This is a genomic window from Mesorhizobium neociceri, assembly GCF_013520985.1.
GTDB classification, from domain to species: domain Bacteria; phylum Pseudomonadota; class Alphaproteobacteria; order Rhizobiales; family Rhizobiaceae; genus Mesorhizobium; species Mesorhizobium neociceri.
In genome coordinates this window covers 57,672-172,220 of sequence record NZ_JACDTY010000002.1, presented here as the reverse complement: position 1 = coordinate 172,220, position 114,549 = coordinate 57,672, and the positions used below count along the sequence as shown (strand labels likewise).

At 62.9% G+C, this 114,549-nt stretch carries 99 protein-coding genes, 1 tRNA gene, 2 pseudogenes and 1 riboswitch (1 of these 103 cut by a window edge); of the genes and pseudogenes, 61 read left to right on the top strand and 41 right to left on the bottom strand.

Going from position 1 to position 114,549, the window contains the following annotated elements; translation table 11 throughout:
• Positions 1 to 10 precede the first annotated feature (10 nt).
• The 5 genes from H0241_RS04890 to H0241_RS04870 are packed head-to-tail and all read left to right on the top strand — an operon-like array spanning position 11 to position 5,724.
• Positions 11 to 745 (top strand): CpaD family pilus assembly protein, encoded by a 735-nt coding sequence (locus tag H0241_RS04890; RefSeq protein WP_181056284.1) that lies wholly within the window; start codon positions 11 to 13, stop codon positions 743 to 745.
• Positions 746 to 799: 54 nt separating this feature from the next.
• Complete coding sequence (locus H0241_RS04885) at positions 800 to 2,083, top strand: AAA family ATPase (RefSeq protein ID WP_407941714.1); 1,284 nt, start codon at positions 800 to 802, stop codon at positions 2,081 to 2,083.
• A 29-nt stretch (positions 2,084 to 2,112) separates the two neighbouring features.
• A complete protein-coding gene (locus tag H0241_RS04880) occupies positions 2,113 to 3,624 on the top strand; it encodes a CpaF family protein (RefSeq protein WP_181056282.1) in 1,512 nt (503 codons plus the stop codon).
• 29 nt (positions 3,625 to 3,653) lie between these two features.
• On the top strand, positions 3,654 to 4,667 hold the full coding sequence (locus tag H0241_RS04875; protein ID WP_181056281.1) for a type II secretion system F family protein: 1,014 nt from the start codon (positions 3,654 to 3,656) through the stop codon (positions 4,665 to 4,667).
• Positions 4,668 to 4,707: 40 nt separating this feature from the next.
• On the top strand, positions 4,708 to 5,724 hold the full coding sequence (locus H0241_RS04870) for a type II secretion system F family protein (protein WP_181056280.1): 1,017 nt from the start codon (positions 4,708 to 4,710) through the stop codon (positions 5,722 to 5,724).
• Positions 5,725 to 5,841: 117 nt separating this feature from the next.
• Here the strand turns inward: H0241_RS04870 and H0241_RS04865 are convergent, their stop codons facing one another.
• A complete protein-coding gene (locus H0241_RS04865) occupies positions 5,842 to 6,663 on the bottom strand; it encodes a tetratricopeptide repeat protein (RefSeq protein WP_181056841.1) in 822 nt (273 codons plus the stop codon).
• 242 nt (positions 6,664 to 6,905) lie between these two features.
• On the opposite strand from H0241_RS04865, the gene H0241_RS04860 reads away from it, so the two are divergent.
• The 5 genes from H0241_RS04860 to pdeM all read left to right on the top strand — a co-directional run bounded on the left by H0241_RS04860 (position 6,906) and on the right by pdeM (position 13,059).
• Positions 6,906 to 8,267: a leucyl aminopeptidase family protein gene (locus tag H0241_RS04860; RefSeq protein WP_181056279.1), complete on the top strand. Its 1,362-nt coding sequence runs from the start codon at positions 6,906 to 6,908 to the stop codon at positions 8,265 to 8,267.
• A 70-nt stretch (positions 8,268 to 8,337) separates the two neighbouring features.
• Positions 8,338 to 8,688 (top strand): MarR family winged helix-turn-helix transcriptional regulator, encoded by a 351-nt coding sequence (locus H0241_RS04855; RefSeq protein WP_181056278.1) that lies wholly within the window; start codon positions 8,338 to 8,340, stop codon positions 8,686 to 8,688.
• A 27-nt stretch (positions 8,689 to 8,715) separates the two neighbouring features.
• Positions 8,716 to 9,576 (top strand): C40 family peptidase, encoded by an 861-nt coding sequence (locus tag H0241_RS04850; RefSeq protein WP_181056277.1) that lies wholly within the window; start codon positions 8,716 to 8,718, stop codon positions 9,574 to 9,576.
• A gap of 227 nt (positions 9,577 to 9,803) precedes the next feature.
• Complete coding sequence (locus tag H0241_RS04845) at positions 9,804 to 12,350, top strand: ligase-associated DNA damage response DEXH box helicase (protein ID WP_181056276.1); 2,547 nt, start codon at positions 9,804 to 9,806, stop codon at positions 12,348 to 12,350.
• A 1-nt stretch (position 12,351) separates the two neighbouring features.
• Positions 12,352 to 13,059: a ligase-associated DNA damage response endonuclease PdeM gene (pdeM, locus tag H0241_RS04840; RefSeq protein ID WP_181056275.1), complete on the top strand. Its 708-nt coding sequence runs from the start codon at positions 12,352 to 12,354 to the stop codon at positions 13,057 to 13,059.
• 3 nt (positions 13,060 to 13,062) lie between these two features.
• On the opposite strand, the gene H0241_RS04835 is transcribed toward pdeM, so the two are convergent.
• Positions 13,063 to 14,034, bottom strand: a complete 972-nt coding sequence (locus tag H0241_RS04835; RefSeq protein WP_181056274.1) for a quinone oxidoreductase family protein — start codon at positions 14,032 to 14,034, stop codon at positions 13,063 to 13,065.
• A 94-nt stretch (positions 14,035 to 14,128) separates the two neighbouring features.
• Here H0241_RS04835 and H0241_RS04830 point away from each other — a divergent pair, with 94 nt between their 5' ends.
• Positions 14,129 to 15,007, top strand: a complete 879-nt coding sequence (locus tag H0241_RS04830; protein WP_181056273.1) for a LysR substrate-binding domain-containing protein — start codon at positions 14,129 to 14,131, stop codon at positions 15,005 to 15,007.
• A 5-nt stretch (positions 15,008 to 15,012) separates the two neighbouring features.
• On the opposite strand, the gene H0241_RS04825 is transcribed toward H0241_RS04830, so the two are convergent.
• From H0241_RS04825 to H0241_RS04815, 3 genes are read right to left on the bottom strand one after another with little or no spacing between them, the layout of a single operon-like run.
• Positions 15,013 to 15,948: a dimethyl sulfoxide reductase anchor subunit family protein gene (locus H0241_RS04825; protein WP_181056272.1), complete on the bottom strand. Its 936-nt coding sequence runs from the start codon at positions 15,946 to 15,948 to the stop codon at positions 15,013 to 15,015.
• A gap of 3 nt (positions 15,949 to 15,951) precedes the next feature.
• Entirely contained in the window at positions 15,952 to 16,686 is a 735-nt protein-coding gene (locus tag H0241_RS04820; RefSeq protein ID WP_181056271.1) for a 4Fe-4S dicluster domain-containing protein, read from the bottom strand.
• Positions 16,683 to 19,613, bottom strand: a complete 2,931-nt coding sequence (locus tag H0241_RS04815) for a molybdopterin oxidoreductase family protein (protein ID WP_181056270.1) — start codon at positions 19,611 to 19,613, stop codon at positions 16,683 to 16,685. The genes H0241_RS04820 and H0241_RS04815 overlap by 4 nt, the downstream gene beginning before the upstream one ends.
• Before the next feature lie 379 nt (positions 19,614 to 19,992).
• Between H0241_RS04815 and H0241_RS04810 the strand changes: the two genes are divergently transcribed.
• Positions 19,993 to 20,886, top strand: a complete 894-nt coding sequence (locus tag H0241_RS04810) for a LysR family transcriptional regulator (RefSeq protein ID WP_181056269.1) — start codon at positions 19,993 to 19,995, stop codon at positions 20,884 to 20,886.
• A 4-nt stretch (positions 20,887 to 20,890) separates the two neighbouring features.
• On the opposite strand, the gene H0241_RS04805 is transcribed toward H0241_RS04810, so the two are convergent.
• From H0241_RS04805 to H0241_RS04790, 4 genes are all read right to left on the bottom strand, one after another.
• Entirely contained in the window at positions 20,891 to 22,147 is a 1,257-nt protein-coding gene (locus H0241_RS04805) for an Hsp70 family protein (protein ID WP_181056268.1), read from the bottom strand.
• Between the two features lie 190 nt (positions 22,148 to 22,337).
• Positions 22,338 to 23,129 (bottom strand): TIGR02186 family protein, encoded by a 792-nt coding sequence (locus H0241_RS04800; RefSeq protein ID WP_181056267.1) that lies wholly within the window; start codon positions 23,127 to 23,129, stop codon positions 22,338 to 22,340.
• Positions 23,129 to 24,052: a sulfite exporter TauE/SafE family protein gene (locus tag H0241_RS04795; RefSeq protein ID WP_023669608.1), complete on the bottom strand. Its 924-nt coding sequence runs from the start codon at positions 24,050 to 24,052 to the stop codon at positions 23,129 to 23,131. Before H0241_RS04795 ends, H0241_RS04800 begins: the two co-directional genes overlap by 1 nt.
• A 193-nt stretch (positions 24,053 to 24,245) precedes the next feature.
• Positions 24,246 to 28,202: an SEL1-like repeat protein gene (locus tag H0241_RS04790; protein ID WP_181056266.1), complete on the bottom strand. Its 3,957-nt coding sequence runs from the start codon at positions 28,200 to 28,202 to the stop codon at positions 24,246 to 24,248.
• A 482-nt stretch (positions 28,203 to 28,684) separates the two neighbouring features.
• Here H0241_RS04790 and H0241_RS04785 point away from each other — a divergent pair, with 482 nt between their 5' ends.
• The 8 genes and pseudogenes from H0241_RS04785 (at position 28,685) to H0241_RS04750 (ending at position 38,179) form a co-directional block, all read left to right on the top strand.
• Entirely contained in the window at positions 28,685 to 29,143 is a 459-nt protein-coding gene (locus tag H0241_RS04785; RefSeq protein WP_181056840.1) for a MerR family transcriptional regulator, read from the top strand.
• Positions 29,144 to 29,491: 348 nt separating this feature from the next.
• Positions 29,492 to 31,282, top strand: coding sequence for an acyl-CoA dehydrogenase (locus tag H0241_RS04780; RefSeq protein ID WP_181056265.1), 1,791 nt, complete (start codon positions 29,492 to 29,494; stop codon positions 31,280 to 31,282).
• A gap of 51 nt (positions 31,283 to 31,333) precedes the next feature.
• On the top strand, positions 31,334 to 32,506 hold the full coding sequence (locus H0241_RS04775) for an acyl-CoA dehydrogenase family protein (protein ID WP_181056264.1): 1,173 nt from the start codon (positions 31,334 to 31,336) through the stop codon (positions 32,504 to 32,506).
• Positions 32,507 to 32,538: 32 nt separating this feature from the next.
• Positions 32,539 to 33,747 (top strand): acetyl-CoA C-acetyltransferase, encoded by a 1,209-nt coding sequence (locus H0241_RS04770; protein WP_181056263.1) that lies wholly within the window; start codon positions 32,539 to 32,541, stop codon positions 33,745 to 33,747.
• Positions 33,748 to 33,770: 23 nt separating this feature from the next.
• The gene (locus H0241_RS04765; RefSeq protein WP_181056262.1) at positions 33,771 to 35,990 is read left to right on the top strand and encodes a 3-hydroxyacyl-CoA dehydrogenase NAD-binding domain-containing protein; all 2,220 of its coding nucleotides are present in this window, start codon (positions 33,771 to 33,773) and stop codon (positions 35,988 to 35,990) included.
• Between the two features lie 11 nt (positions 35,991 to 36,001).
• Positions 36,002 to 36,531 (top strand): annotated as a pseudogene (locus tag H0241_RS04760) (thioesterase family protein).
• A 125-nt stretch (positions 36,532 to 36,656) separates the two neighbouring features.
• Complete coding sequence (locus H0241_RS04755) at positions 36,657 to 37,307, top strand: S24 family peptidase (RefSeq protein ID WP_181056261.1); 651 nt, start codon at positions 36,657 to 36,659, stop codon at positions 37,305 to 37,307.
• On the top strand, positions 37,307 to 38,179 hold the full coding sequence (locus tag H0241_RS04750; RefSeq protein ID WP_181056839.1) for a thermonuclease family protein: 873 nt from the start codon (positions 37,307 to 37,309) through the stop codon (positions 38,177 to 38,179). The genes H0241_RS04755 and H0241_RS04750 overlap by 1 nt, the downstream gene beginning before the upstream one ends.
• Here the strand turns inward: H0241_RS04750 and H0241_RS04745 are convergent.
• Entirely contained in the window at positions 38,142 to 39,791 is a 1,650-nt protein-coding gene (locus H0241_RS04745) for a lysine--tRNA ligase (RefSeq protein ID WP_181056260.1), read from the bottom strand. The two genes, H0241_RS04750 and H0241_RS04745, sit on opposite strands and share 38 nt — an antisense overlap.
• Before the next feature lie 157 nt (positions 39,792 to 39,948).
• On the opposite strand from H0241_RS04745, the gene H0241_RS04740 reads away from it, so the two are divergent.
• On the top strand, positions 39,949 to 40,362 hold the full coding sequence (locus H0241_RS04740) for a tellurite resistance TerB family protein (RefSeq protein ID WP_181056259.1): 414 nt from the start codon (positions 39,949 to 39,951) through the stop codon (positions 40,360 to 40,362).
• A gap of 62 nt (positions 40,363 to 40,424) precedes the next feature.
• Here H0241_RS04740 and H0241_RS04735 read toward each other — a convergent pair whose 3' ends face one another.
• Positions 40,425 to 41,240, bottom strand: coding sequence for a transporter substrate-binding domain-containing protein (locus H0241_RS04735; RefSeq protein ID WP_181056838.1), 816 nt, complete (start codon positions 41,238 to 41,240; stop codon positions 40,425 to 40,427).
• A 295-nt stretch (positions 41,241 to 41,535) separates the two neighbouring features.
• On the opposite strand from H0241_RS04735, the gene H0241_RS04730 reads away from it, so the two are divergent.
• From H0241_RS04730 to H0241_RS04720, 3 genes are all read left to right on the top strand, one after another.
• Positions 41,536 to 42,267, top strand: coding sequence for a helix-turn-helix transcriptional regulator (locus H0241_RS04730; RefSeq protein WP_181056258.1), 732 nt, complete (start codon positions 41,536 to 41,538; stop codon positions 42,265 to 42,267).
• Positions 42,268 to 42,365: 98 nt separating this feature from the next.
• Positions 42,366 to 43,004 (top strand): acyl-homoserine-lactone synthase, encoded by a 639-nt coding sequence (locus H0241_RS04725; RefSeq protein ID WP_181056257.1) that lies wholly within the window; start codon positions 42,366 to 42,368, stop codon positions 43,002 to 43,004.
• A 15-nt stretch (positions 43,005 to 43,019) separates the two neighbouring features.
• Entirely contained in the window at positions 43,020 to 43,769 is a 750-nt protein-coding gene (locus H0241_RS04720) for an enoyl-CoA hydratase-related protein (protein ID WP_181056256.1), read from the top strand.
• A gap of 73 nt (positions 43,770 to 43,842) precedes the next feature.
• Here H0241_RS04720 and ppk2 read toward each other — a convergent pair whose 3' ends face one another.
• Positions 43,843 to 44,748, bottom strand: a complete 906-nt coding sequence (gene ppk2, locus H0241_RS04715) for a polyphosphate kinase 2 (protein WP_181056255.1) — start codon at positions 44,746 to 44,748, stop codon at positions 43,843 to 43,845.
• A gap of 101 nt (positions 44,749 to 44,849) precedes the next feature.
• Here ppk2 and H0241_RS04710 point away from each other — a divergent pair, with 101 nt between their 5' ends.
• The 3 genes from H0241_RS04710 to H0241_RS04700 all read left to right on the top strand — a co-directional run bounded on the left by H0241_RS04710 (position 44,850) and on the right by H0241_RS04700 (position 48,069).
• The gene (locus H0241_RS04710) at positions 44,850 to 46,115 is read left to right on the top strand and encodes an ATP-binding protein (RefSeq protein ID WP_181056254.1); all 1,266 of its coding nucleotides are present in this window, start codon (positions 44,850 to 44,852) and stop codon (positions 46,113 to 46,115) included.
• Between the two features lie 129 nt (positions 46,116 to 46,244).
• Complete coding sequence (gene phoU, locus H0241_RS04705; protein WP_181056253.1) at positions 46,245 to 46,967, top strand: phosphate signaling complex protein PhoU; 723 nt, start codon at positions 46,245 to 46,247, stop codon at positions 46,965 to 46,967.
• 94 nt (positions 46,968 to 47,061) lie between these two features.
• Positions 47,062 to 48,069: a magnesium and cobalt transport protein CorA gene (locus tag H0241_RS04700; protein ID WP_181056252.1), complete on the top strand. Its 1,008-nt coding sequence runs from the start codon at positions 47,062 to 47,064 to the stop codon at positions 48,067 to 48,069.
• A gap of 99 nt (positions 48,070 to 48,168) precedes the next feature.
• Here H0241_RS04700 and H0241_RS04695 read toward each other — a convergent pair whose 3' ends face one another.
• Positions 48,169 to 48,687, bottom strand: a complete 519-nt coding sequence (locus H0241_RS04695; protein ID WP_181056251.1) for a GcrA family cell cycle regulator — start codon at positions 48,685 to 48,687, stop codon at positions 48,169 to 48,171.
• Positions 48,688 to 49,045: 358 nt separating this feature from the next.
• On the opposite strand from H0241_RS04695, the gene H0241_RS04690 reads away from it, so the two are divergent.
• The 3 genes from H0241_RS04690 to H0241_RS04680 all read left to right on the top strand — a co-directional run bounded on the left by H0241_RS04690 (position 49,046) and on the right by H0241_RS04680 (position 52,299).
• Positions 49,046 to 50,245, top strand: coding sequence for an aspartate aminotransferase family protein (locus tag H0241_RS04690; protein ID WP_181056250.1), 1,200 nt, complete (start codon positions 49,046 to 49,048; stop codon positions 50,243 to 50,245).
• Positions 50,246 to 50,262: 17 nt separating this feature from the next.
• Positions 50,263 to 51,174 (top strand): ornithine carbamoyltransferase, encoded by a 912-nt coding sequence (gene argF, locus H0241_RS04685; RefSeq protein WP_181056249.1) that lies wholly within the window; start codon positions 50,263 to 50,265, stop codon positions 51,172 to 51,174.
• A 93-nt stretch (positions 51,175 to 51,267) separates the two neighbouring features.
• On the top strand, positions 51,268 to 52,299 hold the full coding sequence (locus H0241_RS04680; protein ID WP_181056248.1) for an Hsp33 family molecular chaperone: 1,032 nt from the start codon (positions 51,268 to 51,270) through the stop codon (positions 52,297 to 52,299).
• A 245-nt stretch (positions 52,300 to 52,544) separates the two neighbouring features.
• Here H0241_RS04680 and apaG read toward each other — a convergent pair whose 3' ends face one another.
• Entirely contained in the window at positions 52,545 to 52,937 is a 393-nt protein-coding gene (apaG, locus tag H0241_RS04675; protein ID WP_142868334.1) for a Co2+/Mg2+ efflux protein ApaG, read from the bottom strand.
• Between the two features lie 222 nt (positions 52,938 to 53,159).
• On the opposite strand from apaG, the gene H0241_RS04670 reads away from it, so the two are divergent.
• The 3 genes from H0241_RS04670 to H0241_RS04660 all read left to right on the top strand — a co-directional run bounded on the left by H0241_RS04670 (position 53,160) and on the right by H0241_RS04660 (position 55,001).
• Positions 53,160 to 54,314 (top strand): glycosyltransferase, encoded by a 1,155-nt coding sequence (locus tag H0241_RS04670; RefSeq protein WP_181056247.1) that lies wholly within the window; start codon positions 53,160 to 53,162, stop codon positions 54,312 to 54,314.
• A gap of 107 nt (positions 54,315 to 54,421) precedes the next feature.
• Entirely contained in the window at positions 54,422 to 54,691 is a 270-nt protein-coding gene (locus tag H0241_RS04665) for a BrnT family toxin (protein ID WP_181056837.1), read from the top strand.
• Positions 54,692 to 54,743: 52 nt separating this feature from the next.
• Entirely contained in the window at positions 54,744 to 55,001 is a 258-nt protein-coding gene (locus H0241_RS04660; RefSeq protein ID WP_235984001.1) for a BrnA antitoxin family protein, read from the top strand.
• Positions 55,002 to 55,022: 21 nt separating this feature from the next.
• Here H0241_RS04660 and H0241_RS04655 read toward each other — a convergent pair whose 3' ends face one another.
• Positions 55,023 to 56,213 (bottom strand): O-succinylhomoserine sulfhydrylase, encoded by a 1,191-nt coding sequence (locus H0241_RS04655; RefSeq protein ID WP_181056246.1) that lies wholly within the window; start codon positions 56,211 to 56,213, stop codon positions 55,023 to 55,025.
• 58 nt (positions 56,214 to 56,271) lie between these two features.
• Positions 56,272 to 56,349: riboswitch (SAM riboswitch) on the bottom strand.
• A gap of 139 nt (positions 56,350 to 56,488) precedes the next feature.
• Between H0241_RS04655 and H0241_RS04650 the strand changes: the two genes are divergently transcribed.
• Entirely contained in the window at positions 56,489 to 57,583 is a 1,095-nt protein-coding gene (locus H0241_RS04650) for a 2'-deoxycytidine 5'-triphosphate deaminase (protein WP_181056245.1), read from the top strand.
• A gap of 89 nt (positions 57,584 to 57,672) precedes the next feature.
• Entirely contained in the window at positions 57,673 to 58,443 is a 771-nt protein-coding gene (locus H0241_RS04645) for an ABC transporter substrate-binding protein (protein WP_181056244.1), read from the top strand.
• A gap of 188 nt (positions 58,444 to 58,631) precedes the next feature.
• Here H0241_RS04645 and araD1 read toward each other — a convergent pair whose 3' ends face one another.
• The 4 genes from araD1 to chvE all read right to left on the bottom strand — a co-directional run bounded on the left by araD1 (position 58,632) and on the right by chvE (position 63,881).
• Positions 58,632 to 59,627 (bottom strand): AraD1 family protein, encoded by a 996-nt coding sequence (gene araD1 / locus H0241_RS04640; RefSeq protein WP_181056243.1) that lies wholly within the window; start codon positions 59,625 to 59,627, stop codon positions 58,632 to 58,634.
• A gap of 211 nt (positions 59,628 to 59,838) precedes the next feature.
• The gene (gene mmsB / locus H0241_RS04635; RefSeq protein WP_181056242.1) at positions 59,839 to 61,125 is read right to left on the bottom strand and encodes a multiple monosaccharide ABC transporter permease; all 1,287 of its coding nucleotides are present in this window, start codon (positions 61,123 to 61,125) and stop codon (positions 59,839 to 59,841) included.
• Positions 61,122 to 62,654 carry a multiple monosaccharide ABC transporter ATP-binding protein gene (mmsA, locus tag H0241_RS04630; protein ID WP_181056241.1) on the bottom strand — a complete coding sequence of 511 codons (1,533 nt, stop codon included), beginning with the start codon at positions 62,652 to 62,654 and terminating at the stop codon, positions 61,122 to 61,124. Before mmsA ends, mmsB begins: the two co-directional genes overlap by 4 nt.
• Before the next feature lie 156 nt (positions 62,655 to 62,810).
• Positions 62,811 to 63,881, bottom strand: a complete 1,071-nt coding sequence (gene chvE / locus H0241_RS04625) for a multiple monosaccharide ABC transporter substrate-binding protein (RefSeq protein ID WP_023688685.1) — start codon at positions 63,879 to 63,881, stop codon at positions 62,811 to 62,813.
• A gap of 296 nt (positions 63,882 to 64,177) precedes the next feature.
• Here chvE and H0241_RS04620 point away from each other — a divergent pair, with 296 nt between their 5' ends.
• Entirely contained in the window at positions 64,178 to 65,185 is a 1,008-nt protein-coding gene (locus tag H0241_RS04620) for a LysR family transcriptional regulator (protein ID WP_181056835.1), read from the top strand.
• A 404-nt stretch (positions 65,186 to 65,589) separates the two neighbouring features.
• Positions 65,590 to 66,042, top strand: a complete 453-nt coding sequence (locus H0241_RS04615) for a hypothetical protein (RefSeq protein WP_181056240.1) — start codon at positions 65,590 to 65,592, stop codon at positions 66,040 to 66,042.
• Positions 66,043 to 66,113: 71 nt separating this feature from the next.
• On the opposite strand, the gene H0241_RS04610 is transcribed toward H0241_RS04615, so the two are convergent.
• Positions 66,114 to 66,187 (bottom strand) — tRNA-Gly (locus H0241_RS04610).
• A 354-nt stretch (positions 66,188 to 66,541) separates the two neighbouring features.
• On the opposite strand from H0241_RS04610, the gene H0241_RS04605 reads away from it, so the two are divergent.
• A complete protein-coding gene (locus H0241_RS04605; protein ID WP_181056239.1) occupies positions 66,542 to 66,805 on the top strand; it encodes a DUF6460 domain-containing protein in 264 nt (87 codons plus the stop codon).
• A 10-nt stretch (positions 66,806 to 66,815) separates the two neighbouring features.
• Here the strand turns inward: H0241_RS04605 and H0241_RS04600 are convergent, their stop codons facing one another.
• Positions 66,816 to 67,718, bottom strand: a complete 903-nt coding sequence (locus tag H0241_RS04600; RefSeq protein ID WP_181056238.1) for a histone deacetylase family protein — start codon at positions 67,716 to 67,718, stop codon at positions 66,816 to 66,818.
• Between the two features lie 130 nt (positions 67,719 to 67,848).
• On the opposite strand from H0241_RS04600, the gene H0241_RS04595 reads away from it, so the two are divergent.
• Positions 67,849 to 69,183 (top strand): MATE family efflux transporter, encoded by a 1,335-nt coding sequence (locus H0241_RS04595; RefSeq protein ID WP_235984124.1) that lies wholly within the window; start codon positions 67,849 to 67,851, stop codon positions 69,181 to 69,183.
• A 456-nt stretch (positions 69,184 to 69,639) separates the two neighbouring features.
• Here the strand turns inward: H0241_RS04595 and H0241_RS04590 are convergent, their stop codons facing one another.
• Both H0241_RS04590 and H0241_RS04585 read right to left on the bottom strand, forming a co-directional pair.
• A complete protein-coding gene (locus H0241_RS04590) occupies positions 69,640 to 70,740 on the bottom strand; it encodes a quinone-dependent dihydroorotate dehydrogenase (RefSeq protein ID WP_181056236.1) in 1,101 nt (366 codons plus the stop codon).
• On the bottom strand, positions 70,737 to 71,087 hold the full coding sequence (locus H0241_RS04585) for a DUF952 domain-containing protein (RefSeq protein ID WP_181056235.1): 351 nt from the start codon (positions 71,085 to 71,087) through the stop codon (positions 70,737 to 70,739). Before H0241_RS04585 ends, H0241_RS04590 begins: the two co-directional genes overlap by 4 nt.
• A 106-nt stretch (positions 71,088 to 71,193) precedes the next feature.
• On the opposite strand from H0241_RS04585, the gene H0241_RS04580 reads away from it, so the two are divergent.
• Positions 71,194 to 71,628, top strand: a complete 435-nt coding sequence (locus H0241_RS04580) for a hypothetical protein (RefSeq protein WP_142868313.1) — start codon at positions 71,194 to 71,196, stop codon at positions 71,626 to 71,628.
• A gap of 101 nt (positions 71,629 to 71,729) precedes the next feature.
• A complete protein-coding gene (locus H0241_RS04575; RefSeq protein WP_181056234.1) occupies positions 71,730 to 72,389 on the top strand; it encodes a response regulator transcription factor in 660 nt (219 codons plus the stop codon).
• A 53-nt stretch (positions 72,390 to 72,442) separates the two neighbouring features.
• On the opposite strand, the gene H0241_RS04570 is transcribed toward H0241_RS04575, so the two are convergent.
• A complete protein-coding gene (locus tag H0241_RS04570; RefSeq protein ID WP_181056233.1) occupies positions 72,443 to 73,093 on the bottom strand; it encodes an O-methyltransferase in 651 nt (216 codons plus the stop codon).
• A 95-nt stretch (positions 73,094 to 73,188) separates the two neighbouring features.
• Between H0241_RS04570 and H0241_RS04565 the strand changes: the two genes are divergently transcribed.
• Positions 73,189 to 73,821, top strand: a complete 633-nt coding sequence (locus H0241_RS04565; RefSeq protein ID WP_181056232.1) for a TetR family transcriptional regulator — start codon at positions 73,189 to 73,191, stop codon at positions 73,819 to 73,821.
• A 15-nt stretch (positions 73,822 to 73,836) separates the two neighbouring features.
• Here the strand turns inward: H0241_RS04565 and H0241_RS04560 are convergent, their stop codons facing one another.
• Positions 73,837 to 77,319, bottom strand: coding sequence for a hybrid sensor histidine kinase/response regulator (locus H0241_RS04560; RefSeq protein WP_181056231.1), 3,483 nt, complete (start codon positions 77,317 to 77,319; stop codon positions 73,837 to 73,839).
• A 253-nt stretch (positions 77,320 to 77,572) separates the two neighbouring features.
• Here H0241_RS04560 and mscL point away from each other — a divergent pair, with 253 nt between their 5' ends.
• Positions 77,573 to 77,995, top strand: coding sequence for a large conductance mechanosensitive channel protein MscL (mscL, locus tag H0241_RS04555; RefSeq protein WP_181056230.1), 423 nt, complete (start codon positions 77,573 to 77,575; stop codon positions 77,993 to 77,995).
• A gap of 104 nt (positions 77,996 to 78,099) precedes the next feature.
• Complete coding sequence (locus H0241_RS04550) at positions 78,100 to 79,266, top strand: pyridoxal phosphate-dependent aminotransferase (RefSeq protein ID WP_181056229.1); 1,167 nt, start codon at positions 78,100 to 78,102, stop codon at positions 79,264 to 79,266.
• A 155-nt stretch (positions 79,267 to 79,421) separates the two neighbouring features.
• On the opposite strand, the gene hemA is transcribed toward H0241_RS04550, so the two are convergent.
• On the bottom strand, positions 79,422 to 80,699 hold the full coding sequence (hemA, locus tag H0241_RS04545) for a 5-aminolevulinate synthase (protein WP_181056228.1): 1,278 nt from the start codon (positions 80,697 to 80,699) through the stop codon (positions 79,422 to 79,424).
• Positions 80,700 to 80,976: 277 nt separating this feature from the next.
• Between hemA and galE the strand changes: the two genes are divergently transcribed.
• The 3 genes from galE to H0241_RS04530 all read left to right on the top strand — a co-directional run bounded on the left by galE (position 80,977) and on the right by H0241_RS04530 (position 85,157).
• On the top strand, positions 80,977 to 81,972 hold the full coding sequence (gene galE, locus H0241_RS04540; protein WP_181056227.1) for a UDP-glucose 4-epimerase GalE: 996 nt from the start codon (positions 80,977 to 80,979) through the stop codon (positions 81,970 to 81,972).
• Between the two features lie 105 nt (positions 81,973 to 82,077).
• Entirely contained in the window at positions 82,078 to 83,328 is a 1,251-nt protein-coding gene (locus tag H0241_RS04535; RefSeq protein ID WP_181056226.1) for a D-amino acid dehydrogenase, read from the top strand.
• 2 nt (positions 83,329 to 83,330) lie between these two features.
• A complete protein-coding gene (locus H0241_RS04530; protein WP_181056225.1) occupies positions 83,331 to 85,157 on the top strand; it encodes an alanine racemase in 1,827 nt (608 codons plus the stop codon).
• Here H0241_RS04530 and H0241_RS04525 read toward each other — a convergent pair whose 3' ends face one another.
• The 7 genes from H0241_RS04525 to H0241_RS04495 form a co-directional block, all read right to left on the bottom strand.
• Complete coding sequence (locus H0241_RS04525; protein ID WP_181056224.1) at positions 85,158 to 86,534, bottom strand: FGGY-family carbohydrate kinase; 1,377 nt, start codon at positions 86,532 to 86,534, stop codon at positions 85,158 to 85,160.
• Positions 86,531 to 86,848 carry an L-rhamnose mutarotase gene (rhaM, locus tag H0241_RS04520; protein WP_181056223.1) on the bottom strand — a complete coding sequence of 106 codons (318 nt, stop codon included), beginning with the start codon at positions 86,846 to 86,848 and terminating at the stop codon, positions 86,531 to 86,533. Before rhaM ends, H0241_RS04525 begins: the two co-directional genes overlap by 4 nt.
• On the bottom strand, positions 86,848 to 87,843 hold the full coding sequence (locus H0241_RS04515; RefSeq protein WP_181056222.1) for an ABC transporter permease: 996 nt from the start codon (positions 87,841 to 87,843) through the stop codon (positions 86,848 to 86,850). The genes rhaM and H0241_RS04515 overlap by 1 nt, the downstream gene beginning before the upstream one ends.
• On the bottom strand, positions 87,840 to 88,817 hold the full coding sequence (locus H0241_RS04510) for an ABC transporter permease (protein ID WP_181056221.1): 978 nt from the start codon (positions 88,815 to 88,817) through the stop codon (positions 87,840 to 87,842). Before H0241_RS04510 ends, H0241_RS04515 begins: the two co-directional genes overlap by 4 nt.
• Entirely contained in the window at positions 88,814 to 90,364 is a 1,551-nt protein-coding gene (locus H0241_RS04505; RefSeq protein ID WP_235984000.1) for a sugar ABC transporter ATP-binding protein, read from the bottom strand. The genes H0241_RS04510 and H0241_RS04505 overlap by 4 nt, the downstream gene beginning before the upstream one ends.
• 114 nt (positions 90,365 to 90,478) lie before the next feature.
• Entirely contained in the window at positions 90,479 to 91,474 is a 996-nt protein-coding gene (gene rhaS / locus H0241_RS04500) for a rhamnose ABC transporter substrate-binding protein (RefSeq protein ID WP_181056220.1), read from the bottom strand.
• 55 nt (positions 91,475 to 91,529) lie between these two features.
• Positions 91,530 to 92,333 (bottom strand): DeoR/GlpR family DNA-binding transcription regulator, encoded by an 804-nt coding sequence (locus H0241_RS04495; protein ID WP_112397709.1) that lies wholly within the window; start codon positions 92,331 to 92,333, stop codon positions 91,530 to 91,532.
• Positions 92,334 to 92,517: 184 nt separating this feature from the next.
• On the opposite strand from H0241_RS04495, the gene H0241_RS04490 reads away from it, so the two are divergent.
• The 3 genes and pseudogenes from H0241_RS04490 to ggt all read left to right on the top strand — a co-directional run bounded on the left by H0241_RS04490 (position 92,518) and on the right by ggt (position 98,134).
• Positions 92,518 to 94,620: a bifunctional rhamnulose-1-phosphate aldolase/short-chain dehydrogenase gene (locus H0241_RS04490; protein ID WP_181056219.1), complete on the top strand. Its 2,103-nt coding sequence runs from the start codon at positions 92,518 to 92,520 to the stop codon at positions 94,618 to 94,620.
• 150 nt (positions 94,621 to 94,770) lie between these two features.
• A complete protein-coding gene (gene rhaI / locus H0241_RS04485) occupies positions 94,771 to 96,063 on the top strand; it encodes an L-rhamnose catabolism isomerase (RefSeq protein ID WP_181056218.1) in 1,293 nt (430 codons plus the stop codon).
• 332 nt (positions 96,064 to 96,395) lie between these two features.
• A pseudogene (ggt, locus tag H0241_RS04480) lies at positions 96,396 to 98,134 on the top strand (gamma-glutamyltransferase).
• A gap of 22 nt (positions 98,135 to 98,156) precedes the next feature.
• Here ggt and H0241_RS04475 read toward each other — a convergent pair.
• The 3 genes from H0241_RS04475 to H0241_RS04465 all read right to left on the bottom strand — a co-directional run bounded on the left by H0241_RS04475 (position 98,157) and on the right by H0241_RS04465 (position 101,878).
• The gene (locus H0241_RS04475; RefSeq protein ID WP_235983998.1) at positions 98,157 to 98,501 is read right to left on the bottom strand and encodes a hypothetical protein; all 345 of its coding nucleotides are present in this window, start codon (positions 98,499 to 98,501) and stop codon (positions 98,157 to 98,159) included.
• 171 nt (positions 98,502 to 98,672) lie between these two features.
• Positions 98,673 to 100,019, bottom strand: coding sequence for a sigma-54-dependent transcriptional regulator (locus H0241_RS04470; RefSeq protein ID WP_407941713.1), 1,347 nt, complete (start codon positions 100,017 to 100,019; stop codon positions 98,673 to 98,675).
• Positions 100,019 to 101,878 carry a sensor histidine kinase gene (locus tag H0241_RS04465; RefSeq protein ID WP_181056216.1) on the bottom strand — a complete coding sequence of 620 codons (1,860 nt, stop codon included), beginning with the start codon at positions 101,876 to 101,878 and terminating at the stop codon, positions 100,019 to 100,021. Before H0241_RS04465 ends, H0241_RS04470 begins: the two co-directional genes overlap by 1 nt.
• Positions 101,879 to 102,117: 239 nt before the next feature.
• Between H0241_RS04465 and H0241_RS04460 the strand changes: the two genes are divergently transcribed.
• Positions 102,118 to 103,452, top strand: a complete 1,335-nt coding sequence (locus H0241_RS04460; RefSeq protein WP_235983996.1) for a dicarboxylate/amino acid:cation symporter — start codon at positions 102,118 to 102,120, stop codon at positions 103,450 to 103,452.
• A gap of 144 nt (positions 103,453 to 103,596) precedes the next feature.
• Positions 103,597 to 104,178, top strand: a complete 582-nt coding sequence (locus tag H0241_RS04455; protein WP_181056214.1) for a histidine phosphatase family protein — start codon at positions 103,597 to 103,599, stop codon at positions 104,176 to 104,178.
• 180 nt (positions 104,179 to 104,358) lie between these two features.
• Here the strand turns inward: H0241_RS04455 and H0241_RS04450 are convergent, their stop codons facing one another.
• A complete protein-coding gene (locus H0241_RS04450) occupies positions 104,359 to 105,123 on the bottom strand; it encodes a pseudouridine synthase (RefSeq protein WP_181056213.1) in 765 nt (254 codons plus the stop codon).
• Positions 105,124 to 105,159: 36 nt separating this feature from the next.
• Here H0241_RS04450 and H0241_RS35565 point away from each other — a divergent pair, with 36 nt between their 5' ends.
• Both H0241_RS35565 and H0241_RS04440 read left to right on the top strand, forming a co-directional pair.
• On the top strand, positions 105,160 to 105,453 hold the full coding sequence (locus tag H0241_RS35565) for a hypothetical protein (RefSeq protein ID WP_181056878.1): 294 nt from the start codon (positions 105,160 to 105,162) through the stop codon (positions 105,451 to 105,453).
• A gap of 26 nt (positions 105,454 to 105,479) precedes the next feature.
• A complete protein-coding gene (locus H0241_RS04440) occupies positions 105,480 to 105,683 on the top strand; it encodes a DUF768 domain-containing protein (protein ID WP_181056212.1) in 204 nt (67 codons plus the stop codon).
• A 101-nt stretch (positions 105,684 to 105,784) separates the two neighbouring features.
• On the opposite strand, the gene H0241_RS04435 is transcribed toward H0241_RS04440, so the two are convergent.
• A complete protein-coding gene (locus tag H0241_RS04435) occupies positions 105,785 to 106,243 on the bottom strand; it encodes a hypothetical protein (protein WP_181056211.1) in 459 nt (152 codons plus the stop codon).
• Between the two features lie 188 nt (positions 106,244 to 106,431).
• On the opposite strand from H0241_RS04435, the gene H0241_RS04430 reads away from it, so the two are divergent.
• From H0241_RS04430 to H0241_RS36115, 3 genes are all read left to right on the top strand, one after another.
• The gene (locus H0241_RS04430; RefSeq protein WP_181056210.1) at positions 106,432 to 106,689 is read left to right on the top strand and encodes a DUF982 domain-containing protein; all 258 of its coding nucleotides are present in this window, start codon (positions 106,432 to 106,434) and stop codon (positions 106,687 to 106,689) included.
• A 66-nt stretch (positions 106,690 to 106,755) separates the two neighbouring features.
• The gene (locus tag H0241_RS04425; RefSeq protein ID WP_181056209.1) at positions 106,756 to 107,355 is read left to right on the top strand and encodes an SOS response-associated peptidase; all 600 of its coding nucleotides are present in this window, start codon (positions 106,756 to 106,758) and stop codon (positions 107,353 to 107,355) included.
• A 464-nt stretch (positions 107,356 to 107,819) separates the two neighbouring features.
• Positions 107,820 to 107,951: a hypothetical protein gene (locus H0241_RS36115; protein WP_268926404.1), complete on the top strand. Its 132-nt coding sequence runs from the start codon at positions 107,820 to 107,822 to the stop codon at positions 107,949 to 107,951.
• A gap of 245 nt (positions 107,952 to 108,196) precedes the next feature.
• On the opposite strand, the gene H0241_RS04420 is transcribed toward H0241_RS36115, so the two are convergent.
• The 3 genes from H0241_RS04420 to H0241_RS04410 are packed head-to-tail and all read right to left on the bottom strand — an operon-like array spanning position 108,197 to position 109,500.
• Positions 108,197 to 108,505 (bottom strand): hypothetical protein, encoded by a 309-nt coding sequence (locus H0241_RS04420; protein ID WP_181056208.1) that lies wholly within the window; start codon positions 108,503 to 108,505, stop codon positions 108,197 to 108,199.
• Positions 108,506 to 108,541: 36 nt separating this feature from the next.
• Positions 108,542 to 108,922, bottom strand: a complete 381-nt coding sequence (locus H0241_RS04415) for a hypothetical protein (protein ID WP_181056207.1) — start codon at positions 108,920 to 108,922, stop codon at positions 108,542 to 108,544.
• 2 nt (positions 108,923 to 108,924) lie between these two features.
• The gene (locus H0241_RS04410; protein WP_181056206.1) at positions 108,925 to 109,500 is read right to left on the bottom strand and encodes a hypothetical protein; all 576 of its coding nucleotides are present in this window, start codon (positions 109,498 to 109,500) and stop codon (positions 108,925 to 108,927) included.
• Between the two features lie 923 nt (positions 109,501 to 110,423).
• On the opposite strand from H0241_RS04410, the gene H0241_RS04405 reads away from it, so the two are divergent.
• The 4 genes in view from H0241_RS04405 to H0241_RS04390 are tightly spaced (each overlapping or abutting the next) and all read left to right on the top strand, a layout consistent with a single transcriptional unit that may run on beyond the window.
• Complete coding sequence (locus H0241_RS04405) at positions 110,424 to 111,863, top strand: coiled-coil domain-containing protein (protein WP_181056205.1); 1,440 nt, start codon at positions 110,424 to 110,426, stop codon at positions 111,861 to 111,863.
• The gene (locus H0241_RS04400) at positions 111,856 to 112,674 is read left to right on the top strand and encodes a hypothetical protein (protein ID WP_181056204.1); all 819 of its coding nucleotides are present in this window, start codon (positions 111,856 to 111,858) and stop codon (positions 112,672 to 112,674) included. The genes H0241_RS04405 and H0241_RS04400 overlap by 8 nt, the downstream gene beginning before the upstream one ends.
• Positions 112,674 to 113,987, top strand: a complete 1,314-nt coding sequence (locus tag H0241_RS04395) for a hypothetical protein (RefSeq protein WP_181056203.1) — start codon at positions 112,674 to 112,676, stop codon at positions 113,985 to 113,987. Before H0241_RS04400 ends, H0241_RS04395 begins: the two co-directional genes overlap by 1 nt.
• On the top strand, positions 113,975 to 114,549 hold the 5' portion of the coding sequence (locus H0241_RS04390; RefSeq protein ID WP_328824638.1) for a hypothetical protein. Its footprint extends 481 nt past the window's final position; only the first 575 of its 1,056 coding nucleotides appear in the window; the start codon lies at positions 113,975 to 113,977; its stop codon lies beyond the right edge, outside the window. The genes H0241_RS04395 and H0241_RS04390 overlap by 13 nt, the downstream gene beginning before the upstream one ends.

Sequence of the window (114,549 nt, the reverse complement as noted above, 5' to 3'; positions counted from 1 at the left end):
GGGAGCGGACATGTCTCAGTCAGCATCGAAGGCAATGGCGGTCGCCGCAACAGTGCGGTCCGGTGCCCGGATCCGCCGATCGGCAATACCGATCCTCGCGATCGCGATCGCGGCCTCGCTCGCCGGTTGCGCCAAGCGCGACAGCATCACGGTTGGGGCAATCCCTGATGACTATCGCACCACGCATCCGATCGTGATTGCCGAGAAGAACCAGAAGATCGACCTTCCGGTCGGCGCCGGTGATCGCGGCATGACCGGCTCGCAGCGCGACACGCTTCTGGGCTTCCTCGACGGCTACGACAAGAGCGCCGCCCCGGCGCTGACGATCGCAACCCCGATCGGCTCGGCCAACGAGGTGGCAGCGACTGCCGCGGCGCGCGATTTCGCCAGGCTGGCGATTGCCAGCGGCATCAAGCGAAACCGGATCGTCGTTACCTCCTATCAGTCGGTTTCCCCGGAAGCCTCGGCGCCTATCCGCGTCTCCTATATTTCGGTGAGAGCCCAGACCGACAAATGCGGACGCTGGCCCGAGGACCTGTTCGAGTCCTCGGAAAACAAGCACTACGCCGACTACGGCTGCTCGTCTCAGAACAACCTCGCCGCGCAGCTCGCCAATCCGGCCGATCTGCTCGGGCCAAGAAAGTCGACGGATATCGACGCCGAAAACCGCGGCGCGGTGATCGACGTCTATCGCGGCAGAGGTATTTCGGACGAGTTCCTCGGCAATTCGGAAGTGACGTACTAGGAGCGCCAGCCCCGCGTAGAGACTGGAAAGAGAAGTCACAGAAAGAGCATGACGATGAGCAATCTTGCCTACGACGCGCCCGTAGACGGCGGCGACAGCTCGCAATCGGATATTGCCGCGATGCAGGCGCTGCGGCCGGTCCCGCGTATTTCGATACAGGCATTTTGCGAGACCGAAGGTGTCGCGCATCCGGTGGAGCGGGCCGGTGAGGATCGCCGCATGGCGAAGGCGCATCTGAAAGTGCATATGGGCGGCATCGCCACGGCGATCGAATTCTACCAGTCGGCGCCGACACCGAACCTGATCCTGCTGGAATCGCGCAGCGAGCCGAAGCAGTTGCTGGAGCAGCTTGCCCAGCTTTCCGAATATTGCGATCCCTCGTCGAAGGTCGTGGTGATCGGCCACTACAACGATGTCGGGCTTTACCGCGAACTCATCCGCTTCGGTATTTCCGAATATGTCATCGCGCCGGTGTCGATGGCCGATGTCGTCTCCGTGGTGTCGTCGATCTTCGTCGATCCGGAAGCCGAGCCGATCGGCCGCTCGATTGCCTTCATCGGCGCCAAGGGCGGCGTCGGCTCCTCGACCATTGCCCACAATGTGGCGTGGGCGATGTCATCGCTGTTCAAGTCGGAAGTGGTCGTCGCCGATCTCGACCTGGCTTTCGGGACGGCCAACATAAATTTCGATCAGGACCCGGCGCAAGGCATCGCCGAGGCCGTGTTTTCGCCCGAACGCGTCGACGAGGTCTATCTCGACCGGCTGCTTGCCCAGTGTGCCGAGCATCTGTCGTTGCTTGCCGCGCCCTCCACTCTCGAACGGGTCTATGACTTTGATCCCGAAGCCTTCACGCAACTCATCGACACCGCGCAGCGCAGCGTGCCGCTGCTGGTGCTCGACGTCCCCCATGTCTGGACCGGCTGGACCAAGAACACGCTGATCAAGGCCGACGAGATCGTCATTACGGCGACACCGGAACTGGCCAATCTGCGCAACACCAAGAACCTGGTCGATATGCTGAGCCGGCTTCGCCCGAACGATCCGCCGCCGAAACTCATCATCAACCAGGCCGGCGTGCCGAAACGACCCGAGATCTCCGCTTCCGACTTCGCCGAGCCGCTCGGCATCACGCCGATGTCGGTTATCGCTTTCGATCCGTTGCTGTTTGGAAACGCCGCCAACAACGGCCGTATGCTGGGCGAAATGGATGCCAAGAGCGCGGTCGTCGGCATGATCAATGAAATCGCGCATGTGCTGACCGGTCGTAGCGAAATCAAGGTCAAGAAGAAGGCAGGCCTTGGCGGCCTGCTCGGCAAGCTTTCGCGTAACAAGAAATGACGCTTCTCAAGCGGAATTGGTAGTCGATCATGTTTGGTAAAAGAGGCTCCGACGACGGCGGCCGGTCCACTCCGGAATTCCGTCAGCCAGCACCGCCGCCCGCGGCGCCGGCGGCTGCAAAGCCTGCGGACACGGCCGTTCTTGCTCGGCCCGCCGCAGCGCCGCCGTCTGCTGCGCCGGCAATGCCGCCCGCTCGCCGTGCTGTTGAGGCGCCGCCGATGGCGCCGGAGCCGGCAAGAAAGGTTCAGCGCGAACGCAGCGAGACCTACTACGACACCAAGAGCCAGGTCTTCTCCGCGCTTATCGACACCATCGACCTGTCGCAGCTCGCCAAGCTCGATCCCGAGAGCGCGCGCGAAGAAATCCGCGATATCGTCAACGACATCATCGCCATCAAAAATTTCGCAATGTCGATTGCCGAGCAGGAAGAGCTGCTCGAAGACATCTGCAACGATGTGCTTGGCTACGGCCCGCTGGAGCCGTTGCTCGCCCGCGACGATATCGCCGACATCATGGTCAACGGCTCCAAGAACGTCTACATCGAAGTCAACGGCAAGGTCGAACAGACCGGCATCCGCTTCCGCGACAATCAGCAGCTGCTCAATATCTGCCAGCGCATCGTCAGCCAGGTTGGCCGCCGCGTCGACGAATCGAGCCCGATCTGCGACGCCCGCCTGCCCGACGGCTCCCGCGTCAACGTCATCGCCCCGCCGCTGTCCATCGACGGCACCGCGCTCACCATCCGCAAGTTCAAGAAGGACAAGCTGACGCTCGATCAGCTGGTCAAGTTCGGCGCTATCTCGCCGCAGGGCGCCGAGATCCTCAAGATCATCGGCCGCGTCCGCTGCAACATCGTCATCTCCGGCGGTACCGGCTCCGGCAAGACGACGCTGCTCAACTGCCTGACCAACTATATCGACCGCGAGGAACGCGTCATCACCTGCGAGGACTCGGCCGAGCTGCAACTGCAGCAGCCGCATGTGGTGCGCCTCGAAACCCGCCCGCCCAATCTCGAGGGCGAAGGCGAGGTGACCATGCGCGACCTGGTCAAGAACTGCCTGCGCATGCGGCCCGAACGCATCATCGTCGGCGAAGTGCGCGGACCGGAGGTTTTCGACCTGCTGCAGGCGATGAACACCGGCCATGACGGTTCGATGGGAACGATCCACTCCAACAGCCCGCGCGAATGCCTGAACCGTATCGAATCGATGATCGCCATGGGCGGCTATTCATTGCCGCAGAAGACCGTACGCGAAATCGTCGTCGGCTCCATCGATGTCATCATCCAGGCAGCAAGACTTCGCGACGGGTCGCGCCGCATCACCCACATCACCGAGGTGATCGGCATGGAAGGCGACGTCATCATCACGCAGGATATCGTGCTCTACAACATCAAGGGCGAGGACTCGAACGGAAGGCTGCTTGGCGAGCATGTGTCGACCGGCATCGGCCGTCCGCATTTCTGGGATCGCGCCCGCTACTATGGCGAGGAACAGCGCCTCGCCAATGCGCTGGAATCGATGGAGAAACGCGCTGACTGACGCATCTGGAGGCGTGGGGACCGAGGTTGATGTTCGGAATTGACACCACCGTACTGGCGTTCATCGTGCTCGCCGGCTTCAGCGCCGGCGCGGTCGCCTATGCATTCTTGTTCACCCAGATGAGCAACGAGAAGCAGGCCGGCAAGCGGCTCGAGACGATCAAGGCCGCCGAGACCGATCGTTCGGTCGTCAAGGCGTCACGCGACCGTGTCGCGGAGGCGGTCAAGCGGCGCAAATCCGTTCAGGATTCGCTGAAACAGCTCGATGAAAAGCAGAAGACCAACGAACGCGTTGTCAAGAAGCCACCGCTGAAGGCACAGATTCGTCAGGCCGGCATGCAGGTCTCGATGGAGCGTTTCTATCTCTACTCCGTCTTTTGCGGCATCGCGCTGACGGCGCTTGCCTATTTCGCCGGGGCGCCGATGCTGGTCCTGCCAGGCGCGCTGCTGGCCGGCGCGCTCGGCCTGCCGCGCTGGTTCGTCTCGTTTCGCCGCACGCGCCGGGTCAAGGCGTTCCTCAACGAATTTCCCAACGCCCTCGACATCATCGTGCGCGCCGTCAAATCCGGCCTGCCGCTCAACGACGCCATTCGCCTGATCGCCAATGAATCGCCGGAGCCGGTCAAGACCGAGTTCCGCCGCATCGTCGATTCACAGCAGATTGGCATGTCCATCCCCGACGCCACCTTGCGCATGGCCGAAACCATGCCGTGCAGCGAGGCAAGCTTCTTTGGCATCGTCATCCAGATCCAGTCGCAGGCCGGCGGCAATCTCTCCGAGGCGCTGGGCAACCTTTCGCGCGTGCTTCGCGATCGCAAGAAGATGAAGGCCAAGGTCCAGGCGCTGTCCATGGAAGCAAAGGCGTCGGCCGTCATCATCGGCGCACTGCCGTTTGTCGTCGCCCTTCTCGTCTACCTGTCGAGCCCGAATTACATCATGCCGTTGTTCACCACCAGCACCGGCAATCTGATCCTGGGCTGTTCCGGTGTCTGGATGTCGATCGGCATTCTGGTGATGCGCAAGATGATGAACTTTGAGGTTTAGGCCCGACTTCGGAAAGCTCGAACGAAAAGACTGAAAACGAATGACCGACCAAGTCGTCAAATCGCTGACCGATCCCGCCTTCCTGATCGCATTGCTGGTCGGCATCGCGGTGTTCGCGACCGTCTTCACGCTGCTGCCGGCCCTGGGTGGCAACCAGCTCAAGGCACGCATGAAATCGGTGGCGCTGGAGCGTGACGAACTGCGCGCCAAGCAGCGCGTACGGCTGGCCAACGAAGCCGATCGCCGCCGCAAGGGCCTGCGCGAGGAACAGTCGGTCGGCATGCGCAATATCGTCGACAGGCTGGACCTGCGGCGTGCGCTGGCCGACGAAGGCACGCTGCAGAAGCTCAAAGTGGCGGGCTTTCGTGGCCAAAACCCGTTGACGCGCTTCCTGTTTTTCCGCCTGGTCCTGCCCTTTGTCGGTTTCGCGCTGGCGGCGATCTATCTGTTCGTGCTCGGCGGGCTGCCGGACCGGCCGGCTTTCGTGAAAATCTTCGTCTGCATCCTTGTCGCCTATGCCGGTTTCTACGCGCCGATCCTTTACGTCAACAACCGTGCCGCCAAGCGCAAGCAGTCGATCCAGCGGGCGTGGCCGGATGCGCTCGACCTGATGCTGATCTGCGTTGAGTCGGGCATGTCGGTAGAGGCTGCAATGCGCAGGGTCGCCGATGAGATCGGCTCGCAGTCGGTGGCGTTGGCGGAGGAGTTCGTGCTGACCAATGCCGAACTCTCTTATCTGCAGGAACGCAAGCAGGCTTATGAAAACCTCGCGGCTCGTACCGGCCTGGAATCGGTGAAGTCGGTGTCCCAGGCGCTGGTTCAGGCCGAGCGCTACGGCACCCCCGTGGCGCACGCATTGCGTGTGCTGGCCTCGGAAAGTCGCGACATGCGCATGAATGCCGCCGAGAAGAAGGCTGCCGCCCTGCCGCCGAAGCTCACCGTGCCGATGATCCTGTTTTTCCTGCCGGTCTTGTTCGCCATCATTCTTGGACCAGCCGGCATGCAGGTCAGCCAGCGCGGCATCTTCGGCGACCAGCACAATTCCTCAAGCCAGTAGGCCTTGTTGCAGCCATACGAAAGAGCCGCGTTGCTGATGCAATGCGGCTCTTGGTTTTCAGCTTTGATGTGGATGGATTTTGCGCTGCGGAGGATGCGCTAGGCGCTCATGTGGCGCTCAGTTGGTCGCCGGCTTGCCCTTGTCCTGATCCTTGAGCTGGCTCCAGGCGTTCTGCTGGGCAAGCATCTGGCGAAGGTAGGCCACATTGGCTTGCGCCTGTTCGGGCGAAAGCTCCTGCGAGGCGATCTTCTCGGCCTCGTCGAAACGGCCCTGAAGTCCCACCACCAGCGCCAGGTTCTGGCGCACCCGGCTGTCGGCGTTCGGTTGCTGGGCGGCCGAGCGCATATAGGTCTCGGCGGTGCGCAGATCGCCTTCCAGCACATAGGACATGCCGAGATTGGAAAGTATCGAGGGTTCGTTCGGCTTTAGGTCCAGCGCCTTGCGGTAGTTCTGGCGCGCTTCATCTTTCTGGCCGATCTGGTCGAGAATGGCGGCCTCCGCCGACATCAGCCGCCAGTCCGGATATTCCGGCGTCTGCGCCCGGCGCACCGCGTCGAGCGCGGACTCGAATTGGCCGTTGGCGGCGAGTGCCTTGCCATAGGCGGCGAGCACGTCGCGATCCTTGGGGTAGGCGATCGCCAGCTTGCGCATCACGGCAAGCGACTGGTCGGCATCGCCGTCCATCTGCAACGCCGCCGCAAAATTTGTCGCCAGCCGCTTGTCGTTGGGATTCTTTGCATAGGATTCGCCGAGCCGCGTGGTCGCGCTGTGCAACTCGCTGGCCGACATGGTTTCCAGCGGTTTGCCGCTGGTGCGCCCGATCGAGCCGGTCGTGAGCTTGCTGGTTCCGCACCCGGCAACACCGGCCGCGAGCGCCATCAGCAACGCCGTGGTGACCAACCGTTTGCCCGTGACGTTCATCCTGCGGTTGGTCGGCATCGGCACGGGGCTCTCCATTCCTGCGCGCGGCCATTGCGTGGCCATCTTCATTCCCCCAGAAATATTCTGTTAACCCTAACGGATAGTTAAAAGGCGTCCCGTTGAGATCGGTACGCGGCGCGCCGGAAGCCATTGGCTTGGCATTTTCCTATGCCTGGCCTCTGTGCATAGATGTTGAAATCATTCGACGTCCCTGTCAGGTGACTGGGGACGACTTGCAAGCCTGCGCCGGAGACCATCGAATGCCCGTCGAATTCGTCGAGACACTAAACACGGCCTTGCCGGTCCATCTGGTTGCGAGAGATGGCTTGGAGGCCTTGGGGCTTTCGCCCTCCACGATCGCATGGGCGGCCGCCAATGGCTTTTCCGGCGAAGCCGGCAGGACTCTCGCCGTGCCCGGCGAAAACGGCGCGCTCGCCGGCGCTCTGTTCGGCATCGGAGAAGGCGAGGGCGCGCTGGCCATCGGTGCGCTGGCGAAAACCCTGCCGGAAGGCGACTGGCACCTTGCCTCGGCGCATGCCGAGCCGGAGCTCGCGGCCATAGCCTTGGTTCTCGGCGGCTATGTCTTCACCCGTTACGGCAAGAAATCAGGCAAGGCTCTGCGCTTTGCGCTGCCGCCCGGTGTGGATCCAGGACGTGTCCGCCGCATCGCCGACGGCGTCTTCCTGGCACGCGATCTGGTCAATACGCCGACCAGCGACATGGGGCCGGATGAGTTGGAGAAGGCCGCGCGGACGCTGGCGGCCACTCACAAGGCCGAAATGTCGGTGATCAAGGGTGATGATCTCCTGAAGCAGAACTTTCCGATGATCCATGCGGTCGGCCGCGCCTCGGTCGGCGCGCCGCGCCTGATCGACATGATTTGGGGACCGGAAGGCGCACCGAAGGTGACGCTGGTCGGCAAGGGCGTCTGTTTCGATACTGGCGGCCTCGACATCAAGCCGTCGTCGGGCATGCTGCTGATGAAGAAGGATATGGGCGGCGCCGCCAATGTGCTGGGCCTTGCCTCGATGATCATGGCCGCCGGACTGAAGGTCCGGCTGCGCGTCCTGATCCCGGCGGTTGAGAACTCGATTGCCGGCAATGCCTTCCGGCCTGGCGATGTGCTGACCAGCCGCAAGGGCATCACCGTCGAGATCGGCAACACCGACGCGGAAGGGCGGCTGGTGTTGGCGGATGCACTGGCGCTGGCCGACGACGAGGAGCCTGAACTGCTGATCGACATGGCGACGCTGACCGGAGCCGCGCGTGTCGCGCTCGGGCCAGACCTGCCGCCTTTCTACACCGGCGACGAGACGCTGGCGTCCGAACTGGCGGCGGCCTCGATGGCCGTAGAGGATCCGCTGTGGCGCATGCCGCTGTGGCGGCCATACGACGCAAGGCTGGCGTCGAAGATCGCCGACATCAACAACGTCACCACGGACGGTTTTGCCGGCTCGGTCACCGCGGCGCTGTTCCTCAAGCGCTTTGTCGAACGAACAGCGGGTTGGGCGCATTTCGACATCTTCGCCTGGAACCCGTCCGACCGCCCCTACGGGCCCGCCGGCGGCGAGGCGCAAGGCATCCGTGCGCTGGAGCGGATCATTTCGAGGCGTTATGCCTGAGGTCGTAAGGCCTGGCGGACGGCTTCCAAACTGAAACGGAACCGAAACAATTTGCCGTCATGCTCGGGCGATGTCGATTTCGATGCGTCCAAGCCAGGCGATGCGACTGTGGCAGCAGGTGATGCTGTCACAGGTGCGCGACGACGCGCCCGATCTCACCATGCGCCAGACCGCTATCCTGTTCACCATCTATCTCGACCCGCCGCCGCACACGGTGCGCGGCCTGGCAGCCCGCCTCAATGTCACCAAGCCAGTCATCACCCGCGCGCTCGACACGATGGGCGCGCTGAAGCTGGTGTCGCGCCATCGCGACGAGCTCGACAAGCGCAATGTGCTGATCCGGCGCACGGTCGAAGGCGCGCTCTTTGTCGAGCGCTTCGGCGATGGTATCGTTGCCAAGGCTCACGAATTGCCTATCTGACCATTACCCAATAGCTGGATTGCTGATTTGACCGCCAGGGATGCACGCCTTCACGCCTTCCGTTCCGACCTCGCCGACGCCAGGCTGAAAGGCGAGGTTTCGGCCGATCGCTTTGTCACCGGCCGTCCGGCGCGCATCACTGCCTCCGTGGCCGATATCCGCAAGGCGCCGCGCCCCGACGCCGGCGTCAACACGCAGGTTCTGTTCGGTGACGACGTGCTTGTCTTCGAGGAAGCCGAGGGTTGGGCCTGGGTCCAGGCCGAACGCGACGGCTATGTCGGCTACGTCGGCGCCACTATGCTGGGCGCACGTGAACACGCGCCAACCCATATTGTCGCGGCGCCGCGCACCTTCCTCTATCCCGGCCCGGATCTGCGCTTCCCGATCAGCGGCCAGTTATCGATGGGCTCGACGGTGACGGTGACGGGCGCTGCCGAAACGCGTGGCACCCACTACGCGCTGCTGCCCTCCGGAGAAGCGCTGATCGCCGGCCATGTGCGCCCGCTCGGCGACGTCGCCGCCGACTATGTCGCGGTCGCCGAACAGTTTCTCGGCACGCCCTATCTCTGGGGCGGCACCTCCGGCTTCGGCATCGACTGTTCGGGCCTTGTCCAACTGGCAATGCGCATGGCCGGCCGCAATGTATTGCGCGATTCCGACATGCAGGCGGCAGGCCTCGGCGAGCCGCTCGATCCGGGACCGGATTATGCCGGGCTGAAGCGCGGCGACCTTGTGTTCTGGAAGGGCCACGTCGCGATCATGACCGACGCCGAAACGATGATCCACGCCAATGGCCACACCATGCTGGTGTCGCGCGAGGGGCTGAAGGACGCGGTTGATCGCATCGGCTATCTCTATGGCGGCCCGACGGGGTTTCGCCGGCCGTAGCGCTGGTTTTCCCTTCTCCCCTTGTGGGAGAAGGTGTCGCCGAAGGCGACGGATGAGGGGTGTTCCAGGGAACGCCAACGTCTCACTCCGCTGGAACACCCCTCATCCGTCTTGCCGCTTCGCGGCAATCCACCTTCTCCCACAGGGGGAGAAGGTAAGAGCTGCAGCGATCACCTTTTGTTCCGATTTTCCTTGGCGATTGCGCGTCGTCGCGCTACCTCTTTCGCGTGACCGAGCAGCCGCGCCTTGCCGAACACAATGCCAACGTCGCCCTGCCCGAACCATTCATCAGATGGTTCGGCGAGAAGGGCTGGTCGCCGCGCGCCCATCAGATCGAGCTTTTGGCGAGAGCTCAGGCCGGACAATCGGCGCTGCTGATCGCGCCGACCGGCGCCGGCAAGACGCTGGCCGGCTTCATGCCGTCGCTGACCGAATTGGCCAACCGTCCGAGGCGAAAGCCAGGCCAGGCGCATCGCGGCATCCACACGCTTTACATCTCGCCGCTCAAGGCGCTGGCCGTCGACATCGAGCGCAATCTCGGCAAGCCGGTGGAAGAGATCGGCCTTCCCGTCACCATCGAGACGCGCACCGGCGACACGCCCTCGCATAAGCGCCAGCGGCAGAAGCTGGCGCCGCCCGACATCCTGCTGACGACGCCCGAGCAACTGGCGCTGCTAATTGCGGCGCCCGATGCCAGGCGCTTCTTCGAAGACCTGCGCTATGTCGTGCTCGACGAATTGCACTCGCTGGTAATTTCGAAACGCGGCCACCTGCTGGCGCTCGGCCTGGCGCGGCTGCGCACTTACGTGCCCGAACTGCAGACGATCGGCCTGTCGGCAACGGTGGCTGAGCCCGATGAATTGCGGCGCTGGTTGGTCGGGCAGAATCCACCGGGCGAAATGGCTGGGCTGATCACCGTCTCCGGTGGCGCCAAACCCGACATCTCCATCCTCGACTCGCGCGAGCGCGTGCCGTGGTCGGGCCATTCGGCGCGCTATGCCACTCCCGAGATCTACGAGGCGATCCAGAAGCACCGCATGACGCTGCTCTTCGTCAACACCCGCAGCCAGGCCGAAATGCTGTTCCAGGAGCTGTGGCGGGCGAATGAGGATTCGCTGCCGATCGCGCTGCATCACGGCTCGCTCGATGTCGGCCAGCGCCGTCGCGTCGAGAAGGCGATGGCCGACAATGCGCTGCGTGCCATCGTCGCCACCTCGACGCTCGACCTCGGCATCGACTGGGGCGATGTCGACCTTGTCGTGCATGTCGGCGCGCCCAAGGGCGCCAGCCGGCTGGCGCAGCGCATCGGCCGCGCCAACCACCGCATGGACGAGCCGTCAAAGGCGATCCTCATTCCGGCCAACCGCTTCGAGGTGCTGGAATGCCGGGCGGCGCTGGACGCCAATTATCTCGGCGCGCAGGACACGCCGCCGCTGATCAATGGCGCGCTCGATGTGCTGTCGCAGCATGTGCTGGGCGTCGCCTGCGGCGCGCCTTTCGACGCTGACCAATTGTTCGAGGAGGTGCGCAGCGCTGCGCCCTATGCGGAGCTGCAGCGCCAGACCTTCGACCGCGTCATCGATTTCGTCGCCACCGGCGGCTATGCGCTGAAGAACTATGAGCGCTACGCCCGCATCCGCCAGACCAGGGACGGGCTGTGGCGCGTCTCCAACCCCCGCATCGCGCAACAATATCGCCTGAATGTCGGCACCATCGTCGAAATGCCGGAGCTCAACGTTCGCTATGTCCGGCAAGGACGCGGCATGGCCGGGCGCGGCGGGCCGGTGCTCGGCAAGATCGAAGAGTATTTCGCCGAGACGCTGCGGCCCGGCGACAATTTCCTGTTTGCCGGCAAGGTACTGCGCTTCGAGGGCATTCGCGAGAACGAATGCGTGGTCTCCAACGGCGCCGGCGCCAACATCATCGTGCCGTCCTATGCCGGCGGCAAGTTTCCGCTGTCGACCTATCTTGCCGACCAGGTGCGCGGCATGCTGGCCGATCCCCACAAATGGCAGGCATTGCCCGAGCAGGTCGCCGACTGGCTCAGGCTGCAAAAGGAAAAGTCGGTGCTGCCCAAGCGCGGCGATCTTCTGGTCGAGACCTTTCCGCGCGGCAACCGCCACTACATGGTCGCCTATCCCTTCGAGGGCAGGCTGGCGCACCAGACGCTCGGCATGCTGCTGACACGACGGCTGGAGCGGGCCAATGCGAGGCCGCTGGGCTTTGTCGCCACCGACTATTCGCTGGCGGTGTGGGCGCTCGACGATATGGCGGCCCTGTTCAAAGCCAAGAAACCGTCGCTGGCCGCTTTGTTCGACGAGGACATGCTGGGTGACGACCTCGAAGCATGGCTGAACGACAGCTGGATGCTGAAGCGCACCTTCCGCACCTGCGCCGTCATTGCCGGGCTGATCGAGAAACGTTTTCCCGGGCAGGAGAAGAGCGGCCGCCAGGTGACGGTCTCGGCCGACCTGATCTACGACGTGTTGCGCAGCCACGAGCCCGACCATATCCTGCTGCAGGCAACGCGTACCGATGCATCGGCCGGCTTGCTCGATGTCAGCAGACTTGCCGAGATGCTCTCGCGTGTGCGCGGTCGAATCATGCATAAGCATCTCGACCAGATTTCGCCGCTGGCTCTGCCGGTGATGCTGGAGATCGGCAGGGAATCGGTCAATGGCGGCGCCAACGAGTCTCTGCTTATGGAGGCCGCCGATCTGGTCGAAGAGGCCATGGGGCCAAGGGCGAAACCGGACCAAGAGGGTCTGACTTGAAATGAATTTTTCGCTGGCGCGCGCAACACTGATCGGCGAGGTCGGCATCGCCGGCGAGCGCGCGGTCTGCGATCCTCGCGGCGTGCTCTATTTCCCCGATCTCAGGCTGCTCGCGGTCTCCGACCTGCACCTCGAAAAAGGCTCGTCCTTCGCCAGGCGCGGCGCGCTGATCCCGCCCTACGACACCGGCGCCACCTTGCTGCGGCTACAGGCGGTGATCGCGGACTACCAGCCTTCGATCGTCATCAGCCTGGGCGATTCCTTTCACGATGGCGGCGGCGCCGAGCGCATGCATCCATTCTTCCGTGAGTGGCTGGAAGCGCTGATGGCCGGCCGTGACTGGTTCTGGGTCGCCGGCAACCATGATCCGGAAGCGCCGGCCGACCTGCCCGGAGAGACGGTGCGCGAACTCGCCATCGGCTCGCTGCTGTTCCGCCACGAGCCGTCCAAGGTGAGAACCGAGGGCGAGGTCGCGGGCCATCTCCATCCTTGTGCGCGCATCGTCCAGCGCGGCCGCTCTGTGCGGCGGCGCTGCTTTGCCGGCGATGGCGGCCGCATGATCATGCCGGCCTTCGGCGCCTATACCGGTTCGCTCAACGTGCTCGACCGCGCCTATGCCGGCCTGTTCCGTCGCGAGACGCTGATGGCCTACATGCTGGGCGCCGAGCGCATTTTCGCCATTTCCCACGCCATGCTGCGGCCTGGCTGAGTTCTACGGAAGTAGCACTGTTGCACCGGTCGTCTGCCGCGCTTCGAGCCGGCGGTGCGCCTCGGCCACCTCTGCGAGCGGCATGCGGGTGTGCACAGGGATTTTCACCGCACCGCTGAGGACGACGCTGAACAGCTCGTCGCTCATGGCGACAACGTCCTCGCGTTTGGCGAGATGATGGAACAGCAACTGCCAGGTGGCGAACAGCGAACCCTTCTGCATCAGCAGCATGATGTCGAATGGCGGGATCGATCCCGACGCCGTGCCGAAGCTGACGAACGTTCCGAAGGGTCGTAGGCAATCGAGCGAGGCGGGGAAGGTGGCCTTGCCGACGCCGTCATAAACGACATGGCAGCCCTCGCCGTTGGTGATCTCTTTCACCCGCGCGGCAAAGTCCTCCCTCGAGTAGTCAATGATATGGTCGCAGCCATTGGCGCGCGCCAGGTCGGCCTTTTCGGGCGAGCCGGCCGTGCCGATGACGGTCGCGCCGAGATGCTTTGCCCATTGCGTCAGGATGAGGCCGACGCCGCCCGCCGCGGCATGCACGAGGATGGTGTGGCCTGCCTCGACGCGAAACGTGCGGCGCAGCAGATATTGCGCCGTCAGCCCCTTCAGCATCATCGCCGCACCCGTCTCGAAATCGATGGCGTCGGGCAGATGCACGACGAAATGCGCCGGCACGATGCGTTCCTCGGCATAGGCGCCGAGCGTCTCGACATAGGCGACGCGATCGCCTGGGGCGAAGTCACTCACCCATTCGCCGACGGCGACGATTTCGCCGGCGCCTTCATTGCCCGGCGTGAATGGAAAAGCGGGCGGTGCATATTCACCGGTGCGGAAATAGATATCGACGAAGTTGAGGCCGACCGCTCGGTTGCGCACCCGCACTTCTCCGGGACCGGGCTGGTCGATGTCGACATCCTCATAGGTAAGCACGTCTGGCTCGCCATGGTGGTGAACACGGATCGCTTTCATGGTTTTCTTCCCTGCGCTGTTCTCTTTGACGGGAGATAGCGCGCGGCGTGATATCGTTGTAGACTGATATCGATGACATCAGAGTTCAAACAAAATGATATCCGAACAGATCGGCCTCGACCTTCTTCGCACCTATGTGGCGGTCTGCCGGCAAGGCAGCCTCAGCAGGGTCGCCGCGCAGACCGGCAGAACCCAATCGTCGCTGAGCATGCAGATGCGCCGGCTCGAAGGTCTGCTTCAACGGCACCTGTTCCAGCGCACCGGCCGCGGCGTCGTGCCGACCGCGGAGGGTGAGCTGTTTCTGGGTTATGCGACCCGCATCCTCGCTCTCGGCGATGAAGCGGTGGCGCGTCTGCAACAGGCCGGCATAGGTGGCGGCGTGCGCATCGGCCTTGCCGAGGAGGTCACCACGGCCGCGCTCTCGGCCGCACTCGGGCGGCTTCATCGCACCTATCCCGACATCAGCCTCGACGCGATGGTTGAGCACAGCGTCGCGTTGGGGCGGCTCTGGAGCGAGGATGCGCTGGATGTCATGATCGCCCCGACATCGGTCGTAACAGCTGATGCCTTGACGACCTGGAATGTCGAACTGCAGTGGGTCTGTGCTCAGGACTATGTTCTGGATCAGGAGCGGCCGCTCGATCTTGTCGCCTTCGGCGCAACCTGCCCTTGGCGCAGGCGCATGATCGAGGCGCTGGTTGCCGCCGGTCGGCAGCACAGGATCGCTTTGTCGTGCCAGAGCATCACCGGCCTGCAGGCGGCAATCGAGAATGGGCTGGGCATCGGACTGCTTCCGCCCGAGTCCATTCGCACCGGCTCGATGCGGGTACTGAAGACATCGACCGGCCTGCCGGAGCCGCTGATCGTTCAATACGGTCTCTACGCGCACGACCGCCGGACTGCGGTCGTCAATGCCGCGCTCGATATCTTGCTTAAGGATTTGCCCGTGGCGCCAGAAGCGCGAGCCGCCTGACCGCGCTACCGGCCGTAATAAAGAGTGACGGTGTGTTTGGCCTCGGCGAAGAACAGCCAGCGCTCGACCAGCATGCCGGCGAACTGGGCGATTGCCGCAACCACCGACAGGATCGCCGTGAACGGCCAAGGCAAGGCGAATAGAACAGCAAGCAGCAGGGCAGGCAGGGCAAAGGCCAGCAATTGCGTGATCAGGCGCAACTTGGCGGCGTGCTTGCGGGCAATGCGAAAACCCATTTCCTTGAGCAGGTAATTCTCTTCGGTGTGCGGCCATTCCACCGACCGCACCGTGCCCCCGGCGAGCCCCGTCGCCGTGTTGGCGGTGGTCGCGATCTCCAGCGCGTCATTGTAGCGCCACGTCGCCAGCTTCCAGCCCCAGCCGAGCAAGGTCAACAGCAGGGCGGCGGCGGTAATGGCGGTCGCGCCGATCACAAAAGCCTGCAGCAACGCGTTCAACAGCACGCTGCCGGTCATCGCTGAGAAGATGAGATAGCCGGGTAGCGTGTAGCGACTGTGCCACTGCGCGATCGGCTTCAGCGAGGCATAGATCATGCCGGTGGTGCAGACGGTGGTGACCGCGCCGATGGCCGCAAGAGCTCCGGCGATGGCCACCCAACCGCTGGTGCGACCGAAGAACACCCAGCCGATGCCGAACAGTCCGGCAGGAATGAAGGTCGCGACCGACGACACGCCTTCGCGTGACAGCCAGGAACTGCGCCATTGCGAAAAGGCCCGCCAGGCGCGTTCGGGGCGCCCGAGGTGGGTGGTCGAGGACAGTAGGCCGGCGGCAATCAGGCCGAGCGCTAGCCCCATTCCGACAAGGCCGAGCCAGAAATCGGGCGAGATGAATCCCAGTCCGCCAAGCACGCCTAGCAGCGCCAGCAGGCCGTAGCCGGCACCGGTTGCGGTGGTGAAGAAGACGACGGAGAAGGCTGGATGCATTGGTCAGTTCGAAAGCATGCGGTCGACCCAGCCGAGGAAACCGCCTTCGGCCTTGACCGGCTCGAGCCTTGGCGCCGGAACCGATGCGGCACGCTCAGTGTGGGCGCGTGGCGGCAGATATTTGTTGGTCGGCTTGTAGCCCATCTCCGGCATCAGGTCGACGCCGCCACGGCTGGCCACCAGTTGCGAGACCGCCGAGGCGGGGTCGCCGAGATCGCCGAAATGCCGCGCGCTGGTCGGGCAGGCGGCAACGCAGGCCGGTACACGGTCCTCTTCGGCCAGATTGTCATTGTAGATGCGGTCGACGCACAGCGTGCATTTCTTCATCACGCCAACGTCGGTGTCGAACTCGCGCGCACCATAGGGGCAGGCCCAGCTGCACAATTTGCAGCCGATGCATTTGCTTTCGTCGATCAGCACGATGCCGTCCGACGCCCGCTTGTAGGAGGCGCCGGTCGGGCAGACGGTGACGCAGGCCGGCGTCTCGCAATGCAGGCAGGAGCGCGGGAAGTTGACTGTGCGCCCGCCCGCCTCTGTCGTGTGCTCATAGCTGTGCACGCGGTTGAACCAGACGCCGTCGACATCGCCGCCATAGGGGTCGATGTCGGTCAGCGGCGCCATGTGGCCGCCGGTGTTCCATTCCTTGCAGGCGGTGACGCAGGCCTGGCAGCCGACGCAGGTGTCGAGGTCGATGACCAAGCCGAGCTTCTTGTCGGTATGGGCGGGAAGACAGGTCATTCCACGGCTTCCCTGTTTGCGCGGAATTCGGCGCCGAAGCGGAGGATGTCGGGCGAAGGCTCGAAATGCGGCGGTTGGCTGAAACGCTCGAATTGCGGCTCGGTGAAGCCGGCCTCCTCGGCCGCGCATTTGACGATGCGCACGCGCAAATCAAACCACGCCGCCTGTCCGGTGACCGGATCCGAATTCGAATAGCGCTTGCCGTTGGCGTCGGCCGAGGTCTGGTCGCCGATGATGTGGTTGAGCAGGAAGCCGCGATTGCTCTCGGCAGCATTGTCCTTCAGCCCCCAGCTGCCGCGCCTCTTGCCGATGGCGTTCCAGGTCCACACCGTATCCGCATTGACGCCGTCGATCAGCTTGATCTGCCCCTTCACCCGGCCATTGATGCTTTCGATCCACACCCAGTCGTCGTCGACAAGGCCAAGGCCGGCAGCGGTCTTGTGGTGCACGAACAGGCGGTTCTGGCTGGTGATCTGCCGCAGCCACGCATTCTGCGAACCCCAGGAATGATACATGTGCATCGGCCGCTGCGTCAGCGCATGCAGCGGATATTTTTCGAGATCGACGGCGGCCTCTTCGAACGGCGTAAACCAGAACGGCAGCGGGTCCATATAGGTCTCGATGCGGTGGCGTTCGCTGTCGGGCGGCTGGACGCGACCATGGCCGCGCGCGGCGAGGCGAAAGCGCTGCATCGGTTCGCAATAGAGCTGGAACACGATTGGCTCGGCCTTGGGGATGAACCCCATCTGCTCCGCGAAGTCGAGATAGGAGCGGTTGGCCATCTTGTAGTAGCGCTGGTCGGCGGCAAAGTCCTGGTGCCAGAAGCCGCCATTGTCGATGTAGCGCTGCAACTGGTCGGGATTGACTTCGCCCTTGCCGACAGACGTGCCGTCCTTGCCGCGCCAGCCCGCGAGTGGGCCGATGCCCGGCGTGCGCTCGTGATTGACGATGTACTCGGCGTAGTCCCGGTATTTCGCTGAACCATCATCGTTGGTGAAGCAGGGCAGGCCAAGCCGCGCGCCGAGCTCGATCAGCACCGACTGGAACGGCCTGACATCGCGGTCCGGCTCGACCACGGGATGGCGGATTGCGTCGCCCGGCCCGTCGGCATGGCTGATCGGCCGGTCGAGCAGGCTGATGCAGTCGTGACGTTCGAGATAGGTGGTGTCGGGCAGCACCAGATCGGCGAACGGCACCGTCTCGGAGTAATAGGCGTCGGAATAGATGATGAAGGGGATCTTGTAGTTACCGGCCTCGTCATGGTCGGTCAGCATCGCAATGGTCTCGACGGTGTTCATCGAGGAGTTCCACGCCATGTTGGACATGTACATCATCAGCGTGTCGATCGGGTACGGGTCGCCGGCCCAGGCATTGCGGATGACGGTGTGCATCAACCCGTGCGCGGCCAGCGGCGCATCCCAGGAATAGGCCTTGTCGATGCGCAAAGGCGTGCCGGCCTCATCGACCAAGAGATCGTCCGGCCCGCAGACGAAGCCGAGCGGCACGCCGTCCAGCGGCGTCATCGGCTTTACATTTTTGCCGGCCGGCTTCGGTCCCGGCGGCGCCGAACGCGGGTAGGGCGGTTTGAAACGAAAACCGCCGGGAACATCCACCGTGCCGAGCAGCACCTGCAGCAGGTGGATGGCGCGGCAAGAGTGAAAACCGTTGGAGTGGGCCGAGATGCCGCGCATGGCGTGCATCGACACCGGTCGCCCCTTGATCGTCTCGTGCCGCCGTCCGGCCCAGTCGGTCCACGCCACCGGCAGTTCGATCGTCTGTTCGAAGGCGACGTGGGCGAGTTCGGCGGCGATCCGGCGAATGGTATCTGCCGGGATGCCACACCGCTCGGCGACCGCATCGGGTGCGTAGCCGTCGCCCATGTAGCGGTCGGCGATGAGCTGGAACACCGGCACGCAGCGGCGGCCGGCGACGGTGTAGCTGCCGGTCAGCGCCGGCTTTGCCTCTGGATCGGCTGCGTCGACGGAGGTCTTCGCCACTCGGTCCCAGGCCAGCGGATTGCAGGCATCGTCGCGCAGGAATAGCCCGTCATCGGCAGCACCCGGTTCCTGGATGACCAGCACATGCGCGTTGGTGTAGCGCAGCAAATAATCGAGATCGACGCGGCCCGCCTTGAGCAGTTCATGGATGAGGGCGAAGACAAACAGGCCGTCCGTGCCCGGCCTGATCCCGATCCAGTCGTCGGCAATCGCATTGTAGCCGGTGCGGCAGGGATTGATCGACACCACCTTGGCGCCACGCGCCTTGAGCTTGCCGAGCCCGATCTTGATCGGGTTGGAATCATGGTCCTCGGCGACGCCGTACAGCATGAAGTATTTGGTGTTGCCCCAGTCGGGCTCGCCGAACTCCCAGAACGAGCCGCCGATCGTGTAGAGGCCTCCGGCCGCCATGTTGACCGAGCAGAAGCCGCCATGGGCGGCGAAGTTCGGCGTGCCGAACTGGCTCGCCCACCAGCCGGTCAGCGACTGCGACTGGTCGCGCCCGGTGAAGAAGGCAAGCTTTTTGGGATCGGTGCGACGGATATTCGATAGCCGCGCGGTCGCAATCGAAAACGCTTCCTCCCACTCGATCTCGCGGAAGTCGCCGGAGCCGCGCGGACCGCTGCGCAACAGCGGCTTCTTCAGCCGCGCCGGGCTGTAATGCTGCATGATGCCGGAGCTGCCCTTGCCGCAGATCACGCCGCGATTGACCGGATGGTCCTTGTTGCCGTTGATGTAGCGCACCTTGCCGTCCTTGACGTGGACGTCGATGCCGCAGCGACAGGCGCACATATAGCAGGTGGTCTTGGCGATGCTGTCGGAGACATCGGGCGAGGTATCGACGCCGTCGCCTTCATCCGGCGCGCGTGTATCGGCAAGCGGCCGTTGCGACGGTGCGGCATTGGCCCCGCGCGGCGCTTCGTGGTTCATAGGCCAGGCGTGCTTTTGCGGTCCGCGAATTTGGCCCTCGTCTTCGGCCCGGGGCCGCGCATATAATGCTCTTCAGGGTGATAGCGGTCGCCGGCCAGCCGCCGCCTGAGGCCACGCGTCCAATGCGCAAGCAGGGATCTGAACCGCCCGATCATTTGTTGGCTGCGATCTATTGGCGAATTTTTTCTAACTTCGGCTGAAAAAGTAGAATAAAGCTATCGATCTGTCTAATCAGTTGTTCTTGTAAATTCGATCGAAATTGGTTCTTAATGCATGTCGCTCAAAAGTGGTCCCGGTTTTGGGAGAACGACATGCATCAAAAACAAAGACTCAAAGCGCGTCGCATGAATCCGTTCAACGCGACGCGCTTTGACCCCGCATGACCCTGGACCAGTTGCGCATTTTCGTCGCCGTCGCCGAGCGCGGCCATATGACCAAGGCGGCGGAGCTTTTGGGCATTTCCCAGTCGGCTGCCTCGGCCGCCATCCGGGCCCTCGAAGAGCAACACGGCGTTCACCTTTTCAACCGGGTCGGCCGCAACATCGAGCTGGCCCAGACCGGCCATCGCTTCCTGCCGGAAGCAAAGGCCGTGCTCGAACGTGCCGCCGCTGCCCGTAATGTGCTGGAGCATGTCTCGCAGACAGTCGCTGGCAGCCTCTCGATCGCCGCCAGCCTGACCATCGCCAGCTATTGGCTACCGCGCCGACTGGCTTCTTTCCATGAAGCCTACCCGGCGGTGCGGCTGAGCGTCACCATCGGCAACACCAGGCAGGTGGAAGCCAACGTTCTGGACGGCACCGCCGATCTCGGCCTGGTCGAGGGGCGCACCGAATCCGATATCCTTCGCCGCACCAAGGTCGACGTCGACAGGTTGATGCTGGTTGTCGCCGCCTCGCATCCCGAGATCGTCGAAATCGCGCCGGGCCGCCCCGATATCAGGGGGCTACGCTGGATCATCCGCGAGGGCGGTTCGGGCACGCGCGAGGTGCTGGAGGATCTGGCGCGCCGCGAGGGGATTTCGCTTGCCGACCTGCAGATATTTCTGGTGCTGCCAAGCAATGAGGCGGTTCGCCAGGCGGTCGAGGCGGGCGCCGGCGCCACCATTATCTCGGACCTCGTCGTCGGACGCGCCGTGGCCGAGGGCAGCCTGCGATCGGTGCCGCTCGAACTGCCGAAGCGCGACTTCGCCATGATCACCCATCGCGATCGCCAGGCCAGCCTGGCGCAGATGGCGCTCAAGGCACATCTTGGCGCTTCTGCAGATCACGGTTGAGGGATTAGCTGAACTTTCGCTGCGCATCGAGCGCCAGGCCAAGCCCCACCGAGCCGAACATGTCGCCCTCGATGACAGCGGCCTGCGGCACCAGCGACAGGATTTCTCGCCGCGCCAACGGAATGGCGGTCGAACCGCCGGTCAGGAACACGGCGGTGATGTCGAATGCTTTCACGCCGGCGTCGGCAATCGTCTGCCGCACGGTCGCGGACACCCGCTCGATGTCGGCGGCAATCGTCTCTTCCAGACCGGTTCGCGTGATCTCGGCTGCGAAATGCACGCCGGGCAGCGCCACCGTCACATCAGCCGAGGCCTGATCCGTCAGCGCGATCTTGGCCCGTTCGACCAGTCCGGCCAGCGCATGGCCGTAGCGGTGTTCGACAATGTGGATGAAGCGCTCGACCAGGTCGGCGCGCTTGGCTTCGAAGCGGATCTGCCTGAGGTGCGTCATCGCCTTGGCGGTGTAGACAAGGTTGATGCGCTGCCAAGTCGCCAGGTCGATGAAGTAGCTCGCCGGCAGATTGCGCTTGCCGTCTTTCGTAGGCGTCAGATAGCCGAGCTTGGGCATGACATGGGCGATGCTGAGCAGCCGGTCGAAGTCGGTGCCGCCGATGTGGACGCCGCGGTTGGCCAGGATGTCGTCCTTGCGGTCGCTTGAGCGGGCGCGTTGCGGCGAAACCCGCACGATCGAGAAGTCGGACGTGCCGCCGCCCATGTCGACGATCAGCGCCAGTTCCTCGCGCGCCACACCCTGTTCGTAATCGAGCGCCGCCGCGATCGGTTCGAACTGGAAGGCGATGTGCTTGAAACCTTGTGCGCGCGCGGCTTTTTCAAGCTCGCCCTGCGCCTTCGCGTCGGCTTCCGCATCGTCGTCGACGAACTGCACCGGGCGGCCAAGCACGACGCTCTCCACCGCAGCGCCGGCATCTTCCTCAAGCTGCTTCTTCAAATGGCCGACGAACATGCCAACAATGTCGATGAAACCGATCTGGCGTGCCTTGATGCGCGTCTTCTCATGCGCCAACGAACTGCCGAGCACGCTCTTCAGCGACCGCATCAGCCTGCCTTCGATGGCGTCTGTATAGTCGGCAATCGCGCGGCGGCCGAAATAGGTGTGGCCGTCCTCGAAGTTGAAGAACACCGCACTTGGCAATGTCGGCTGCTCATCTTCCAGCGCCACCAGTCGTGCCTGGCCGTCGCGGATCACGCCCACCGTGGAATTGGACGTGCCGAAATCGATGCCGCCAAATGCCTGGTGCATTGCAGCCTCCTGTCATTGGGTCGTCGCGGTGGCAGGCGTCGCAAGGCGCGCGCCGTCCAGAGGCCTGACCGTTCTGCCGAATGATTGTGCGTGTTTACCCGAGGGTTGGGAGGCGGCGGTCTATCGCAAGATTGAGAAAAGGGGAACCCCTTTTCCCCGGGAAAATGGCCTTCCATTTTTCCCTAGGGCGTCAGTCCTTGCGGAAGATCAGCCTGCCCAGCCAACCAGTGATCATGGCCAGCGACACGGCGAAGACGCCGTAGAGGAAGGAATAATCATGCGCGACGCGGAAGATCGACTGTTCGAAACCCGACTTGCGGATTTCGAGCTGGGCCGAGCTTTCTTTGAGGAACAGGCCGCTCTTGAACAGGAACGCGCGGGCTTTATGCGTTCCAACCGGGACATTGGGCGCCAGCCGCACCGTGGCGCGAAACAGGTTCTGCGACAGGAACTGCACGCCGCCGACATTCTCGCTGTAGAGACCGGTCGCCGCCTTGCGTTCACGCAATGCCACGGTGAATTCCTCGATCGTCGCCGGGCTGTCCGTGGCGTCCGCCGGCTGCATGTAAAGGTTGGAGGCGCCGAGTGACAGCTGCTTGTAGCTGTTGGGTTCGGTGATGTCCTGCAGCGGTCGCGTCGTGGCGACGGAATAGGACACCGGCACGTTCTCGAAGGTCTCGGATTCCAGATTGACCCAGACGCCGAGCACCCGGTCCTTGCGGCGCACCACCACCGGCCGCGGCGGCCCTTCGAGCACGACGATGACGTCATAGCGCCCCTGGCGCGCGACCAGCGGATCGGGGTTTTCCAGCGACCCGAAAATGGTCAGGTCGGCGCCGGAAAAACCGGCGGTGATCGACACGGCGTCGGTGGAAAGACCGATCTGGATGCCTTCCGGCAGCGGGTTCGGCGACTGTGCTGCCGCCGGCAGAGCGAGGGCGAACAGCAAAGCGGCGGTCGCGAACGTGCTCCAACCCCGCATCAGTTCAGGCCTGCGGCGGTCAGCGAATAGAGGTTAGGCGGCGTGACGAAGAGATCGATGGCAAGCCGGATGGCAACCGCCAGCACCAGCAGCGCCAGCAGCGCCCTGAGCTGTTCGCCGCGCAGTTTCTGGCCTGCCTTGGCGCCATACTGCGCACCGGCGACGCCGCCCGCCATCAACAGGAAGGCGAGCATGACGTCGACGGTCTGGTTGGTGGTGGCGTGCACCAGCGTGGTGTAGGCCGAGGTGAAAATGATCTGGAACAGCGAGGTGCCGATAACGACGTTGGTCGGCACTTTCAGCAGATAGATCAGCGCCGGCACCATGATGAAGCCGCCGCCGACACCCATGATAGACGACAGGAAGCCGATGCCGGCGCCGAGCCCCAGTACCGGAATGACGCTGACGAAGAGTTTCGAGGCCCGGAAGCGCATCTTCAGCGGCAGCCGGTGGATCCAGTTGTGCTGGCCGGACTTCTTCAGGACCGGGGCAGCACCGCTGCGCGTGGCGCGCAGCGCATTGACGCTCTCGACCAGCATTAGCCCGCCGACGGTGCCGAGCAGCACGACGTAGAGCAGCGAGATGAACAGGTCGAGCTGGCCGAGCCGGCGCAGGAAGGCAAAGACGAAGATACCGCCGGTCGAGCCGACAATGCCGCCGGCCAAAAGCACCCCACCGAGCTTGAAATCGAGCGTGCCGCGCTTCATGTGCGACAGCGCGCCGGAGAAGGAGGAGGCGATGACCTGGTTGGCGCCGGTGGCGACCGCGATCGCCGGCGGGATGTTGTAGAAGATCAAGAGCGGCGTGATCAGGAAGCCGCCGCCGACCCCGAACATACCCGACAGGAAACCCACCGCCGCGCCCATCGCCAGCAGGACGAAGACGTTGACGGAAATTTCCGCGATCGGGAGATAGATGCCCACCCGTCAGTCTCGATCAGTTTGCCTGTCGGCGATTGCAGCCATTCGCGGGCATTGTCGCACCGAAAAGCCAATTTTTTCTTGCGTCCCCGGAGCGGTGGGATCAAACCCCGCCGCCCTGCCGAAACAAAAAACATCTCAATCAGTTAACAGGCAAATGTGTGGCAAGGGCGTCGCGTTAGCGACGCATCTGCCGTTATTTGTGCGCCAGCAGCGCCCTCACCAGCTTTTCATCGATTTCGCCGGTCGCCTGCATCTTGTTGTCGGTCTGGAAAGCCATGATCGCGGTCTTGGTCTTGCCGCCCATCACGCCATCGGCGCCACCGGCATCGTAGCCGTTCTTGTTGAGGATAAGCTGGATGTTCTTGACCGCCTTCTTCATGTCGACGCTGGCGGTCGTCTGCGGCGTGCCTTCCTGCCAGGATTCAGGGATGTCGGCCGAGTTGGAGGCCGGGTCGAGCGGCTTCGGCTTCCACAGTTCGGTGGCGGCGCGCGCGCGCTCGAGCTGTTCGGGCCGCAGCGCAGTGGCGACCTCGTCGCGCTTGGCCGCCGCATCCTTGTCGCCGGTCTTGGCGACGAGCGCGAACCATTTGTAGGATTCTTCCAGGCTCTGCTTCATGCCGACGCCCTTGGCCGCCAGGATGCCGAGATTGAACTGGCTGTCCTTGACGCCGACATCGGCCGCCGCCTGGAACCAGTGCGCGGCCGATTCATTGTCGGTCACGCCGTCCGCGGCCATGGCGAAGAGCACGGCCAGATTGTGCATGGCGCTGGCGTTACCTTGCGCGGCGGCGAGCTGGTAGAAGGTCTTTGCCTTCTTGATGTCGCGCGTGACGCCGATGCCCTTTTCGTAGAAATTGCCGATGCGGTATTCGGCAGGCGCGAAGCCGAGCTCGGCCGACTTTTCGTACCATTTGGCGGCAGCCCCCATGTCTTCTTTCACGCCGCGCGATTCCGCGTAGCGCGAACCGAGCTCGAACAGCGCCTTGGCATCGCCGCCGGCGGCGGCGTCACGCAAGGCCTGCGGGCCGGCATCGGCCGGAATGTCGATCTTGGCGACGACAGGCGTTGCCGCGGCATCGGCGGGCGGGACTGCGCCGGTCGTATCCGAGGTCGAGGGCGCCATGACAGCAGCCGCAGGCTGTGCGTCAGCCGCCGCCGGTTCCGCCGTGGCGGTCGGTGGCAGTGTTGCGCTTGGCGCTGAAGCCGGATCGGCCAAAGCCATCGGCACTGGCGCGGGTTCGACGGCCGGCACTTCGGGGCCGGTAGCCGAGGCCGCATTGATCGGCGCTTCGTTGCCAACTGCCGCCTCCGAGGGCTCCGCCTGCCTGACGACGCGGGCCGGCGCGTCCTGCACGGCTGCCTGCGCGTCTGCCTTGGGCTGGCTGGCAGCGTTAACCGAGGCGATCTCGACCGGCTGCGATGCGACAATAGGCGCTGTATCGTTGCGTGCGACCTCAACCGGGTCGGCGAAGAAGGCCTTGCCCAGCTGCAGGCCGGCAAGCGCCAGCATGATCGCGATCGCTCCCATCAGGATCGGCTTGCGCCGCGCCTTGAGCAGGTCGCCGATCCGCAGCGCTTTCACCGGGCCCTTCATGGTGGACTGGCGTTTCAGGGCGTCGGCCTCGGCCGCCGCTGCCTGCGCCGCGCGCCGGGCGGCGGCAATGAAGTCGGATTTCGACGCATCGCCGCTGCTTTGGCGCGCCGGCGGGCCGCGCTCATCGCGCACGCGCTTCATGATGGCGTTGAGGTCGGGCGCGCCGGAGCCTGGCTCTAGCGGCCGGTTGGCAAGCTTCGGATCGAGCGGCTCGTCGAGATCGACGCTCGGCATGTCGACATTGGGCGCCGAGCCGGCAAGCGGCGGCATGTCAGCCTGCTTCTTGCCCCTGAAGGCGCGCGCCAATCCGCCGAACAGCGACTTCTTGGCCGTGCCTTCGCCTTTCTCGGCAATCGTGCCGGAACCGAGCGCTGCCTGGGCAGCAGCAGCAGCAGCCTCGGCCGGCGAGCGTCGCACCGGCTCGCTGCGCATGTCTGGTTCGGCGCGCATATCGGGCTCGTTGCGCATGATGGCGGCGGCGCGGCCGTCGAGGTCGGCCATGTCTCCGGTCAGCGGCAGCGGCTGGTCGATGTCCATCGACGGCGCGTCCTGCACTGCTATCTTGGAGGCGCGGGCAGCGCGGGCCCGCCGCGCCGGCTCGGCCGGCGTGTCCAGAAGTTCGCTCACGGCATCGACCGGTTCGCTGGTTTCCAGCGAGCCCAGGCGATCGACGATCTTGAGCAGCGTGTCGTGAATGGCCTCGAATGTCCGCGAATTGCGCTCGTCCGAACGGCGCGTCAACGCTTCCAGCGTCTTCAGATCCTGGGCAAGGCCGGTGACCGCCGCGGTGTTGGCATTGGAATCGGCCAGCGAGCGCACGGCGCTCTCGGCCGCTTCGCGTGCCGCGCCCATGATGGATTCGCGGGTTCCGGCCAGCGACTTCTCGATTTCGTTGAGGCGCGGGCTGATGTCCTCGAATTCCGGCAGCGGCGTGCCGGGCTTCGACAGATGCGCCGACAGGCCGGAGACTTGCGCCTCCAGGCTGCGGATCAGCGCCGGGTCGATGCCGGCGACCTGCGCGGCCGACGATTCCAGCCGGCTTGAAATGTCTTCGAGCCGGCTTTCCAGGCCGCGGATCGCCGCCTCGTTGGCAGGATCGGGAACACGCGTCTCCATGCGCTTGGCAAGCGCGGTGAAGCGGGCGTCGATGGCATCCATGATGCCGGCGCTGTCGGCTTGCGGCTGACGCTGGTCCAAACGTTCGGCAACCTCTTCCAGCCGCCGCTCGAGGTCGCGAAACAGCATGTTGCCCTGTTCGATGGCGTCGCCCTGCCGGCGTTCCATCATGCCCGACAGCACGTCGAAGCGCTGTTCCAGACCCTGGAAGATATAGTCGGCGTCGGGCATGGCCGGGGCGCGGTCGATCTTGTCGGCAATCATCGCGATCTGCTTGCCAAGGCGCTCCATCGCCTGCTCCGGCAGATTGGCGCGGCCGGCGAGATCGTCGACCCGGTTCGACAACATGCTGAGACGGTCGAGAACCTCGCCGCTCGGACGAGCCTGCACGACTTCCTCGATCTGCTGCGCCAGCGAGGCGATCCGCTTCTCGATGCGCTCGAATGGTTCGGGGTCGAAGGAACTGGCCTGGGCGGCGACGGTCGAGGCGACGATGGCGCGCGAAATCTCGTCAAGCCGTTCGTCGATCAGGCCGAGCGTGTCGCCGCCGCGGTTGTTCTGCTGGCTGACGAAGTGATCGACGGCGCCGGCAAGCGTGCGGACCTTTTCCTCCATCGAGCGAAGCGACAGCGATTCCGGCAGATTGTTGACGGCATTGCTGATCTGCTCGAGCCGGTCGGTCAGCACCGAAAATCCTGGGCCGTCCGCGCGGTTGCGCTGATCGGCGTCGACGCGGTCCTCGAATGCGCTCCAGCGGCGGTCGAAATCGTCCCAGCGGCGGTCGACCTTCAGCACGCTCTCTTCTCGCGCCAGCGTGTCGAGCGCGGTCTTTACCTGTTCGAGTTCGAGCCGCAGCATGTTGACGCTTCTGTCGTCGCTCTTTTCGGCCAGCGTCTGGATGGCGCCGGACAGCCGCTCAAATTCGAGGCCGAGTTCGGCGCTGCCCTTGCCGGGCAAGCCGCCTGATTGGCCTCCTGATTGGTTGCTCGCCTGGAACGCCCGTTCGATGTCCTTGCGCAGCGCGGCGAATTCGCGCTGCAGGCCGGCAGTCATCTGATGGCGCAGTTCCTCGCGCAGGCCGCGCAATTCGCCGGCGATCTTGCCGACCACGGCGACGCTGTCTTCCTGGCCGCGCACGCGGTCGATGTCGCGCGCAAGCCCCTGATAATTCTGGTCGAAGCCGGTCGTCACAGGGCTTTTCGGCCGCGGCGCGGGCTGCGGGTCCTCATACCAGCGCGGCGGGGCGTAGGGCTGGGCGCTGGCGTAGCGCGGCTCGACCGGTGGCCGGCGCGGATCGAGGCGCTCTCCCGCGTCCTCGCGCTTGCGCTCAAGTCGCTGTTCCAGCGTTTCCAGCGAGCGGTTCAATTCATCAAGCGTGGTGTTCGGCCTGCGCGGCCTGCCGGCGTTGAGTGTATCGAGATAGGACCGCTTGCTGTTCATCGGTGCGTCCGTTTTTCAGAATGGCCGGCTTGCTGCCAGTTTTCCCCAAAGTCCCTGTCGGGAACGAAGGCGGCCGCGCGGCTATGCTGCGGCGGAAGACGAGCTTCCCGGGCCAGGCCCGCTCTCCGAAAACCGTGAAAAATTCGCTACAGGATAAACACGGATGACCGACATGCGCACATTTCACCCATCGTGGTAAACAAGGCGTTAACCAAGCTTAAGAAGTTGCAGCATTGCTGAATTACAAGCAGTGCCATCTCGGACCGGATACCGAGGGTGCGGCATAAGGTTTCGCAATCCCAGAACGCCCTTGCGTCATGAGGCGGCTATCGATATAGAATTGACGTAAACGTAAGAGGGGCGCTTTTCGTGCCTTTTGCGATGAATTCGTTGAAACCCACGACTGGAAGCATGCCCCCGCTTCCACTCAGGCGTTGCACGGTCCGAGACCGCGACGCCACTACAGGGGAAAGCCAGTGACCATGAAACTTTATTCGCCCGGCGAAGCCGCGGCCAACACCAACAATATGTCTGTCGAAGCCGGCGAGGAGCTCGTGCGCATCGGCGAGATGGCCAAGAAATACGGCGTGACCCTGCGCACGCTACGTTTCTACGAAGACAAGGGCCTGCTCAATCCGAAGCGCGACGGGGCAACGCGCCTCTACACGCGCCGCGACAAGGCTCGGCTGAAGCTGATCCTGCTCGGCCGCAAGGTCGGGTTCTCGCTGCGCGACGTCAAGCAGATGATGGATCTTTACGATCCGACGGGATCCAACACCAAGCAGCTGCGGCTGGCTCTCGACAAGTCGGAGAAGCAGCTTGCCCGCCTGCAGAAGCAGCGCGCGCTGATCGACGACGCCATCAACGAGCTCAGCGGCTCGATGTCGGCCGTGCGTCAGATGCTGTCCGAGCGTTCAGCCCCGGCCAGCGCCGCCAGTTGATCTCGCTCAGAGCAATTCCAGGAAAAGTGTGAAACGGTTTTCCGTTCGGAATTGCGTCTAAACAAAGAGAGCCAGTTCCGGCCACAATTTGAAAAGAGCCGCGCGGTTAGTCCGCGCGGCTCTTTTCGTTTACCGTCCATCATTGCCTGATCAACTCATGCTCCACGCTGGTGCCCGCTGCCCCGTGCCGATAGGCTGGCACAAGGAAATTTTGTCGCGGCGATAAAATTGACGTTTACGCAAACGTCAATTTTTGCTATCCCGCTTTCAACATTGGCCCGCACGCTGCCCCGACCTCATTTTCGGGGCCCGATCTCGCGGCCAAGACCCGCATGGTGGAGGAAACACATGCCGATCTACAGGGCGCCGGTCCAGGACACGCTGTTCGTGCTCAATGACGTGCTGGGCTACCAGCGCTATTCCAATCTCCCCGGATTTGCCGACGCGACGCCCGATGTGGTCGAGGCGATCCTCGCCGAAGGCGCCAAGCTCGCCGAAAACGTCATGCATCCGCTGAACCGCGTCGGCGACATGGAAGGCTGCGTGCGTCATGAGGACGGCTCGGTAACGACGCCGAAAGGCTTCAAGGAGGCCTACGATCAGTATCGCGAAGGCGGCTGGATGGGGCTGGCCGCACCGGTCGAATTCGGCGGCCAGGGCCTGCCCTATGCCGTGCACACGGCGGTTGCCGAATATATGGTCTCAGCCAACATGGCGCTGATGATGTATCCCGGTCTGACGCAAGGCGCGATCGCGGCGCTCATCACCCACGGCACCGACGAGCAGAAGGCGACGTGGCTGCCGAAGCTGGTTGAGGGGTCCTGGACCGGAACCATGAACCTGACCGAGCCGCATTGCGGCACCGATCTCGGCCTGCTGCGCACCAAGGCGGTGCCGAACGGCGATGGCACCTACAAGATTTCCGGGCAGAAGATCTTCATCTCGGCCGGCGAGCACGACATGTCGGAAAACATCGTACATCTCGTGCTGGCCCGCATCGAAGGCGCGCCGGCAGGCGTGAAGGGCATCTCGCTGTTCATCGTGCCGAAGCTCAAGCTCGATGCCTCGGGCAATCCGGGCGAGAAGAACACGCTCTCCTGCGGCTCGATCGAGGAGAAGATGGGCATCCACGGCAACTCGACCTGCGTCATGAACTATGACGAGGCCGAAGGCACGCTGCTCGGCGAGGAGAATGGTGGCCTGAAGGCGATGTTCACGATGATGAATGAAGCCCGCCTCGGCGTCGGCCTGCAGGGGCTGTCGTTGTCGGAAATCGCCTACCAGAACGCCGTGTCCTACGCCAAGGACCGGCTGCAGGGCCGCTCGCTGTCGGGCGCCAAGGCGCCGGACAAGAAGGCCGACCCGATCATCGTCCATCCCGACATCCGCCGCTCGCTGATGACCATGAAGGCCTTCAACGAGGCCGGCCGCGCGCTGGCGCTGTGGACGGCGATCAAGTCCGACATCGCCCACCGCTCCGCCGACGACAAGGACCGCCAGGCCGCCGACGACTATACCGGCCTGCTGACACCGGTGATCAAGGGCGTGCTGACCGACAAGGGTTTCGACCACGCCGTGATGGCGCAGCAGGTGTTCGGTGGCCACGGCTATATTGAGGAACACGGCATGAGCCAGTTCGTGCGCGATGCCCGCATCGCCATGATCTATGAAGGCGCCAACGGCATCCAGGCGCTCGATCTCGTCGGCCGTAAGCTTGGCCTCAATGGCGGTCGCGCCGTGCAGGCCTTCTTTAGGGATGTCGGCGAGTTCTGCGAGGAGAACCGTGCCGACGAGAAGCTGGCACCTTTCACCAAGGCGCTGAAGAAGGGCCTCAACGATCTGCAGGCGGCGACCATGTGGCTGCTGCAGAACGGCATGGCCAAGCCCGACAATGCCGGTGCGGCCTCGACCGACTACATGCATCTCTTCGGTCTCGTGGCGCTGGGCTACATGTGGGCGCAGATGGCAAAGGCGGCTCAGGCCAAGACCGGCGCCAACGGCTCCCAGCCCTTTTACGACAACAAGGTGGTGACGGCGCGCTTCTTCATGGAGCGGATCATGCCTGAGACGTCGGCACATCTCGCCCGCATTTCCAGTGGTGCGGACACGCTAATGGCGCTGCCCGCGGAAGCGTTCTAGGTTTGTCGGGCCGGCACCGCCGGCCCACATTGTCGGAACGCGGAGGAAATCGTGGCGACAAATCCAGCCGAAGTGCTCTCTTTGCCGAAGCCCGCCTGGGCGGCGGACGAGGTCGGCATGCTCTACGACATGGCGCATCGCTTCATGTCGGAAGAGATCGCGCCGCGTTACGACGAGTTCGAGAAGAACGAAATGGTCGACCGCGAGAGCTGGCGCAAGGCTGGTGCGGCCGGCTTGCTCTGCGCCTCGATGCCGGAGGAATATGGCGGCTCCGGCGGCACCTTCGCGCATGAGAGCGCCATCATCGAGGCGATCGGCCATGTCGGCGTCGACGGTTTCGGTATCGGCCTGCACAATGCGATCGTCGCCCCTTACATTCTGCATTACGGCTCCGAAGAGCAGAAGAAGAAGTGGCTGCCGAAGCTGGCGACCGGCGAACTGATCGGCGCCATCGCCATGACCGAGCCGGGCGCCGGCTCCGACCTGCAAGGCGTCAAGACGCGAGCCGAGAAGGACGGCAACCAGTACAAGATCAACGGCTCGAAAACCTTTATCACCAATGGCCAGCTCGCCAATTTCATCATCGTCGTCACCAAGACCGATCCAGCCAAGGGCGCCAAGGGCACCTCGCTGATCGTCGTCGAGACCGACGAGGTCGAGGGGTTCGAGCGCGGCCGCAACCTCGACAAGATCGGCTTGAAGGCCAACGATACCTCGGAACTGTTCTTCAACGAGGTGCGCGTGCCGACCTCGAACCTGCTTGGCCATGAAGAGGGGCAGGGCTTCATCCAGCTGATGCAGCAATTGCCGCAGGAGCGCCTGCAGATCGGCACCGGCGCCATCGCCATGATCGAGCGGGCGCTGGCGCTGACCATCGACTACGTCAAGGATCGCAAGGCCTTCGGCAAGGCGATCATCGAGTTTCAGAACACCCAGTTCAAGCTCGCCGAACTCAAGACAGAGGCCACCATCGGCCGTGTTTTCTACAATGATTGCGTCACCCGCCACGTCAATGGCGGCCTCGATCCGGTGACGGCCTCGATGGCGAAATACTGGCTCTCGGACCTGCAGGGAAAAGTCGTCGACGAATGCCTTCAATTGCATGGCGGCTATGGCTACATGAATGAATATCCGATCGCCCGCATGTTCCGCGACGCCCGCGTCCAGCGCATCTACGGCGGCACCAACGAGATCATGAAATTGCTGATCGGCCGCTCTCTCTGAGAGCCACGACCGGCAAAGCAAGGAGCAAGAAAATGGCCGAAGCTTATGTCTATGACGCCGTGCGCACGCCGCGCGGCAAGGGCAAGAAGGATGGCTCGCTGCACGAAGTGCCGGCGGTGCGGCTCGCTGCCAGGACGCTCGAGGCGCTGCGCGACCGCAATGGGCTCGACACCGGCAATGTCGACGACATCATCTTCGGCTGCGTCGATCCGGTCGGCGAAGCCGGCTCGGTCATTCCGCGTGCCGCCGCCTTCGAGGCCGGTTACGACAACAAGGCTCCGGGCATGCAGATCTCGCGCTTCTGCGCTTCGGGCCTCGACGCCATTAACTTCGGCGCCGCCAAGATCGCTCAAGGGGCCGACGAGATCGTCATTGCCGGCGGCGTCGAATCGATGTCGCGCGTCGGCATGGGGGCATCGGGCGGCGCGTGGTTCATGGACCCGTCCGTTGGTCTGCCCGGCTGGTTCGTGCCGCAAGGCATTTCGGCCGACCTGATCGCCACCAAATACGGCTTTTCGCGCGACGACGTCGACGCCTATGCGGTCGAAAGCCAGAAGCGCGCCGGCAAGGCCTGGGCCGATGGCCGCTTCAAGAACTCCGTCATTCCAATCAAAGACCAGAACGGCTTGACCATCCTCGATCATGACGAGCATATGCGGCCTTCGACCGACATGCAGTCGCTGGCCTCGCTCAACCCGTCCTTCGTCATGCCTGGCGAGATGGGCGGCTTCGATGCTGTTGCCGTGCAGAAGCACCCGGAAGTCGAAGAGGTCAATCACGTCCACCATGCCGGCAATTCGTCCGGCATCGTCGACGGTGCGGCCGCCGTGCTGCTCGGCTCCAAGAAGGCCGGCAAGACCATGGGGCTGAAGCCCCGCGCGCGCATCCGCGCCTTCGCCAACATCGGCTCCGAGCCGGTGCTGATGCTGACCGGTCCGGTCGACGTCACCGAAAAGCTGTTGAAGCGCGCCAAGATGAAGCTGTCGGATATCGACCTGTTCGAGCTCAACGAGGCCTTCGCCTCGGTGGTGCTGCGCTACATGCAGGCCTTCGAGATCCCGCACGACAAGATCAACGTCAATGGCGGCGCCATTGCCATGGGCCATCCGCTCGGTGCCACCGGCGCAATGATCCTGGGCACGGTGCTCGACGAGCTCGAGCGTCGCGACCTGAACACCGCGCTGGTGACGCTCTGCATCGGCGCCGGCATGGGCACCGCAACGATCATCGAACGCGTCTGATTTTCGGCCGGAAGGAGAAAGACATGACTTACACAAACTTCACGGTCGAAACCGACGCAGACGGTGTCGCGCTGGTTACCTGGAACATGCCGGATCGCTCGATGAATGTCTTCACCGAAGAGGTGATGAACGAGCTCGACAAGATCATCGACCAGGTCGCGGCCGATGCCGGCATCAAGGGCGCGGTGATCACCTCCGGCAAGGACAGCTTCTCCGGCGGCGCGGACCTCACCATGCTGCAGAAGATGCTGGCGGTCTTCGCCAAGGAGAAGACCAAGGATCCGGAGAAAGCGGCAAAGTTGCTGTTCGACAATGCCGGCCGCATGGGCGCCCTGTGGCGCAAGCTCGAAACATCGGGCAAGCCCTGGGTTTCGGCCATCAACGGTACCTGCATGGGCGGCGCTTTCGAATTGTCGCTGGCCTGCCATGGCCGCGTTGCCGCTGACTCCGACAAGGTCAAGATGGCCTTGCCGGAAGTCAAGGTCGGCATCTTTCCCGGCGCCGGCGGCACCCAGCGCGTGCCGCGGTTGACCGACCAGCAGCAGGCGCTGCAGATGCTGACCACGGGCCAGAACCTGTCGCCGCAGAAGGCCAAGGCCATGGGCCTGATCCACGAGGTCGCCGAACCGGGTAAACTGATCGAGACCGCCAAGGCGATGATCAAAAACGGCCTGAAAGCTGTCCAGCCCTGGGACGAGAAAGGCTTCAAGCTGCCTGGCGGCCAGATTTATACGCCCGCCGGCTTCAATCTGTGGCCGCCGGCCATCGCCATCCTGCGCCGCGAGACCTATGGCAATTATCCGGCCGCCGCCGCCATCCTGAAATGCGTCTATGAGGGCCTGCTGGTGCCGTTCGACACCGGTCTGCGGATCGAACAGCGCTATTTCACCGAAATCATGCAGTCCAAGGAAGCGGCGGCGATGATCCGCTCGCTGTTCGTGTCGCTGCAGGAGCTCAACAAGGGCGCCCGCCGTCCGGCTGGTGTGCCGGAAACCAAGTTCAAGAAGATCGGCATTCTCGGCGCCGGCTTCATGGGCGCGGGCATCGCCTTTGTCACCGCCAAGGCCGGCATCCCGGTCGTGCTGCTCGACCGCGACATGGCGCCGGCCGAAAAGGGCAAGGCACATTCCGACAGCCTGATCTCGGATCAGGTCAAGAAGGGCCGCGCCAAGCCCGAGGAGCGGGACCAGCTTCTGTCGCTGATCACGCCGACCGCCGACTATGCCGACCTCGCCGGCTGCGATCTGGTCGTCGAGGCGGTGTTCGAGGATTCAGGCGTCAAGAAGGCTGCCACCGAGCAGGCGGAAGCGGTGCTGAAATCGTCGGCGATCTTTGCCTCCAACACCTCGACCATCCCGATCACCGCGCTGGCCAAGAATTCGGCGCGGCCGAAGAATTTCGTCGGCATCCACTTCTTCTCGCCGGTCGACAAGATGATGCTGGTCGAGATCATCCTGGGCAAGAAGACTGGTGACAAGGCGCTGGCCACCGCGATCGACTTCGTGCGCACCATCAAGAAGACGCCGATCGTGGTCAACGACACGCGCGGCTTCTACGTCAACCGCTGCGTGCTGCGCTACATGTCGGAAGCCTACAAGATGCTGATCGAAGGTGTTCCGGCGCCGATGATCGAGAACGCGGCCAAGGCCGCCGGCATGCCGGTCGGTCCGCTGGCGCTGACCGACGAGACGGCGATCGACCTTGCGCAGAAGATCATGAAGCAGACCATCAGGGATCTCGGCGACAAGGCCGTCGACCCCAGGCAGATGGCGCTGATCAACACGATGGTCGACACCCATGGCCGCTTCGGCCGCAAGAACGGCAAGGGCTTCTACGACTATCCGGCGAAGCCCGCCAAGAAGAAGCTGTGGTCCGGCCTCAAGGACCTCTATCCGCAGCTGAAGGCCGAGAAGGTCGACTATGAGGAGCTGCAGCAGCGCCTGCTGGTCACCATTGCGCTGGAAGCGGCGCGGGTGATGGAAGAGGGGATCGTCACCGATCCGCGCGAGGCCGATGTCGGTTCGATCCTCGCCTTCGGCTTCGCGCCGTTCACCGGCGGCGCGCTGTCCTATATCGACGGCATCGGCGTCAAGGAGTTCGTCAAGATCGCCAAGGCTCTGCAGAAGAAATACGGCGCCGAATTCAAGGCGCCCAAGCTGCTGCTCGACCTGGCCGAGAAGGGCGAGACCTTCTACCAGCGCTTCGATCCCTATGCGAAGGGCGAGGTGAAGAAGGCCGCTTGATCTAGCGCCCCATGTACGTCTGGGGGCGCCTGGCGCGCATGATGGCCACGGCATCGCGCCGTGGCCCCTATATGGTCGGCAGCGAAAGCCGGCTGGCTTTCCGCTGTCTGCCGACGGATATCGACTTCAACAGCCATCTCAACAATGCCCGCTACATGATGCTGGCCGATCTCGGCCGCATCGACATTTTTCTGCGCGTCGGTCTCATCGCGCTGGCGAGGAAGAACGGCTGGGCGCCTATGATCGGCGGTCTGGAATCGGTCTATGTGCGCGAGATCAGGCTGTGGCGTCGTTTTGAGGTGGTGTCCTCGATCGAGACCTCATCGGCAGGCACCGGTTTGTCCTCGACAATGGCGAGACGGCCGCTTTGATCATGACGACGGGCGGTGTCTACGACCGTCCCGGCCATCGCTTTGTCGACATCGACGAGGTTGTGGTGGCACTTGGCCGTTCCGTTCAGCCGCGGCCGCCGACAGAGGCCGAGCGGGCTTTCATGACCTCCCACCAGGGATTGCGCAGCCTGGCCAAGCAGACTGCCTGACGAGTTCGCCTTGTCGACTTCGCCTCACACAGCTTTGTAGGCGATCGGCCTGCGCGTCGGTGGACAATCGGGTGGCCGCGCGCTAGAAGGAAAAGGTATTTTTTCCTGTTTTTGAGGAGAGCGAATTGCTCTCGCATGATCGCGTTTGGGCCGCCATCGACGCTCTCGCCGAGCGTTATTCGCTGTCGGCCTCGGGCCTGGCCCGGCGTGCCGGTCTTGATTCGACCGCGTTCAACAAGTCGAAGCGACTGTCCTCGGACGGGCGGCCGCGCTGGCCCTCGACCGAATCGCTGGCCAAGATCATCGAGGCGACGGGCGCCTCGCTCGACGAATTCACCGGGCTGGTCGAAGGCCGCGCCAAGGTTGCTTCAGGCTCGGCGGCCGCGCAGCGTTCAGCGGTGCCGCTGCTGGGCTTTGCCCAGGCCGGCGCCGGCGGCTTCTTCGACGATGCCGGCTATCCCTCCGGCCAGGGCTGGGATCTGGTGGAGCTTCCGGCACGCGCGACTGAAACCTCCTATGCGCTGAAGGTGCAGGGCGATTCCATGCTGCCGCTCTACCGCAATGGCGATGTGCTGATCGTCGAGCCGGGCGCTGCCACCCGCAAGGGCGACCGCGTCGTCGTCAAGACCAATAGCGGCGAGGTCATGGCCAAGGTGCTCGACCGCCAGACGACGAAATCGATCGTACTGATCTCGCTCAATCCCGACCACCCGGACCGTGACATCGCCATGCGCGATGTCGAATGGGTGGCGCGCATCGTCTGGGCAAGCCAGTAGTGCGGCTGCTGCAACTGGCCCTGGCCGTGCTGGCGATCCCGGCGATGGTGGCCCTGGTTGTCGCCGGTGGCCGCGTCTTGCAGCCCGAGCAGAGCAGCGTCACCATCGACCAGATCGACCCGGGCGCTGACGCCGTGCCCGAGGAGCCGGCGACCTCGGCCATTCCCGAGATACAGCCGGCCAAGCCTCCGGTGCCTTTGCCTCCGGTGCATTCGAGAGCGATCGATCCAGAGACCATTGCACCGCCGCCGCTGCCGGCAGAGGAGCTCGAACGGGTCGAACCGCGCGCACCGCTGAGCGACCTGGCGCTGGCCGGACCGCCCAAGCCGCGCAGGCCGAGAGCGGTCGACGACTGGGGCGGGACAAAACTGTTCCAGCCGGTCGCATCCGCCGCCGGCCTGATCGAAGCCAATGGTTATTCCGTGGCGGTCTCCGGCATCGACATCGTCAAGGAGGACGAGACCTGCACCGATGATGGCAAGTCCTGGGCTTGCGGCGCTCGTGCGCGCACCGCGTTCCGGTCTTTCCTGCGCGGCCGGGCCGTGGCGTGCAAGGTGCCGCCGGAGGCCGACCACGACCTGATTGCAGCCGAATGCCGCATCGGCAAGCAGGATGTCGGCCAGTGGCTGGTCGAAAACGGCTGGGCGCGCGCGGTCGCAGGCGGCCCCTATGTCGAAGCAGGCGACAAGGCGCGCAGCGCCAGGAAGGGCATCTTCGGCGCCGCGCCCGATCTTGGCGGCCTACCGCCGGCGCCAATGCCGGTTGCCGCACCGACGGCGTCGCAACCGATCCTCGATGCCCCGGCGACAGACACGCCGCCGGTTGGGGCGGATGCTACGCCGCCAGCTGACCAGCCAGCGCCCGCTCAATGAGGGCGCGCGTCTCGGCGATGCCGTAGAGCGCCGCGAATGAGCCGAAGCGCGGGCCGCGTTCCTGGCCGATCAGCACCTGGTAGATCATCTGGAAGAAAGCGCCGGAAACGCCGGGGCCGCCGTCTGGGCTCTGCTTGGAATGGTCCTGATAGCGTTCGATCTTGCGCGCGACGTTGAGCGAAGCGTTCTGGATCGCTTCGCCGTCAGCGCCGGCCGGCAGGCCGCCAAGCGCGTTACTGAGAGCTTCGAGCGCTGTGCGTTCGACGTCGTCGGCCGGCCGGAACGTCTTCGTCGGCTTTACGAAATCGTCGAAATAGCGGATCGCGAAGCCAACCAGCTGGTCGAGTTCGGGATGCGTTGCTGGCGTCACGCCTGACGCATGGCGCGAGATGAAGCCCCACAGCACATCCTTGTTTTGCGCGTTGGAGGCGCTGACCAAATTGAGCAGCAGCGAGAACGGCACCGGCAGGTCGATCGCCGGCGGCTTGCCGTCATGCATGTGCCAGACCGGATTGCCCAGCCGTTCCTTCCAGTCCTGGCGCGGATAGGCGCCGAGGAAGGTGTAGTATTCGTCGACGGCGCGCGGGATGACGTCGAAATAGAGTTTTTTCGCCTGCCTTGGCCGCTGGTACATATAGAGGCCGAGGCTCTCGGTTGGCGCATAGCGCAGCCATTCGTCGATCGTCAGCCCGTTGCCCTTCGACTTCGAGATCTTCTGGCCGTTCTCGTCGAGGAACAGTTCATAGACGAAATGCTCCGGCGCGCGTCCGCCGAGTATGTTGCAGATGCGATCATAGACCACAGCATTGGTCTGGTGGTCCTTGCCGAACATTTCGAAATCGACGCCGAGCGCTGCCCAACGCATGCCGAAATCCGGCTTCCACTGCAGCTTCACCTTGCCGCCGGTCACCGAAAGCGTGGTCTCGGTGCCGTCATCGTCGAAGGTGATGGTGCCGGCCTTGGCGTCGACATGCTTCATCGGCACGTAGAGCACGCGGCCGCTTTTCGGCGAGATCGGCAGGAACGGGCTGTAGGTCGCCTGGCGCTCCGGCCCGAGCGTCGGCAGCATCACCGCCATGATCTGGTCATAGCGCTCGGCGGCGCGCAGCAGCATCGCGTCAAAGCGGCCAGCCTTGTAGTACTGCGTCGCGCTGGCGAATTCGTAGTCGAAGCCGAACGTGTCGAGGAAGCGGCACAGCATCGCGTTGTTGTGGTCGCCAAAGCTCGCATAGTCGCCGCCGAACGGATTGGGCACCGACGATAGCGGCATGTGCAGATAGGGCTCGAGTGCTGCGCGATCCGGCACATTGTCGGGGATCTTGCGCATGCCGTCCATGTCGTCGGAGAAACACAGAAGCTTGGTCTTGACCTTGTTTCCGGTCAGTACGTGGAAGGCATGCCGCACCATCGAGGTGCGCGCCACCTCGCCGAACGTGCCGATATGCGGCAGGCCGGACGGGCCGTAGCCGGTCTCGAACAGGACGGTCTCGGGAAAGTCGGCACCCTTGTAGCGCTCGATGATCTTTTTGGCTTCCTCGAACGGCCAGGCCTTGCTTTCGGCCGCTGCCGCAAGCATTTCGGGGTTGAGATCGATCGTGTTTGATCCCGTCATGTCAAAGTTCCAGTCATGGGCCGGCTTCGCGGCTGGTAAGATTTTTCAACCGGGTCTCTAGGCGCGACAGGCGGGAGCGTCAACGATATCAGGCGGTTTTCCTTGCGGCGCCTTCGTGGCGTCCCTACGTTCCAGCCTCACTATCAAGGAGTTTTGAATGCCGTTGCCGTCCACCCATGAAGCCCTGATCTACCTGATGGTCATCACGTCGGCTTCCGATCGCGACATGACCGATGTCGAACTGGCGCGCATCGGCGACGTCGTCCGCAGCTGGCCGGTGTTCGAGGATTTCAACCAGGACAGGCTGATTGCCATCGCGCAGGACTGCCAGAAGATGCTGGATGAAAAGGATGGGCTGGAAGGCGTTCTCGAGCGTGTTGGCAAGGCTTTGCCCGAGCGGCTGCATGACACCGCCTATGCCGCCGCCTTCGAGGTTGCCGCCGTCGATCTCGAAATGCGCATGGAGGAGGTTCGGGTGCTGCAGCTCATCCGCCGCCAGCTCGATCTCGACACGCTGACCGTCGCGGCCATCGCGCGCGGCGCGAAGGCGCGGCTGCGCACGCTCACCTGATATCAGCAGCCCTCAGAAAAAGCTGATCGGGGCCGGATCAGAAGAAACTGACCGGGGCCGGATCAGAAGAAACTGACCGGGAAATAGCGCAAATAGAACTCGGCGAAGGTGCCCTTCACCGAAATCTCCTGCAGCGCGTAGTCCATCGCTGCGGCGAGCGCCGGATCGCCGGCCCGGGTGGCAATCGTCATGCCGGATCCCAGATATTCCGGCGCGAGATAAGGGCCCCCGGCAAAGCGGCAGCAGCCGGCCGCGTCCCTACCGCCCAGCCAGAAGGAAAAGCGCATGCCGTCGCCGAACGCGGCGTCGATCTTGCCGGCCTTCAAGTCGCTGTAGAGGCCTTCCGGCCTGTCGAAGAGGATGATCTGCACGGTGCCGAAATAATCGCGCAGCATCTTTTCATGCGCCGAGCCGGCCAGCACGCCGACCCGTTTGCTGCGCAATTTGTCGAGGATTGGCTCGGGAAAGGCCTTGGCCTTCGGCATGATGAAGCGCGCCGGAAATTGCAGATAGGAGCGCGAAAAACTGTATTTCGCCCGCATTTCCGGCGTCGCGGCGATGCCGGCGATGATCGCCTCGCCTTCGCCCTTCTGCAGCGCGTCGTCGAGCTCGGCCCAGGGCAGCGCCTGGATCTGGCATTTGTCGGCGATGTCGAGTTCGGCGCAAATCGCCCGCGCCAGGTCGATGTGGAAGCCGGACAGCCGGCCAGCGCCGTCGAGAAAGTTGAAGGGCGGGAAATCGGTCGTGGTGAGGAATCTGAGCCTGGGCAACGCCGAGAGATCTGGCTTCGGCAGCCGTTCCTTGGCGTCCCAAAGCACCGGCACCTGCGGTTCCGCCGCGCGCGCTGCGCCGGCAAACGGCTGCACTCCAACCAGCATCGAGAGGAACGCGATGGCAATCCAGCGAGATATCACGAAAAAACTCCGCCCGTTCTGCCGTTGGCTTTTGATACGAAAACGACGCGCGTACAATTGTTTTTGATTTCAAAGGGCCAATTTCGGGTTATGCTTTGGTGAGGTTGCAAATAGCCGCGCAGAGTCGGTCCGAGGGCAAGCGGTCGCTGCGCAAAAAAAGCCAAGCATGCGGCTTGCAATCCGGGGTTGATGGCGAAGTGCGGATCAGGCACGTAACATCGGTCTCAAGAGCGGTAGGCAACATGGGGTAGATGTTGCGATGGGTCAGTTCGATCGCACGCTGGAATATATAGACCAACTGCAGCATGCCGACACGGCGGCCGCGGTTTGTGAAACATTGCTTGGCGTCACCTCGCATTTTGGCCTGACGGCGCTGATGGCGGGAACGGTTCCGCAGCCCGGCACGCCGCGTGGCCAGCAAAAGGATCACGTGCTTTTGTGCGACTGGCCGGTGGAATGGCTGGAGCGCTATGTGGCGCGCAACTATGTCGACCATGATCCCGTCGTCAGCCACATGAAGGAATTGCAGGCGCCGTTCCAATGGCGCGAGGCGTCGCGTGGCATCCGCGTCGACAGGGAAAGTGGCGAGGTGATGGGCGACGCCAGAGAATTCAAGCTGCGCGATGGCCTGGCCTTTCCACTGGTGACGCTCGAAGGCCAGATCGTCATGGTCTCGCTAGGTGGCGAGGCCGTCGAATTGTCGGGCGCCGAGTTCGGACTGGTGTCGCTGGTGTCGACCTATGCGGTCGGCCGCGCCATGCAGCTGCACACGATGGCGGCCAACACCATCGATCACATCGAATTGACCCCGCGTGAGCGGGAATGCCTGAAATGGGCAGCCGTCGGCAAGTCCGAATGGGAGATTTCGCAGATACTCGGCATCTCGGAGCACACCTCCGAAAAACATCTCCTTAACGCTAAGAGTAAACTCGGTGCCGTCAACAGGGTGCAAGCTGTCGCCGAAGCGATTAGGCGCGGCTATATTAGCTAGGTCGGCCGTGCCGACCTAAAAAATTCCTGCCTGCGTGATCACGCAATTTTATCTGGAACGTGCGGCCGTATCTTCCTCTTGAGCCCAGGAGACGGCTAATGCTTTTCGCCCTTACAACACAGGAATTGATGGAACGTCCCGACCTTTGGGAGGCTGTCCATCGTCTGCGCTACAAGATCTTCGTCGAAGAGATGGGCTGGACAGATCTGAAGCGTCCCGATGGCCTCGAGATCGACCAGTTCGATCATGACGAGGCAGTGCACCAGCTGGTCATCCGCGGCGGCGAACTCGCCGGCTATCAGCGCATGCTGCCGACGACGCGGCCGCATTTGCTGACTGAGGTGCTGGTCGATCTTTATGAAGGCACGCCGCCATCCGGACCGAAGGTCTGGGAGCTGACCCGCTACGCGGTGGCGCCCGGCTATCGAGACGGCAAGCGCGGCGTCTCGACGGTCGGCACCGAGCTGATCGCCGGCTTCGTCGAGTGGGGACTGAAGCGCAACGTCAACCAGGTGATCATCGAGTTCGAGCCGATGTGGGTGCTGCGGGCCCTGCAGCTGCATTTCCTGGCAACGCCGCTCGGTTATCAGCGCACCTATGGCAACCAGCAGGTCGTCGCCACCTTGCTGACCTTCAACACGCACACGCTCGATGTCGTGCGTTCGCGCCGCAACCATCACGCCCCCGTGCTGGCCAGGGGCACACCCGACATGCTCGGCATGCGGCAGGCGTCGTGAGATCGGAGACGACAAATGAGCTTTGACCCCCAACCCGAATTGCGTGGCCACACGCTGGTCGTCACCGTGTCGTCGCATGACGGCCGGCCGGTGCTGGACGGGCGCGCCTATGCAAGCCTGGCCAGGACCTTCCATGAAGCCGCCGTCGACGACAATGTCCGTGTCGTGGTGCTGCGCGGCCTCGCCGGCTGCTTTTGCCTCGGTGGCGATTTCTCCGAGTTCCTCGACTCCACCAAGCACCAGCAACTGATCGCCGCCGTCACCGACATGTTCCGCACGTTGGCGACGTTCCCCAAGCCGGTGCTGGCCTGTGTCGACGGCGATGCCGTCGGCGTCGGCTGCACCATTCTGTTCCACTGCGACATGGTGATCGCCTCGAGCAACAGCACCTTCCGGGTGCCGTTCGTCGATTTCGGTCTGGTGCCGGATGCGGCGACCTCCATCCTGGCGCCACAGAAGCTCGGCTATGCCGGCGCCTTCCGCTTCTTTTGCCTGGGCGACACACTCGGTGCCGAGGACGCAAGGGCACTTGGCCTCGTCGCCGAGATCGTGGCCGATGGCAGTGCCGAGGAGGCAGCGCTCGGCAGGGCAAGGCAACTGGCCAAGAAGCCGGTTGCAGCCCTTCTGCAGACGCGCGGTCTGCTCAAGGGCGATACGGGCGTGCTCTGCGACCGTATCGATCAGGAGATCACGCTGTTCCAGCAGGCGCTTCAGGACGACACCACGCTGAAGCGGCTGCAGCGGATCGCCCGCCTGGCCGCATGACGCCAGCCGCATAGTCGCGATGAAGACAACAGAGCCCGTCCCGTATCAGGGATGGGCTCTCTACCTTCAGCGTCTATTTCTCCAGGAATGACGGCCCTTCGCCGATGATCTTCTTGTCTTCCTTGCCGATGGCGTCGAGATCGCGCCCATCATAGGGCAATGACAACAGGATGCGCCGCATGACAGCCAGCCGCGCGCGTCGTTTGTCGTTTGCCCGCACGATGATCCATGGCGCGAACTGCTTGTGCGTGCGCTCGACCATCTGGTCGCGGGCCTTGGTGTAATCGTCCCATTTGGTGATGCCGGCAATGTCGATCGGCGAGAACTTCCAGTTCTTCAGCGGAGACCAGCGGCGGTCGTGAAATCGTTCGAGCTGGGTTTCGCGGCCGATGTTCAGCCAGAATTTGAAGAAATAGATGCCCTCATTGGAGATCATCCGCTCGAAATGTGGCGTCTCGTCGAGGAATTTCTCGTGCTGCTCCGGCGTACAGAAGCCCATCACCGGCTCGACGCCGCCGCGGTTGTACCAGGAGCGGTCGAAGGTGACGAATTCGCCCGATGTCGGGAAATGGTCGACATAGCGCTGGAAGTACCACTGCCCGACTTCCGTCGGCGTCGGCTTGGTCAGCGCCACATTGCGCGCAGTTCGAGGGTTGAGATACTGGCGCAGCACGAAGATGGTTCCGCCCTTGCCGGCGGCGTCGCGTCCCTCGAACAGCGATATCACCCGCTTGCCGGTCGCCTGCAGCCAGGCCTGCGCCTTGACCAGCTCGATCTGCAGCCGCTCCAGCGTCTCGTCGTATTCCTCGCCCTTCATTTTCTTGTCGTAGGGATAGTCGCCGGCAGTCAGTTTGTTGTCCTCGATCCAGTCCGGAAGCTCGGGATTCTCGATATCGAACTCCCGCTCTTTGCCGTCGATCCTGATCTTCAGAGGACCTTTTGCCGGCTCCGCGGCGGGACTTTCCTTCGCTTTTTTCATCGAGACGCACCTTTCCAGCTTGCGGACTCATGCTATGGGGAGGCCTAAACCCGGTCCAGCGGAAGTTTCGGCCGGCCGGCGCAAGGGCTCGGGACGCGCGAATGGCCGACACTGGCACAGAGCGGAAAACGACAGTGCAAGCCGTAGCCGCCCGGCTGTGGAACGGCCGCTGGCTGCTCGCCGCCGGCATCGTTGCTGTTGCGGCCGCCTACGGCTTTGCCGGCATGTCCGTCTATGTCGTTCTGCTCGCCTGTGCGGTGCTGCTTGCTGCCGCGATGCTGCCGACCGGCGGCGCCAGCCAGTCCATCCAGAGCGATGCCGCGATCGAGGCGAGCGGGCTGCAGCGGCTTACCGGCGAATATCTCGCAGCCGCTGTTGCCGATCCGCTCATCATCTTCGACCGCACCGCCACCATCGTCCATGCCAATGCCGCCGCCTTCGCAGCCTTTGGCGGGATCGCACCCGGCCTGTCGCTGCCGCTGAAATTCCGCGCCCCCGAAATGCAGGCCTTGCTCGACGGCGTGCTGTCAGGAAGCGTCGCCTCGGATGCCGTCGATTACACCGAAAAGCTGCCGGTCGAACGGGCCTACCGGGTCAGTGCATCCTCGGTCGGCCACGCTACCGATCTCTTTGTGCTGGTGTTCAAGGACCAGAGCGAGACGCGCCGGATCGACCGTATGCGCGCCGACTTCATCGCCAATGCCAGCCATGAGCTGCGCACGCCGCTGGCCTCGATTTCGGGCTTCATCGAGACGTTGCGTGGGCCGGCCCGCAATGATCCGGCGGCGCGCGAGCAGTTCCTGCAGATCATGCAGAACCAGACCGGCCGCATGGCGCGCCTGATCGACGATCTCCTTTCGCTGTCGCGGCTGGAAATGAAGCCCTATCTGAAGCCGGGAACCGAGGTCGATCTGCGCCAGACCATCGACAGCGTCATCGATTCGCTCGGGCCGCTCGCCAGGGAAAACGGCGTCGTCATCGAGCGCGACTATGCCGAGGGGCCGCTCGACGTGCCCGGAGACCGGGACGAGCTGTTCCAGGTGTTCGAGAACCTGTTGGAAAACGCCTGCAAATACGGCCAGCCGGGTGGACGCGTCACGGTGTCGATCGCCGGGGGCGAGGCCGGTCCCGAACCGGGCATCGACGTCACCATCAGGGACTATGGCCCTGGCATTCCCGAAGAGCACATTCCGCGCATCACCGAGCGCTTCTACCGCGTCGATGTCGAAAGCAGCCGCACCCAGAAAGGCACCGGCCTCGGCCTGTCCATCGTCAAGCACATACTGACGCGTCATAACGCCAGACTTTCGATCAAGTCGGAAGTTGGCAAGGGCGCGGCGTTCACGGTCCATTTGCCTGCGGGCTGAGGCAGTACTATTTGCTAACTGCCTGTTTCTTCGTTCTGTCATCCGGCTAGCGTATCAGCACAGGATTCGAGGAAACGACTCAAAAGGCCAAAGATTCCGGGCCAAGGATTCCAGGAAGGCATACCGTCCATGCAGTCCGTACACATCGTCAGCGCCTATGACGAAGAACTGAAATACCTGTCGAAACGCATCGCTGCGATGGGCGGGCACGCCGAGCGCATGGTCGAGCAGGCGATCCAGGCACTGGTCAATGCCGACCCGGGCCTCGCCCAGAAGGTCATCCGCGATGACATTGTCCTCGACGAGGGCCAGCGCGAAATCGATGACAAGGCCATCGTCATCATCGCCAAGCGCCAGCCGATGGCGACGGATCTGCGCGAGATTGTCGGCGCCATCCGTATTTCGGCTGACCTCGAGCGAGTCGGCGACCTCGGCAAGAATGTTGCCAAGCGAGTGGTGAGCGTCATCGACGGCCGCCAGCCGACCAGCCTGTTTCGCGGCCTCGAGGCGCTGGCCGATCTGGCGCTGACCCAACTGAAGGAAGTGCTCGACGTCTACGCATCGCGTTCGGTCGACAGGATAGGCTTCGTGCGCGACCGCGACGACCAGATCGACGCCATGTATACATCGCTGTTTCGCGAGCTCCTGACTTATATGATGGAAGATCCGCGCAACATCACGCCGTGTACGCATCTGCTGTTCTGCGCCAAGAACATCGAGCGCATCGGCGACCACGCCACCAACATCGCCGAGACCATCTATTACATCGTCACCGGCGACCAGATGCCGGCCGAGCGTCCCAAAGGCGACAAGACCGACAAGGTGGCGCTTCCGGCGCTGCCGGTGAAGTGATCGCGCCCCCCTCGAACGCTTAATCATATTGCGCTAAACTATCGCAGCGTTAAGCTTCTCAGGCCTATTGAAGGTTCTGCGTTCGGAGGCTGCGATGGAATATGTCCGAGAGTTCAAGCCGGCGCCGGCATCGTCCGGCATCATCGCGTCGAGCGTCTACACCGCCGGCAAGCGCATAGCCGACATCCCGATCGAAGAGGCCGGCGAATGGGCGAAGAAATCGGGCCATGTCGTCTGGATCGGCCTGCTCGAACCCGACCGCGAGCTGTTGCTGCGCGTCAAGGCGCAGTTCCATCTGCACGAACTGGCGATCGAAGATGCCGAACATCCGCACCAGCGGCCCAAGATCGAGCAGTATGGCGATGCCCTGTTCATCGTCGCCCGCACCGCCCAGCTGATCGACGGCCGCGTCACCTTCGGCGAAACCCACCTGTTCGTCGGCTCAGGCTATATCGTCAGCGTCAGGCATGGTCCCTCGACATCCTATGCCGCCGTCCGTCAGCACTGGGAGAGCTGCCCGCATTCGCTGGCCAAGGGCGAGGACTTCGTCCTCTACGCCATTCTCGACTTCATCGTCGACAATTACATGCCGGTGCTCGAGCAGATCGAGGACGAGGTCGAGGCGATCGAAGACAGGGTGCTGCTGAAGCCGATGACCGGTCCCGACATCGAGCGGCTCTACATGCTGCGCCGCGATCTGTTGCGTCTGCGCAACGCGGCGCTGCCGCTGGTCGAGGTCTGCCGCCGGCTGACCAGCGCCGACCTGCCGCAAATCCATAGTGCCATGCACCCGCTGTTTCGCGATGTCACCGACCACATCCGTACCGTGCAGGAAAAGATCGACAGCCTGCGCGAGGTTCTGGCCTTCGCCTTCGAGGCCAGTCTGCTGGTTGGCCAGAGCCAGGAAACGGCGAATACCAAGAAGCTGGCGTCATGGGCCGCCATACTGGCGGTGCCGACGGCGCTCGCCGGCATTTACGGCATGAATTTCGATGACATGCCGGAACTGAAGATGGAATATGGCTACCCGGTGGTTCTGACCGCGATCGCCTTGATCTGCTCGTTCCTGTACTGGCGGTTTCGCAAGAACGGATGGCTTTGAAAGAGGGCGCGAGTCGCGAATAGCAAAAACGGCTTGCTCCCTGTCACAGAAGCCAAGCCGTTTCTATTCGCTATTCGCTATTCGCTATTCGCTATTCGCTCACCTGCTCCGCCGCCGCTCCGAAGCCGGCTGGAACGCCACCCTTGCGTGGTACTTGCAATAGGGGCCGGTTTCGGCGGCTTCGTTGCCGCAGAAGTTGAAGTCTTCCGACAACGGATCGCCATTCGGCCATTTGCAGGTGCGCTCGGTCAGGTCGGTGAGCTGCAGATGCCGCGAGATCGGCACGACAACGTTTTCGACCGGGCGGATGTAGTGGCGAGCCACCGGCTCGGCATCGAACTGCGCCTGCAGCGCGGTCGCCCCGATCGACGTGGTGACGTGGCGCTGCGTGGTTGCGGCGCGCGACACAGACTTCTGGATCGACGATCCCTGCGCCGTCTTCTTCTGGCGCGCCGGCGTTGCGGTCGAGCGTCCGCGGCCCGACAGCTTCAGCCGGTGCACCTTGCCGATGACGGCGTTGCGGCTGACCCCGCCAAGTTGTGCGGCGATCTGGCTTGCGCTCAAGCCCTCCGACCACAGTTTTCTGAGAAGTTCGACCCGCTCGTCAGTCCAGTTCATGAGACCGCGCTCCTGCTAAGCGTGCGGCAGCCGGAATCCATTCCCGACCCGGCAACCTTTGCCGGGGCAGACACCACATATATTAGGTGATTAGGTCCGCCGCACGAAATCTAGTTATTTCCCGACTACAATTACCTCATGTGTTGACTCGGTGACAAGAGTCCCAGGTGCAACACGAATCGGTTTTTTCGGTTTTCCCCAACTTGCCCGGTCGCTTATGAGCCGGCGTCTCGTCGGGAGCTTGCCGCGCGCCTTTGCACGACGTTTTCGTTGACTTCATGGCCGAAAAACACGATAAGCCGCACAAGGCCGCCGCTTTGGCGGCTTTTTTGATTTTCCGGTACCGGAGACGCATATAATGAGCGGTTCGGCGCTTTACGAGACCTTTGCTCGCGCACCCTTGGCCTTCGACCACGGTGAAGGCACCTGGCTGGTTACCGACAAGGGCGAGCGATATCTCGATTTTGCTGGCGGCATCGCGGTCAATTCGTTGGGCCACAGCCATCCGCATCTGGTCTCGGCGCTGACCGAGCAGGCGGCCAAGCTCTGGCACGTCTCCAATCTCTACGAGATCCCTGGGCAGACCCGGTTGGGCGAGCGGCTGGCTGAGGCCACCTTCGCCGACAAGGTGTTCTTCACCAATTCCGGCGCCGAAGCGCTGGAATGCGCGATCAAGACGGCGCGGCGCTACCAGTTCGTCAAGGGCCATCCCGAGCGCTTCCGCGTCATCACCTTCGAAGGCGCCTTCCATGGCCGTACGCTGGCGACCATCGCCGCCGGTGGCCAGTACAAATATCTCGAAGGCTTCGGCCCCAAGGTCGAGGGTTTCGACCAGGTCGGCTTCGACGACATCGATGCCGCCGAGAAGGCGATCACATCAGAGACCGCCGCGATCCTGATCGAGCCGGTGCAGGGCGAGGGCGGCATCCGCCCGGTGCCGACGCAGTCCCTGAAGCGGCTGCGGCAGCTCTGCGACCAGCATGGCCTGCTGTTGATCTTCGACGAGGTCCAGTGCGGCATCGGCCGCACCGGCAAGCTGTTCGCGCATGAATGGACCGGCGTGACGCCCGACATCATGGCGATAGCTAAGGGCATTGGCGGCGGCTTCCCGATGGGCGCGTGCCTAGCCACCGACGATGCCGTCGTTGGCATGACGGCAGGCGTGCATGGCACCACCTTCGGCGGCAATCCGCTGGCGATGGCGGTCGGCAACGCTGTACTCGACGTCGTGCTGGAAGATGGTTTTCTGGAGGACGTCCAGCGCAAGGCTTTGCTGATGAAGCAAGGGCTGGCAGGCGTCGCCGACGAGTTTCCCGATGTCATCGAAGGCATCAGGGGCGTAGGGCTCATGCTTGGCCTTAAATGCGCCATGCCCAACACCAAGGTCAACATGGCGCTGCGCGACCAGCATCTGCTGGCGGTGCCGGCTGGTGACAACGTCATTCGGCTGTTGCCACCGCTCACCGTCACCGACGCCGAAATCAGCGAGGCGCTCGACCGCATCCGCGCCGGCGCCAAGGGCCTGGCCGACGCCATCACCGCGGCCGCCGCGAAGTAACCCCGGAACCATTCCTGATGTCACTTCGCCATTTCACCGATCTTTCCGCCGTCTCCGAAGGCGATCTGCGGTTCATGCTGGACGATGCGGTGGTGCGCAAGGCGCGCCTCAAGGCCGGCGAGCGCACCAAACCGCTCGAAGGCAAGGTGCTGGCCATGATCTTCGACAAGCCGTCGACGCGCACGCGTGTCTCCTTCGACGTCGGCATGCGCCAGCTCGGCGGCGAGACCATCATGTTGACCGGCACCGAAATGCAGCTCGGCCGCTCCGAGACCATCGCCGACACCGCCAAGGTGCTGTCGCGCTATGTCGACGCCATCATGATCCGCACGACGTCGCATGAGCGGCTGCTCGAGCTGACCGAGAACGCCACCATCCCGGTTATCAACGGGCTGACCGACGATACCCATCCTTGCCAGCTGATGGCCGACATCATGACCTTCGAGGAACATCGCGGTCCGGTTGCCGGCAAGACCATCGCCTGGACCGGCGACGGCAACAATGTGCTGCATTCGCTGCTCGAAGCCTCGGCGCGCTTCCGCTTCAATCTCAATGTCGCGGTGCCGGAAGGCAGCGAGCCGGCGCAGAAGCATATCGACTGGTCGAAGACCAACGGCGGCAAGCTGCATTTCACCCGCTCGCCCGAGGAAGCCGTCGATCAGGTCGATTGCATCGTCACCGACTGCTGGGTGTCGATGGGCCAGGAGCACCGCGCCCGCGGCCACAATGTCTTCTCGCCCTATCAGGTCAATGCGGCGCTGATGGCAAGGGCCAAGCCCGACGCCCTGTTCATGCACTGCCTGCCGGCGCATCGCGGCGAGGAAGTCACCGACGACGTCATTGACGGGCCGCATTCGGTGGTCTTCGACGAGGCCGAGAACCGGCTCCACGCCCAGAAGGCGGTTTTGGCCTGGTGTCTGGGCGCTTGATCTCCAGGCGCTTGATCTGCGGGGGCGCGATGCCTATTTGCGCCCCATCACGCAAATCAAGCGCGTTTGGACGCATGTGCCCCTCCGGGCCGCATGGCCGCGCCCTGGAGCTTTGTCATGTTGGAAACGTATCAAGTGACTGAACATCACCCCAAACTCGGCGAGTTCGGCTATGCCGGCGACGATCATGTCGTGCCCTTCGAGGTCGGCCCGCTCGACGTGCGCGGCCGCACCGTGCAGCTCGGGCCGATGCTCGACGCCATCCTCAGCCGCCACGATTACCCCGAGCCGGTTGCCCGCCTGCTGGCGGAAGCCTGTGTGCTGACGGTGCTGCTCGGCACCTCGCTCAAATTCGAGGGCAAGTTCATCCTGCAGACCCGCACCGACGGGCCGGTCGACATGCTGGTCGCGGATTTCTCCACGCCCTCGGCATTGCGCGCCTATGCGCGCTTCGACGCCGATCGGCTGGAGGCCCTGGTGGCCGCCGGCGAGACCTCGCAGCAGACGCTGCTCGGCAGCGGCGTGCTGGCGCTCACCATCGACCAGGGCGCGCACACGCAGCGCTATCAGGGCATCGTCCAGCTTGACGGCGAGACGCTGGAAGACGCCGCGCGCACCTATTTCCGCCAGTCGGAGCAGATCCCGACCGATCTCAGGCTTTCGGTGGCCAAGCTTCTGACGCCCGGCCCCGGCGGTGCGCGCGAACAGTGGCGCGCCGGCGGCATACTGGCGCAGTTCCTGCCGCAGTCGCCGGAGCGCATGCGCGTGCCCGACATTTCGGGCGGCGATGGCGATCCGCGCGACGTCACGCATGAACCGGCCGACAATTCGTGGCTTGAACTGGTGGCCCTGCTCGGCACCATCGAGCCGACCGAACTGATCGACCCGACCATCGGCGCCGAGCGGCTGCTCTACCGGCTGTTCCACGAACATGGCGTGCGCGTCTTCGGCGGCGTGCCGGTCGCCGACCAGTGCTCATGCTCAAGGGACAAGATCCGCGGCATTCTAGAAGGCTTCTCCGCCGAAGAGATCAAGGAGAGCACTCAGGATGGCGGCATCCACGTCGCCTGCGAGTTCTGCTCGACACAGTACGACTTCGACCCGGCCGAATTCGCGGCTCAGTGAAACGCTTCCTTCTCCCCGTTTCACGGGGAGAAGGTGCCGGCAGGCGGATGAGGGGCAGCGCGACGTGGGCGAATAGCCGCCGCGTATCTCACTCAGGCGCCGTTGTGGGCGGAAGATAGTCTCACCAGTCCGGCGCCGCCCCTCATTGTCCTGCCGGGCGTTCGTCACTCGAAAAGCCAAGCAATTGGCTTTTCGTCCGCTTCGCGGACCATTCCTCAATTCCCCGTAGAACGGGGAGAAAGACGCTAATTCACCGTCCGCCTCGTCCCCGGCAAATCCAGCGAAAACGCCGGAATAGCGATGTCGAACGTCTCGCCCCTTTTGTTGCGCATGGTGTAGTGCCCGACCATGAAGCCCGACGGTGTCGAGAGCGGGCAGCCGGACGTGTATTGATAGCTGTCACCGGGATTGAGTTCGGGCTGGTCGCCGACCACGCCGGCGCCGCGCACCTCCTCGACCCGGCCGCTGCCGTCGGTGATGTGCCAGTAGCGCGACATCAGCTGCACGAACTCGTCCGACTGGTTGTCGATCGTCACCTGGTAGCCCCAGACATAACGGTTCTCCTGGGGATCGGAGCGATCCTCCAGGTAGAACGGTCTGACCTGCACTTCGATGTTGCGCGTGACGGCGCGGTACATGGGCTGCTCCAGTTGCGCGGCAGGAATATTTGTCGCGTTGCGCGGTTGATACGCGCAGAGCGGCATGTCCTGCCAGCCTCAAAGCGCAGGTGCCGACAAACAATGTCATTTAAGTGACACATGACAATGTTGGTGTGCACAAACTTTGCCGGGCGACTCAAGGCCCCATCTGTCGACTGACGAAGTGGCCGCGAGCGGCCTTTCCGGAGTGACCAGATCTCGATGGAACTAGCTCTCACAGCCGCCTTCGCTTCCTCCGCTTTGCTTCTTTCCAATCTCGCCAGCATCCTGCTTGCATCGTCGAAACTGAAAGCGCGGCGCCTCATCCCTCCGCCATCCGGCAACCAGCCGCCGGTCTCGATCGTCGTGCCGTCGCGCGGCGTGGAGCCGTTCACGCAGGAGACGCTTCAGCGCGCCCTCTCGCTCGGCTGGCCGCGCTACGAGTTGATCTTCTGCGTCGCCCATGCCGAAGACCCTGTGGTCAAGCTCATCAACGCCGCAATCGCCGGCCATCCCGAGATTCCGGCACAACTGCTGATCGGCGATGACCGGGTTAGCGCCAACCCGAAGCTCAATAACTGTGTGAAGGGCTGGCAAGCGGCGCAGCACAATTGGGTCATCCTGGCCGATTCCAACGTGCTGATGCCTGTCGACTATGTCCAGCATCTAATGGCGGCCTGGCGGCCGGACACCGGGCTTGTCTGCTCGACCCCGATCGGCTCGCGGCCGGATGGTTTTTGGGCCGAGGTCGAATGCGCCTTCCTCAACACGCTGCAAGCGCGCTGGCAATATACCGGCGAGGCGCTGGGCCTCGGCTTTGCCCAGGGCAAGAGCATGCTGTGGAACAAGCCGATGCTCGACGCCAATGGCGGCATCGAGGCGCTTGCCGCCGAGATCGCCGAAGATGCTGCCGCGACCAAGCTGGTCAACGGGCTCGGCCTGCGCGTCAATCTCGTCGCCTCGCCGTTCGAGCAGCCGCTCGGCCAGCGCACCTGTGCCGAGATCTGGTCGCGACAGACGCGCTGGGCGCGGCTGCGCCGCGTCACCTTCCCGCTGTTCTACACGCCCGAAATCCTGACCGGTGTGGCGGTGCCGCTGCTGCTCGCGCTGGTCGCGGCGGCAAGCGCCGGCGTCGGCCTGCCCACCACGGCTTTGTGCGTCCTGGCCTTCGCCTATGCGCCGGAATGCCTGCTCGCTTGGGCCAAGGGCTGGTATTTGTCACCGCGCATCGTCACTGCCATGATCGTGCGCGATGTGATGCTTCCAGCCATCTGGACGCGCGGCTGGCTCGGCGGCGCGGTCGAATGGCGCGGCAACGCCATGACCATCCGCACCAAGGCGATGACGGAACTGGAAGAGGCCTCGTCAGGGGCGTGATTCCGGCAGCTCAGCTTGATTTCCCGATTCAATTATCGTATATACAAAAATTATTGAATTTCTCTCTATTTTTGTGTACACATAATTTATGGAATGCGCCGTTGGCGATGCTGTTCGAGTGGGATGAAAACAAGGCAAAGACAAACAGGGCCAAGCATGGCGTGGACTTTGCGATCGCTCCGTCCTTCGATTTCGCCAATGCTCTTATCAGGCTCGATGACAGTGAGGACTTTGGCGAGGATCGTCTCGTTGCGATCGGTCTGATCGCGGCTGGCGTCTATATGATGGTTTATGTCGAACGACGCCACGCCATCCGCGTTATTTCACTACGCAAGGCCACAAGGCAGGAAATTAAGGACTATGTCGAAAACCTCTAAGACCATCGTGCACCGCGAGGCTACTCCGCCAAAGCAGTCACGTGCTGATGCCTTGGCGCTTGCCAGCAAGGCGCTGGCCGCGATGACCGACAAAGAAGATGCTGCGATCACGGCTGCCGCTGAAGCCGATCCTGATGCGTTGCCGACAGATACGGTTTCTCGCCGCAAGGCTGGCCGGCCGCCGCTCGCGCGACCCAAACGTGCCGTACAATTGCGCCTCGACGCCGATGTTCTCGACCGCTTCAGGGCCGACGGTGACGGTTGGCAGACGCGGATGAACGAAGCGCTGCGCAAGGCCGTGGGTCTGTAATCCCCGGTCTGCCTCTTTCCGCTATTTGGCCGCCTTCAGCGCCTGCTCGATATCCTCAAGCAGATCGTCCGTATCCTCAAGACCAACCGACAGCCTCAGCGTTCCCGGCCCGATGCCGAGCTCGGCGCGCGCCTCATCGCTGAGGTTCTTGTGCGTCGTCGTGGCCGGATGGGTGATCAGGCTCTTGGCGTCGCCGAGATTGTTGGAGATCAGCACGATGTCGAGCGCGTTCTGCAAGGCGAAGGCCGCCTGCTTGCCGCCTTTGACGTCGAGGCAGATCAGCGTCGAACCGCCCGTCATCTGCTTCTTGACGATGTCGGCCTGCGGATGGTCGGCGCGGCCGGGATAGATGACGCGCGCAATCTGCGACTGCCCGGCCAGGAAATCGGCGATCTTGCCGGCACTTTCCGTCTGTTGGCGCACGCGCACCGGCAGCGTCTCCAGGCCCTTCAGCAGCGTCCAGGCGTTGAACGGCGACAGGCTCGGACCGGTGTGGCGGAAATAGTCGTGCAGATTCTCGTCGATCCACTTCTTGTCCGACAGGATGATGCCGCCAAGACACCGCCCCTGGCCGTCAATGTGCTTGGTTGCGGAGTAGACGACGATATGGGCGCCGAGTAGCAAGGGCTTCTGCTGCAAAGGCGTGGCAAAGACATTGTCGACGATCAGCCTTGCGCCGATCGAGGTCGCCAGCGAGGCGACAGCGGCGATGTCGACCACTTCCAGCGTCGGATTGGTCGGGCTCTCCAGGAAGAACAGCTTCGTGTTCGGCCTGACCGCCTTCTCCCAATTGGCGATGTCGGTGCCGTCGACCAGCGTCGCCTCGATGCCGTATTTCGGCGCCAGCGTCTCGACCACCCAACGGCAGGAGCCGAACAGCGCGCGCGCCGCCACAATGTGGTCACCGGCCTTGGCGCTGCACAGGAGCGCCGCCGTCACGGCCGCCATGCCCGATGCCGTAGCGCGGGCATCTTCGGCGCCTTCCAGCGCGCACATGCGCTTTTCGAACATGTCGACGGTCGGGTTGGCGTAGCGCGAATAGATGAAACCCGGCTCTTCGCCCTTGAAACGGGCTTCCGCGGCCTGCGCCGTCTCGTAGACATAGCCCTGGGTCAGGTACATCGCTTCCGACGTTTCGCCGAACTGGGAACGCAGCGTTCCCCCGTGCACGAGTGCGGTTTGAGGCTTCCAGTTACGCTTCTTGGTGCTCATCGCTTTTTGTTCCAGACACAAAAAAACCGGCCGCGAAAGTCGCAACCGGTCCATACGGCCTTGCGGCCCGACGGTCCTTTAGCGACTTGTTTAACGTGGCTGCAAGCCGACCGGCCAAATCACCACGGGATAACGACCCTTTAGACCTCAGCCATGCTTGCGTCAATTGCCGGCTTCATTAAGAGGTTTGTACCAGGCAGGTTCCGCAAAAGTGTCCAGCGGTTTTGCGGCAAGAACCTGCCACAAAGAGACCGGCCTTGGAACGGAGCCAGCCATTGCGGCAGACAGGCATTCTTCCCGATCAGGATATTTCCGCGCTGTTCCAGTCCGGCGCGTTGAAGTCGCCGCGCGCTCTCGATTCCGATCAGGTGCAGCCGGCCAGCCTCGATCTCAGGCTCGGCGACAAGGCTTTTCGCGTCCGCGCCTCCTTTCTGCCTGGCCCCAACCACAAGGTGTCGGAGAAGCTCGAGCGGCTGAAGCTGCACGAGATCAGCCTGACCGAAGGCGCGGTGCTGGAAACCGGCTGCGTCTATATCGTGCCGTTGCTCGAAAGCCTCGCCCTGCCGGACAACATTTCGGCTTCGGCCAACCCCAAGAGCTCGACCGGACGGCTCGACATCTTCACCCGGGTGATGACCGATCGCGGCCACGAGTTCGACAAGATCGCCGCCGGCTATCACGGCCCGCTCTATCTCGAAGTCAGCCCGCGCACCTTCCCGATCGTCGTGCGCGCCGGCTCGCGCCTGTCGCAGATCAGGTTCCGCACCGGCAATGCTTTGCTGTCGGAGGCGGAGCTGAACGAATTGCACCGGGCCGAGATGCTGGTGGCGACCGAGCCGCCCAACATTTCCGGCGGCGGCATCGCGCTGTCGATCGATCTGGACGGCGATCACAATGGGCTGGTCGGCTACCGCGGCAAGCATCACACCGGCCTGGTCGATGTCGACAAGCGCGCCGCCCAGGATGCCGTCGACTTCTGGGAACCGCTCTACAAGAGCGGCGCCGGCGAACTGGTGCTTGATCCCGACGAGTTCTACATCCTTGTCAGCCGCGAAGCGGTGCACGTGCCGCCGCTCTACGCCGCCGAGATGACCCCCTTCGATCCGCTGGTCGGCGAGTTTCGCGTCCACTATGCCGGCTTCTTCGATCCGGGCTTCGGCCATTCGGCCTCCGGCGGCACCGGCAGCCGGGCGGTGCTGGAAGTGCGCAGCCACGAAGTCCCGTTCATCCTCGACCACGGCCAGATCGTCGGCCGGCTGGTCTACGAGCACATGCTGAAGCGGCCGCAGGCGCTCTACGGTACCGATCTCGGCTCGAATTACCAGGCTCAGGGCCTGAAGCTTTCCAAGCATTTCCGCACCGCCGGCTGAAATCACCGTCGGGCAAAATACTTGCCTGTGCCGGCTCGTCATGCTTGGCTATCCCTGCTGCCGGAAAACAACGGCCTAGGGGAACAAAAATGCAAATATCGAAATGGATCATATCGGCAGCCGGCGCTGCCGTACTGGTGTTAGCAGCCGGCTCGCTGGCGCAGGCACAGGAGAAATTGAAGATCGGCACCGAAGGCGCCTACCCACCCTTCAACACCATCACCGCTGACGGCAAAGTCGAGGGCTTCGACATCGACATTGCCAATGCGCTGTGTGCGCAGATGAAGGTCGAGTGCGAGATCGTCACCCAGGACTGGGACGGCATCATTCCCGCCCTGCAGGCGAAAAAATTCGACGCCATCATCGCCTCGATGAGCATCACCGAGGAGCGCAAGAAGCAGGTCGCCTTCACCAACAAATACTACACCACGCCGCTGGCGCTGGTGGCGCCGAAGGACAGCGATCTCACCTCCACCGAACCGGCCGCCCTTGCCGGCAAGACGGTCGGCGCGCAGGCCTCGACCACCCAGGCCGACTACGCGCAGAACGCCTATGGCAAGGCCGGCGCGGAAGCCAAACTCTACCCAACCCAGGAAGAGGCGATCACCGACCTGCAGAACGGTCGTCTTGACGCGGTGATTTCAGACAAGTTCGTGCTGATGGACTGGCTGAAGAAGGCGAGCGAAGGCTGCTGCAAGCTGGTCGGCGACGTCAAGGGCACCGAGACGCAAGCCGGCATCGCCGTGCGCCTGGAAGACACCGCCCTTCGCGACAAGCTCAACACGGCGATCGACGCCATCGTCGCCGACGGCACCTACAAGAAGATTCAGGCCAAGTATTTCGATTTTGATATTTATTGAGAAGTCGACGCTGCTAATCTCCCTCCTCGTGGGGGAGATGCCCGGCAGGGCAGAGGGGGGCGCGAAGGATCGCGACTTCTCGCTAAGACCAGTCTGAAGGCGCAGTTGTTTTCGATTGAAGGTTGGCGGGACAGCGCCCCCCTCTGGCCTGCCGGCCATCTCCCCCACGAGGGGGGAGATCACCTAGTCTACAACGCCTTCACCGCCACCTTCACCGGCTCCTCGATCTCCAGCGGGTTGCGCAGCGGCAATCCGAAATCTCCGGCCTCGATCTCGAAGACGTCACCGGCCTGCGTCCTGATGCCGTCAGCAAACGACAGCGTCGCCGTGCCGAACATGTGTACATGCACGTCACCGGGCTGGCGGAAGGCCGAATATTTGAAGTGGTGGTGCTCGAGATTGGCGATGGTGTGCGACATGTTCGCTTCGCCCGACAGGAACGGCTTTTCCCACAAAAGATTGCTGTCGCGATAGATTCGCGATGAGCCTCTGATGTCGGCCGGCAGGTCGCCGATGAGTATCTCCGGCCCGAACGAGGCGTTGCGCAGCTTGGAGTGCGCCAGGAACAGATAGTTCACCCGTTCGGTAACGTGGTCCGAAAACTCGTTCGACAGCGTGAAGCCGACGCGGAACGGCGCGCCGTCGTCGCCAATGACATAGATGCCGGCGATTTCCGGCTCCTCGCCGGCGTCCTGCGCAAAGGCTGGCGACATCAGTGCCGCGCCCGGCGCCACCGCCATGGTGCCATTGCCCTTGTAGAACCATTCCGGCTGCACGCCGGTCTGGCCCTTGGCAGGCTTGCCCCCTTCCAGCCCCATGCGGAACATCTTCATGGAATCGGTGAGCTGCTCCTCGCCGCCGTCGCTGAGCTTCTTGTGCATGGAATCGCGTGTCGCCGCCGAGCCGAGATGGGTCAGGCCGGTGCCGGTGAGATGCAGATGCGCGGGATCGGGATGGTTGATCGGGGACACCAGCCGGCCTTTCTTGTAGACGGCGTCGAGGTCGACGGCTTCACCGTATCCCTTGCGCTCGATCAGCGCGGCCAATCCGACGCCGGTGCGCGCAGCTTCCATCGCCAGCGAATAGACGCTGCGGGCGCCATTGATGACCCTGGTCTTGCCGCCGCCATTGCGGGCGACGACACGGATCGTCTCGGCGTCGTCGAGAATCTGGGAGATCAGCATGATGAAACCCTCTCTCATGTGCCTTGGCCCGGTTGCCTCTTGGCAAACCTTGACCTGCGCGGCTCGGACCTCGCCGCGCCACGGGTTGAACTCTTCGTCCGGATTGCGCTCGCGGGCTCGATCCCCAAGGGAACTTGCTGATGCCGGCAGGTTGCCGGCAACATCGCGATCTTGACCCGTATGCCTTCTTCGTTGCCTCGCCTAAAGCCTGTCAGGCCTTGTTCTTGTTGTAGACGTCGAAGATCACGGCGCCGAGCAGCACCAGGCCTTTGACCACCTGCTGCCAGTCGACATTGACGCCCATGATCGACATGCCGTTGTTCATCACGCCCATGATGAAACCGCCGACGACCGCGCCGATGACCTGGCCGACGCCGCCCATCGCCGAGGCGCCGCCGATGAAGACGGCGGCGATGACGTCGAGTTCGGAGCCGAGACCCGCAGCCGGCACAGCCTGGCCAAGGCGAGCCGCGATGATCAGGCCGCCCAGCGCCGACAGCACGCCCATATTGATGAACACCATCAGCGTCAGCCGCTCGGTGTTGATGCCCGACAGCTGCGCCGCCTTGGCATTGCCGCCCATGGCGTAGATGCGGCGGCCGATGGTCATGCGCTTGGTGACGAAGACGAACAGCGTGATCAGCACGCCCATGACCAGCAGCACCACCGGCAGGCCCCGGTAGCTGGCGAACTCATAGACCAGGAACAGCGCCAGCGCGCTGGCGACCAGCGTCTTGACGATGAACAGGGGGAAGGGCTCGGCCTCATAGCCATGGCGTTCGCGCTTGCGTCGCGTGCGGACCCCGAAATAGGCATAGGCCAGCACGGCGATCAGGCCGAGCACGACCGTCGTCATGTGCAGGGTCACGCCGCTGCCCAGTATGGTCTTGCCGGCCGCGTTCACTACCGGCGGCACGAGCGTCAGCGGGCCGATAATGTCGGGGATGAAGCCGGAACTGAGCATCTTGAAGTCGTCGGGAAGCGGCCCGACCGAGGAGCCGCCGCCCAGCAGCGCCTGGCAGATGCCGCGGAAGATCAGCATGCCCGCCAGCGTCACGATGAAGCTCGGTATCCGGTGATAGGCGATCCAGTAGCCTTGCGCGGCGCCGATCAGGCCGCCGACGATCAGGCAGACGATCGAAACCACCAGCGGATTGCTGAGCGGTCCGAGCTGCCAGATGACCATCATGTTGGCCGCCAGCGCGCCGATGAAACCGGCGACCGATCCGACGCTGAGGTCGATGTAGCCGGATACGATCACCAGCAGCATGCCCAGCGCCATCACGATGATGAACGAGTTCTGCTGCACCAGGTTGCTGAGGTTGACCGGCTTGAACAGTGTCCCGGACGTGGTGAACTGGAAGAACAGCATGATGACGATCAGCGCGATGATCAGGCCGTATTCGCGCAGATTCGTCGTCAGCGCCGAGACGGCGATGCGCGGGCGCTGTTCTTCGGCGACGTTGCCCTGCGGGGCCGGGGCGATTTCGGTGCTCATGCTGCTTTTCCTTCTCCCCGAACGATGGCGCGCATTATTTTTTCCTGGCTTGCTTCAGACGCCGGCATTTCGCCGACGATGCGCCCTTCGTTCATGACGTAGATGCGGTCGGTAATCCCCAACAATTCCGGCATTTCCGACGAGATGACCACGATCGACTTACCTTCCGAGGCAAGACGGGCGATGATCGTATAGATTTCATATTTGGCGCCGACATCGATGCCGCGTGTCGGCTCGTCGAGGATCAGCACGTCCGGGTCGGCGAACAGCCATTTCGACAGCACCACCTTCTGCTGGTTGCCGCCCGAAAGATTGCCGGTCATCTGATAGACGCTGGACGCGCGGATATTGGTCTTCTTGCGGTAGTCGTTGGCAACCGCGAGCTCGCGCATGTCGTCGATCACGCTGTGGCGCGACACGCCGCCGAGATTGGCGAGCGTAATGTTGTGCTTGATATGGTCGATGAGGTTGAGCCCGTAGGTCTTGCGATCCTCGGTGACGTAGGCGATGCCATGTTGGACCGCCTTGCTTACCGTGGAGACATCGACCGGCTTGCCCTTGAGCAGAACCTCGCCGGTGATGCGGCGGCCGTAGGAGCGGCCGAACAGGCTCATGGCGAATTCGGTGCGGCCGGCACCCATCAGCCCGGCGATGCCGACCACCTCACCCTTGCGCACATTGATGTCGATGCCCTTGATCACCTGCCGCTCGGCATGGAGCGGGTGATAGACCGACCAGTTCTTCACCTCGAACACGACTTCGCCGATCTTCGGCTCGCGCGGCGGATAGCGGTCGTCGAGCGAGCGGCCGACCATCGAGGTGATGATGCGATCCTCGCTGATGTCCTTCTTGGCCAGCGTCTCGATGGTGCGCCCGTCACGGATGACGGTGACCTTGTCGGCGACCCGGTTCACCTCGTTGAGCTTGTGCGAGATGAGGATCGAGGTCATGCCTTGCTTCTTGAATTCGAGCAGCAGGTCGAGCAGTGCCTGGCTGTCCTTTTCGCTGAGCGACGCTGTCGGCTCGTCGAGGATCAGCAGCTTGACTTCCTTGCTCAGCGCCTTGGCGATTTCGACCAGCTGCTGCTTGCCGACGCCGATATTGGTGATCAGCGTCTTGGGGTCCTCCTTGAGGCCCACCTTCTTCAACAGGGCGCCGGTGCGCTGCTCGTTGGCGTCCCAGTCGATGACGCCGTATTTCGCGTGCTCGTTGCCGAGGAAAATGTTTTCGGCAATCGACAGCATCGGCACCAGCGCAAGCTCCTGGTGGATGATGACGATGCCTTTGTGTTCGCTGTCATGGATGCCTTTGAACTGGCATTCCTGGCCCTGAAAGATGATCTGGCCGTCATAGGTGCCCGCGGGATAGACGCCCGACAGAACCTTCATCAGCGTCGACTTGCCGGCGCCGTTTTCGCCGACCACGGCATGTATTTCGCCTTCCTCGACACTGAGGTTGACGTTCGACAGCGCCTTCACGCCGGGGAACGTCTTGGTGATGTCGCGCATCTCCAAAATCGTCGAGGTCATCAGGGTAAGCTCCTCCTGTTGCATGTCGCTCAAAAGTGCTCGCGGTTTTGAGACAACGACATGCACGGAAACAAGGTCCGGTAGAAACAATACCGGGGTCGCTTGTGAACGGAAAGGGGCCCTGCGTTGCGCAGGACCCCTGTCTTTGCAATCGGATTACTTCAGTTCGTCGGCCTTGATGTAGCCGGAGTCGACGACCAGCGCCTGGTAGTTCGACTTGTCGACGTCATGCGGCGTCAGCAGGATCGAGGGAACGACCTTGACGTCGTTGTTGTAGGTCTTTTCATCGAGGCCGTCCGGCTTGCCGCCCGAGAGCACCTTGTCGACGAGTTCGACGGTGGCCTTGGCCAGTTCGCGGGTGTCCTTGAACACGGTCGAGTACTGCTCGCCCGTGATGATCAGCTTGACCGAAGCGGTCTCGGCGTCCTGGCCGGTGACGATCGGCCAGGGCTGAGCGTCGGTGCCGTAGCCGACGGCGCGCAGCGAGGCGGTGATGCCGCGCGACAGGCCGTCATAGGGCGATAGAACGCCATCGACGCGGCTGCCGTCCGAGTAGTTGGCCGACAGCAGGTTGTCCATGCGCGCCTGGGCGGTTGCGGCGAGCCAGCGCAGCGTGCCGACCTTGTCCATGCCGGTCTGGCCGGACTTGATCTTGATCGAGCCGTCGTCGATCAGCGGCTGCAGGACGGAGATGGCGCCATTGTAGAAGAAGAAGGCGTTGTTGTCGTCGGGCGAGCCGCCGAACAGTTCGACGTTCCACGGCTTGGTGTTCGGGAAACGCTCCTTGAGGCCCTTGACCAGCGAGTTCGCCTGGATCACGCCGACGCCGAAATTGTCGAAGGTGGTGTAGTAATCGACATTGGCGGTCTTCTTGATCAGGCGGTCATAGGCGACGACGACTACGCCGGCGTCAGCGGCCTTCTGCAGCGCATCCGACAAAGTGGTGCCGTCGATCGAGGCGATGATCAGCGCCTTCGGGCCCTTGGTTATTTCGTTTTCCAGCTGGCTGAGCTGGTTGGGGATGTCGTCCTGCGCGTATTGCAGGTCGACCGTGTAGCCGAGAGCTTCGAGCTGGGACTTGACGGCATCGCCGTCATTGATCCAGCGCTGCGAGGTCTTGGTCGGCATTAGCACGCCGACAAGACCCTTGTCGGCGGCGTGCGCCGAGTAGGTCATGGCAGCGATGCCAAGCGCCGCGACTGCGGCCAGTGTCTTGATGATTTTCACGTAAAACTCTCCCTGGTTGATGGACGCGACACCTCGGGGCTTCGCGGGCCGCGCAGTCGGGCGGATGCGCCAAAGCGCCGCCGCCGTCATATCGATCTCCGGTATCCTCCCAATCGGCCCTCAGTCGCTTGATTTAAATCGATACGATTTTGCTCGTCATCGACCGTCAAGTCTTGAGGACGCGCGAAGGGTGTGTCCCTTTGCCATAACTGTCAAATGCGATCTTCGGTGGTTGCTATACCGAAACCGGTATATGACAGAGGTGGGTCGGAGCAGTAGCTGGAGTGGGCGACATCATGGCGGCGTTGGGCAATCCTCGCGGAATTTCAGACAGTTACGATGAACTGCCGGGCGCTGGCGAAACACTTCTGCGCAGCGGCTTGAGCCTGCGCCACATGCGCATGATAGCGGCGCTGGACGATCACGGTCGGGTGAGTGCGGCGGCGCAGGTGATGAACATCTCGCAGCCGGCGGCCTCGCGCATGATTTCCGAGATGGAAGCGGTGCTTGAGGTAAAGCTCTGCGAAAGGCTGCCGCGCGGCATCACGCTCACCCCTTACGGCAAGGCGCTGGCCCGGCGCGCGCGTTCGATCCTGCTCGAAATGCGCGAGGCCGACCGCGAGATTTCAGAACTCAAGGCCGGCAAGGGGGGCTCGGTGTTCCTCGGCGCGGTCACGGCGCCGGCGATCGAACTGGCGGTGCCGGCGATCCGCGAGATACGCCGCCTCTATCCGCGCATCGAGATCACCATGCAGGTCGAGACGTCGAACGTCTTGGCGCGCGAACTGATCGCCACGCGCCATGATTTCATCATCGCTCGCATCCCCGACGACCTCAATCCGCGCCTGTTCGAATCGCGCGTCATCGGCGTCGAGAAGGCCTGCCTGATCGTGCGCCGCGGTCATCCGCTGAGCAATGGCCATCCTCTTGGCACTGGGAAGGCGGTGCGGCTGGAGGACACCGCCGCCTATGACTGGGTCTTCCAGTCCGGCGGATCGCCGCTGCGCCAGGCGATGGAAAGCAATTTCCTGAACCGCAACATCGCCCTGCCGGACCGCATCCTCAACACCTCTTCGCTACTGCTGACCCTGGTCATGGTGGCGCAGTCCGATGCCATCGCCCCGGTGTCGATCCAGGTGGCGAAGTTCATCCAGAACCCCGACGGGCTCGCCGGCGCCATCGACGTCGTCCAGACCGAGTTCGACATCGAGGTCCGCCCCTACAGCCTGATCACGGTGAAGAACCGCGCGCTGTCGCCGGCCGCCAAGATGCTGCACGATTTCATCCTGCGGGAAGTGGGATGAGGGCGGCGTAGTGGAGCAGGTCTCCCATCGCCGGCATCACCACCACCATCATCGCAGGCACGGCTGGAGAAGGGTCTGCCACCGCGATTGGCGCCACGGCCGGCGTCACGTCCGCTGCTGGCGCAGACGCGTCTGGTTGCGCGTCTGGCTCTGAGAAACCGGCAACTGGTGCGCCGGCCCTCACAGCTATGCGGCCGATGGGTACCTCTCGAAGCGAGCTTCACCAATTCCTGGGCCGTTGCCTCCGAAAATAGCTTTCTTCACGTGCTCAAATGTCGCGATTGCGTCGGTTGAAGAGACCGCTCTCGATCTATATTAGCGCTGGCTACAATTCAAAGGCAGCCTGTTGTTAACCATCTTGATGGTAGCGTGGATGTCATGTGACGAGCGCGAGGTTAACAGCAATGCCCACCAATCTGCCGCCTGCATGGGTTGGATGGACGGTGGCCATGGCGACTGGGTTCTTCACCGTCCTGACGATGCTGCCCGCGAACGCGGAGACGGTGAGCGGCAATCCCGGTGGCCAGATCGTGACCTTCGCTTTGCACGTCGCCAAACTGCGCGCCGCCGACGAGCCAGTGCACTTTGACGGGGCGTGCGACAGCGCCTGCACGCTCTATCTGTCCCTGCCCGTCGAGCAGCTTTGCGTTACCCCGCGTGCATCCTTCGGCTTCCATCTGCCGTACGGCGTCGGCGCCCGTCAGAACGCGGTCGCTGCCAACTACCTGCTCTCGCAATACCCCGATTGGGTGCGGCAATGGATCGAGGAGCACGGCGGCCTGTCGCACACCTTGATGCGGATGGAAGCCGACGAGGTGGCAATGCACCTTCCCATATGCGTCGAGGTGCAGGCGTGAACAGGGTCGCAATGCGCAGGTCTGCGGCAGGGCGGTTGCCAGCAAACTCGGTCTAAATCATTGATTTTTGCTGGAGCGGGTAGAGGGAATCGAACCCTCGCGTTCAGCTTGGGAAGCTGACAAGCTACCATTACATCATACCCGCGTCGGCCTCTCGATATCATGATGCGCCCGCATCGGGCAATCGCCCTTGGACAGCTGTTCGGAAACGGCTGTTGGAAACCCCACCGGCAGGAACACTGCCGTACGGGCAGTTCCATGCGCACCCGCGCCATGAACCGTTCAGAATCCGGATCGTCCCGTCATGCAGGCCGGCAATCTGCCGGGCAAGGTTCAGGCCGGCGCCGCGCGACTGCGCCGCCGCCGTGGTCGATCGCGCGGAGCAGAGTAGACCGCTGCTCCGCTATCGCTTGGCTGTCCCGGCTTGATGCCGAGCGGCCAAGTGCGTATTCGTGGGCCTGTACCCCGAATCTGGGGACACGAATCTGGAGGCAGGCCTTTGTCCGCATTGACGCGCTTTCTCGGCGACTCGCCCGTCAGGGTGATCGTCAAGCTGCTGGTCGTGTCTTTCCTCGTCGGCCTTGTGATGAACGCGTTCGGCTGGACGCCGATGGACGTCTTCTACGGCGTCCAGAAGTTCTTCATCGATCTGTGGAATCTCGGCTTCCACGCCATCGACCGCTTCCTCGGCTATATCCTGCTCGGGGCCGCGATTGTCGTCCCGGTCTTCATCTTCTTGAGGATTGCCAACTACCGGAAGTAACTTTCGTTCCTCAGGCGAAGGTCGCCGCTACCTCGAACAGGATGGCGTGGCGCGCCGCCAGTGCCGCCACATCGGTCGAGTAGCCGCCGCCGATGACGCCGCAGAGCGGAATGCCCAGTGCACGGAAATGGCCGATCACCATCGCGTCGCGGGAGCGCAAGCCGTCATCGCTGAGCGATAGCCGGCCAAGCCGGTCCTCGGCATGGATGTCGACGCCGGCATTGTAGAAGACGATGTCCCAGCGCGCCTTGGCCGAGAGCTTCGGCAGGAGGACGCCCAGCCGTTCGAGATAGGCGACATCGCCGGTGCCGTCCGGCAGCGCGACGTCGAGATCGGAGGCGATCTTGCGCACGGGATAATTGCGCTCGCCATGCATGGAGAAGGTGAGGGCGCGCGGTTCGTCTTTCAGGATGTTCGCGGTGCCGTCACCCTGATGCACGTCGAGGTCGACAACCAGGATGTTTTGGGCAGCACCTTCGGCGAGCAGCACCAGCGAAGCGACGGCGACATCGTTGAAGGTGCAGAAGCCCGCGCCCTGCGCGCGCCTTGCATGGTGGCTGCCGCCGGCGGTGTTGCAGGCAATGCCATGCTCCAGCGCCAGTCGCGCCGCCAGCACCGTGCCGCCGGCGGCGAGCTGCGCCCTGAGCGAAACGCGTGGGCTTACGGGAAAGCCGATCTCGCGCTCGATTTTTTCAGGCACCGAACACGTGATGACCTGGTCGACATAGTCAGCCGCATGGGCGAGCTTCAGCCAGGAGGCCAGCGCCGGCTCGGGCATCGACAGCGCCTCGGCCTGGATCAGACCCCGCACGTGTAAGGCCTGCATCAGCAACGGATATTTGCTCATCGGAAAGCGATGATTGACCGCGAAGCCGGCATCGTACTCGGGATGGTGGACGATCTGCAGGGGCATGGGCTGGATCCGGCGAGCTCGCCAGACCGGGATTTCGGTTGGCCGTCACGGCAAAGGTGATTGCGCGGTGGCCGGAAAATGGGGCACATCGGCTGTTCGATCAAGCCGCAATCAGCAAGGCAGCTATCCCCTGGACACGGGCGCAACTCCAGCCGACGCGAGACCCTTCGCCGTCACCAACCGGTCGGTGCTTGCCATCGCCGTGCCGATGACGCTGGCCTATCTGACGACGCCGCTGCTCGGCATCGTCGACACGGCAGTGGTCGGGCAGTTTGGCGATGCGGCCCTGCTCGGCGGCCTGGCGGCCGGCGCGCTGGTCTTCGACGTCGTTTTCAACACCTTCAATTTCCTGCGCTCCGGCACCACCGGCCTCGTCGCCCAGGCTTTCGGAGCCGGCGACGAACTGGAGGAGCAGGCGGTGTTCTGGCGCGCCGTGCTGATCGCGGTCGCCGCCGGCATCGCGCTTGTCGGCCTTGCGCCGCTGATCGCCATCGCGGGCCAGAAATTCATCGGCGCCGAGCCGCGCGTCAGCGAGGCGATGGGCATCTACATCCGCATCAGGATGCTCGCCGCCCCCTTCGCGCTGATCAACTACGCCATCCTGGGCTATGTGCTCGGGCGCGGCGAAGGTGGGCTTGGGCTGATGCTGCAGGGGGTGCTCAACGGCATCAACATCGTGCTCTGCATCCTGCTTGGCCTGAAGCTTGGCTGGGGCGTCGCCGGCGTCGCCTGGGCGACCGTCACCGGCGAATTGCTGGCCATGCTGCTGGGGCTCGCCATCATTGTCTGGCGGTTTCGGGGCGCACCACGCCTGCCGCGGCATCGTCTGCTCGATATGGCCGCCTTCCTGCGCATGCTGTCGCTCAATCGCGATATCATGATCCGTTCGTTCTCGCTGCTCGCCGCCTTTGCGCTGTTCACCCGCCAGGGCGCGCAGTTCGGCACGCTGACGCTGGCCGCCAATGCCGTGTTGATGAACTTCTTCCTCATTGCCGGCTATTTCCTCGACGGTTTCGCCACCGCCGCCGAACAGTTGGCGGGACGCGCCATCGGCGCGCGCGCCGAAACCTCGTTTCGCCGGGCGGTGCGCCTGACCCTGTTCTGGGGTTTCGGCCTGGCGGGAACCGCGACGCTGATCTTCTGGCTTGGCGGCGCCAGCCTGGTCGCCCTGATCACCACATCACAGGACGTTCGCGACGTCGCGGATGTCTATCTGCCATGGGCGGCGCTGACGCCGCTCAGCGGCGTGCTCGCCTTCCAGATGGACGGCGTCTTCATCGGCGCAACCTGGTCGCGCGACATGCGCAACATGATGCTCGTGTCGTTCCTGGCCTTCAGCGCCGCATTGTTCAGCTTGGCGCCCCTGGGCAATCACGGCCTGTGGGCGGCGCTGCACGTCTTCCTGCTGGTGCGCGGCTTCAGCCTGCTGGCGATCTTGCGGCTGAGAATGCGCACGGCATTTTAGAGCGATCCGGCGGCTGTCTGCTCCGAGACCACAAGGCGAGATCAGAAACGGCCACGAGCCCAATCTCGAGTCATCTTTCCCGCTGCCTCGCAAACGTCCATAGCTGCCTTTGAGTCGTCAGGTCTCAGTGCAGCTACCACCGCGCCACAGCTTTTGGCTGGCTGACCCGCATAGACCATGTCCGAGTAAGCGAATAGACAGACAGCGGCAGACTGCAACGCGACTGACGAAGGAACGTTCACCGGCAAGGCTTGCACCTTGGCCTGTTGGCAAAGCTGCTGCACGTACGGTTCCAATTGGCCGTTCTCAAAGGGGACTATCAAGGTCGCAAGGACGAAAGTCGCGGTCCATCGCATCGCAGCCTCCCTTTTGGTCCGAAGCAGCCGACAAGCCCAGTTTGTTCTAACTGTGGCGTGAGATGCTGCGGCAGAACACCGGCTATCTTCACCGCTCAGATCAACTTCTCGGCGCAGCCGTTGATTGAAGCGGTTTCGAAGCCCATTCATCGAGACGGCTGTCGCGCAAGTCGCGGATGGACTTTAGCGCTTCCTTGTCGGCAAAATTCACCATTCCGGCAAGGATGCGCCCCGGCAGCGCGGGGCCGGCATAGATCATGCCGGTGTAGAGCTGGACCAGATCGGCGCCGGCGCGGATTTTCTCCAGCGCGGCCTCAGCCGAATCGACGCCGCCGACACCGATAATGGCGCGCTCCGGCCCGAGCAGCTTGCGCATCTTGGCCAGCACGATGGTCGAGCGTTCGAACAGCGGTTTGCCGGAGAGTCCGCCGGTCTCGCCGGCGACAGCCGCGCTTCGTAATCCGGTTCGCGCCAGCGTCGTGTTGGAGACGATGACGCCGTCGATCTGCTTTTCGGTTACCTCGGCGGCGATGTCCTCCAGTTCGGCCTCGACCAGGTCCGGCGCGATCTTGAGGAAGATCGGCGGTTTTGCCGAAGCTGCCGCACGCGCAGCCATGACGCGTACCAAAAGCTCGCCGAGCTGTTCGCGCGCCTGCATGGTGCGCAGGCCCGGCGTGTTGGGCGACGAGATGTTGACCGTGAGATAGCTGGCGTATTTCGCAAAGCGGGAAACGCCCAATTCATAGTCACTGACACGGTCGGCGCTGTCCTTGTTGGCGCCGATGTTGACGCCGACGATGCCGCCGCGCCCCTTGCGCGCGGCAAGGCGTTTTTCCGCCGCTTCGTGCCCCTCATTGTTGAAGCCCAGCCGGTTGATCACCGCATCATCCTGGGTCAGCCGGAAAATGCGCGGCTTCGGGTTGCCGGCCTGTGGCAGCGGCGTCACCGTGCCCACCTCGGCAAAGCCGAAGCCGAGGCCAAGCAGCGCATCTGGAACCTCGGCATTCTTGTCATAGCCGGCGGCCATGCCGAGCGGGTTCGGAAAATCGAGTCCGCGGAGGCTGACGTTCAGCCTGTCGTCGCGCACCGGCCGCGCGCCAACCGGCAGGCCGCATCGCAGTGCGGCGATCGACATGCCATGCGCCGTTTCCGGATCGAAGCTGAACAGCAGCTTCTGGCCAATGCGGTCGAGCATGCTCATTCGGCCTCCAGCGCCGGGAATTGATGCACGCCGTCGGCGCCGACCGGCAAAGGCCGCACCCACAGCACGGCGTTCATGTCGAGCACGCCATAGAGATGCGGGAACAACGCGCCGCCGCGCGAGACCTCGTATTTCAGCGCTTCGCCCAGCCGGGCTCCGTCGATAGCGACCAGAACCAGATCCGTCTGGCCGGCGAAATGCTTGGCCGCCGTCTCGCGCGCCTGGCTTGCGGTGGAGAAATGGACAAAGCCATCGGCGATATCGATCGGAGCGCCGGTGAAGCGGCCGTTTTTCTCGGCCTCGCGCCAAAGTGCTTGGGGCGCGATCTTGTAGATAATCTGAGACATGGCTGCGCTATAGTCCGAACCGATCATGCGGGGAAGGGCAACTCTTCCGCATTTACGGCGCAAAGCTGTGATAGGCTCTCGCACACTGGCTCGTGGAGGATGGAACATGCGTCTGCAGCACATACTGATCCCCGCCGCACTGGTCTCGCTGGTCGCGGCATCGGCCTGGTCCGAGGAGACCGACCGTTACCGGCTTGAAAAATCGGCCAACGGCTATGTCCGCATGGACACCCAGACCGGCGCCATGTCGATCTGCGAGGAGCGCTCAGGCCAGCTCGTCTGCAAGATGGCGGCCGACGAACGCGCCGCCTTCCAGGATGAAGTCGACCGTTTGCAGGCCTCGATGAAGGCCATGGACGAACGCGTCACCAAGCTGGAGAATTCGCTGTCCGCCCGCCTCGAATCGAAATTGCCGAGCGAGGAGGATTTCGACAAGACAATGAACTACATGGAGCGCTTCATGCGTGGCTTCATGGGCATCGTCAAGGAGATGGACAAGGATAATGGCGACGGCGCCAAGCTCAATTCGCAAAAGACCTGAGCCGCATCCGGCCATTGCCGCTTGAAAACAGAACGCTTCGCCGCATAATCGTCCGGTCCCATAAAAGCCGCTAATCAACAACGGGATTTGGGGAGGAACATTTGCCGTCGGGCTACACCTTCGTCATCGCCGACGATCATCCGCTTTTTCGCGGTGCGCTGAAAGAGGCGCTTGCCGGCGTCGGCGATGTCGCCGCCATCTATGAGGCCGGCGATTTCGAGAGCGCCAAGGCGCTGGTCGTGGCCAATGAGGATGTCGACCTGGTGCTGCTCGACCTGTCGATGCCGGGCGCCAGCGGCCTGTCCGGCCTGATCTCGCTGCGCGGCATCCACCCGGCGGTGCCGCTGGTGGTGGTGTCGGCTCACGACGACCCGGTGACGATAAGGCGTGCGCTCGATCTCGGCGCGTCCGGCTTCATCTCCAAATCGGCCAGCATGGAGGAGATCCGCCGCGCCGTGCAGACGGTGCTGGCCGGCGACATCGCCGCGCCCGTCGGCATCGATCTCGGCGTCGAGCGCGACCCTGAAATATCTGACCTGATCAAACGGCTGCAGGCGCTGACGCCGCAACAGACCCGCGTGCTCGGCATGCTCGCCGAAGGCCTGCTCAACAAGCAGATCGCTTACGAGCTCAGCGTCTCCGAAGCGACGATCAAGGCGCATGTCTCGGCCATCCTGCAAAAGCTCGGCGTCGACAGCCGCACCCAGGCGGTGATTCAGTTGTCCAAGATAGGCAGCGATCCGCTGCAGCCGGTGAGCTGAGGCCGGAGGCACTCAGCTCTGTTCGGTTGCCGCCAACCAATCCGCCGGCGGCCTTAGCTCAGCTTCACCGACAGTTCGACGTCGTCGCCGAAAGGCGTCGACATGTAGCCCGACACCGGCGAGCGCACGCGCTCCAGATACTCTGGGCTGAAATCGGCGTTGTCGGCGATCACCAGCGCGCCGGGCCTGAGCCGGCTTTCGACCAGGCTCAATATCTCCGGGTAGATTGCCTTGGCGCCGTCGAGCAGCAGGAGATCGATCGTTTCGGGGAGATCGGCGCTCAGTGTCTGCAATGCATCGCCCTCGCGGACTTCCACCAGATCGATGAGGCCGCCCTCTGTCAGATTGGCCTTGGCCCGCATCACCTTGGACGGTTCGAACTCGGTGGTGATCAGATGGCCGCCGCCATTGTCCCGGAGCGCTGCGGCCAGATAGAGCGTCGAGATGCCGAACGAGGTGCCGAATTCGATTATGACACGGGCGCCGCTGCTGCGCGCCAGCATGTAGAGCAGCGTGCCGGTTTCCGGCGAAACCGCGAGCCAGAGGTCCTTCAGCCGCCCGTAGAAGTCGACATACTCGGTCTTGCTGCTGAGCAGACGTGCCCGCTCGTCCTGAGAGAGCCCGGCCGCTGCCGGGCTCCTCGCTGCTTCGGCCTCCTTGAACAGGCGGGCAAGCAGCGGTGCCAGCGGGGTGAGAGTGGTCATGAAAGGTCTCCAATCGAACAATGGCTGTGTTCTTGTGTTGCCCAGAAAATACGAATAATCCTTCAGGTTTCCAATTCGCATAACCGGACAGCGCTATGGCCGAACGTCCAAGTCCTTCTATTTCCTCGCGAAAACAGCCCAAGCAGGCGCGTGCGGTCGAACTCATTTCGGCGATTTTGGAAGCTGCTGTTCAGGTTTTGGCGAGCGAAGGCGCGCAGCGGTTCACCACCACGCGCGTGGCCGAAAGGGCTGGCGTCAGCGTCGGTTCGCTCTACCAGTATTTCCCCAACAAGGCGGCGCTGCTGTTCCGGCTGCAGAGCGACGAATGGCAGCAGACGACCGACCTTTTGTGCGCCATTCTTCAGGACGTCGAAAAGCCGCCGCTCGAACGGATACGCATCCTGGTCCACGCCTTCATCCGCTCGGAATGCGAAGAGGCTGGGCTGCGCGTGGCGCTGAACGACGCTGCGCCCCTCTACCGGGATGCGCCAGAGACGCAAGAAGCAAGGGCCATGGCGGACCGCACGGTCGAGGCTTTCATGCGCGAGGCGTTGCCCGAAGCCTCGGATGCGGCCCGGGATCTCGCCGCCGATCTGATCACGACTGCGCTAAGTTCGGTGGGCAAGGATTTTTCAAGCAGCCCGCGCACCGACACGGAGATCGAAGCCTATGCCGACGCCATGGCCGACATGTTCTGTGCCTACCTTATAAGCCTTGGACACCGCTGAGACGGGCCAGGGCGCCTATTCGGCCGCCGAAGCCAGCGGCCTGACCCTGGCCATCATCGAACGCAGCACCGCCGGCTTCAGCGGCTTGTTGATCACCGGCACGTCGAGGGCAGCGGCGGCGGCACGGACCTCCGTGGAGCGGTCGGCGGTAACCAGTACGGCCGGCAGATCTCGGCCGTGGATCTCACGCAGCCGCGCAATCACATCGAGGCCGCTCCTGCCGTCGAGATGATAGTCGGCAAGCACGATGTCGGGACGATCGGCCCTGGCGAAATCCTCTGAGCCGGAAAACGTGCCGACGCTGCAGCCCCAGCCTTCGAGCAAAAGCCGCATGCCGTCGAGGATGCGGGCGTCATTGTCGATGCACATGACACGCAAGCCGGCCAGCGAGTTCGCGGTGCGAGAAGGCGCCTTCGGCTCGACCTCGCGTCGCGGCGCTTCAACCGCCGCAACCGGCAGGATGACGGAAAAGCGCGTGCCTTTGCCGGGGTTGGAAAAGATCCGGATTTCGAGCCGCAGGACGCGGGCGATGCGGTCGACGATGGAGAGGCCGAGGCCGAGACCTTCAGCCTCGCGCATGCCTTCATCGAGCCGGGCGAACTCGTTGAAGACCGTGTTCAGCTTGTCGCCGGCAATGCCGATGCCCGTGTCGATCACCTGGATTTCGGCGAGCTCGCCGCGCCGCCGCACGCCGACGAGGATGCGGCCATTGCGTGTGTATTTGATAGCGTTGGAGACCAGATTCTGGATCAGCCGGCGCAACAGATTGCGGTCCGTCATCACGCTGAGCGACGAGGCCATGATCGTCAGCTCGAGTTTCTTTTCGGCGGCGAGTGGCTGGAAGTCGTTACCGATCTGGCGCAGCAGCCCGTCCAGCCGGAAGGCGCTGTCCTCGGGTTTCATCGCGCCGGCGTCGAGGCGCGAAATGTCGAGCACGGCGCCCAGAATGGTCTCGACCGATTCCAGCGAGGATTCGATGTTGACGGCGGCCTTGCCAGCTGGGCCCTTGCCGGCCTTTTCGATCAGTGACGAGCAGTAGAGCCGGGCGGCGTTGAGCGGCTGCAGGATATCGTGGCCGGCGGCGGCGAGGAAGCGCGTCTTGCCCAGATTGGCCTCCTCGGCCAGCATCTGCGCCTGCGCCAGTTCCTCATTGACGCGCGTCAGTTCGATGGTGCGCGTCTTGACCCGCTGCTCCAGCGATTCATTGGCCCGCTTCAGCGCCAGATCCTGTTCGACGCGTCCCGAAATGTCGGCATAGGTGGCGACGATGCCGCCGTCCGGCATCGGGTTGGAGCGCAACTCAAGGATACGGCCGCTTGTCTTCAATTCCATCTGCCATGGGCTGACGAAGCTGGTCAGCCGGTTGAGCATCGCCACGCGCTGGTCGGTCGGAATATCGCCGCGCTCGGCGAGGTGACGCAGGATACGGTCGAGGGAGACGCCGACCTGGCCCATCTCATCGGGCAGGTCGAACAGCGCGCGATATTGCCTGTTCCAGCAGATCAGGCGGAAATCGCGGTCGAAAACGGTGATGCCCTGTTCCATCTGGTCGAGCGCGATCTGCAGCAGATCGCGATTGTGCTGCAGCGCCTCGGTGGCGTCGTCGAGCAGGCGGAAGGCGTCCTTGGATTCGCGATCGTTGCGGCGAAACAAAAGCGACAGGATCAGCCGTGCCGACGAGGAGCCGACTGCGCTCGCCAGCAACTGCTCGGAAAAGCGGATGACATCCATGCTGGCCTGCTCATTGCCGTGCAGCGAGACGCCGGTGCTTTTCTCGAAGGACTGGAAGGAACGCTCGGTGCGCTCGACGCCGAGATAGCGCGAAATGGTGTCCTTCAGCACGTTGACGGTGATGGCGGTGCGGAAGCGGCGCAGGCTGGGCATCGGGCTGGCCTCGCGCGGCACGAAGATCGAGGCCTGGATGCGCTCCAGCGGCACCGACGTGCGCGACAGTGAGCCGAGGACAAAAAACAGCGTGTTGACCGACAGGCTCCACAACACGCCGTGGTTCAACGGCTCGGCGATGGTGCCGAACAAAGCCTGCGGCCGCAGCGCCTCGAAGCCGAACAGGCCCTGCACCACGATGGCAGCGTCGGGCGCGGATAGCGACGGCAAAAGCAGCGTGTAGCCCCAGACGAGGATGCCGGCGACCATGCCGAGTGCTGCACCCCTGCCATTGGCGCCGCGCCAGATCAGCCCGCCGATCAGTGCCGGCGCGAACTGGGCGATGGCCGCGAACGACATCAGGCCGATCGACGACAGCCGCACCGCGTTGGTGCTTTCGCGGTAGTAGAGGAAGGCGATGAACAAGAGGATGAAGATCGCGCCGCGCCGCACATTGAGGATCAGCGTCGACCAGTCCTCATTTTCCGAGGTCGTGGTCTTGAGCAGGCGGCGCACGAAAAGCGGGATGACGAGATCGTTCGAGATCATGATCGACAGCGCCACGCTTTCGACGATCACCATGGCGGTCGCCGCCGACAGGCCCCCGATGAAGGCCGCCATGGCGAGCACGTCATGGCCGCTGAACAACGGCAGCGACAGCACGTAGAGGTCGCTGCTGGTCCTGGTGCCGACCAGCGACAGGCCGGCGAAGGCAATCGGCAGCACGAACAGGTTGATCGCCACGAGATAGAGCGGAAACACCCAGGTCGCTGTACGCAGCTCAGCCTCGCCGCGGTTCTCGACGATGGTGACGTAGAACTGGCGCGGCAGCATGATGATGGCAAAGCCGCTCAAACAGGTCAGCACCAGCCAGGTGGCGAGCGAGGTGTTGTAGCCCATGGCGTGCCGCACCTGGTTGTTCTGCGCGAGCTTGTCGATCATATCGCCCGGGCCGCCGAAGATCAGGAAGGTGACCATCAGGCCGATCGCCAGGAAGGCGGCGAGCTTGACCACGGTTTCGACCGCCACCGCCAGCACCAGCCCGTCCTGGTGCTCGGTGGCGTCGGCATGGCGGGTGCCGAACAGCACCGCAAACAGCGCGAGCAGCATGGCCACGACCAGCGAGATGTCGCTGACGAACGGATCGAAGGACGGCGGCGATCCGGTATAGTGCTCGACCATCAGGCCGACCGAACCGGAAATCGCCTTCAATTGCAGCGCGATGTACGGGACCGCGCCGATGGTGGCGATCAGCGTGGCGATCGCCGAGACGGCAAAACTCTTGCCGTAGCGGGCGCCGAGGAAGTCGGCGATCGAGGTGATCTTCTCGCTCTTGGCCAGCCGCACGATGCGGTTGAGCAGCGGAAAACCGAACACGAACACCAGCACCGGGCCGGTATAGATGCCGAGAAATTCGAGGCCTCGTTCGGAGGAAAGCCCGACCGAGCCGAAGAAGGTCCAGGAGGTGCAGTAGATGGCGAGGCTGAGCGCGTAGATGAAGGGCCGGGCACGGCCAGGCCCCGAAGCCGCCGAACGCCGGTCGCCGAGGCTGGCGATGGCGAACAGCAGCGTCACATAGGCGATGGCGATGATGACGATGAACCAGCCCTGCACGGCCCGAAAGTCCTCCCTGGCCGGTATTCGCCCGGCGCGCCCCAGACGCAATCACAGCTTTGGGGTCGAGTCCATCGCGGCTTTCGGCGCATGGCGGCTGCGTGTCGCTCTGTCGAGCCATGACCTGAGGTAAGGAGAAAGCGGTGTTTTCCAGCGTTTGCTTCTGTTGCAACCGCAGGTTTTTGTTATGGTATGTGCGGGCCGGCGCCAGAGGACGGCGGCAGCGCGGCCTTGTCGTGACAAGGAGGGTCGAATGCTGAAAGAGTTCCAGGAATTCATTTCCAAGGGCAACGTGATGGACTTGGCCGTCGGCGTCATTATCGGCGCTTCCTTTGGCACTATCGTCAAGTCGCTGGTCGACGACGTCATCATGCCGATTGTCGGCGCGATCTTCGGCGGACTGGATTTCAACAACTACTTCCTGGGACTTTCGTCGGCCGTCAACGCGGCCACACTGGATGCGGCCAAGGGGCAAGGCGCGGTCCTTGCCTATGGAAGCTTCATCACCGCGGTGCTGAACTTCCTTATCCTCGCCTTCATCATCTTCCTGATGGTCAAGGCGGTGAACAATCTGCGCAAGCGGCTTGAGCGCGAGAAGCCCGCCGCCCCGGCGGCTCCGCCGCCGGCTGACGTCGCCCTGCTCACCGAAATTCGCGATCTGCTCGCCAGGAAATAGCTCCGAGGCAGGTCCTTGGACCAAAACCCCGGTCGTTCGCGGCCGGGGTTTTCTGTTGTCGCATCTGCTAAGAGCACTGGCTCGATATCAAGACGGACGTGTCCATGACCCTGATCGATAGCTTGCGCCCCGAGGCCGTGGCCGCACCCGAAAGCGGCATTGTCGCTGTCGTCAACTACGGCCGCACACGCGAGGGCATGATCCCGCTCTGGGCCGGTGAAGGCGATTTGCCGACGCCTGCCTTCATCTCGGAAGCCGCCACAAAGGGGCTCGCCAATGGCGAGACCTTCTACACCTGGCAGAAGGGCATTCCGGAGCTGCGGCAAGCGCTCTCTCGCTACTATCTCAGGCATTTCGGCAAGAATTTCGCCGAGGAAGAATTCATCGCCACCGGATCCGGCATGCATGCCATCCAACTGGCGCTCGCCGCCGTCGCCGGCAGCGGCGACGAGGTTGTCTATCTGTCGCCGGCGTGGCCGAATTTCGCCGCCGCCGCCGGTGTTTCTGGCGCTACTCCTGTGGCGGTCACGCTAGATCAGTCGGGCAATGGCTGGTCCTGCGATGTCGGCAAGATCGCTGCCGCGGTCACGCCGCGCACCAAGGCGCTGTTCGTCAACACGCCCTCCAACCCAACCGGCTGGACCGCCGACCGGGAAACGCTGCAGGCGATCCTCGATCTCGCCCGCGAAAAGGGCCTGTGGATCATCGCCGACGAGATTTATGCGCTGTTCCACTACGGCCATGGCCGCGCACCGTCCTTCCTCGACATTTCGACCGCGGAAGACCGCATCCTGTTCGTCAATAGTTTTTCCAAGAACTGGGCGATGACCGGCTGGCGCATCGGCTGGATCAAGACCCATCCCGACCTGCAGCAGGTGTTCGAAAACCTGATCCAGTATTCGACCTCGGGTGTCGCCCAGTTCATGCAGCGCGGCGCCGTCGCCGCCCTCGACCACGGCGATGGCTTCATCGTCGAACAGGTGGAGCGGGCCAGGAAGGCGCGCAACATGGTCTGCAATATCCTCGGCGCCACCGGCAAAGCGCGCTTCACCGTGCCGCAAGGCGCGTTCTACCTGTTCTTCACGGTCGACGGCCTCACCGATCCGCGCCGGGCCGCCTTCGACATCGTCGACAAGGCCAATGTCGGTCTGGCCCCCGGCACCGCCTTCGGCCCCGGCGGCGAAGCGTTTTTGCGGCTATGTTTCCACCGCCGCCTCGATCAGCTCGAGGAAGCCGCGCATCGGCTGGCGAAGTGGATGAAGACGGTTTAGCCAAACCGCCGAAGAAGCCCGAATTGAAACTCGCTCCGGTGAGTCAGCTGGTGTGGGTTTCGAGAACCGGAGCGCAGCAGACATTTGGGTCCGTGAGCACCGGAAGCGCAGAAAACCGAACCAGATGGCCGCCGGAGTAGGGTTTCAAACGGGCTTCAGCCGCCCGACTTCGGCACCAGCAGGGGAACGATTCGGTCGCTCTTTGCGACGGCGGGCCGTCCGGCGGAGCCGTAGGGGATGCCGAGTGCATCCCATGTCTCGACCAGCGCGTCCTGCAGTCCCGCAATCAGTTCATCGGTATGGAACGGCGTCGGCGTAATGCGCAGCCGCTCGGTGCCGCGCGGCACGGTCGGGTAGTTGATAGGCTGGATGTAGATGCCGTGCACGCCGAGCAGGCGGTCGCTGGCCATCTTGCAAAGTTCGGGGTCACCGACCAGCACCGGTACGATGTGCGTCGGCGACTCCATCACCGGCAGGCCGGCTGCGCTGAGAACCTCCTTGGTCCGCGACGCCTGGCGCTGCTGCGCATCGCGTTCGGCCTGCGAGCGCTTGAGATGGCGGATGGAGGTGGTGGCGGCAGCGGCGATTGCTGGCGGCAGCGCCGTGGTGAAGATGAAGCCCGGCGCATAGGAGCGCACGGCGTCGATGACGGCGCTGTTGCCGGCGATATAGCCGCCGAGCGTGCCGAATGCCTTGGCCAGCGTGCCCTCGATGATGTCGATGCGGTCGGCCAGCCCCTCGCGCTCGGTGATGCCGCCGCCGCGCGACCCGTACATGCCGACGGCATGGACCTCGTCGACATAGGTCATGGCATTGTAGCGTTCGGCCAGTTCGACGATCTGCTTGATCGGCGCAATGTCGCCATCCATCGAATAGACGCTCTCGAACACGATCAGCTTGGCGCGTTCGCGGCCCGCCGCCTGCAGCAGGCTTTCGAGATGCGCGACGTCATTGTGGCGGAAAATCTTCTTTTCGGCGCCCGAGCGCCGCACGCCCTCGATCATCGAGGCGTGGTTCAGCTCGTCCGAGATGATCAGGCAGTTGGGCAAAAGCCGTGCAATGGTCGAGATCGAGGCTTCGTTGGAGACGAAGCCGGAGGTGAAGACCAGGGCCGCTTCCTTGTCGTGCAGGTCGGCCAGTTCCACTTCGAGCTCGACCAGCGGGTTGCTGGTACCTGAAATGTTGCGGGTGCCGCCGGCGCCCGAGCCCATCTTGCCGGCCGCATTCTGGAACGCGGCGATGACATCGGGGTTCTGGCCCATGCCGAGATAGTCGTTGGAACACCAGACGGTTATTTCCTCGGCGCGGCCGTTGGAACGCCAGATGGCGCGTGGAAACTTGCCGACAATGCGCTCGAGATCGGCGAAGACGCGGTAGCGCCGCTCGGCATGGAGCTGATCGATCGCTTCCTCGAAGAACCGCTGATAGTTCATGTCGCCTTCCCAGTTTTGCGCGGGATCATAATCATTGGCCCATTCGTCGTCCACCGGGGCTGTTTGGTCAAAATGCCACGCCCCGCCACTGTTCCTAACGATCCGGGATCGTGCCCTATTCCCTTGATGTGCATCAACTTTGTTTCACTACGATGCCTTGGGCCGCTGAGACTGTTACGGACTTAACATACCGGTCTTGTATAGCCCTGCGGCGGTCTTTCCAGTAAGGCGGCATTTGAGACAGTTTCCGATAAATCTTGAATAGCGAGGATACGGAATGACGGTTTTGGTAACAGGCGGCGCCGGCTATATCGGCAGCCACATGGTCTGGGAACTGCTGGATGCCGGTGAGAGCGTCGTCGTTCTCGACCGGCTTTCCACCGGCTTCGAATGGGCGGTGGCGCCGGAGGCCAAGTTGGTCGTCGGCGATGTTGCCGACAAGGAACTGGTTGGCTCGATCATCCGGGACAACAAGGTTGATGCGATCATCCATTTCGCCGGCTCGATCGTGGTCCCGGAATCGGTTACCGATCCGCTCGCCTATTACGAGAACAACACCTCGAAGACCCGCACGCTGATCGAAACCGCGGTGCGCGAGGGCGTACCGCATTTCATCTTTTCCTCGACCGCCGCCGTCTATGGCGGCGCCGGACTGGAGCCGGTGCGCGAAGACGCCCGCCTGGCGCCGGAATCGCCCTACGGCCTGTCCAAGCTGATGAGCGAATGGATGCTGCGCGACGCAGCGCTTGCCCATCCCTTGCGCTATACGGCGCTGCGCTATTTCAATGTCGCCGGCGCCGACCCAAGGGGTCGCACCGGCCAGTCGACGCCGGGCGCCACGCATCTGATCAAGGTCGCCTGTGAGACCGCGCTCGGTAAGCGCGCGTTCATGCAGGTGTTCGGCACCGACTATCCGACGCCGGACGGTACCTGCATGCGCGATTACATTCATGTCAGCGACCTGGTCGCGGCGCATCGCCTGGCGCTGCAACGGCTGCGCGCCGGCGGCAACAGCCTCGTCGCCAATTGTGGCTACAGCCACGGCTATTCGGTGCTCGAGGTCATCGACAGCGTGCGACGCGCCTTCGGCCGTGATTTCGAGGTCAAGATGGGTGACCGGCGCCCCGGCGACGCCGCCGCCATCGTCGCCAATTCCGACCTTGCGCGCGCCGAACTCGGCTGGACCCCGCAGCGCGACGATCTCGACCAGATCGTCGCCGACGCACTCGCCTGGGAGCGCATCCTGACCAGCAAGAACTCTGCCCGGGGCTGAGCCTAGCGTCCCCAAGGGCTCGCAAGGCGCGCGGCGAAGCGCTATTGAAGGCATTCGCGATGCAGCGTGGAGGCGCGGCGCCGCGAGGAGCTTTTGGGGGATGGCATGAAGATAACGGTGCTCGGAGCCGGCGTTGTCGGTACAGCGGCCGCCTATTATCTGGCCGCCGATGGCCACGAGGTCACAGTCATCGAGCGCCATCCGGCGCCGGCACGCGGCACCAGCCAGTCCAATGCCGGCCTGGTATCGCCGGGCGATGCCACCGCCTGGGCCTCGCCGGCGGCGCTGAAGACTTTTCTGCGCGCCCTCTGGAACCATGATCTCGGCATTAAAGTCAGGCTGCGCTTCGATCCCTATTTCCTCGCCTGGAGCCTGCGCTTCCTGCGCCAGTGCACAGTGGCGCGGCTACACGCCAACAGCCGGGTCAAATTGCGCCTCGCGCTCTATTCGCGCGACTGCATCAACGCCATCTCGGCCGACACCGGTATTCACTATGACGAGCGCAAGAAGGGTATCCTCTACTTCTTCCGCTCGCAGCGCAGTCTCGACACCGGCACCGACAATTACCGCTATCTCGCCGAGCATGGCCTGCCGATCGAGATCGTCGGCCGCGACCGGCTGATCGAGCTGGAGCCGGGTCTTGCCGGGGTGAAGGAAAAGATCGCCGGCGGTGTCTATTCGCCGATCGACCAGACCGGCGATTCCCGGCAGTTCGTGGAAAAGCTCGCCGCCTATGCCGCCGAGAAGCTCGGCGTGAAATTTCTCTATGGCACGACGGTCGAAGGCCTCGACATCGAAGGCGACCGGGTGCGCGCGGTGATCACCTCGGCTGGCCCGGTCACTGGTGATGCGGTGGTCATCTCGATGGGGCCGGAAAGTGGCCTGCTCGGCCGCCGTTACGGCATCGACTTGCCGGTGTATCCGGTGAAGGGCTACACGGCGACCATACCGCTGGACGACGAGAGCAAGGGTCCGACCATGGGTGGGGCCGACGAGGACCAACTGATCGCCTATTCCAGGCTGGGCAACCGCTTGCGACTCGCCTCAACCGCCGAATTCACCGGCTTTGACCGTAGCCACAAGCCGAGCGATTTCGCCGCCATGTTCCGAACCGGCAAGGATCTGTTTCCCGGCGCCTTCGACGAGAAGAAGGCCGAACTCTGGGCGGGCCTGCGGCCGATGATGCCGAACTCCGTGCCGGTGATCGGACAGGCGCGCTACAAAAACCTCTATCTCGATACCGGCCACGGCCATGTCGGCTGGACCATGGCCTGCGGCTCCGGCAAACTCCTGGCCGACCTCGTCGCCGGCCGCAAGCCCGAGATCGACCCGCAAGGTCTGGTCTACGGAGGCTAGAGATGTCGGGACCGCAAGTCGCCATCGATCTTGGCCGCATCGAGCGCAACGCGCGCACCATCGTCGACCGTTGCGCGCTGTCGGGTATCAAGGTGTTCGGCGTCACCAAGGGCACCTGCGGCATGCCGCAAGTGGCGCGCGCCATGTTGCGCGGCGGTGTTGCCGGTATTGCCGAATCGCGTTTCGAAAACATTCGCCGGCTGCGCGACAGCGGCATTAGCGCGCCGATCATGTTGTTACGCAGCCCGCCCATGGCGCGTGTCGAGGAGGTGGTGCGCACCGTCGACATCAGCCTGCAGTCGGAACTGACCACCATCCGCGAGATATCGCGCATTGCCGAGCGCATGGGCCGCGTCCACGACATCATGCTGATGATCGATCTCGGCGACCTCCGTGAAGGCATCTGGCCCAGCGACCTGATCCCTACCGTCGAGCAGATCCTTGCGTTCAAGGGTGTGCGCATCGCTGGCATCGGCACCAATCTCGGCTGTTTCGGCGCCATCATGCCGACGCCGGAAAACCTCGGCCAACTGGTCGCCCATGCCTACAAGACCGAGCGCCTGTCCGGCAAAAGCCTCGACTTCATTTCCGGCGGCGCCTCGTCGTCGCTGACGCTGCTGCTCGAAGGCAAGTTGCCGGCCGGCATCAACAATCTGAGGGTCGGCGAGGCGATCCTGCAGGGCGGCATCGAAACCTTCCGCGATGTGCCGTGGCCGGAGCTCGAGCCCGATGCCTGCCGGCTGACCAGCGACATCATCGAGGTCAAGCTCAAGCCGTCACGGCCGATCGGCGAATCCGGCTACGACGCTTTCGGCAACCAGCCGGTTTTCCCCGATGAAGGCGACCGGCTGCGCGCCATCGCCAATATCGGCCGCGAGGACGTGCTGGTCGAAGGGCTGACGCCGATCGCCAAGGGGATAAGGGTTCTCGGCGCGTCCAGCGACCATCTGCTGCTCGATGTGCAGGACGCCGATCCGCGTCCCGCCGTCGGCGACCGCGTCGCCTTCCGCATGAATTATGGCGCCATGCTTTTGGCGATGACCTCGGAATATGTCGAAAAGGCGCCGATGCACGATGTGGCGGATTTCTCCGGCCGCAAGATGGTGTCGATCTCGGCCGGGCAGGAGGCCGCCGGCATTCTGGCTCGCGAGGGAACTGGCGCGCGGCTGGAGGCGATGAATTTCGACGTCGTCGAATTGGCCGACATCGAGCGACCGCCATCGGGCCTGATCCGGCTCGCTGCCGGTGCCGACCGCCGCATCGCCCACAAGGCGCTGACCGCAACGGCGCGCGCGACGCATTCCTTCGGCCTGATCTGGATCGATTCCATCGCCGCGCTGATGCCCGAGGACGAAGACGCCACCGCTATGCCGGAAGCCTCGGTGCTGGCGCGCACACTTGGTCTCGATCACAAGGCCGGAGCGCTGCAGCCGCAACTGTCGCCGGAAAATGTCGTCATCATCGGCCTGCGCCATGCCGATCCGGCCGAAGCGAGGGTGCTGAAGGATTCGCGCGTTTCGGCCTTCACGATGACCGACATCGACGCTATGGGCATGCGCGACCTGATGCATGAGGCGATCCGCATCGCGACGTCAGGCACGCAAGGCTTTCATGTCAGCTATTCGCCGACGGCGACCGAGTTTGCCGGCTGGGCGGCAGGCTCCGGCGGGCTGACGGTGCGCGAAACGCATCAGGCGATGGAGGCGATCGCGCTCTCCGGCGGTCTGCTGTCGATGGATGTTTCCGGGCTGACAGCGGAGCTCGAACCCCGGATCGCCACCGACGCCGTCAGCTTCGTCATGTCGGCCTTCGGCAAGCGGATTTTGTGATCAGCCCTGCGCACGTACAGCCGCGCGCCACGCCCTGACATAGGCCACCCAGATCGGGTCGGTCTGCGGTTCTATTCGCTCGCCCTTGCCGTGCACCGGCGTCTCTTCGGATGCCAGCAGCGCCGCGCCGATGCTGGTGCCGGTGGCCGCCTCCGAGGCGATGACGGTGCGTGTGGTCGCCGCGGCCAGCATGCCGACAAAGAGGCGGTTGCGGGCGAAGGGGCCTTCGACGGTGGTCGGACCGTCGGCGCCGATCAGCTCGAGGCAGGTCGCCGTCATCAGCGCCAGGTAGAACGAGATGGCAGCGAAGCGCTCGCCCTTGCTGATGCCGTCGGTATTAAGCCACGCTGCCTCATGGTGCGGGAAAGGTCCCGATCCCTGCTGCGTCGACGGCAAAAGCAGCATCTTTTTGGTCAGGACCGCCAGCACATCGCTGCCGCTGCAATCCTGTGGTTTGTCCTTGGTCAGCAGGGAAAATTCACGGCCGCCCATGAAGCGTGCCGACGGGACGGGAGCACCGAGCGCACTGACATTGACCAGCGTGTCGCGCGCCGGATCGAGGTCGACCGTCCTGCCGCCGACCGCCATCGACACCACCCAGGTCCCGGTCGAGACGACCGAGAAGGGCGGTGCGTCGGACAGGAGATGCGGCAGCAGCGAGGCGTTGGAATCGTGCAAGCCGCAAAAGACTGACGTCTGCGGACCAAGCCCGGTTCGCGCGGCAAGCGCCGGCAGGATCGGGCCGAGCCGGTCCCTGGCCGGTCGCACCGGCGCCATCAGGCTGCGCCAGCCCAGACTGTCGACCATTGATGAGAAATCGCCCGTCCACGGGTTCCACAGATCGGTGTGACAGCCAAGCGAGGTCACCTCATTGGCGGCGATGCCGGTCAGGCGCAAGGCCCAGTATTGCGGGTACATCAGCATCGTGGTGGCTTTGGCGAACTCCGCCGGGAAGCGTCTCTGCTGCCAAAAGAACTGCGCGCCGAGATTGAGGCCGACCGGCAGGCGCGGCGTACCGGTTTCAGTGAAGGGCGGTCGAACAGCGTCATACTCCGACACCACCCTGTCAGGTCCGTCGAACTCGTAGTCGAGGATCGGCAGCACCAGTTCACCCGCGGCGTCGACCAGCACGCCGGTCGCACCATGCGTGGTGATCGAAATCGCGTCGATACGCTGTTCGCGGTTGAGGCTGGCCAGGCTGTTGAGGATGAACGTCCACAGCGCCTCGACATCGTGATGCGGGTAGGGCGCTTGCCGCAGCGGCGCATTGGCCATGCGGCGCAACGCCACCTCGCTCAGCATGACGAGATCGACCAGCGCCACCTTGGCGTTGGTCTTGCCGATATCGATGACGGCGATATGGCGCAGCCCACTCATGCCATATGGAACACGGTTTCCAAGGGGATGGCCACCGGCTCGTTGTCGGGCCTGGTTTCCATGATGTCGGCCATGTGGGCCCACCAGCGCTGCATCACCGGATGTTTCGGCAGGTCGGCCATGCCATGGTCGTTCCGCCGCCACAGTACGCCGAACAGGATGTTGGTCTCTTCATCGAGATGGATCGAATAATCCGAAACGCCGGCTTCTTTCAGCAGCGCCACCAGTGCCGGCCAGATCTCGTCGTGGCGCTGCTTGTACTCGGCTTTCATGCCGGGTTTGAGTTTCATCTTGAACGCGTATTTCTCGGCCATCAGCTGTTACCACGCAGCCGCCGCCAGACGATCGGCAGCGCGATGACGACGATCAGCAACAGGCCGATGAAGATCGACATGACGATGCCGGGCACGTTGAGCAGGCCAAGCCCGAAGGTCACCAGCCCCATGATGAAGGCGGCGAGCACGACGCCGACAATGCTGCCGGAGCCCCCCAGGATGCTGACGCCGCCGAGCACCACCATGGTGATGACTTCGAGCTCATAGCCCTGCGCGATCGATGGCCGCGTCGAGCCGAGCCGCGAGGTGATCAGCACCGAGGCGATGCCCGCCATCAGCCCGGTCAGGCAAAACAGGATGAATTTGATACGGCCGACACGCACGCCGGAAAACTGTGCCGCGACCGGATTGTTGCCGATGGCAAAGACGCGACGGCCGAAGCTCGTGCGATGCAGCAGGAACCAGTAGACGACGGCCGCGATGAGGAAGAGCACCAGCTCGAACGACACCACCCACCAGACATAGCCCTGGCCGAAGAAAGCAAAACTCTCGGGATAGCCCTTGTAGGCCTGGTCGCCGAGGATGATGAAGGCGATGCCGCGAAACAGGCTCATCGTGCCGATGGTGACGACGATGGAGGGCAGGCCGAGCCTTGTCACCAGCAGTCCGTTGAAGGCGCCGCAGCCAAGACCGACGAGGATGCCGATCGCCACCAGCACTGGCGTGTCGGCGCCGGCCTGCACGGCCATCCCCATCATGGTCGAGGCGAGCGCGATGATGGCGGCCACCGACAGGTCGATCTCGCCCGAAATGATCAGCAGCGCCATGGCGAAGGCGATCAAGCCCTTCTCGGTGAAGTTGAAGGTCAGGTCCGACAGCGAATAGGCGTCGAGGAAATAGGGTGAGGCGAAGCTGTTGATGGCGAAGATGGCGACCGCCACCACGACCAGCAGCGCCTCCCAGGAAAAGATCGCCGAGGAGAGCGGCTTGTCGAGCCGGTCGGGGATATGGCGCGGGGCAGGAATGTCGCTCATGCCGCCTCCGCTTTTCTGAGAATAATGCGGCCTTTCTGGCGTTCGCCGCGCGCGTTGAGCACGACGGCCAGGATGATGGCGCTGCCAGAGATCGCCATCTGCCAGAAAGGCGAGATGTTGATCACCGGCAATGCATTGGAGATGATGCCGAGGAACAGTGCGCCGAGCACCGCGCCGCCGACCGAGCCGATGCCGCCGGCGATCGAGATGCCGCCGATGACGCAGGCGGCGATGATGTTGAGCTCATAGCCATTGGCGACCTCGACCGAGGCGATGACATAGCGTGAGATCCAGAGGTAGCCGGAGAGGCCACCGATCATGCCGGAGATGCAGAAGACGATGAACTTGGTGCGGCCGACATCGATGCCGGCATAAACCGAAGCCGTCGGATTGACGCCGATGGCATAGATCGAGCGGCCAAGCGCGGTGCGCGTCATCAGCACGAAGAACAGCGCGATGACCAGGATGGCGATCCACGACAGAACCGGAATGCCGAGCAAGGCGGCGCGCTGGAAGCCGATGAACTCCGGGCTCATCTTGTCGGCATTGACCCAGGCGCCGCCCGACAGGACGAAGGTGGCGCCGCGATAGATGGTGAGTGTGCCCAGTGTCACCACGATCGAGGGGATGTTCAGCCGCCACACCAACAGACCGTTGATGGCGCCGAGCACCAGCCCGACGGCAAGCGCGATAACGATCAGCAGCGGGATCGGGATCGCCGGATGCGCGGCGTTCAGCATCGCCACCACCATGCCGGTGAAGCAAAGGTTCGACGCCATCGACAGGTCGATCGACCGGGTCAGGATGACAACCATCTGCCCGAGCGCCAGGATCATCAGGATCGACGTGTCGTTGAACACCTGGGCGAGATTGCCGGGCTCGGCGAAGCCCGGAAAGCGTGTCGAGATAAGCCCGATCAGCACGATGATCGCCGCGGCCAGCCAGATCTCGCGGTATTTGAGAAATGCCTTCATGCCGCGATCCCCGCTGCCGTGCGGACCAGCGTCTCGGCATCGAGGCCCTTATTGTCGTAGATCGCAGCGACAAGGCCTTCGCGCATGACGACGACGCGGTCGGACATGCCGAGGATTTCCGGCAGTTCCGACGACACCATGATCACCGACAGGCCTTGCGCCACGAGCTCGGCCATGAAGCCGTGCACGGCGGCCTTGGAGCCGATGTCGATGCCTTTGGTCGGCTCGTCCAGAATGATCACCTTGGGCGCCGTCGCCAGCCATTTGGCGATGACGATCTTCTGCTGGTTGCCGCCCGACAGCGTGCCGACATCCTGGCTGAGCGAGGAGGCGCGCAGGTCCAACCGCTCGGTGTACGAGCGGGCGAGCGCGAACTCTTCCGACAATCGCAGCAGGCCGGATTTCGACGTGCGCTTGAGGGAGGGCAGCGAGACATTCTGGAAGATCGGCAAGCCGATCACCACGCCTTGCTTGCCGCGTTCTTCCGGCACATAGACGATGCCGGCCTCGATCGAATCCGCAGCCGATTTCGGCGCGATCACCTTGCCCTCCAGCGTGATCGTGCCGCCCGATGTGCGGGTGATGCCCGATATCGCCTGCATCACCTCGCTGCGTCCGGCGCCGACAAGGCCGTAGAAGCCGAGGATCTCGCCCTTGTGCAGCTCGAAGCCGATGTCGTTGAACTCGGTCGGGTGCGACAGGCCGGAGACCGACAGCACCGGCGCGCCGATCTCCGCCTTGCGCTGCGGGAAAATATGGTCGACGGAGCGGCCGACCATCATGCGCACGATCTGGCTCTGGCCGGCATCCCTAATCAGGCCTTCGCCGACCATCTCGCCATCGCGGAACACCGTGTAGCGGTCGGCGATCCGATAAATCTCGTCGAACTTGTGGCTGATGAACAGGATCGCCTTGCCTTCCTCCTTGAGGAATTCGATGAGCAAAAAGAGCTCCTCGATCTCCTTCATCGAAAGCGCAGCAGTCGGCTCGTCCATGATGACGATCTGCGCATCGATCGACATGGCGCGCGCCACGGCGACGAGATGCTTGTTGGCGATGCCGAGATCCTTCAGCCGCGCATCGGCGTCGATATGGCCGGCATGCATGGTGTCGAGCACTTCGCGCGCATTCTTGCGCATCATGCGCCAGTCGATGGTGCCGAAGCGTGTGCGCGGCGCATGGCCGAGAAAGATGTTTTCGGCGACGCTCAGATCGTCGAACAGCACGGTCTCCTGATGGATGGCGGTGACGCCGTGGCCGAAGGCGGCATGAGCGCTGGGCAGGGTGACGGCCTGGCCGTCGATGCTGATCGTACCTGCATCGGGCTGGTAGATGCCGGTCATGATCTTGACCAGCGTCGACTTGCCGGCGCCGTTTTCGCCGATCAGTGCGGTCACCTCACCGGGATAGAGCGACAGGCTGACATTGTGCAGCGCGCGCACACCGGGAAAGCTTTTGGAGACGCCGGACAGCGTCAGGCGCGGGGCCGCCTTACCCTCCCCCTTGTGGGGAGGGTCGCGAACGAGGTGAGCGGGGTCTACTAGCATATCAAGGTCCTGGCACATGGAGATGTCGCCACCCCCACCCCGTCTCGCCGGTTTTGCTTCGCAAGACCGCCTCGCCGACCCTCCCCACAAGGGGGAGGGTGCTGGCGCTCCAGATCAATAGATCTTGGAGAACTTTTCGATGTTGGTCTTGTCGAACTGGAAGGGCGGAGCCATCGCAGCCGAGTTCGAGTCGTCGAGCGTCACCTTGCCGACGCGGCCGATCGACAGCGTCGCGCCGGGCTTCGCCTCTTCCTTCTTCACCGCCAGATCATGGGCGAGGTAGACGGCGGAGTAGCCGAGGTCGATCGGGTTCCACAGCGCAACCGCCTGGCTGGAGCCGTTGTCGATGAACTTCTTGAACTCGGACGGCAGTGCCAGACCCGTGACATTGACCTTGCCGATCAGGTTCGCGTCGGTGACGACCTGGGCGGCGGCAACGACGCCGACGGTGGTCGGCGCGATGATCGCCTTGAGGTTCGGGTAGGACTTCAGCAGGCCCTTGGCTTCGTCGGTGCTCTTGGCCGAATCGTCATCGCCATAGACGGTGGCGACGAGTTTGATCTTGGGGAATTTCTCCGGCAGGATTTTCTTGGCTGCGTCGATCCAGGCGTTCTGGTTGGTCGCGGTCGACGAAGCCGACAGGATGGCGACTTCACCGCCTTCCGGCAGATAGTCGGCGGCAAGCTTGATGATGGTCTCGCCGATCAGGCCGGTGTCGGACGGGTTGAGGTGCAGCTGGCGCCCTTCCTTGGCGACGCCCGAATCCCACGAGATGACGGTGATGCCGCGCTCCATGGCTTTCTTCAGCACCGGCACCAGCGCGTCGGCGTCATTGGCCGAAATCGCGATGGCGTTGACCTTCTGCGCGATCAGCGAATTGACCACTTCGATCTGCGCTTCGGCGGTCGCCTTGGTCGGGCCGGTGTAGATGATGTCGACATCGCCGAGTTCCTTGGCCGCCTCTTCGGCGCCCTTGTTGGCGGCATCGAAGAAGCCGTTGCCGAGCGACTTCACCACCAGCGCGATCTTGACGTTCTCCGCATAGGCGGCATTCACGAACATGGCGGCCGAGAATGCCGCCGTCACCATCAATTTCTTCAGAAAGCTCATCGTATTTCCTCCCTTGAGCGTTGCATTTCATCGCCGCTGCGGGCGCGAGTTGGTCTCAGGCCTGCAGCGAAGATTCTTCCTTTGCCGACTTGCGGGCGACGATCAGCGTCACACCCGCGGTCTCCAGCATGTTGGCTTCGCGATCCTCGATGCCGTCATCGGTGATGACGGTGGCGATGCGCTTGAGACCGCACAGGATCAGGCTGGAGCGCTGGCGAAATTTCGAGGAATCGACCAGCACCACCAGCTCGTCGGCCTGGTCGATCAGTTTCTGCTCCGCCTGGATCAGCAGCGGGTCGCCCTCCATCAGGCCGAGCGGCCCAAGCCCCTGTGCACCCATGAACATGCGGCGCGCATAGAAATTGCGCGTCACGTCATTGTCGAAGGGCGACAGGATGATGTTCTGCTCGCGGTAGATGGTGCCGCCCGACAGCATGACGGTGTTCTTGGAGTGCTTCAGCAGATGCTCGGCGATCGGGAACGAATTGGTGAAGATCGGCATGCGGCGGCCGGTCAGGAAATGCACCATCTGAAACGTGGTGGTGCCGCCATTGATGATGATCGGCTCGCCATCCTTGCACAGCTCGACCGCTTCGCGCGCAATCGCGCGCTTCTGTGAGGCATTGAGCGTTTCATTGACGGAGAAGGGCCGGCCGGCGAGGCCGATGAACTGTGGTGGCGAGATCGCCTCGGCGCCGCCGCGCACCCGGCGTAGGCGCTTTTGCACGTGGAGAGCCGCGATGTCGCGCCGGATCGTCGCCTCGGAGGAGTCCGTCAGGTCGACCATTTCCTGCACCGTCACCACAGGCTTTTCCTGGACGGCGGACAGAATGATCCTGTGGCGCTCTTTTTCGTGCATGGTTCCTCCCTGCACGGTCATGAGGCACTAGAAAACAACCAGTGTCAATCATTTCCGATCAAATAATTTCATTGTGCAGTGCAATATGATCGATATTGATCGTTTGTGATTGACAACGGACCTGCTTGCGTAGACATTTCCGGCAAAATGGACTGCGCCTTTTTGCGTCCCAGGGAGGATAATCATGCTCGACAAGCGCTCCGGCTCGCGCCTTGCCAATCTGTGGGACGACGCGAAAGCCGAAGGGATGAGCGGGCCTGAGCTTCTGGTCTATCGCTCCAACACGCTCGGCTCCGACAAGCGCGTCACCAACTATGGCGGCGGCAACACCTCCTCGAAAATCTGGCAGAAAGACCCACTCACCGGCGCTGATGTCGAAGTGCTGTGGGTCAAGGGCTCGGGCGGTGACAGTGCCTCAATCAAGCTTGACGGCTTCGCCACGCTCTACATGGACAAGCTCCGCGCGCTCAAAGGCCTTTATCGTGGCGTCGCGCATGAGGACGAGATGGTGGGCTATCTGCCCCATTGCACCTTCAACCTCAATCCGCGCGCGGCCTCGATCGACACGCCGCTGCATGCCTATGTGCCGAAGCCGTTTGTCGATCACATGCATCCCGATGCCATCATCGCGATCGCCGCGGCGAAGGATTCCAAGGCGCTGACCAAGGAGATCTTCGGCGACGCCATCGGCTGGCTGCGGTGGAAGCGGCCCGGCTTCGAACTTGGCCTGTGGCTGGCGAAATTCTGTGTCGAACATCCCGAGGCCAAGGGCGTCATTCTGGAAAGCCACGGCCTGTTCACCTGGGGCGATACGCCCAAGGAATGCTACGAAACGACGATCTCGGTGATCAACCAAGCGATCGAATGGTTCGAGCGCCGATCCGAGGGACTGCCGACCTTCGGCGGCGAAGTGGTCAAATCGCTCGATGCCACGGAGCGCCGCGCCATTGCGGCAAGACTGATGCCGAGGATCCGCGGCCTGATCTCGGAGAAGAGCCACAAGCTCGGCCATTTCGACGATTCCGCCGCCGTGCTCGAATTCGTCAATTCCAGGGATCTGCGCCCGCTGGCGGCGCTCGGCACCTCATGCCCGGACCATTTCCTGCGCACAAAAATCCGCCCGCTGGTCATCGAGTTCGACCCGGCCAAGCCTGATGTCGATGCCGTCATCACGCGCCTCGCCGACGATATTGCTGAATACCGTGTCGGCTACCAGGCCTATTACGACAGCTGCAAGCATGCGGACTCGCCCGCCATCCGCGACCCCAATGCGGTCGTCTATTTGATGCCCGGCGTCGGCATGTTCACCTTCGCCGGCGACAAGGCGACGGCGCGCATCTCCGGCGAATTCTACGTCAACGCCATCAATGTCATGCGCGGCGCCTCCACCGTCTCGTCCTATGTCGGCTTGCCGGCGCAGGAGGCCTTCGACATCGAATACTGGCTGCTCGAGGATCTGAAGCTGCAGCGCATGCCGAAGCCGAAGTCGCTAGCCGGCCAGATCGCTCTTGTCACTGGCGGCGCCGGCGGCATTGGCCGCGCAACCGCCAACCGCCTGCTGCGCGAAGGCGCCTGCGTCGTGCTAGCCGACATCGACGCGACCGCGCTCGCCAGCGCCAATGAGGAACTGGCGCAAGCCTATGGCAAGGACTTCGTCCGGCCGGTGCTGATCAACGTCACGGCGGAGGAACAGGTCGTCTCCGGCTTTGCCGAAACATCAGTCGAGTTCGGCGGCATTGATATTCTCGTCTCCAACGCAGGCCTCGCTTCTTCGGCGCCGATCGAAGAGACGACGCTGGCGCTGTGGAACAAGAACATGGACATACTGTCGACCGGCTATTTCCTGGTCTCGCGCGAAGCGTTCCGGCTGTTCCGCGCCCAGAAGATCGGCGGCAATGTCGTCTTCGTCGCCTCCAAGAACGGTCTTGCCGCCTCGCCCAACGCCGCCGCCTATTGCACCGCCAAGGCCGCAGAAATCCACCTCGCGCGCTGCCTGGCGCTGGAAGGCGCCGAAGCGCAGATCAGGGTCAATGTCGTCAATCCGGACGCGGTGCTGCGCGGCTCGAAAATCTGGACCGGCGAGTGGAAGGAACAGCGCGCCGCCGCTTACAAGATGTCGACCGACGATCTGGAGGAGCACTATCGCTCGCGCTCGATGCTGAAGCGCTCGGTGTTTCCGGAAGACATCGCCGAAGCGATCTATTTCTTCGCCTCCGACATGTCGGCCAAATCCACTGGCAACATCATCAACGTCGACGCCGGCAACGCCCAGAGCTTTACGCGCTAAGCTTTTTACCCTCCCCCTTGTAGGGAGGGTCGGCGGGCAGTCGCCGCGAAGCGGGGAATGCCGGCCGGGGTGGGGGACCCCCTCCCGGCCCTACGGGCCACCCTCCCCACAAGGGGAGGGTAAAGGCTGCACCATCGGGAGGAATAGCACTTGTCCGAAACCATCATCTCCGCCGACCTCGTCGCCAGCCACAACACCGCACGCAAATCCGACCTCGATCGCGACTACGCCGCGCTCGGCGAACGCCTCGACCGCCGTGGCATCGCCATCGACGCTATCAGAGACAAGGTCGAGAAATTCGCGGTGGCGATTCCCTCCTGGGGCGTCGGCACCGGCGGCACGCGCTTTGCCCGCTTTCCCGGCGCCGGCGAACCGCGCGACATCTTCGACAAGATCGAGGATTGCGCCGTCATCAGCCAGTTGACGCAGGCGACACCGACCGTCTCGCTGCATATCCCTTGGGACAAGGCCGATCCGAACCGGTTGAAGCAGTCGGCCTCGCGTTTCGGCCTCAGCTTCGACGCCATGAACTCCAACACCTTTTCCGATGCCAGGGACCAGAAGCTTTCCTACAAGTTCGGCTCGCTGTCGCATTCCGATGCCGGCACGCGCCGTCAGGCGGTCGAGCACAATCTCGAATGCATCGAGATCGGCAAGACGCTTGGTTCCAAAGCGTTGACGGTGTGGATCGGCGACGGTTCGAACTTCCCCGGCCAGGTCAATTTCGCCAAAGCCTTCGAGCGCTATCTCGACGCCATGAAGGAGATCTATGCCGGGCTGCCTGCCGACTGGAAGCTGTTCACCGAGCACAAGATGTACGAGCCGGCTTTCTATTCAACGGTCGTGCAGGATTGGGGCACCAACTATCTCATCGCCAAGGAGCTTGGTGACAAGGCGTTCTGCCTGGTCGACCTTGGCCACCATGCGCCCAACGTCAACATCGAGATGATCGTGTCGCGGCTGATCCAGTTCAAGAAACTCGGCGGCTTCCACTTCAACGATTCGAAATATGGCGACGACGATCTCGACGCCGGCTCGATCGATCCCTACCGCCTGTTCCTCGTCTTCAACGAACTGGTCGATGCCGAACTGTCCGGCGCCGAAGGGTTCGATCCCGCCCACATGCTCGACCAGAGCCACAACGTCACCGATCCGATCGAAAGCCTGATGCTGTCGGCGGTCGAGGTGCAGCGCGCCTATGCGCAGGCGCTGCTGGTCGACCGCAAGGCACTCGAAGGCTTTCAGGACGGCAATGACGCGCTGATGGCGACGCAGACGCTGAAAGCTGCCTACCGCACCGATGTCGAGCCGATCCTGGCCATGGCGCGGCTGAAAACCGGCGGTGCCATCGATCCCGTCGCCGCCTACCGCGCGGCGGGATACAGGGCGAAGGTCGCGGCGGAACGGCCTGCGGTTGTGGGTGGTTCAGGCGGGATTGTTTGAGATTGGCTAATCTCCCCCCGTGTGGGGGAGATGTCCGGCAGGACAGAGGGGGGCGCTGTCCCGCCGGCTCTCAAAATCTTCCGTTTGCATATCAAACAGATTTGGATGGTCGAGCATCCGCAGGCTGACGATCCTTCGCGCCCCCCTCTGCCCTGCCGGGCATCTCCCCCACGAGGGGGGAGATTGGCCGGCCTCGGCCTCGGCTCTCTTTCCTGCAGCGTGGATGGCGAACTGGGCCTGGGAGCGAACACCAATATGTGTTCGCTCATATTGATGATGGACTCGGCCGCTCCAAGTAGCTCTTCTAAGCACGCTGAACCTGGAGCACCGCCATGCCCTTGACCCGCCGGACGCTGATTGGCGTCACCCTTTCGCTCGCAATAGCGCTCGCGCCATCCGCAGCGCTCCATGCCGCTTCCCCGCAACCGTCCAAGGGTGAGCACGGCATGGTAGTCACCGCCCAGCATTTCGCGTCGGAAGCCGGCGTCGAGGTGCTGAAAAAGGGCGGCAACGCTGTCGATGCCGCGGTCGCCGTCGGCTATGCGCTCGCGGTCCTTTACCCTAATGCCGGCAATATCGGCGGCGGCGGGTTCATGACCATCCGCTTCAAGGACGGCAAATCGACCTTCCTCGATTTCCGCGAGCGCGCGCCGCTGGCGGCAACCAAGACCATGTATCTCGACAAGGACGGCAAGCCGGTGAAGGGCGCCAGCCTTACGGCTACCTAGCGGTCGGCGTGCCGGGTTCCGTGGCAGGTTTCGAGATGGCGCGCGAAAAATACGGCACGCTGCCACGCCAGGATTTGATGGCGCCGGCAATTGCCTATGCCAAGGATGGCTTCATTCTCGACCAGGGTGACGCCGCTTCATTCGCAAGCAATGCCGCTTGGCTGGCGAAGGACCCTGCCGCGGCCGCCATCTTCCTGAAGCCTGACGGCAAGCCTTATGGCGCCGGCGAGCGTCTCGTCCAGCCCGATCTTGCCGCCTCGCTCGCCACCATTTCCGAAAAGGGCACCGACGCCTTCTACAAAGGCGCCATCGCCGATGCCATCGTCAAGGCGAGCGGCGCCAAGGGCGGCATTCTCGCCAAGGCCGATTTCGAGCAGTACGCGGTGCGCGAGCTGAAGCCGGTGAGCTGCACCTATCGCGGCTACGAAATCGTCTCTTCGCCGCCGCCAAGCTCCGGCGGCGTCATCATCTGCGAAATCCTCAATGTGCTGGAAGGTTACCCGCTGTCCTATCTCGGCGCCGGCTCGGCCGAAACGGTGCATGTCATGGTCGAGGCGATGCGCCATGCCTATGTCGACCGCAACTCGGCCCTTGGCGATCCCGATTTCGTCGACAACCCGGTCTCAAAACTGCTCGACAAGGGGTACGCCAACGACATCCGCGACAAGATCGATCCGTTCCGCGCCGGCGTCTCTCAGGACCTGATGCCGAAAGGCTTTGGCGAGTCGAAGGAGACGACGCACTATTCGATCATCGACAATGACGGCAACGCGGTCGCGGTCACCTACACGCTGAACGGCTCGTTCGGCGCCGGCGTCGTTGCCGACGGCACCGGCATCCTGCTCAACAACGAGATGGACGATTTCACCCAGAAGCCCGGCGTGCCCAATCTCTATGGTCTGGTCCAGGGCGAGGCCAACGCGATCCAGCCGAGGAAGACGCCGCTGTCATCGATGAGCCCGACCATCGTGACCAAGGACGGCAAGCCGTTCATGGTCATCGGCAGCCCCGGCGGCTCACGCATCATCACCATCACGCTGGAAGCCATCGCCAACGTTATCGACCACGGCATGAATATCCAGGAGGCGATCGACGCACCGCGCATCCACCATCAGTGGCTGCCGGATACGGTCTACGTCGAACCGTTCGGCCTGTCGCCCGACACCGAAAAACTGCTGGCCGGCATGGGCTACCACCTCGATCTCGCTGATTCGACCTGGGGTCAGGCGGCCGGCATCCTTGTCGGCGGCAAGAGCCTGGCGGAAATCGAGAAGGGCGGCGGCGCCCGCTACAACGGCGCCATCGACAGCCGCGCCAAATCCGGCGAGGCTCTAGGATACTAGATCATGATCAAACAAAGATCGATCAAAGGACGAGCGTCAGGGTCGATCCAACCAGCATCAGCGCCGCGATGCCAACGAACAACGCGTAGATGCGCGGCCGGTCGAGCAGCAGCGCATTACCCGATATCCAGGCTGCGGTCGCGCCGCCAAGCGCAAACAGGAAGCCGTTGCGATGGCCGAAGGTCATCGCAGCCGCCATCAGCCCGCCAATGATCACCGCGCCGAAGACGATGATCACGGCGACGGCGTATTTCTCGAAATCATTGCCGCTGCCCATGGCCGGACCGATCGCGTTCAAATTCTGCAGATCGTCCGGATCGAAGGGACTGGTCGACCCATACTCATCTTGACCGGCAGGTTCTCGCATCACTCATTCTCCGCTGACCGGCAACAAATCATCAACATCCGCCGAGCGCAACCGGATCGCGCCTTGCCGAAGGCGGCCAATGCGGTCTTCAACACCTTCTGATGCCGACTTGCCACGGTTTTTTCGGATAGGGTCGCAAAATCCGCCATGCTTCGGGCTCACACCACTGAATTACCTGGAAAAATCGCTGCGCACGATGCCGTGCCGCTGCAGCTTGTCGTAGAAGGTCTTGCGCGGGATGCCGAGCGCCTCGATCGTGCGCCGGACATCGCCGTCATTGCGGCCAAGTGTCTCGCGGATGACATCGGCCTCATAGCGTTCCAGGCGTTCCGGCAGCGAGCCGGCAGCATCCGATTCTGCCGAAGCGGAAGGCGGCACCTGACCCACTTCCTCCAGCCCGAGTACGAAACGCTCGGCGAAATGCGCCAGCTCCCGCACATTGCCCGGCCAGTCATGCTGGCTGAGATAGCGGTGCACCGAAGCAGGCACGGCAGGCATTTGACGGCGGAAGCGGGCGGCTGCACGCTCGGCGAAGTAGAAGAACAGCAGGGCGACGTCGTCGCGGCGTTCCCGCAGCGGCGGGATCGAGATCGTCACCACATTGAGCCGGTAATACAGATCCTCGCGGAAGGCGCCGCGCTGGTTGGGATCGCCGAGATCGACCTTGGCGGCGGCGACGACGCGCAGATCGACCGGCCGGATCTCGTTGGTGCCGAGCGGCGTCACCTCGCGCATCTCCAGCACCCTGAGCATTTGCACCTGGGTTGACGCCGGCATGCTTTCGATTTCGTCGAGGAACAGCGTGCCGCCGCTTGAATGCTCGATGCGGCCGATGCGCTTCTTCTGGGCGCCGGTGAAGGCGCCGGCCTCATGGCCGAACAATTCGCTTTCGATGACCGTGTCCGGCAGCGTGCCGCAATTCAGCGCCACGAAATTACCCCCAGCGCGGCGGCTCCAGCGATGCAGCAGGCTCGCCACCACCTCTTTGCCGGAGCCGGTCTCGCCGGTCACCAGCACATCGACATCGGTGTCGGCGATCTGTCTGAGCGTGCGGCGGAGCCGCTCCATCGCCGGCGTCTGGCCGATCAACGGCAGGCCGTCCTGCGCCTGTTCGGCACCTTCGCGCAAGGCGCGGTTCTCCATCACCAGCCGGCGCTTTTCCGCCGCCCGCGCCACACTTTGCGCCAGCCGGTCGGCGGCGAAGGGCTTGGTGATGAAGTCGTAGGCGCCGTCCTTGATTGCCTTGACCGCGACCGCGATGTCGCCATGCCCGGTGACCAGGATGACCGGAATGTCGGGATCGAGCTGCAAGACGCGGTCGAAGAGCTGCAGGCCGTCGACGCCGGGCATACGGATGTCGGACACCACCACGCCGGAGAAGTTGGCGTTGAGCCCGGCCAGCGCCTCAGCCGCAGTCGCAAAGGCCGACACCGAAAAGCCGGCCAGCTCCAGCGTCTGCCGCGTGGCTCTCAGCAATTCGCTGTCGTCGTCGATCAGGATAACCGATCCGGTGTCCATCATTGAGCCCTGGCGAGGTGAACGGTGAAGCGCGTGCCGTCTCCGCCGCTCGCCACCTCGATGCGTCCGCCATAGTCGGCGACGATGTCCTGCGAGATGACGAGGCCGAGCCCGAGGCCCTTTTCCTTCGACGTGTTGAACGGCGTGAACAGCGATTTGAGGACGGCGTCCGGAATGCCCGGTCCATTGTCGGCGACGACAAGCGCCACGCCGCCGGCGGTTTCCTCGGCTGATATCAGCACCTTGGCTCCGTCGCGGCCCTCCAGCGCTTCCAACGCGTTCTGGAACAGATTGATCAGCACCTGTTCCAGCCGCAGCCGGTTGCCCATCACCTTGAGCGTCGGCGGCGGGAGCGTGATATCGAGCGCCTCCAGCCGGCCGGCAAAACGGCTCCTGAGCAGCACGACCGCCCCCTCGATGACGCCGCGCAATTCGACCGGCTCGGCCGCAGTTCGGCCCTTGCGGGCAAAGGCTTTCAGCTCCTCGGTGATGCCGCCGATGCGCTCGGTAAGTGCTGCGATCGCGCCAAGGTTTTCCTCGGCCGGTCCGCTCTGCTTGCGCTCCAGGAACACGCGGGCATTGTCGGCATAGGCGCGGATGGTCGCGACCGGCTGGTTGATCTCATGCGCGACGCCGGCGGCAACCTGGCCGAGGGTGGCAAGACGGTTGGCCTGCACCAGCTCCTGCTGCATGACCTGCAGCTTGGCCTCGGTGCTGCGATGGTCGGTGATCTCGGCCTGCAGCCGGTCGCGTGCGAGGCTCAAATCATGCGTCCGTTCGACGACGCGGCGTTCCAGCTCGATGCGCGCCGCCTGTTCGGCGGCAATGCGCATTTGCGCCGACTGCCGGCGCCACAGGAGATAGCCGGCCAGCGCCAGCAGCGGCACCACGACGCCAAGCGCCAGCAGCCGCATCTCACGCACCGCGGCCGCGATAGGCGCTTCGGCTGGAACGAGATAGTCGAGCCGCCACGGCGTCGATTGGACCAATGTCGAAAGCCTGAGATATTCGGCATCGCTGCCGCCCGGCGTTATCGCATGCACCATCGACACGTCAGGGCTCAATGCCTCGGGGCGGGTGATGGGCAAGGGGATCAGCGGCGCGTTGCCGAATTGCTGGCTGCTCCGGATGGCGGCAGCCACCGGACCGGCCAGCGGCGCGGTGGTCATGAAGCGCCAGGACGGCACGCTGGTGATCAGAACGACGCCATGGTCGTCGCTGACATAGGCCGGGCGGTTGGCCTCGTGCCAGTCAGCTTCGAGCTGGTCGAACTCCATCTTGACGACGACGACGCCGAGCGGTGCAGCCGCATTGCCGACGCGCCGGGAAATGTAGAGGCCGGGGCGTTTGCTGGTGTTACCGAGCGCAAAATATTCGGCGGTTCCGGATTGCATGGCACCGGAGAAGTAGGCGCGGAAACCATAGTCATTGCCGACGAAGCTGGTAGCCTCGCGCCAGTTGCTGGAGGCGATCGCGAACCCGTCGACGCCGGTGACATAGAGCACCGAAGCCTTGGTGCCGGAAACCAACCCTTCGAGCTTGCGGTTGAGCACGTCGATCGCGACCGCGCCTTTGTTCTGCAGGGCGTCATGCACCTGCTGGTCCTCGGACAAGAGCAGCGGCAGCGCCCGCGGGCTTTCCAGCACGGCGCGCAGCAGCGCAACCTTCAGGTTGGCATCGGTGCGGCCTTGCGCCGCCAAAGTTGCGACCTCGGCCCGGCGCGCATACAGGCCGGCGCCGATGAGCGCCGTCGCCACGATCACGAGAGCGATCGCCGCAAACAGCAGCCAGGCGCGGCGAGCCCGCTTGCCGAGTTGCTCAGGCGTCGATGACAAGGCAGCGGCAGGGCGTTGCATCATCGCCCATTTGTGCATGATTTCGCACAAAGCACAATTCGCTCATGCGGATGTCCGCACTTGCGTTCGAGCGACACCAGCCTCGATCGATCGAAATAGTCAACAAAATCAAAGCGCACGACCTCGCCATGCAGTTTGGCACGGCAGTTGCACAAGATCCGTTCAGCAGTCGCGAGGCTGCGGAGGTCAAAACAACTGCCCCGGGAGGTCGAGCTTTCGATCGGGGCGCCATGGAGGACGTCATGCAGCCAGCATTCGCTGCCGCCGAACCGCGCGGCAAGGTACCTTTCTACCGGCATCTTTATGTGCAGGTGCTGACGGCGATCGCCGCCGGCGTCCTGCTTGGTCATTTCTATCCCGAACTCGGTGCTTCGCTGAAGCCGCTCGGCGATGCCTTCATCAAGCTGGTCAAGATGGTGATCGCGCCGGTCATCTTCCTCACAGTGACAACCGGCATTGCCGGCGTCTCCGACCTGAAAAAGGTCGGCCGCGTCGCCGGCAAGGCGATGATCTACTTCCTGGTGTTCTCGACCCTGGCACTGGTCGTCGGCCTGGTCGTCTCCAACGTCGTTCAGCCGGGTGCCGGCATGCACATCAATGCAGCGACGCTCGATCCCACCAAGGTCGCGACCTTCACCGAGAAGGCGCATGACACGACCATTGTCGGCTTCCTCTTGAACATCATCCCCGACACCATCACCGGCGCCTTTGCGCAGGGCGACATCCTGCAGGTGCTGTTCTTCTCAGTGCTGTTCGGCATCTCTCTCGCTTTGGTCGGCGATCGCGGCCGTCCGGTGGTCGACTTCCTGCAGGCGCTGACGTCGCCGATCTTCCGCCTCGTCGCCATCCTGATGAAGGCCGCCCCCATCGGTGCTTTCGGCGCCATGGCCTTCACCGTCGGCAAATACGGCATCGGCGCGATCGCCAACCTCGCCTTTCTGATCGGCACCTTCTACCTGACGTCGCTGCTCTTCGTGCTGGTCGTGCTCGGCGCAGTCGCCTGGTACAACGGCTTCTCGATCCTGGCGCTGATCCGCTACATCAAGGAAGAGCTGCTGCTGGTGCTTGGCACCTCGTCTTCGGAAGCAGCACTTCCCGGCCTGATGGCCAAGATGGAGCGCGCCGGCTGCAATCGTTCGGTGGTCGGCCTGGTCATCCCGACCGGCTATTCCTTCAACCTCGACGGCACCAACATCTACATGACGCTGGCAGCTCTGTTCATCGCCCAGGCGACCGACACGCCGCTCACCTATGGCGACCAGATCCTGCTGCTGCTCGTCGCCATGCTGAGCTCCAAGGGTGCCGCCGGCATCACCGGCGCCGGCTTCATCACGTTGGCCGCAACGCTCTCGGTGGTGCCTACGGTGCCGGTCGCCGGCATGGCGCTTATCCTCGGCGTCGACCGCTTCATGTCGGAGTGCCGGGCGCTGACCAACTTCGTCGGCAATGCAGTGGCGACCATTGTGGTGGCGCGCTGGGAAGGTGAACTCGACCAGACAAAGTTCGCCGCCGCCATGGCCGGCACATTGTCCGAGGAAGCCGACCTGGCGCTGTCGGGCGATCTGCAGCCCGCCTGATCTCCCAAGTCGTTCGACCTCAGGCCGCAGCCGGTTCGCCGGCTGCGGCTTTGTTTCTTTAGCAGCGGTGCCCGGCGCGGCTGGTACAGGCGACGCCTTCCCGGCTAGGGTGCGGGTGTTTCTCGAAACCTGAAAGGCCCGTGCATGAGCAACGCGTTTCCCGAGATCTACCTGGTCCGTCACGGCGAGACCGAATGGAGCGCTTCGGGAAAACACACCGGCCGCACGGACATACCGTTGACACCAAAGGGCGAGGCGGCCGCGCGCGGCGTGGCCGACCGGCTCAAGGGCCTGTCCTTCAAGGCTGTATGGTCAAGCCCGTCGCAGCGGGCCTTCAACACCTGTACGCTGGCCGGCTTCGGCGCTTCCGCCGTCAAGAAGGATGATTTGCAGGAATGGGACTATGGCGCTTATGAGGGCGTGAAGACAAAAGAAATTCTGGGTGAGCGTCCCGGCTGGCAATTGTTTCGCGACGGCTGCCCCGGCGGCGAGGCCGCGGCGGATGTCGGCGCCAGGGCCGATACGATCATCGCCGGGCTGCGCGCCATTGAAGGCAGCGTGCTGGTGTTTTCGAGTTCGCATTTCCTGCGCGTGCTGGCCGCACGCTGGCTCGGCCTGCCGCCTGAGGGTGGCGCGCACTTCGTACTCGACACCGCCAGTATCAGCATCCTCGGCTACGAGCACGATTTGACCGAGCCCGTCATCCGCAAATGGAACCAGAAATAGTCGTCCCTACACTTTCTCGCGGAAGCGCCAGGCCCTCTCATCCGGCCGCTTCGCGGCCACCTTCTCCCCGCTGGGGAGAAGAGGCGAGCACCGACGCCGGCGACCTCCTCTCCCCTCGGGGAGAGGTCGGATTGTCCCGAATTGCCCTTTGCAATTCGGTTGGCAATCCGGGTGAGGGGGCTACCGCAGTCCCGAATTTGCAAGCAACGCCAACTCCTCTGCCGTCAGATGCCGCGCCTGACCCTTGGCGAGTTCGCCGAGCAGCAGACCGCCGATCGCCACCCGAACCAGCCTCAGCACCTCGATATCGAAGGCACCGAGCAGGCGGCGAATCTGGCGGTTGCGGCCCTCATCGAGCACGATCTCCAGCCACGCGGTGCGGCCGCCGCTGCGCAGCACGTCGATCGAGCTTGCGGTCAGCAGTTCGCCATCGACGGCCACGCCTTCACGAAACCGCGCCAGCATCGCCTCGTCGGGCACGGCCCCTATCTGCACGTGATAGGTCTTGTCGACATGCGACGCCGGATCGAGCAGGCCATTCGCCCAGCGCGTGTCGTTGGTCATCAGCAATAGGCCTTCGCTGGCCTTGTCGAGGCGGCCGACCGGCGACACGAAAGGCAGGTCGAGCCCGATGAGGCAGTCATAGACGGTGCCGCGCCCCTGCGGGTCGTCGCGGGTGGTGACCAGCCCGCGCGGCTTGTTGACCATCAGATATATCTTTGCCCCGGCAACAACGTGCTCGCCGTCGACGGTGATGCGGTCGCGGCTGAGATCGACGCGGAGCGACGGATCGCGCACCACCTTGCCGCCGACCCGCACGCGCCCCTCGGCGATCAGCAGTTCGGCCTGCTTGCGCGAGCACAGGCCGAGCTTGGAAAGCGCCCGGTTCAGGCTGACGCCTGCTCCCGGGGCCGGTTGTCGGGTAATATTGGGCGGCTGCGCCATAATCCTGTTTTGCGTCAAAATGAGCGGCAGCGACAGATGCCACGCGGCGCGATGGTGGCGCAACATGCCATAGTGCAAACATCGGGTTTGCCGGGGGCGAAAGGTCCAGAGCTGTTCTCGGCAGAAGCCGAGTTCTCCAGCTCAGGGGCGCCGGGCTCAGCGCCGGCCATGGAACGCGGCCTCGCGAAAGACGTTGTTGCTGACGAGCGATCCGTCGCGAAGAGCATTGGTATGAAGAAAATCTACGAAAAACCGACACTCGTGAAGCGAGGAAGGCTCACCAGCGCGACAGCCCAGATTGTCGCTTCCGGGGTCATTTTGGGTGAATAATCCGCGGATGACAGATGGATAAACAGATGAGCGATCGCGACGTTGATTTTCTGCAAGGCTGGATACACGAGCACCTGCCGGGCGAACTGACTGCCGACAAGGCAACGGCTCGAACCCTCAGCACGCGGGCTGCGCTGCGGCACTGCGACCTCGACGTCAGCGAGATCGAAGAGGAGTTCGGTTCGCTGGAACAGGTGATTTTCGAGGCACTCGATCAGCACGGTATCTGAACGCATCGCAGGCGCATATCGGCCCATCGCCTTCTCGGCGGTGGGCTTTTATGATTGCAGCCTTGCGTTGCGGGCCTTGCCGGGGCGGTTAGTGCACAGCCCTATGCGGCCCGCACCGATTGCGCTGCCCGCGCCGGCGGCAGTTCGAACACCGTGGCGCCGTTCTCCTGGCCGCTTTCGACATAACCGATGACGCGGAACCATTTGGCGACGTCGGCCCGCTGTAGCCAACTGCGCGAGCGGATCGGAAGGTTGCCGGCGAGTGCCTGGATATGGAGGATGTGGCGCCTGCAGAAACGGACCGTTACGGCGTTGAAAAACCCCTCCTGCGCGGCAAACAGCGTGTCGGCGGCGTCGCTGCTCTCATGCCAGGCGATGATCGCCACCGTCTTGTCGCCCTCGACCAGCGCGTGGGCGCGGCCTTCCTTCAAATTCATCATCAGATTGTCGTAGGCCACCTTGCTATCCTTGCCGGCGGCCACATACTCGTCCGACATCCGCGTGGACAAATCCCGGAAAACACCTTCGAGATCGCCGATCGTAGCTGCGCGTGCTCGCATTTCTCCTCCTGCAGCCCCGCAGTCAGTTTGCCCTAGGAAGAGGGGTTCTCCAAGCAATCTAAATCCGCGATCTGGGCTATGCGCGCAAAATGATTTCGGCCGGCGGAGTTTTGCGCGTTGGCAGATCGTGCCCGTGGAACCGAACTGGCTCTGCCGAATTGACTTGCGGACGCGTTCGGAGGGAAAGCATGCAAGACCAGCGTTTCGAAGAGCCGGTCCGCGTCGCGCTCGGCAGGTCCAGAAACACGATCTACAAGGTGGAGCGTGTCGCGCAGGCCGCCGACATCCTCATGAACCGCTGGCCCGCGAAGACAGGCCGCTATCACGTCGCCGCCCGCAAAGCCTGCCTTGGCGTTCTTGAAGGCCTGAAAGAGGCGCATTATGCCCGCGCGGCCTTCGTCAATGCGGCGATCGAGGCCGATATTCTGGTTGAGCGTGACGCCTAGCCCGCTGCTTTTCATCGCTGCGTCGTTTGCCGTATCGTAGATGGACAGTCCGGGCAGGAGCCTTTTATGTGCAACGACTACGAGCAGCATATTCTCTGGGCTGAATATTGCCGGATGCTGGAGTCGCTGGCCCTCGAGATCCCGACCCACCAGACTGAACTTGACCTGCCGCAGGCGGACGACATCCACATCAATGATCCGGCCCCGATCATGCGCGCCGCCGGCGACGCCGGCGTTGTTGAACTGGCTTCGATGACGTTCGGATTTCCACCGGCCGGACCAAAAGGCGGACCGGTGTTCAACTTCCGCTCCGAAGGTCGGCAATTCGCCGGCAGCAAACGCTGCCTCGTTCCTGCATCCGCCTTCTTCGAATTCACGGGCACGAAGTACCCGAAGGCCAAGCATCGCTTCACCCTGAACGGCTCTCCGTTCATGGCCATCGCCGGGCTTTGGCGTGAAGCCGTCGGCAACAAGCCGCCCAGCTTCACCATGCTGACGACCGAGCCTGGACCGGATATCGCGCCCTATCACAATCGGCAGGTCGTGGTGCTTCAGCCTGAGGATTGGTCCGCCTGGCTCAATCTGACGAAGCCGGAAGCCGAACTGTTACAGCCACTTCCGATCGGTTCGCTGGGCGTGGAGACCGTGCGCCCCGAAAGTTCATAGTTCGGTTGCGAGGTCTACAGCGAATTTCTCGCCGACTGTGCGAATTTGGCGTTGCCATTGTCAGCGCTATCGCCGGTGTTGGACTTGTTTTGTGGTGCTGGTGGCGTACTCCTCGGCCCTCAGGGGCTAGGCGACTGATCCCCATGCTTCACGAGATAAATGCGGCTAGGCTGAGGGTATTAGCTCTACTGGACATTAGCAACCGTTTGATATAAAGGCGCTTTTATCGATTTGGTTGTGGGTTCGTTCACGTGTTTGTCGACCCACCGTGTCAAGCGCTTTATTTGCGCTCGTTGCCTTACCAACCCGCCAAGATCACGGCTAAATCAGTTTGCTAATCGATGCGTCGCTGATACCGTTTGCGCACATTTAGTGATTGGGCAATATCCGCACGCTAAATACGTTTTAGTTAGTTCCGACGAAACAACACGCAACGCGCATCCTCCCGTGCGATCGGAGAAGCTATGACCGTCACAATCGACCTCGCCCAGATTTTGGGCGTAATCGCTAGCATCATCGCGATCATCGGCGGCATTGTCGCGTTCGCCCGCTTTATCAAATGGTGGTGGAAACGCCCGCTGGACTCGGCAGAATGAAGCTGTCGAACGTCCAACTTCTCAGTGTCTTCAGCCATGATGCTGTGGGTTGCGCGAGCGAAGCTCGAACTCCGGTGTGAAGGCTAGTCGGCGAGATCCGCAAGGATGCGTTGTTCGGGCAGATGTGGCCTAGTCGCGCCGGCCCTACCTTCATGCCAATCAGTTTTTTGCGCCTCAAGCAAGACAGCCCGTGGGACAAGCTAGCGGCGCGCGAGCCGCTGGCGCCGCTGATCATCCAACCAGCGTTAAGTCGTTGACCTGATCGCCCGATCCAAATCCAAAATTGCCTGAGCAACCTTTGTCATAGCAGGTGCGCTCATCGCGCGAACTGTTGCCTCATAGCTTCCGTCCCGAGCGTCTGTCACTTTGCTTAACGCCTTGTGGATGCCTTCATATAGAACGCTCAGTTCTGGGAATTGGGTAAAATCTCCCGGTGCTATGCCGAGCATAATTTTCGCCGCCAAAAGCAACCGATCTCTAGTGCTGCCGCCACCAGCCAAAATGTCAGTAGCTTCGCCGACAACTCCAGAGGCGTGGGAAAGGCGGATATTCATATTGGCTCCCTCCGTATTTTTTCGGTCTCTGACAAGTTATCGACTAAACACGTCGAAATCGGTTTCAGCTCTACCCATCGACTGGGTACTACGATCTCGATTCGCACCTCCCTTCGGAATGCGAACATGGACGGTGAACTTCACTCTGCTGGTGTTCGATGCAGATTTTGATGACCCATCATCGACTTCAATAGTCGAAACGCGGACGCTGTTCCCGCCTTCTCGGCTTTCCGCGATCACAGATACATCAAAATCTACAAGGGTGAAAAAGCCGCTTGTCCCACCGCTGATCAAGTTTCCTTGGCCTGCGAGATAGCCATCCGCGCCCACATTATCGCCGCCAGGCCGCTGCTGAGCCTCTTTGATTCCATCTAAGATTTGAGAGAGGCTTTCAGTAACGAAGGATTTCAAATCCACGGTCAACCTCCTAGCAGCGCCGCTAGTCCCGCGAGGAAAGGCGCGATTACAGTTACATGGTTTGCTGCTGCAGCGATGAAGTTCTGATAGGCCTTTAGGTAAGAATTCCGATCACCGCTCGCGGCCTCCATGGTGCTGACTAATGCTAAAAGCGCTGTGCGATCCGCCTCGTTCGATACTCCACTCTCGATCGCTGTTCGGACATTGCCAAACACACTGTGGTCAACAACAACGTTATGGGAGTTGTCGCTTGAGTTCACATTCACCCGTGAGTTCGAGCCGGTCACGTGAATGGTGTAATTGCCGCCAGTGCCCTGGGGGAGCATCCCTTTTCGACGAATTTTCACCTGATAGTGCGCCGGAATGCGGCCATGAGATTGATAAAAAATTGGATCTAGAACTTCAAACGTTTCTTCCGCACCGCTTGGGATTAGTCGCCGAATTTCGTCACCTGCAAAAATACTAACTGACTGATCAGGAATCACGATCGGGTCGCCCATTATGGCTTTTGTTGTGTGGCGGACGTCGCCATCCTTTCCTATGATCGTGATCTCAGATTTTGGGACATTTTTGAACATCCGATTGCCTCCATCAGCTCGAATTCTTGAGCTTGTGCCACGTCAAAGCAATCGATTTCTTTCAGGCGCGCACTCACACCGCAGCTGTGATCCACTGGCCGTTGGCATGCGCCCCGCGAAGATCGGAGTCGTTTGAATCTGTTAAAAAAAATGGTGCCCAGAGGCGGAATCCAAGTGAAGGAAATCTAACTTTATTTTCAAACAACTACGGCCACGCTGTGGTGAGGACTACCAACGGAAATACCAACAAAATATTTCTGTGGATGGGTTCGATTCCCGATGACTCTCGAAGCATCCATATGTCGTGCCCCTCGGCATGTTGGCAGCACTGGTCGCCGTGCTCTCTAGCATTGGCCAGGCTGATCAGCGTGCGATCTGGCAGGCTGATCAGGGATCATCGCTCATTTGGCCGATCCTTTCCAGATGGGATCGATGCCAACCTTCCAATGGGCTTCATCTGAGCGCGTGACGCTTTATGCTCGATTGAGGCTCGGTAATTGCAACAACGAAAAACTGGATCAGCAACCAGTGAGTCAGATGGAAAAGCGGGGCTTCACGCGGCGGTGCGCAATAATACCCGGAATTCCGCCGCTCACCACAGGGACAAGGCTCGGTGCTCCTTCCATTCGCGGCTTGACCGCGCGTAAAGCTGGACGTCGTCGCTCGACAGGAGCCGCGGCCATGCCTAAACCCTGACCCTCGGATCGCTGGTCCATCGTCCCAGTTGCCAGGGTGGCCGAGCTTCACATTATCCGCAACTTTGGCAGTCGCGGGCAACAAGGGGGCGTGAACCGTTAAAAGGGCACGGCGACAAGTCACACCCGTGACAACCAAGTGGACATTTGTGGATGCGCTGTTGCCCTTTGCTTCCACTGTGCATAGAAGCACTATGCTGCGGGCTATACGGGGTCGGGTAGTAGGGCGTGGGTTCTAAATTCGAAAAACTAAATAGGTTGCGCGAGTCTCTGCGCGAGTCCAACCATGATTTTCGTGCGAGTACCCAGCTTTTCAGTAGCTTAGACGTCGCAAAGATTGATCGCGATATGGATCTCGCTGGTCGCGGGAAGGAACGTGGCGAGGCGAACCAGCCGCCAAAGACCGCCAAGAATCTCGATGATGTCGAACATGCCATCATCGAACGAGTCGAGGACGAGAAGAAGGCTTCCTATCATACTCTCGAGGACAGTTTGCAGCTTCTCGGCGGGCGCCTCGCCGGCCTGGATTTCGAAGAACAGTTCGGTCTGATCCGCCAGGCGAACGCAGCGAGCGTGTCGGACTTCAAGGCTTCTGTAGCCGTCGGTCTGGACGAACTCCACGGACTGAGAAGGGCTCTCAACGACGCAGAGAAAGAGCACGCTTGGTTTAAGGGAAAGCACGGATTGGTTCGTGCCGCGCGGGTTCAGCACGGGGCGGCTCACGTCTTTAGGCTCTCGCTATTGCTGTTTCTGTTTCTTATCGAGACCGCAATGAACGGCAGTTTCCTTGCCAAGGGTAACGAGCAGGGTCTGTTTGGCGGTATTCTCGAGGCCGCGGCATTCTCCTTCATCAACATCGGCGCTGCCTTGCTACTGTCGGTTTTCTGCGCTCGCCTGGTCACCCACCGGGCGGTGCTAGGAAAGCTGGTGGGGATAGTATCGATCATTTTTTACGTCGCCCTGGCCGTCACCATAAACCTCGCATTGGCGCACTATCGAGAGGTGAGTGGCTCGCTCGCGGATGGTGCCGGCACAGAGGTCATTCGCAATATGATCGCGAATCCAGCGGGCCTCACAGACGTGAAGTCATGGTTGCTCTTCGCCATCGGCCTCATGTTCTCGATTTTCGCGTTTATCGACGGCTGGTTCGTGTTCGATCCTTATCCCGGGTACGCCGGCGTCGAAAATCGGCTGGTCGCCAGGCGCGAGGACTATATCGATCGCAAGAAGGAACTGATTGAGGAGCTTCAAGACGTTCGCGACGACCACAACGAAAAGGTTGAGGAGATCGTCAAGGAACTTGGCAGCCGCCGTAGGGAGCACCGCGCGATTGTCGATCATCGCTCGAGGCTTCTAGCGCTTTTTGCGCAGCATCAGGACCAGTTGGAGCGAGCCTGTAACCAACTTCTATCAAAGTACAGGGAGGCAAATATCCAGGCCAGGACCGAGCCTGCCCCCAAGCATTTCGGGGCGGCTTACAAACTCGACCGCATAAAACCGCATATTTCGGGTGACGGGGAGTGGAGCGAGGGTGACGTCGGCGCATCGATCCGCGGGGCGCAGGACGAGCTCAACGCTCAGGTCCGCCTCATCGGTCAGGAATGCGAGCGGGGGATTGAGCAGTACCGCGACCTCGACAAGCTCCATCCGGACAACGTGAATGGCTAGGCGGTCTCGCAGACGCAAGACGGGCCAAGCAGGCACGATCTTCGCGGCTGTCGTCCTTGGCATCCTGTCCATCGCGATGTTGGGTGGCTTTGCCTGGATGTGGTCAAGATCGGGTAAGGGTCAGATCGACGCCAGCACGAATTGCCCGTTGGGCGGGCCAACCAGTCTTACGGCGGTTCTCATCGACGCCACGGATCCGATTTCGGCAACGACGATGACCGATCTGAAGAATGAGTTCCGCAAAACCATCGGAAAGGTAGAGTCCGGCGGCTATGTGAGGATTTACACTCTGAACTCTGCCCCCGGCGACCTGACAGTGATGTTCGATGGATGCAATCCGGGCGATGGGTCAACGGTGGACAGTTGGACGAACAATCCGGCGCGACGCCAGAAGAAGTGGGAGGACGCCTTTGGTGATCCTTTGAGCAAACTCCCTGACCAAATTCCGAATGGTGACTCAGCAAGCCAGTCTCCAATCATGGCCGGCATCCAGAAGATCAAACTGTCGCTCTTCGATAGCGGCCTCGCCAAACAGGACAGTGCAAAGCGGTTGGTGGTTGCGTCAGACATGATCGAGCATACGGCGCTTTATTCGCAGTATCGATCGGGGCTCGACTACCAGAAGTACCTCGCAAGCGCTGCCGATCGGACCTATGGCACCTCGCTCGACGGGGTGAGCGTCACAATTCTCTACATCGACCGGGCAAAGAAGCCATTCAAGTCGCTCGACCATGCCGAGTTCTGGACTCAATGGGTCCAGAACCATCACGGAGAATTCGAGAAGTTGGTTGGCTTAGAGGGGTTAAACTGATGGCCAGGAAGCGCGACAATGCCCTGTTGGGCCATCCGGGCTTTCCGCTCGTTGTATTTGCGGCGCTGACCTTTGGCGGCTGCATCTTCATCGCCATTGCCAAGCTGTCGGGTGTGAACCCAATAGTGGGGTCGGGCATACCGGTTTGCCTGATGTTCTTCTATTTGGGTGTATCGGTCTTCACGGGGAAGCTTAGGCTGCACGACGAGCAGACCGGCGACAACCTCTATTACATGGGCTTCCTGTTCACTCTAACGAGCCTCGGGGTCTCGCTGTTTCAGTTTGGCTCGGAAGGCTCGACCGAGACCATCGTCAGGAACTTCGGTATCGCTGTTACGTCGACGATCACCGGCATTGCGCTCAGAATTTTCTACAATCAGATGCGACGCGATCCTGCCGATATTGAGCGAACGGCAAGGCACGAACTCGCAGATATGACGCGGCGGGTCAGAGCCGAGATGGAAAGCGTGACCAGGGAATTTGCCGACTTTCGTCGCGTCAGCCACCAGATGCTGGAAGAAGGCTTCGCGGAGATTGCCGTTCAGGCCGAGCGGAACGGCGAGCATATTAGATCCGCCCTCGACAAGATTGCGATGGAATCCATCAAACCGGTCCAGGAGGCGTCAGGCAAACTGAGCGATGCGCTCAAGGACAACTTCGGTCAGGTCGAAAGTCAATTCTCGTCAATCGCGCAGCGTGTCGAGGCGGCCGCCGATTTGCTCGACAAGGCCAACGGCTCGATGTCCTCGTCGGTGAGCAAGCTTGGTGCGCAAGCCGACAGCGTAGCCATGAAACTAGAGAAGGTTGTCGTCCCGGACGAGGTGCTGAAGAACGACCTGGCGCCAATGGTGAAGCTTCTGGGCAGCGCTGTTGCGCAGTATGCGGTGAAGACTGAGAGCGCCTCCCAGGAACAGCAAGCGCGTATGACAGCTCTGGCTGATGCAGTCGCCAAGGTGGCGAGTGGCGTGGAGCGGGCGGCAGCCGCGGCAGAGAAGACCGCAGAGACTGTTCAGGCGGGGCAGCGATTGACCGAGGCGCTTGCGGCGGTAGTGCAGAAGCAAAGTACGGACACCAGTGAACTCGTTGCAACGCTGGCGGAAAAGAGTCTTCAGGTCTCGCGCCCGAACCACTCCGCCAACGGCCCAATAGCAATCGACCCAACGCCTCCGGTGATGCCTCCCGCCAGTGTCGGCGAAGAGGCGCCAATCAAGATTTCCGACACCCCGCACGACGATTCCTTCGAAACTTTGAGCGGCACGCCCCAGACAGAGAAGGTTGAATCCCCGAGGAGATCCGGTTGGTGGGGCAGGTGAGCGACGGCGGAACATCAGTCGCTTTCGAGCGCAAGGGCTATGGCCGCGGGCTGATCCTTGGCTTGACGATGGCCGAGACAATGCTGCTTTTGGTGTTCTGCCTTCTGTTGGCAGCCGGCGCCATCATACACAAGAAGGAGCAAGAGGCTGCGGAGGCGCAAAAGATTGTCCAATCCGTCGAGGAGAAGGTTCGCAAGCTCGACGACGAAAACAAGCGGCTGCTTGCCCAGCTGAACGCATTGATCAAACCGGCGACGGGAGGCAATGTGCCCGACCAGGAATGGCGTGAATTGGTCCTGGCCAAAGAGGCCGTGGAAACGATCAAAAAGGCAGGCCTTACGGTCCAAGAAGTGGCCAAAAACGCCCGGGTCACCAAAATCCTTACAGACAATCACGTCGACCCCGCGCAAGCCAACGTGATGATCGAGCATATGAAAGTGCTGAAGGAGTTTGGCTATGTCGGCGCTGGCAAGACATCGAATGACCTTTCGGAAGCGCTGAAGAAAGCCGAACAGCCTGTCATGGCTGCAAAACCACACGATTGGCCGCCGATCATCAGTCT

Excerpts from the sequence above, each read along its gene's own strand:
- H0241_RS04890 (WP_181056284.1), top strand. The coding sequence starts at position 11 with ATGTCTCAGTCAGCATCGAAGGCAATGGCGGTCGCCGCAACAGTGCGG.
- H0241_RS04885 (WP_407941714.1), top strand. The coding sequence starts at position 800 with ATGAGCAATCTTGCCTACGACGCGCCCGTAGACGGCGGCGACAGCTCG.
- H0241_RS04880 (WP_181056282.1), top strand. The coding sequence starts at position 2,113 with ATGTTTGGTAAAAGAGGCTCCGACGACGGCGGCCGGTCCACTCCGGAA.
- H0241_RS04875 (WP_181056281.1), top strand. The coding sequence starts at position 3,654 with ATGTTCGGAATTGACACCACCGTACTGGCGTTCATCGTGCTCGCCGGC.
- H0241_RS04870 (WP_181056280.1), top strand. The coding sequence starts at position 4,708 with ATGACCGACCAAGTCGTCAAATCGCTGACCGATCCCGCCTTCCTGATC.
- H0241_RS04865 (WP_181056841.1), bottom strand. The coding sequence starts at position 6,663 with ATGCCGACCAACCGCAGGATGAACGTCACGGGCAAACGGTTGGTCACC.
- H0241_RS04860 (WP_181056279.1), top strand. The coding sequence starts at position 6,906 with ATGCCCGTCGAATTCGTCGAGACACTAAACACGGCCTTGCCGGTCCAT.
- H0241_RS04855 (WP_181056278.1), top strand. The coding sequence starts at position 8,338 with ATGTCGATTTCGATGCGTCCAAGCCAGGCGATGCGACTGTGGCAGCAG.
- pdeM (WP_181056275.1), top strand. The coding sequence starts at position 12,352 with ATGAATTTTTCGCTGGCGCGCGCAACACTGATCGGCGAGGTCGGCATC.
- H0241_RS04835 (WP_181056274.1), bottom strand. The coding sequence starts at position 14,034 with ATGAAAGCGATCCGTGTTCACCACCATGGCGAGCCAGACGTGCTTACC.
- H0241_RS04830 (WP_181056273.1), top strand. The coding sequence starts at position 14,129 with ATGATATCCGAACAGATCGGCCTCGACCTTCTTCGCACCTATGTGGCG.
- H0241_RS04825 (WP_181056272.1), bottom strand. The coding sequence starts at position 15,948 with ATGCATCCAGCCTTCTCCGTCGTCTTCTTCACCACCGCAACCGGTGCC.
- H0241_RS04820 (WP_181056271.1), bottom strand. The coding sequence starts at position 16,686 with ATGACCTGTCTTCCCGCCCATACCGACAAGAAGCTCGGCTTGGTCATC.
- H0241_RS04815 (WP_181056270.1), bottom strand. The coding sequence starts at position 19,613 with ATGAACCACGAAGCGCCGCGCGGGGCCAATGCCGCACCGTCGCAACGG.
- H0241_RS04810 (WP_181056269.1), top strand. The coding sequence starts at position 19,993 with ATGACCCTGGACCAGTTGCGCATTTTCGTCGCCGTCGCCGAGCGCGGC.
- H0241_RS04805 (WP_181056268.1), bottom strand. The coding sequence starts at position 22,147 with ATGCACCAGGCATTTGGCGGCATCGATTTCGGCACGTCCAATTCCACG.
- H0241_RS04800 (WP_181056267.1), bottom strand. The coding sequence starts at position 23,129 with ATGCGGGGTTGGAGCACGTTCGCGACCGCCGCTTTGCTGTTCGCCCTC.
- H0241_RS04790 (WP_181056266.1), bottom strand. The coding sequence starts at position 28,202 with ATGAACAGCAAGCGGTCCTATCTCGATACACTCAACGCCGGCAGGCCG.
- H0241_RS04785 (WP_181056840.1), top strand. The coding sequence starts at position 28,685 with ATGAAACTTTATTCGCCCGGCGAAGCCGCGGCCAACACCAACAATATG.
- H0241_RS04780 (WP_181056265.1), top strand. The coding sequence starts at position 29,492 with ATGCCGATCTACAGGGCGCCGGTCCAGGACACGCTGTTCGTGCTCAAT.
- H0241_RS04770 (WP_181056263.1), top strand. The coding sequence starts at position 32,539 with ATGGCCGAAGCTTATGTCTATGACGCCGTGCGCACGCCGCGCGGCAAG.
- H0241_RS04765 (WP_181056262.1), top strand. The coding sequence starts at position 33,771 with ATGACTTACACAAACTTCACGGTCGAAACCGACGCAGACGGTGTCGCG.
- H0241_RS04745 (WP_181056260.1), bottom strand. The coding sequence starts at position 39,791 with ATGACGGGATCAAACACGATCGATCTCAACCCCGAAATGCTTGCGGCA.
- H0241_RS04740 (WP_181056259.1), top strand. The coding sequence starts at position 39,949 with ATGCCGTTGCCGTCCACCCATGAAGCCCTGATCTACCTGATGGTCATC.
- H0241_RS04735 (WP_181056838.1), bottom strand. The coding sequence starts at position 41,240 with ATGCTGGTTGGAGTGCAGCCGTTTGCCGGCGCAGCGCGCGCGGCGGAA.
- H0241_RS04730 (WP_181056258.1), top strand. The coding sequence starts at position 41,536 with ATGGGTCAGTTCGATCGCACGCTGGAATATATAGACCAACTGCAGCAT.
- H0241_RS04725 (WP_181056257.1), top strand. The coding sequence starts at position 42,366 with ATGCTTTTCGCCCTTACAACACAGGAATTGATGGAACGTCCCGACCTT.
- H0241_RS04720 (WP_181056256.1), top strand. The coding sequence starts at position 43,020 with ATGAGCTTTGACCCCCAACCCGAATTGCGTGGCCACACGCTGGTCGTC.
- ppk2 (WP_181056255.1), bottom strand. The coding sequence starts at position 44,748 with ATGAAAAAAGCGAAGGAAAGTCCCGCCGCGGAGCCGGCAAAAGGTCCT.
- H0241_RS04710 (WP_181056254.1), top strand. The coding sequence starts at position 44,850 with ATGGCCGACACTGGCACAGAGCGGAAAACGACAGTGCAAGCCGTAGCC.
- phoU (WP_181056253.1), top strand. The coding sequence starts at position 46,245 with ATGCAGTCCGTACACATCGTCAGCGCCTATGACGAAGAACTGAAATAC.
- H0241_RS04700 (WP_181056252.1), top strand. The coding sequence starts at position 47,062 with ATGGAATATGTCCGAGAGTTCAAGCCGGCGCCGGCATCGTCCGGCATC.
- H0241_RS04695 (WP_181056251.1), bottom strand. The coding sequence starts at position 48,687 with ATGAACTGGACTGACGAGCGGGTCGAACTTCTCAGAAAACTGTGGTCG.
- H0241_RS04690 (WP_181056250.1), top strand. The coding sequence starts at position 49,046 with ATGAGCGGTTCGGCGCTTTACGAGACCTTTGCTCGCGCACCCTTGGCC.
- argF (WP_181056249.1), top strand. The coding sequence starts at position 50,263 with ATGTCACTTCGCCATTTCACCGATCTTTCCGCCGTCTCCGAAGGCGAT.
- H0241_RS04680 (WP_181056248.1), top strand. The coding sequence starts at position 51,268 with ATGGCCGCGCCCTGGAGCTTTGTCATGTTGGAAACGTATCAAGTGACT.
- apaG (WP_142868334.1), bottom strand. The coding sequence starts at position 52,937 with ATGTACCGCGCCGTCACGCGCAACATCGAAGTGCAGGTCAGACCGTTC.
- H0241_RS04670 (WP_181056247.1), top strand. The coding sequence starts at position 53,160 with ATGGAACTAGCTCTCACAGCCGCCTTCGCTTCCTCCGCTTTGCTTCTT.
- H0241_RS04665 (WP_181056837.1), top strand. The coding sequence starts at position 54,422 with ATGCTGTTCGAGTGGGATGAAAACAAGGCAAAGACAAACAGGGCCAAG.
- H0241_RS04655 (WP_181056246.1), bottom strand. The coding sequence starts at position 56,213 with ATGAGCACCAAGAAGCGTAACTGGAAGCCTCAAACCGCACTCGTGCAC.
- H0241_RS04645 (WP_181056244.1), top strand. The coding sequence starts at position 57,673 with ATGCAAATATCGAAATGGATCATATCGGCAGCCGGCGCTGCCGTACTG.
- araD1 (WP_181056243.1), bottom strand. The coding sequence starts at position 59,627 with ATGCTGATCTCCCAGATTCTCGACGACGCCGAGACGATCCGTGTCGTC.
- mmsB (WP_181056242.1), bottom strand. The coding sequence starts at position 61,125 with ATGAGCACCGAAATCGCCCCGGCCCCGCAGGGCAACGTCGCCGAAGAA.
- mmsA (WP_181056241.1), bottom strand. The coding sequence starts at position 62,654 with ATGACCTCGACGATTTTGGAGATGCGCGACATCACCAAGACGTTCCCC.
- H0241_RS04620 (WP_181056835.1), top strand. The coding sequence starts at position 64,178 with ATGGCGGCGTTGGGCAATCCTCGCGGAATTTCAGACAGTTACGATGAA.
- H0241_RS04615 (WP_181056240.1), top strand. The coding sequence starts at position 65,590 with ATGCCCACCAATCTGCCGCCTGCATGGGTTGGATGGACGGTGGCCATG.
- H0241_RS04600 (WP_181056238.1), bottom strand. The coding sequence starts at position 67,718 with ATGCCCCTGCAGATCGTCCACCATCCCGAGTACGATGCCGGCTTCGCG.
- H0241_RS04590 (WP_181056236.1), bottom strand. The coding sequence starts at position 70,740 with ATGAGCATGCTCGACCGCATTGGCCAGAAGCTGCTGTTCAGCTTCGAT.
- H0241_RS04585 (WP_181056235.1), bottom strand. The coding sequence starts at position 71,087 with ATGTCTCAGATTATCTACAAGATCGCGCCCCAAGCACTTTGGCGCGAG.
- H0241_RS04580 (WP_142868313.1), top strand. The coding sequence starts at position 71,194 with ATGCGTCTGCAGCACATACTGATCCCCGCCGCACTGGTCTCGCTGGTC.
- H0241_RS04570 (WP_181056233.1), bottom strand. The coding sequence starts at position 73,093 with ATGACCACTCTCACCCCGCTGGCACCGCTGCTTGCCCGCCTGTTCAAG.
- H0241_RS04565 (WP_181056232.1), top strand. The coding sequence starts at position 73,189 with ATGGCCGAACGTCCAAGTCCTTCTATTTCCTCGCGAAAACAGCCCAAG.
- mscL (WP_181056230.1), top strand. The coding sequence starts at position 77,573 with ATGCTGAAAGAGTTCCAGGAATTCATTTCCAAGGGCAACGTGATGGAC.
- H0241_RS04550 (WP_181056229.1), top strand. The coding sequence starts at position 78,100 with ATGACCCTGATCGATAGCTTGCGCCCCGAGGCCGTGGCCGCACCCGAA.
- hemA (WP_181056228.1), bottom strand. The coding sequence starts at position 80,699 with ATGAACTATCAGCGGTTCTTCGAGGAAGCGATCGATCAGCTCCATGCC.
- galE (WP_181056227.1), top strand. The coding sequence starts at position 80,977 with ATGACGGTTTTGGTAACAGGCGGCGCCGGCTATATCGGCAGCCACATG.
- H0241_RS04535 (WP_181056226.1), top strand. The coding sequence starts at position 82,078 with ATGAAGATAACGGTGCTCGGAGCCGGCGTTGTCGGTACAGCGGCCGCC.
- H0241_RS04530 (WP_181056225.1), top strand. The coding sequence starts at position 83,331 with ATGTCGGGACCGCAAGTCGCCATCGATCTTGGCCGCATCGAGCGCAAC.
- H0241_RS04525 (WP_181056224.1), bottom strand. The coding sequence starts at position 86,534 with ATGAGTGGGCTGCGCCATATCGCCGTCATCGATATCGGCAAGACCAAC.
- rhaM (WP_181056223.1), bottom strand. The coding sequence starts at position 86,848 with ATGGCCGAGAAATACGCGTTCAAGATGAAACTCAAACCCGGCATGAAA.
- H0241_RS04515 (WP_181056222.1), bottom strand. The coding sequence starts at position 87,843 with ATGAGCGACATTCCTGCCCCGCGCCATATCCCCGACCGGCTCGACAAG.
- H0241_RS04510 (WP_181056221.1), bottom strand. The coding sequence starts at position 88,817 with ATGAAGGCATTTCTCAAATACCGCGAGATCTGGCTGGCCGCGGCGATC.
- H0241_RS04505 (WP_235984000.1), bottom strand. The coding sequence starts at position 90,364 with ATGCTAGTAGACCCCGCTCACCTCGTTCGCGACCCTCCCCACAAGGGG.
- rhaS (WP_181056220.1), bottom strand. The coding sequence starts at position 91,474 with ATGAGCTTTCTGAAGAAATTGATGGTGACGGCGGCATTCTCGGCCGCC.
- H0241_RS04495 (WP_112397709.1), bottom strand. The coding sequence starts at position 92,333 with ATGCACGAAAAAGAGCGCCACAGGATCATTCTGTCCGCCGTCCAGGAA.
- H0241_RS04490 (WP_181056219.1), top strand. The coding sequence starts at position 92,518 with ATGCTCGACAAGCGCTCCGGCTCGCGCCTTGCCAATCTGTGGGACGAC.
- H0241_RS04475 (WP_235983998.1), bottom strand. The coding sequence starts at position 98,501 with ATGCGAGAACCTGCCGGTCAAGATGAGTATGGGTCGACCAGTCCCTTC.
- H0241_RS04470 (WP_407941713.1), bottom strand. The coding sequence starts at position 100,019 with ATGGACACCGGATCGGTTATCCTGATCGACGACGACAGCGAATTGCTG.
- H0241_RS04465 (WP_181056216.1), bottom strand. The coding sequence starts at position 101,878 with ATGATGCAACGCCCTGCCGCTGCCTTGTCATCGACGCCTGAGCAACTC.
- H0241_RS04460 (WP_235983996.1), top strand. The coding sequence starts at position 102,118 with ATGCAGCCAGCATTCGCTGCCGCCGAACCGCGCGGCAAGGTACCTTTC.
- H0241_RS04455 (WP_181056214.1), top strand. The coding sequence starts at position 103,597 with ATGAGCAACGCGTTTCCCGAGATCTACCTGGTCCGTCACGGCGAGACC.
- H0241_RS04450 (WP_181056213.1), bottom strand. The coding sequence starts at position 105,123 with ATGGCGCAGCCGCCCAATATTACCCGACAACCGGCCCCGGGAGCAGGC.
- H0241_RS35565 (WP_181056878.1), top strand. The coding sequence starts at position 105,160 with ATGCCACGCGGCGCGATGGTGGCGCAACATGCCATAGTGCAAACATCG.
- H0241_RS04440 (WP_181056212.1), top strand. The coding sequence starts at position 105,480 with ATGAGCGATCGCGACGTTGATTTTCTGCAAGGCTGGATACACGAGCAC.
- H0241_RS04435 (WP_181056211.1), bottom strand. The coding sequence starts at position 106,243 with ATGCGAGCACGCGCAGCTACGATCGGCGATCTCGAAGGTGTTTTCCGG.
- H0241_RS04430 (WP_181056210.1), top strand. The coding sequence starts at position 106,432 with ATGCAAGACCAGCGTTTCGAAGAGCCGGTCCGCGTCGCGCTCGGCAGG.
- H0241_RS04425 (WP_181056209.1), top strand. The coding sequence starts at position 106,756 with ATGTGCAACGACTACGAGCAGCATATTCTCTGGGCTGAATATTGCCGG.
- H0241_RS36115 (WP_268926404.1), top strand. The coding sequence starts at position 107,820 with ATGACCGTCACAATCGACCTCGCCCAGATTTTGGGCGTAATCGCTAGC.
- H0241_RS04420 (WP_181056208.1), bottom strand. The coding sequence starts at position 108,505 with ATGAATATCCGCCTTTCCCACGCCTCTGGAGTTGTCGGCGAAGCTACT.
- H0241_RS04410 (WP_181056206.1), bottom strand. The coding sequence starts at position 109,500 with ATGTTCAAAAATGTCCCAAAATCTGAGATCACGATCATAGGAAAGGAT.
- H0241_RS04400 (WP_181056204.1), top strand. The coding sequence starts at position 111,856 with ATGGCTAGGCGGTCTCGCAGACGCAAGACGGGCCAAGCAGGCACGATC.
- H0241_RS04395 (WP_181056203.1), top strand. The coding sequence starts at position 112,674 with ATGGCCAGGAAGCGCGACAATGCCCTGTTGGGCCATCCGGGCTTTCCG.